Genomic DNA, 104556 nt, shown 5'->3' on the forward strand with positions numbered 1-104556 from the left:
GCGCCAGATCCGAACGCAGGCCCGCGACCAGATTGTTTATTTCACGGCAGCTGTTGAGCCGGCTTGCGTCGATGCCGCTGACATACAATTCGGTCTGGTCAGTCCGATGGTCGGCGAACACTTTCACAGACATCGACAAGTCCGGCGACAGCGTGCATTGGCAGCGTTTCGGCAGGAAGCTGCTTTCGATGATGTTGCGAAGTTCCAAGGCAGATAAAAACATGGCGAACCCTCTCCTTTCTGTGCGATTGCCAATCAAGTATTCACGCTGACCCTTTGCTGCGCCTTCACGGGTGTGCCCCCGCTGTTTCCCTGGTGCGGCAAGTGGTGGTACTGCGAAATGCCCATTGGAGTGTAGGCGCCCAAACCCGGTGCGCCGCACTGAAAGAACGCATAAAACGTGCCTTTGATCGGTTGGTTTTGCTCCCTTCAAAATCAAGCACTTGGAATAGTGGCCAGCATCCTGCTATTTGCAAAATGCATGAACCGACCATCCGTCCCCTGCAATCTGCAATCTCCCGGCTAATTTGCTTTCGAAGTCTTTGACGGCAACAATGTCTCCATTGCAATTCAACCCGCACGGAGGCTTCCATGAATTCCTTAGGCATTTGCGCGACCACTGGCTTGTTCATCGCCAGCCTGTCCACCCTCGCCCACGCCGCCAAACTCGAAGACGTCGCGCCGTATCCCAAGGCCGAAACAGGGTTTACTCGACAAGTCATTCATCTGCCTAAACAAGATCAGGAGGAGGACTTCAAAGTAGAAATTCTCGCCGGCAAAACTCTTGAAGTGGATTGCAACCGTCAGCGCCTGGGCGGCGTGCTCGATGAAAAGAATCTGCAAGGCTGGGGCTATCCGTTCTACCGCCTGGAAAAGGTCTCCGGCCCGATGAGCACGATGATGGCGTGTCCGCCAGGTAGCCAGAAAAAACGCGCCTTCGTGCCGGTCGTCGGTGACGGCTTCATGTTGCGCTATAACAGCAAGTTGCCGGTGGTGGTTTACGCGCCTTCGGACGTGGAAGTGCGTTATCGCATCTGGTCGGCGTCGGACAAAGTCGGCACTGCCCTGCAGGAATAACCGTTGCGGTCATTCACGAGCGCAGTTTCCTGCGCTCGTTGCTGTTCATCACGCCGGCACGCCGCAAGCAGCGGCGCGCTCGGCAACGTGGCGCAGGCTGTCGAAGTTGATATTGGCGCCTGAGTCAATGGCGACAAACGTCTGATCACGAATGCCGCTGCGTGCCACGTACTGTTTGATTCCCGCGACGGCCAAAGCGCCGGACGGTTCGGTGATCGAGCGGGTGTCGTCGTAGATGTTCTTGATGGCGGCGCAGAGTTCGTCATTGCTGACCGTGATCACCTCGTCCACGCAGAAGCGGCAGACCTCGAAGCCGAACTCACCGATCTGTGCCACCGCTACACCGTCGGCGAATGTGCCGACGCGGGGTAGAACCACTCGCTCGTCCGCGTTCAAAGCCGCTTGCAGGCAGGCCGAGTGCTCGGACTCTACACCGATGATGCGCACTTCCGGGCGCAAGTATTTGACGTAAGCCGCGGTGCCGGCAATCAAACCGCCGCCTCCGACCGGGATGAAAATCGCATCCAGCGCGCCCTGGTGCTGGCGCAGAATTTCCATCGCCACGGTGCCCTGCCCGGCGATCACGTCAGGGTCATCGAAGGGTGAAACGAACGTACGGCCGCTCCGTTCGGCCAATTCCAGCGCGCGGGCCAAGGCAAACGGAAAACTATCGCCATGCAGCAGCGCTTCAGCTCCGCGACTTCGCACCCCAAGTACTTTGAGTTCAGGAGTCGTGGAAGGCATGACGATAGTCGCTGCGATGCCCAGCTCTCGAGCTGCGAGCGCTACGCCTTGCGCGTGATTACCCGCTGATGCAGTGATCACTCCGCGAAGCTTTTGCTCGTCACTCAGTTGCACGAGCTTGTTGTAGGCGCCGCGGATTTTGAAGGAGAACGTCGGTTGCAGGTCTTCGCGTTTGAGCAGGATCCGGTTGCCCAACGCTTCGGACAACGCCGGAGCAGCCTGCAAAGGCGTGCGCACCGCAATGTCGTACACCGGCGCCGCGAGGATCTTTTTTACGTAGTGTTCAAGCAGGGCTTGCTGGTCGGGGCTGTGCGGCATCGTCGTCTCCTGACATTTTCAAGCACCCCGGAGACAGAAAGTAAAAACCCGCCTCTAGGGCGGGTTGGGTGCTGCAGTCGTGAGCTAGCCCGCCAAATAAGGAATGGCGGTAATAATGCTTGGCTGGCAGCGCAATACGGTGAAAGTCATGGGCTGGAAATTAGCCTGCGAGCTGCTGACAAGTCAATGGCCAATTGTGGCCCCCGCCGGTAGTCTGGCGATTCTGATAATCACACCAAGGAAGGAACACATGCTGACCATCGCCCTGCCCCTCACCGCTTTGCTCGCTTTTAGTGGTTACACCGTTTCGGTGATGCTTCAGGCCGAACAGTCGTTGGTCAACTTCGGTATCGGCCTGATGTCACGGCCAGACACGGCGCAGGTGGTGATAGATCTGTATCTGCTGGCGACGCTCGCCGGGGTGTGGATGGTCAAGGACGCCCGCGCTCGCGGACGATCGGCCTGGTCGGTGATGCCTTATCTGTTGCTGACAGCGGTGTTCGTCTCGGTCGGACCGTTGTTGTATCTGGTGGTTCGTGGGGTGCAGGATCGGCACAAGTCGGGCGCGGCGACTTCGGTGAGCTGAGTCAGTTGCTCGGCGGTCATGGTAAGGCTGCCAGCTTCGGATCAACGGTATTGGGCCTGCTGCATAACCTTTGAATCTTCCTCAGAACTGGACAGTCACTGAAAAGGAGAACAACACATTCCGCTCCGAGCAATGAACGTGGAGATTAATCATGAAGATCCGCCAAGTCCTGTTCGCTATCCCAGTGCTGGTCGCCACACTGTCGAGCCCCTCGATTTTCGCCGGCGACGAAAGCGACGCCGTCAAAAAGCCCGAATGCCCGAAAGGCCAGGTCTGGGACAGTAAAACGCAGCAATGCGTGCTGCAGACCAGCGGCTGACCGCGCCCTGCTAAACTGGCCTCGGTTTTATTCCCAGGATTGCCCTGTGCCCATTTCGCCCCGCGCTGCATTGTTGGTTATCGATGTTCAAAACGACTTCATTCCCGGCGGTCAACTGCCGGTGCCTGAAGGTGATCTGGTCGTGCCGCTGATCAACCGGCTCGCACGCCAGTTCAAACACGTCGTCGTTTCTCAGGACTGGCACCCGAGCGGCCACATCTCGTTTGCCTCTAGCCACCCCGGGCGCCAGCCCTTCGAGTTGATTGAGTTGCCATACGGCGCGCAAACGCTATGGCCCGAGCATTGCGTGCAAGACACCGACGGTGCGCAGTTTCACCCGGAACTGGACTTGCCGCATGCGCAATTGATCATTCGCAAAGGCTGCAATCTCGGAATCGACAGTTACTCGGCGTTTCTCGAAGCGGACCGAAGCACCACCACCGGGCTATCCGGATATTTGAGAGAGCGTGGTATCGACACCGTTTACATGGTCGGGCTGGCGCTGGACTTCTGCGTGATGTTTTCGGCTCTGGATGCGCGCGCGGCGGGTTTCAATGCGTTTGTGGTGCTGGATGCCTGCCGAGCCATCGATCTGGACGGCTCGCTGGCTGCAGCGATCATCCGAATGCAGGAGGCAGGCGTTGGTCTGATTCAATCGTCGGATCTCCCGGCCTGAAATCCGTACAAAGATTCAGGCCGTAGCCGGCAACCACAGCCTGAATCGAGCACCACCCAACGGCGAACTCTCCACCGTCAACGTGCCACCCTGTGCTTCCAGCGCTCGCCGACTGATTGCCAAGCCAAGACCAAACCCCCCCGTCGCGCGATCACGGCTGCGATCGAGCCGATAAAACGGTTCAAAGATCCGCTCTCGCTCGTCATCAGGGATACCGATGCCATCGTCGTCGACCCAGATCTCGCAACCGGCGGCGTTGACCTGCACACCAATCTGAATCCGCTTTTCGCAATAGCGCATGGCGTTGCGCAACAGGTTCTGGATGGCCCGGGCGGTCAGGCGCGGGTCCAGCGCGAAACGCTCAAGCTGGCCGTGCAACAGGACATCAATGACGATTTCCGGCGACTCCAGTTCTTCGTCGACGCTGCCCAGAATGCTGTCGATAAATTCATCCAGCGACACCGCGATCCGCTCGGGTGTCTGCGCCGGGTTCTGCAAGCGGCTGTAGGACAGCAACTCCAGCACTAGCTCATCCAGTTCACGAATGTGCGCGACCAGACTCTGCAGACGCTCGCGGCTGGCGCTCGGCAAATCCTCGGACAACGCCAGCGCCAAGCCGAAATCCAGACGAGTCAGCGGCGTACGCAATTCGTGGGAAACGGCGTTGAGCAGGTCGCGTTGCTGGTTGAGCAGATTCTCGATGTCACCTGCCATGGTGTCGAAGACATGGGCGAGGCTGCCAATGTTCGAACTCGGTGCGATCCGGGTTCGTTCGCTCAAATGGCCTTTGCCGAAGCGCTCGGCGGTGCCTTTGAGGCGCTCCAGATCTCGCCAGTGCGGGCGCAGCCAGAGCAAAAGGCAGCCGAGCAACATGGCGCCGATCAGCACATTGATGCTCCAGTACAACAGATCGACGTCAACCGGATCGGGCGGCACGACCATGCGCACCGCCATGTCGCCATTCAGCGGAGTGACCGCCAAAGTGCGCCAGCCCCAGTCGCCGATGCGCACCACGTTTTCACCCCGGCGCAGACGTTCCTGCTCGATGGGCGTGAATACCGGATCATCGATCCGCGTCAGGACGATGTGTAAAGGCTGGAATTCCTTGTCCATTGAAGCGGCAACGGCTGGCCATTGCGCTTGCGGCGCGGCATGAAACTGCTTGGTGATCAGCGTTTGCAGGCCTCGGGAAAAATCCAGGTTGTAAGTGACGAACCGGTCCCGAAAAGCCATGACCACCAGATCCGGCACAAGGTAAATCGCCGCGCTGTACGAAACGATCGTGACCAGATACAGGCGAAACAGGATGCGAAACATCAGCTCAGCATTCCCACTCGGAGCGGCTGAACAGATAGCCCTTGCCCCACACGGTCTTGATCTTGCGAGCTTCACCGGCGTGATCGTCGAACTTGCGCCGAAGTTTGGAAATGGCCACGTCCACCGAACGGTCGGTGCCGTTGAATTCGATGCCACGCAGGCGCTGCAGAATCTGATCGCGACTGAGCACTTCGCCGGCATGCCGGGCCAGTACCACCAACAAGTTGTATTCGCCGCTGGACAACTCAACCGCTTGATCGCGCCAGGTTACGGTGCGCTCGGACAGGTCAATACACAGATTGCCCATGACGATGCGGTCGTTCACAGCCAGCGGTTCGCCGAGGCTGCTGCGTCGCAACAAGGTCCGTACTCGCGCCAGCAGCACCCGTGGCTCGCAGGGTTTGGTGACGTAGTCGTCAGCGCCCATTTCCAGACCCAGTACCTGGTCGTGGCTGTCATCGCGAGCGGTGAGCATCAGGATTGGCAGCGTCGCCGAATCGGCGCGCAGCAAGCGGCAGACCTGCAGGCCATCGAGCCCCGGCAGCATCAGGTCGAGGATCACCAGATCCGGCGGACTGATCCGCGCCCGCTCACGCACATGGTCGCCACGGCCAATGACGCTGACGGAATAACCGTTGCGCTCCAGGTAGCTGGAAATCAGTTCGGCGAGGGCGGTGTCGTCTTCGACCAGGAGGATGTTGGGCATGGGTGTTCCAAAAGATGCTGTGGCGGCAGTCAGCGCTTATTCGCGAGCAGGCTCGCTCCCACAGGAGATCGCATTCAAATGTGGGAGCGAGCCTGCTCGCGAAAGCGATTGAACTGTCGCAATAAATTTCAAGGCCTGCAGGATATACGCCATCGTCCGCCTCTGAGCAAAACCCTTACACAATTTCACACAGCAACTACAAAGCTTCACCGCTAACCTCCCCGTCTGGCCGTAGGATGCGGCCTTCAATATTGGGGGTTGTACATGTCTGGAAAACTGCTGGCCGGCCTAGGCCTGATCGCATTGGCGCTGACGTTGAGCGCCTGTGATTCGTCATCCAACGCCGAAGAGCAGGCGCCGCCGGCCACCGTGCGCGTCGAGACCATTAAAACCGAGCCCCTGTCGATCAGCAGCGAACTGAGCGGCCGCATCGCCGCTCCACGGATTGCCGAAGTGCGCGCACGAGTAGCCGGCGTGGTGTTGCAGCGCACCTATCGCGAAGGCAGCGACGTGAAAAAGGGCGATGTGCTGTTCCGCATCGACCCGGCACCTTTCAAGGCAGACCTGGACAGTGCCGAAGCAGCGCTGCGCAAAGCCGAGGCCAACGCTTTTCAGGCGAAACTGCAAGAGCAACGCTATGCACAGTTGATCGAGGACCAGGCCATCAGCGGTCAGGACTACGACAATGCCCGCGCCGCTGCCCGGCAGACCGCCGCTGATGTCGCCGCCAGCAAGGCAGCGCTGGAACGGGCGAAACTGAACCTCGGTTATGCCACCGTGACCGCGCCGATTTCCGGCCGCATCGGCCGCGCGCTGGTCACCGAAGGTGCGCTGGTGGGGCAGAACGAAACCACGCCGCTGGCGCTGATTCAGCAGCTCAACCCGATCCATGCCGACCTCACCCAGTCGACTCGCGAGCTCAATGAACTGCGCCGGGCGTTCCGTTCAGGGCAGTTACAGGAAGTCGGTCAGGACCAGGTCAAGGCCACACTGATTCAGGATGACGGCAGCCTGTATCCATTGCCCGGCAAGCTGCTGTTCAGCGACATCACCGTTGATCCGGGCACAGGCCAAATCATCCTGCGCAGTGAATTCCCCAATCCGGATCTCGACCTGCTGCCGGGCAGCTTCATCCGCGTACGCCTCGAACAGGCAACCATTCAGAACGGCATTACCGTGCCGCAACGCGCGGTGCAGCGTGACAGTGCCGGCATTGCCCAGGTGCTGACCGTCGATGAGCAGATGCGCGTGGCGCAGCAACCGGTGCAACTGGGTGCGGTGCAGAACAATCGCTGGATCGTCGCCGGCGGCCTGAAACCCGGCGACCGAATTGTCGTTGAAGGTCTGCAACACGCTCGCCCCGGCGAGAAAGTTCAGATCGACGAAACCCCTCTTCCACTTGCCCAGACCACTGGTCAGTAAGCAGGACGCTTTTATATGCCGCAGTTCTTTATAGACCGCCCGGTGTTCGCCTGGGTGGTCGCATTGTTCATCCTGTTGGCCGGTGCCTTGGCCATTCCGCAACTGCCGGTGGCGCAATACCCCGACGTCGCGCCGCCGCAGATTGAAATCTATGCCGTGTACCCTGGCGCCTCGGCGCAGACCGTTGATGAAAGTGTGGTCAGCCTGATCGAGGAGGAGCTCAACGGCGCCGATCATCTGCTCTACTTTGAGTCGCAAAGCAGCCTCGGCAGCGCGACGATCAAGGCGACGTTTCAGCCGGGCACCAATCCGGAGCTGGCCCAGGTCGATGTGCAGAACCGGCTCAAAGTCGTCGAGTCGCGCCTGCCGCAAGCGGTCAATCAGCAAGGCCTGCAGGTGGAGAAAGTCTCTTCCGGCTTTCTATTGTTGATCACCCTGACCTCCAGCGATGGCAAGCTCGATGACGTGGCGCTCAGCGATTATCTGGCGCGCAACGTAATGAACGAAATCAAGCGTCTGGACGGCGTCGGCAAGGCCCAGCTATACGGCGCCGAGCGGGCGATGCGCATCTGGATAGACCCGCAGAAGCTGATCGGTTTCAACCTGACGCCGGCCGATGTCAACGATGCCATCGTCGCGCAAAATGCTCAGATTTCGGCCGGCAGCATCGGCGATTTGCCGTCTCCTTCTTCACAGGAAATCACCGCAACGATTCTGGTGAAGGGCCAGTTATCGACACCGCAGGAATTCGCCGACATCGTGCTCAAGGCCAATCGTGACGGCTCTACGGTGCGCATCGGCGATGTAGCGCGGGTCGAAGTGGGCAGCCAGGAGTATCAGTTCGGCACGCGCCTGAACGGCAAACCTTCCACTGCCGTCGGCGTGCAGCTGTCGCCGGGCGCGAACGCCCTGAACACCGCGACGTTGGTGCGGACAAAGATGGACGAGTTGGCGCGCTATTTCCCGGCAGGTGTGGAGTACAAGATTCCGTACGACACCTCGCCGTTCGTGAAAGTCTCGATTACCAAAGTGATTTACACCCTCGGCGAAGCGATGCTGCTGGTGTTTGCGGTGATGTTCCTGTTCCTGCAGAACGTGCGCTACACGCTGATCCCGACGCTGGTGGTGCCGGTTGCGCTGATGGGCACTTTTGCGACCATGCTGGCGCTGGGGTTCTCGATCAACGTGCTGACCATGTTCGGCATGGTGCTGGCTATCGGCATCCTCGTGGACGACGCCATTGTCGTGGTGGAGAACGTCGAGCGGATCATGGCCACCGAGGGCTTGCCGCCGAAGGAGGCCACGCGCAAGGCGATGACGCAGATTACCGGGGCGATCATCGGCATCACGCTGGTGCTGGTGGCAGTGTTTATTCCGATGGCATTCATGCAGGGTTCAGTCGGTGTGATCTACCAGCAGTTCTCGCTGTCGATGGCCACTTCAATTCTGTTCTCGGCGTTTCTCGCGCTGACCTTGACCCCGGCACTCTGCGCCACACTGCTCAAGCCGATTGCCAAGGGTGAGCATCACGAGAAATCCGGATTCTTCGGTTGGTTCAATCGCCGTTTCGACCATTTGACCGAACGCTATCAAGGCTGGGTCGGCTATGCCTTGAAACGCACAGGCCGCTACCTGTTGATCTATGTCGTGCTGCTGGTGAGCCTGGGCATTTGCTTCGCGCGCCTGCCCTCCTCGTTTCTGCCGACGGAAGATCAGGGTTACACCATCACCGATATTCAACTGCCGCCCGGCGCGACCAAGAATCGTACCGTGCAAGTGGCCGAACAGCTTGAGGCGCATAACGCTGGCGAACCGGGAATCAGTGACAGCGTCGTGATCCTTGGCTTCAGCTTCTCCGGCAGCGGACAGAACGCGGCGCTGGCGTTTTCGACGCTCAAGGATTGGTCTGAACGTGGCGGTGACGATGCCGCCAGTTCGATTGCCGAGCGCGCCAACGTTGCCCTGAGCCAGATCAAGGACGCCATGGCGTTCTCGGTGCTGCCGCCGCCGGTGGATGGTCTCGGCACCTCAAGCGGTTTCGAGTTTCGCTTGCAGGATCGCGCAGGCCTCGGTCACGCGACGCTGATGCAGGCGCGTACCGAGTTGCTCGCCGCCGCCGAGAAAAGTCCGGTGCTTATGAACGTGCGCGAAAGTGCTCTGGCCGAAGCACCGCAAGTGCAGTTGGTTGTAGACCGCAAGAAGGCCAATGCCCTGGGCGTATCGTTTGCCGATGTCGGCAGCGTGCTGTCCACTGCGGTGGGTTCCAGCTACATCAACGATTTCCCGAATCAGGGCCGCATGCAGCGCGTCGTCGTGCAAGCTGAAGGCGACCAGCGCAGCCAGGTGGACGACTTGCTGAAAATGCACGTGCGCAACAACGCCGGGAACATGGTGCCGCTGTCGGCCTTCGTCCAGGCGAACTGGATTCAAGGTCCTGCCCAGTTGACCCGCTACAACGGTTATCCAGCGATTGCGATTTCAGGCGAACCGTCACCGGGTCACAGCACCGGCGAAGCCATGGCGGAAGTCGAGCGTCTGGTCGCGCTGGGGCCGAAGGGTCTGGGTCAGGAGTGGACTGGTCTCTCGTTGCAGGAACGTTTGTCAGGTAATCAGGCGCCGATCCTGCTCGGCTTGTCGCTGCTGGTGGTGTTCCTGTGCCTGGCGGCGCTGTACGAGAGCTGGTCGATCCCGACATCAGTGCTGCTCGTTGTGCCGCTTGGCGTACTGGGCGCGGTACTGGCCGTGACGATGCGCGGGATGCCCAACGATGTGTTCTTCAAGGTCGGTCTGATAACCATCATCGGACTGTCGGCGAAGAACGCGATCCTGATCATCGAGTTCGCCAAGAGCCTGTATGACGAAGGTCACGATCTGATCGACGCGACTTTACAAGCAGCGCGTTTGCGCCTGCGACCGATTGTGATGACGTCGCTGGCTTTCATTCTCGGCGTGGTGCCATTGGCCATTGCCACCGGCGCCAGCTCGGCGAGTCAGCAGGCGATTGGTACCGGGGTGATTGGCGGGATGATTACCGCGACGCTGGCGGTGATCTTTGTCCCTGTGTTCTTCGTCGTCGTCATGAAGCTTGTACAACGATTTACAAAGCCCCGCTGATTCCAATGTAGGAGCTGCCGAAGGCTGCGATCTTTTGACTTTGCTTTTGGAAGATCAAAAGATCGCAGCCTTCGGCAGCTCCTACAAAAGCCGGATCGCCTGCGCTATGGTGCAGAGACAGTTCACCAACGTGAGTCCCCATGCGCTTCGTCGCCCAGACCCACCTCGCCGTGCGCGCCAAGGCTCCGGACGTCCAACGCATTGTTCACCGTCGGCGTCGCGGTGCAAACTCGGATGTAGGCGTAGCGACACGGGGCGTCCGCAAAATCGTGCTGCCGCAATCGTTGATTGGTTTTGTGTTTAACACGGCGATTCTTGGGTTTTCGATCAACATCGCGGCAGGAATGGTCGGATGAGAGTTTAATACTGAATGCTATCTCCGAATCATAAACAGGCCTGACAAGCGTTCGATTAAAGCTTCATATTAAATCCATTTTGTAAACTGTCAGGTCTTACAGGTTACAAAATTGTTGACTTGGCATTAGATAAGCTGATCCCGCCAGTTTATTCCTGAAGGCGAGATATCACTTGTCATGACAGCGGAGACTGAATAATGAACGCACTTGCAAAGGTCGCATCATCTACGTTTCAAGGAAAATGCCACGGTTTAGTAAACGGAACAGAAACCTTCGATGCTGGGTTGGTTGAGCTGTTCGACGCCATCTATCCACCGCCGCACGGTGAAGCTCATGTCATGCTCGCAACGCAAAGGAAGCCTGCACCTGATTACACGACCAAAGAACTGAAAATCTCATTTTCAAAAGGGAAGCCGGACGCTACATATGGTCTCTATCCGGATGCCTACACGGTGCGGGTACTTTTTGTCGATAACAGCAGCCCCGAGAAACCCGTCGTTTACTCGCAGTATCAGGGACAGGCACGAGTGGCGTTCGACGCCCAGAGCCATACTTTCTCCGGACAAATCAGCGTAACTCTCGAAAACTTGGATGAAGATACGCGCAGAACTATTGATGTAAAAATTGATTTCGAAGCCTATCAACGCGTACCTGCCAAAAAAATCCATCGTCGCCCATCTGCTAAGGTTGTAGATAAGGTTGTGGGTTGCTGATTTAGTTTCTTGCAGTCAATAAAAAAGGAAGTCAAGGCTTCCTTTTTTATTGACTACCAACCTTACGTTAGAACGAATAGCGAAGCCCCAGGGTTAGCCCCGCCGGTTGGCGGAAATTTTTGCCATCACTGTATTCATAATCTGCATGCATTTGCAGCTTGTTTGTCATTGACACGGACATCCCTGCGCCGAGCAACGACCGCGCACCGGAAAGATCGTTCTTGAACACGTTATTGTTGACCTGAACTTCATTGTTTTTGGCGAACTCGTAAGCTGCCCCCACACGCAGGTAGGGCTGCACCCCAATATCGTTGCTCAATGAGTAGTTCCGGCCTACTGTAATTCCTGCCTCACCCAGTAGCGAGCGCGCGCGATCACCTTCGGCATGCAAATCGTTATCAAGAGAAAAATCCTTGCCCTGAATAACCACGGCAGACCATTTTGTGAACGGCTCCATGAAATAACCGTCATCGAATTTGATATGCCGGCCGAACTCGATCGAACCACCTACTCCCGTATTGTCGTAGCCACCCTTGGCGCGCTCCCCGTCGCTCAGACCGACCTTCGCATCATTGCGAAAACGGTTCGCTTTGATAACACCGTCGAGATAGTAACCACTCGCGGCATCCAGCCAGGTGACATAGGTGCCGAGATAATAGCTGTCGACTTTACCTGAGGTTCCCGCATCGAGATTGAGATCGGATTGACTGTGGCCACCCATGATTCCCAATAACCATTGTCCATCACCGATCGGCAACTGTGTGTCCGCCCCAAGCGTGAAACCGTATTGGGTCTGTTCGTAACCGACACCGGATCCATCGGCAATTTGATACTTGTTGCCATAGGTGCGTCCCCACGCGCCCGCCTTGCCACTGTTCAATCGCAACTCGCCCATTCGAGTACGCAAAGAGGTCAGCTCTCCGTACCAGGCAGGCAACGGCGTATTGAACAATGCGAGCACCGAACGAGCTCCAGGGCTGATAACCCGTGTTTCCGGATCCAGAATCCAGTCATTACCACTTTTGGCCAAACCGTAGGAATAAGCGCCCTGATCGACATTACGGGGAAGCGTAAAAACCGCATCGCCCCCAGCGGTTTTGACGACCGTAACCGGTTGACCTGCCGGCAGTTCGGTACCACTGCTTTCGATCAGCAACTGGTGGGAGCCACTGGCGGTTCCAGTGACATTCAACAGGTCCGTGCGCCCCGTCGCCAGATCAGTGGCCATGATGAACTTGCCACTCCCGGACAATTCGGCCACGTTCAGTTGGTAGAACGCATTGTTGTCACCAAACTTGATCGATCCACCATCAAGCACCAGTTTTTCAACCTGACTATTGTCAACCAACACCCATTGGGAGGTACCACTTATGGTCGCACTGCTGACGTTCTCCAGACGCCCGGTGAGAACGGAGTTGTTCTGCAGGGTCAACTCGGAATGGCTTCCGTTTTCAACAATGATGTTGCCATTCAACGTGCTGGCGTTGACCGTCATCAATGCAGTCGCGCCGCCTTTGACCTCTAACAACGTGTTATTGCCCGCTAACAAACGGGAGTTATTCAGCGTCAAAGTGGCCGTCTCCTCAGCCACATTGCCGAAATCGACGACAATCGCCGACCCGGTTATGCCATGGACAGTGGTCTTATCAAGATTAAGCGTTGCCGGTGCAGTACCCGTGATATCCAGTTCGATCAATACGCCGTTCTGGTTGCCAGTGATCGTGCTGCTTCTGGCGATCGCATCGGCACTCTGCAACCACATGCCATAACTGGTAGAGCCCGTTCCAACCAACGTGGAGTCCGCGATATTGATCAAGCTATGCGAGGTTGCGAATGCTCCAGCGTCAATACCAGTGATGGTGCTGTTACCCGTTATGTTCAGGATGGAACCGGCCTGAGCATTAGAAAACCGCACGGCTGAGGCGCCAAACTCTTCACCACTGACGGTGCTGTTATTGACGTTACCTTGACTTGAAATCAGGAGCAGACCTGATTGTCCGTTTGTTCCCGTGACTGTCGCACCATCGATGGAAAGAGTGGAATTATCACTGACACTGATTTCCCTGGTACTACTGCCCGCGTTTATGTTGACCCTGGAGCTATCCGCGTTGATACCAAGAGTCTGTGCATTGTTGATATTCAGCGTTGCGTTTTGCGTCAGGAACCAGCTTTCGATGGCATCGCCGTTGTTGACAGTGGCAGTTCCCCCTACCAACGAACCCGCGGAAACAAAGGAAGATGGCAACACAAGCGAGATACACAGCGCTGTCATCCTGGAAGGGGGGGAAATAAAGGATCTGAAAGGTATTTGCATACTGACAACCTGCCTCGAGAAAAGGATCGACTTCATTGACGAGATTTCAATGAAAGCTCGCGCATCTGAAAGGTTCGCTAGGCTAAAGAGTAATTACGCGTTGTTATGTAGGACTTATCCCTAATGCGTAAGGAAAAATCGTCGAAACCTCCATCCTATTGGGAAAGGACTACGGCGGACACAAAAGCGCTGCTCGGTGCCCACCGTATTCATAGGTCAAGGAACCGGATTGGCTATCTCACAGTAATCGGTGTCGTTATCCAGCAAGAACACAAAATGGACAGCCGCATCAGACGCTGGAACAACATCAGTGATGGTATAGGTAAGTTTTCCGTAGCCATTGGAAACAGGTTTGAAATGGGTCATGTACGCACCAATATCCGTTTCAATACCTTCAGGAGGTACCGTTCCGCTAATAGCTATGTCTCTGGTAACTAAAGTTCCCTCAATAGGTATCGTTGCACTTTCATCTTCATAGCCTTGCCACTTCAGTGTCACTGTCCGTCCATCGATCAGCGAAGCGCTAAACGGAATAATGACTTTGAGATTGCGACGATTAGTGCCATCACCCGGAAAGCTTGGGTCATCGACTGGCAGAAAATTAAGCGTCGGGCAGGAAATCTCATCAAAAATGAGACGTTGCACCAGTACTTTGGGCAAATCGATTTTGGTGATATCAACGACAACCGTTTCTTTATTTGAAAATACCGGATTAGCCCCCCCCACCGCCGTCAACCGCCACTTGATCATCACATCCGCGATCAGTTTCTCTTCGATAACGGACCAGGGAACAGTAAACGGCCCGATTTCTTCACCCTCTTCACCCGGCTGCAATAACCAAGGTGGCGTCAACTCCTTATCGTCATAAAAGACCGTGACGCTCTGCGCTGACTCGGTAGGAGGCGCATCATAGAGTTGAATGAAAATCTTGGCGTCTTTGCCGTGGTCATTATCATCAAGCTCATTATCTACACCTTGCGACGACACCAACCGAGGCAACTCAAGCAACGGATTGACTTCACTTGGTTCATCCGGATTCACAGGACCGGGGTAAGAAATATCCACGGTGATATTTGCTTTCTCGGTGGCGATGGGATCACCCGAGCCGCGAAACATTTCATAACTGACGGTCGTAGGCACCTGCCCATCAGTTGAACCATAGGCAACCTTGATCACAGTGGTGTAATCCACAGGAAAAATCAGAATTGTACTGGTGCCGACTCGTTGCTCTGGTAGTGAGATACCCTGCCACTTGGCAATGATGGTGTCAGACGGCGAGTTTGGCAGTGGAACCGGTACTTCAATGGTTACACCCAGTTTGCAGTCAGCCATATTAATCAACGTATCCCCGTCAGTGCCATCTGCCAACGGTACAACTGGCGGCAACGGTACGGGTGGCGCCAAGCGTCGGACATTGCGCTGATTGGGTTTGGATTGCTTGCTAATGTTGCCTGCAAGATCTCTGACAATAAAAGTCAGCGTATTCAAACCTTCTGTCGATTTCTGAAAAATATCAACCGGGATCAGTATTTCACCCGAGGCAAGCAATGGAATGTCTTTCATGACGGGGGTTGCGTAAGCAGGGTCCGAAGGCACCCCCCAGTAGACGTCACAAACGTCTGAGGGATTGGTATTGGCCGCAAGCGTCACGGTTACCTTAATGCCTGTAGGATTAGCGCCCAGATAGGCATCATCGATATCCTTGGTCGGTGGCAAGTCGGCGGGAAATGAAATGGCTGGCGGGGAATAATCGGTCTCCGGTGTTTTGGTTTTATAAGGTTTGGTTTTATCGATGTGGTACTCAGTAACAACCCGAGGGCCCGGGTTACTTCCGTTTGCAAATAATTGATAGATCAACTCCCACTCGGTGGGTGCTTCAGGCGTTGCAAGCTCCTCCAGCCTAGAGAGGGGAATAAATAATGGCAATGGCCATACACGGTCAGCGACAGGCCCCAAATCCAGTTTGGGAACGATTGGAATCAGGGTTGCAGTGCCTTTTACCCGCAAATCGACGGTCAGCCTATCCCGGGCGTATTGAACTGGAGGTTGGGGGATCTGGTATTCCAACGGAGCCGTAAGCGATGCAATCGGGATGCGCAAATCACCGCCAGGCAAATTCTGAGCCGGAATCTTTGCCGGATCTACACGACTATTGCGAGCACTCCGAGCACTCCGAGCACTCGCTGGCGATACTTTCTGAGCCGATGTCGAACCTTCAACTTTCGCATTCATGTAATTGCTCCTTTTAAACATACGATTGCGCCACGCCAGGCTTTCAGCGTACATCGGCACTCATTTTCACAGCGCTATGTACCATCCGTTTCAAGGACCGCAGGGTGGGTCTTCTCCTGTAACGACCCGATCTATCTTTACCAGCCCTTTTTTTGATGTACCAATCAACTTTAAACCACGGTAGATGGAGTACGTCGTAATCGCCGAAGCCTTATTGATCATGGGTTCAATATGCGGAACAAAGGGTTCAACAACGACAGGAAAACCTTTATCGATTTCTGTCTCGGTCAATGAACTCTTTTTGATTAGCTTATAGGTCCGATCAATAGGCACGCCACTGCCATTTAGACTCAGATAACCAATCCACTCGACTTCGCATCTATCGCCACTTTGCACAAACGCGGGTAGAGGTGGTACTTGTATCTCTATGCCTGTCCAGATCGGCGGCTGTGTTTCACAGTTAAGATATCCATCGGAATTCGCCTTCGGATACGTTACAGCCAGCAACCCCCTCACGACGTGATCGATAGTGAGCTTGCGAGGTAGCGAATTTGACGGATTTTGAACGTAGTTACGGGTTTGATAGAAGACTTCAACTACACCATCCGTCGTTAAATACTCAGGACCAATCGGAATCACGAACTCACGCTCGGTGATCGGCGTGGTGTAAGTTTGGCTCAAATCAAATTCAATGACTGCTCCCCGTCTCATCCGCACAATAAGCGTGTCTTGCCTTCCATCTGGTGATTGCACCGGCCAAATCGGAACAACCACTTCTATTCCTGTAATCAACAACTCCAGCGGGATGCGCCCGTCAGGATCATCATCTGCAACTCCGACTACTTTTGGCGGGTTGTATACCAGGATTTCACTAGGCGGCATGACCATCTCCACAGGCGAACTTTCAAAGCGTTCCTGCAACAAATTAGGCGCTTGCTTTAACTACTTGCCTACTGTCAGATCTGACAGGTAATTCGACCGTTCATCGGAATCTCCCCCTGCGCGCGGAGGTTTACTACTTGACGCTTTCCGGCAAATACTGTTTTCTGAAACCGGTTTCAGCACCACCCAATAACAAAAAGGTCCGCAATGAACGACTTCTCCGCCGCCCAGCGCAGCCGCGTGACCATGCTCGACGTCGCCGAACGCGCCGGGGTGTCCAAGGCCAGCGTCTCGCGCTTCATCGGCGATGATCGCGCCCTGCTCTCGGATGCCATTGCCTTGCGCATCAAACAGGCCATCAGCGAACTCGGCTACCGTCCCAATCAAATGGCCCGTGGCCTGAAACGCGGACGTACGCGCCTGATCGGCATGCTCGTCGCCGATATCCGTAACCCTTATTCGATTGCCGTGATGCACGGGGTGGAAACCGCCTGCCGTGCGCACGGCTACAGCCTGGTGGTGTGCAACACCGACCGTGATGACGAGCAGGAACGCCAGCACCTCGCACTGCTGCGCTCGTACAACATCGAAGGGCTGATCGTGAACACGCTGGGCCATCATCGTGACGAGTTGCATGAGCTGCGCCGCGAGATGCCGCTGGTGCTGGTGGATCGCAAGGTCGCCGGGCTCGACAGCGACATGGTCGGGCTGAACAATCCGCAAGCGGTGGAGATGGCGTTCACACACCTTGAGCAGCGCGGGTATCGGAATCTTTTGATGGTCACCGAGCCGTACGACGGCACCAGTTCGCGGATCGAGCGTGTCAGCAGTTTTCAGGCGCAGATTGCTCAGCACTCGGGGTTGAACGGGGTAGTTGTTGAAACCGGTGATCACCTTGAAAACGACCTTCAGAACTTTTTGAACAAAACCGATGCCGGACCAAGAGCGCTGTTTTGCGCCAACGGCGTAGCAGCGCTGGCGGCGACTCAAGCGCTTCGGGCGCTAGGTGTGCGCTTGTTTGAGGACGTCGGGCTGATTGCCCTGGATGATCTGGATTGGTATCCGTTGGTGGGCAGCGGGATTACGGCGCTGGCCCAACCGACGCAAGAGATAGGCGCGCGGGCGTTCGAGTGTTTGCTCAAGCGCTTGCGTGGAGATGATGACTTAGCGCGAGTGCTGGATTTTGCGCCGGTGCTGATTGAACGGGGTTCGACCCGAGGGATTGGCGGCGTCTGATCTGGCGCTTTCGCGAGCAGGCTCGCTCCCACAGGTGACCGCGTTCCAGGTGTGGGAGCGAGCCTGCTCGCGAAGGCGCCCGGAAGGACACCACAGAACCATCTGATACATTTTTTTGAACAAAAATGAAACCGGTTTCAGAGGTCAATAACAATGAATAAACCCGCCGTTTCCATCAGTCTGTCCAGCTACGGCGCCGAGCTTGTGCGCCAACGCGGGCAGGATTCTTTTATCGATGTTCTGGCGGCCGCCGGAGCGAACCGTATCGAATGGCGCGAAGAGTTGCTGACGCGGGAAGACCCTGCGCAACTGGCTCAGGCCACACAGGCGCAGGGCCTGCAAAGCATCTATTCCTCCCCCACCGAACTGTGGCTGGCCGGTCAGGCGCAGCCTAATCCTGAGCTGATCACTGCGCTGCAACAGGCTGAGGCGTTCGGCTCGAAATGGCTGAAAGTTTCTCTCGGCTATTTCACCGACAACAATGATCTGCAGGCCTTGGCCGAACGCCTGAAGCACACTCCGGTGCAGTTGCTGGTGGAAAACGACCAGACCCTGCATGGTGGGCGCATCGAGCCGTTCCAGCGGTTCTTCGCCGCCGTGGAGCAGCACGACTTGCCGATCAAAATGACTTTCGACATCGGCAACTGGCACTGGCAGGACCAATCCGCCGCCAGCGCCGCACGTGCACTGGGGCGTCATGTCGGTTACGTGCATTGCAAAGCCGTGGCCCGCCGCGCCGACGGCAAACTGGTCGCCGTACCGCCGGACGTCAGCGACCTGCACCTGTGGGAGCAACTGCTGCGGCACATGGATCAAGGCGTTATGCGGGCCGCCGAATACCCGTTGCAGGGTGATGATCTGGTTGAGTTGACCACTGAACACGTTGCCACCCTCGCCCGCCTCGGCCAATCCCGTCTGGAGCCAGCCCATGTCTGAGATCGATATTCTTTCGTTTGGCGAAACCATGGCAATGCTGGTCGCCGAACAGACCGGCGATCTGGCGAAGGTCGAGCAGTTTCACAAGCGCATTGCCGGGGCGGACAGCAACGTGGCGATCGGCTTGTCGCGGCTAGGTTTCAACGTAGCCTGGCTGAGCCGGGTCGGCAATGATTCCCTTGGCCGTTTCGTTGTCGAAACGTTAGTTAAGGAAGGTCTGGACTGCAGCCACGTTGAGGTCGATAAAAACCAACCGACCGGCTTCCAGTTCAAATCGCGCAACGACGACGGCAGCGACCCGCAGGTCGAATATTTCCGCCGTGGCTCGGCGGCCAGTCACCTGTCGAAGCAATCAATCACGCCGTCGCTGCTCGATGCCCGCCATCTGCATGCCACTGGGATTCCTCCGGCGCTATCGGCTTCGGCACGGGAAATGTCCTTCGAACTGATGACTCGAATGCGCGCTGCCGGGCGCAGCGTGTCATTCGACCCGAATCTGCGCCCGAGCCTGTGGGCCAGCGAGAGCGAAATGATTCGTGAGATCAACCGACTCGCCGCTCTTGCCCACTGGGTACTGCCGGGGTTGAGCGAAGGTCGCTTGCTCACCGGGTTCGACGACCCGGCGGACATCGCTGCGTTTTATCTGGATCAGGGCGCCGAAGCGGTGGCGATCAAGCTCGGGCCTGAAGGCGCTTATTACCGCACGCATCTGGATCAGGGCTTTGTCGCTGGCGTGCCCGTGACAACCGTGGTCGATACGGTGGGCGCCGGTGACGGTTTTGCGGTGGGGATGATCAGCGCCCTGCTTGAGCACAAGAGTTTTGCCGAGGCGGTGCAGCGGGCGAACTGGATTGGCAGTCGCGCCGTGCAGAGTCGCGGGGATATGGAGGGTTTGCCGACACGCCTGGAATTGTCCGATGAATTCGAAGCTGCCTTCGCGAGCAGGCTCGCTCCCACCGGTGAATGCATTCCAACTGTGGGAGCGAGCCTGCTCGCGAAGAGGCCCGCCTAGGCACTGCAAATTATTGAACCTGCTGCGACAAAAACAACAAGCTCAGGAGTCACACCCATGAAAAACGCAACGCTCGCCACCCGCCGCTGGTGGTACATCATGCCGATTGTGTTCATTACTTACAGCCTGGCCTATCTCGATCGCGCCAACTATGGCTTCGCCGCAGCGTCGGGTATGGCCGAAGACTTGATGATCACCCCGGGCCTGTCCTCGCTGCTCGGCGCGCTGTTTTTCCTCGGTTACTTTTTCTTTCAGGTGCCGGGAGCGATCTACGCGCAAAAGCACAGCGTGAAGAAGCTGATTTTCGTCAGCCTGATTCTTTGGGGCGGTTTGGCTACGCTGACTGGCGTTGTCTCCAACGCCTATTGGCTGATCGTTATTCGCTTCATGCTCGGCGTGGTCGAAGCGGCGGTGATGCCGGCGATGCTGGTCTATCTCTGCCACTGGTTCACCCGGGCCGAACGCTCGCGGGCCAACACCTTTCTGATCCTCGGCAACCCGGTGACCATGCTGTGGATGTCGGTGGTTTCGGGTTATCTGGTGCAGCATTTCAGCTGGCGCTGGATGTTCATCATCGAAGGCCTGCCGGCGGTGTTCTGGGCATTTATCTGGTGGAAACTGGCCGATGATCGTCCGGCCCAGGCCAAGTGGCTGACCGATCAGGAAAAGCAGGATCTGGAAAGCGCGCTCGCCGCAGAGCAGGTCGGCATCAAAGCGGTGAAGAACTACGCCGAGGCGTTTCGTTCGCCGAAGGTGATCATTCTGGCGCTGCAGTTTTTTTGCTGGAGCATCGGCGTCTACGGCTTCGTTCTCTGGCTACCATCGATCCTCAAGGCGGGCGCGCAGATGGACATGATCGAGGCGGGCTGGCTGTCGGCGCTGCCTTATCTGGCGGCCGTGATCGGGATGCTCGTGGTGTCGTGGGGTTCGGACAAACTGCAGAAGCGCAAACGCTTTGTCTGGCCGCCACTGCTGATCGCGTCGATCGCTTTCTACGGCTCTTACGCCTTGGGCGCCGAACACTTCTGGTGGTCGTACACGCTGCTGGTGATTGCCGGCGCCTGCATGTACGCGCCGTACGGACCGTTTTTCGCCATCGTTCCGGAAATCCTGCCGGCCAACGTCGCCGGTGGCGCGATGGCCCTGATCAACAGCATGGGCGCCCTCGGCTCCTTCGGCGGTTCTTATCTGGTCGGTTATCTGAACAGCTCCACCGGTTCGCCCGGCGCTTCGTATCTGCTGATGAGCGGCGCATTGCTGCTGTCGGTGGTGCTGACGATTTTCCTCAAGCCCGGCGCCAGTGATCGCGTCGTCGCCAAAGCCGTCGCCACACCCCGTGTGCCGGCGCATTCCTGAAGAGACTTTTGCCATGAAAAAACAGGTCGTGCTGTACAAAAAACTGTCGCCCGCGCTGATGGCGCGGTTGCAAGAACAATTCGACGTAACGCTGATCGAAAGCCTCGACGCCGACGGCCTCATGCAGTTGCGTGACGCCCTGCCCCGTGCCCACGGTTTGCTCGGGGCCAGCCTGAAACTCGACGCGGCGCTGCTCGATCTGGCCCCGCAACTGCAGGCGATATCCAGCGTTTCGGTGGGTGTCGACAACTACGACATCGGTTACCTGAACCGGCGCCAGATCCTGCTGACCAACACCCCGGACGTGCTCACCGAAACCACTGCCGACACCGGTTTCGCCCTGATCCTCGCCGCCGCCCGGCGCGTGGTCGAGCTGGCCAATATGGTGCGCGGCGGGCAGTGGAGCCGCAACATCGGCCCGGTGCACTTCGGCACCGACGTGCACGGCAAGACGCTGGGCATTATCGGCATGGGCCGCATAGGTGAGGCGTTGGCCCAGCGCGGGCATTTCGGCTTCGGCATGCCGGTGATCTACCACAGCCAATCGCGCAAACCGGCGGTCGAGCAGCGCTTCAACGCGCACTACAAGAGCCTGGAAGATCTGCTCAAGCAGGCTGATTTCATTTGCCTGACCTTGCCGCTGACTGCGCAGACCGAAGGTTTGATCGGCGCTGAACAGTTTGCGCTGATGCGTCCAGAGAGCATTTTTATCAATATCTCGCGGGGCAAAGTGGTCGATGAAGCGGCGATGATCGAGGCGTTACGCAACAACCGCATTCGCGCGGCCGGGCTGGACGTGTTTGAGCGCGAGCCGTTAAACCATGACTCGCCGTTGCTGCAGCTGAGTAATGTGGTGGCGACGCCGCACATGGGCTCGGCGACCCATGAAACCCGTGAAGCGATGGCCAGGTGTGCGGTGGAGAATCTGTTGGCGGCGCTGAATGGAAAGAAGCCTGCGAACCTGGTGAATGCCGCTGCCTGGCAAGGCTGAACTCATCGGCGGCTGTAACGCTGCCTTCGCGAGCAGGCTCGCTCCCACGTTGGAACGCGTTCCCCTGTGGGAGCGAGCCTGCTCGCGAATTGGCTGTTACAGGTAACACAAGACCATCAGGCACTGCGCGCCTGTAAAAGCTGCACCGCACACAACGCAATCCGAGCACAGGCATCCGCCAGTTTGACCCGATCCACCACCAGCCCGATGCGAATGTGCCCCGCCGCGCTCGGCCCGAACGCTTCGCCGGCCAGAACAGAAACGCCATACCCGTCGAGCAGCCGCTCGGCAAACGCCTGGGCGCCGAGGCCGGTCTGGCGCACATCGACCATCACGAACATGCCGCCATCGGGACGAACCGGATGCAGCCCCGGGCAACCGTGCAATCGCTCGCACACCAAATCCCGACGCAGCCGATACTCCTCGCGCATCTGCGCAACCTCAGGCAGATGGCTTTGCAACGCCACTTGCGCGGCTTTCTGCACGAAATCAGGCAGGCCGAAGAGCATGCTCAATGACAAATTAACCAGATGCTCAGCCAACGGCTTCGGGCCAATCATCCAGCCAATGCGCCAGCCGGTCATGGCATGGGATTTCGACAGACTGTTGATGGTCGCAGTCCGCTCAGCCATGCCCGGCAGGCTCGCCGGGCTGATGTGCTCGCCTTCATAAAGAAGCTCGCCGTACACCTCATCGCTGATCAGCCACAAGTCATGACGAATGCACAGCGCCGCCAGTTGCTGCCAGATCAGCAAGGACAGACTCGCCCCACTCGGATTGTTCGGGCTGTTGAGCAGCATCGCGCGGGTTCTCGGCGTGATGCGTGCGGCAACATCGGCCGGGTCGACACGAAAGCCGTTTTCCGGGCGCACCGGCACCGCAATCACCTTGGCGCCGCATGCACCAAACACGCCTTCGTACGTGACATACATCGGCTCGGCAACGATCACTTCATCGCCCGGATCAAGCAGACACTGCGCCACCGAATACACCGCGCATTGCGCGCCGGGCAGGACGATCACCTGGTCGGGATCCACGCGCTGACCACTGCGCTGCCGATGACGCTCGGCAATCAGCCTGCGTAACTCAATACGGCCACGCACGTCGGAGTAATGTGTGTCGCCGGCCAACAGGCTGTCGATGGCGCCATGCACGATCGGCAATGGCGTGTCGAAATCCGGATCGCCCACGCTCAGCAACAGAACATCAACGCCCTCGGCGCGCAATGCCAGCGCTCGGTCGTGAATGTGCCAGGCAGCGGCGCCCTCCCCGGCAATTCGTTGGGTCAAGGCTGAATAGCGCATGTACGTCTCCTGTTGGCGCGATCTCCAGCCTTCACCGTATCTCAAATCACGAAACGCGCCACCATGGCATTCAAATCCACCGCCAGTCGCGAGAGTTCATGGGTTGCAGCGCTGGTCTGGTTGGCACCGGCGGCCGATTGCGTGGCCAGGTCCCGGATGTTCACCAGGTTGCGATCGACCTCCCGGGACACTTGCGCCTGCTCTTCCGAAGCGCTGGCGATGACCAGGTTTCGTTCGTTGATCTGGTGAATCGATTGAGTGATCTGCTCCAGCGCCACGCCAGCAGCGCGGGCCATTTCCAGGGTGGACTGGGTGCGCTGATTGCTTTGCTGCATCGACGAGACCGCTTCACCGGTGCCGTTCTGGATGCCGGCGACCATTTTTTCGATTTCCTGGGTCGACTGCGCGGTGCGATGAGCCAAGGCGCGCACTTCATCGGCCACCACGGCAAATCCACGCCCGGCCTCACCGGCCCGCGCGGCTTCGATGGCGGCGTTGAGAGCCAGCAGATTGGTCTGTTCGGCGATGGCACGAATCACGTCCAGCACCTTGCCGATGTCACGGCCTTGCGCCGCGAGGCCTTCGATCATGTGCGCGGTGTTCTGCACATCGTGGGTCATGGTCTGGATCGCATCGACGGTTTTCACCACTTGGTCACGACCTTCACGGGCGGCGTGGGTCGACTGATTCGATGCTTCGGACGTCGACACGGCGTTGCGCGCGACTTCCTCCACCGCGGCGGTCATCTCATTGACGGCGGTGGCCGCCTGTTCGATTTCGTTGTTCTGCTGTTGCAGGCCTCGGGAGGCCTCTTCGGTGACGGCACTGAGTTCTTCGGCAGCGGCACCCAGTTGGGTGGCAGAACCGGCGATTTGCTCGATGGTTTTGCGCAGATTGGCCTGCATCGCCGCCAAGGCTTCAAGCAGGCGCGCCGGTTCGTCCTTGCCGTCGACTTCGATGGCTTTACTCAGATCACCGCCGGCAATGGTTTGCGCAGCGAGCACCGCACGATTGAGCGGCGTGACGATGCTGCGCGTCAGTAGCCAAGCGAGTAAAACGGTGGCGAGGGCTGCGATCACGGCAACGATGATGATCCCGGTGATGGCGCTGTCGTAGTATCCACCAGCCTGAGTGGCCGCTGCTTTGGCATCGGCGGCGTTGAAAGCGATCAGCTTGTTGAGCTGCTCGCCCATCTGGTCGGTGCCTTCCTTGATTCGCGTATTGATCAGCGCGCGCAGTGCTTCAAGGTTGTCCTGACGCGACAACTCGATCATCTGGTTTTGCGCTTGCAGGTAGTTGTCCAGCGTGGTCGAGAACGTCTGATAGATCGCTCGCTCTTCAGGACTCGCCGGCAACGCAGCGTAGCTGGCCTGGGCCTTGCGCACTTTATCGACCAGCACGCCGATGCGCGTCTGCGCCTCTTGCAGGGCGGTCGGTTCACGGTTGACCAACACGCGGAACGACAGAATGCGCATGCGCAAGACGTTTTCCGTCATCACGCCGAGGTGGGTGACGCTAGGCAGTTGGTTGGTGTCCATATCGACCGATGCCTGGCGGATAACCGTCATGCGGCTGACGGCGAAGACACCGAGCACGATCACCAGCAAGGCGATAAAGGCAAAACCGAGGAAAGCACGGGGCGCGATGTTCAGGTTACGCAGGGACATGGTCGGACTCTCGATAGAAAGAAGCTACGAGCATCCATGCCGTGAACACTGGCCCGTTGGGCGGGCGGCAGTCCGGCGTCACTGTATTTAAGGTTTTGTGTGCGCCTGACCGTTGTATCGGCCAGGCTTGAGGAAGGTTTGGGGTTCGCTGAAAATATTTTCGTAGGAGCTGCCGAAGGCAATGGGGTCAGCGTTTGGCGGCCAGTTTCCAGACGCGGGCGATGTCGGTGGCGCGTTCGCGCAGCAAACGCGGGGCTTCGGCGCAGGCTTGCTCAAGGGTCATCGGTCCGCTGGTCACGGCGAACGCGGCATCGATGCCATGCTCATAGAGTGCCTGATAGCCCTCGCCCAGGGTTCCGGCGATAACGATGACAGGCACACCCTGCTGACTGGCAATCCGGGCAACACCAAACGGGGTCTTGCCGCGCAGGGTCTGCGCATCGAATCGACCTTCCCCGGTAATCACCAGATCCGCGCCTTTGACCGCGTCAGCGAGACCGACCAGTTCCGCCACCACCTCGACGCCGGCCTGAAACCGTGCGCCGAGAAACGTCTTCGCTGCAAACCCCAAACCGCCCGCCGCGCCGCTGCCCGGTTCATCGCGCACATCCCTGCCGAGCGCTTGCGCGCACAATTGGGCAAAGTGCCCCAGCGCCTGATCCAGTTGCTGTACCTGGGCGGGCGAAGCGCCTTTCTGCGGGCCGAATATCGCCGAGGCCCCGTGTGGGCCGCAGAGCGGATTGTTCACATCAGCGGCGATGTCGAAACGCACATCGGCCAGACGCGGATCGAGTTCACTTAGATCGATCTGCGCCAGTTGCGCCAACGCCAGACCACCGGGTATCAGCGATTGTCCTTGCGCATCCAGCAACTTCACGCCCAACGCCTGCATCGCGCCGGCACCGCCGTCATTGGTCGCGCTGCCGCCAATCGCCAAAATCACCCTTTGCGCGCCAGCATCCAGCGCTGCACGAATCAATTCACCGGTGCCAAACGTGCTACTGATGCAGGCATCGCGTTGCCCCGGCGGCACCAATTGCAGGCCGCTGGCCTCGGCCATTTCGATGATCGCGGTGTGGTTGTGCGGCAGCCAGCCCCACGCCGCTTCGACCGGCGCGCCCAAGGGGCCGCGCACGCAGGTGCGGCGTAATTGGCCTTCGCAGGCGGCGAGAATCGACTCGACCGTGCCTTCGCCGCCATCGGCCATCGGGCATTTGACCAGCGTCGCCTGCGGCCAGACCTGCGCCAGCCCGAGGGCGATGGCTTCGGCAACGCCCTGGGCACTCAGGCTGTCCTTGAACGAATCGGGGGCGATGACGATCTTCATGCGAGTTCTCCGGTTGCAATGTCTTTCATGCTGCCAGTCGGCCTGCGCCTTGACGCCTGTCCGCTGCACAAGTGGAGCGGGCGTTTATTGTTCATTTCCACAAAGCCCTGTGTTGAATGTTCCGGCCTCTTCGCGAGCAGGCTCGCTCCCACAGCGCAATGCACTCAAACGTGGGAGCGAGCCTGCTCGCGAAGGCGGCACCCGATCAATTCGGATCTGTCTGCGGCAACAGCTGCACCCCGAGATACAACGCCAACATCCCGTCCAGCTTTAAAGGGTCGACTCCACTCAATTCGGCAATCCGCTCCATCCGGTAACGCAGACTGTTGCGATGAATGCCCAGCGCCTCGGCACAGGCCTGACTCTGACCGTCGTGCTCGCACCAACTGCGCAAGGTCGCCAGCAACTGCCCGTTGCTGTCTTTGGCGATGACTTTGCGCAGCGGCTTGAGCAGCTCATCGAGCGCATCGTCATTGCGATGACGCCACAGCATCACCGGCAGACGATAACGATTGAGCGTCAGCAATCGCGAGTGCGGCAAAACCTCGCGACCATAAGCCAGCAAGTCGCCAACCCGCCGGTAACAGCGACGCAACCCGGCCAACCCATCGGCCTGCCCGCCCACGGCGATGCGCAAAATCTTCCAGCCGAGGCCGTCGAGCTTTTCGAGAAACCGATCATGCTCCACGCCCTGACTCGCCGGACGACACCACAACAGCGACGACTTAGCCGAACTCACGCACCAACTGTCGGGATAGCGCGACATCAGCCACGCGCTCAACGCCTCGACGGTTTGCCCCGGCCCGTGCTCAGGTCCCAGTTCGAAGAGATAGGGCACCCGCGTCAATTGCGGCTTGAGCCCCAACTGCTGCGCCTCATCCACCAGACGCGGCGAGTCACCCGCCTCGCTCAAGAGTAATGCCAGCAGATCATCACAACGCTGCCGCCGCCATTGCTGCTCGGCCTGCTGGTTGCGCTGGCCGACGAGCATTTCGGCGGTCATGCGCACCAGTTCGGCGTAGGTGCGCAATTGCTCCGGCTCGCCGGTGATGCCGAGCACGCCGATCAAACGCTGATCGAGCAACAGCGGCAGGTTGATACCCGGTTGTACGCCTTTGAGATGCACCGCGGTCTGCTCGTCGATTTCCACCACGCGCCCGTTGGCCAGCACCAGTTGCGCGCCCTCATGACGGGTGTTGATGCGCTCCGGTTCACCGCTGCCGAGGATCAATCCCTGGCTGTCCATGACGTTGACGTTGTACGGCAAAATGGCCATGGCCCGGTCGACGATATCTTGGGCAAGGTCGTGATCGAGTTCGAACATAGCGGCTCCAATCCTTCATTTCAGGCACGGACGGTTGTTCACCCGCACAGGGTCTGGCGGCAAACCCTGTGCTCAGGCACAAAGACAATCCGGCCAAAGGTGGCCGAGACTCACAGGGCGATCAACGTTACCCTTTGCATCGCAAAAAATCATAATAAAGAGAGAGCCGCTATGTCGCAGAGCGCCGCAGCTACCCAGACCATCGACGACGGTAAAAACGCCGTCTATAAACGCATCACCCTGCGTTTGATTCCCTTCATTTTCATCTGCTACCTGTTCAACTACCTCGACCGGGTCAACGTTGGATTCGCCAAACTGCAGATGCTCGATGCACTGAAATTCAGCGAAACCGTGTACGGCCTCGGTGCCGGGATTTTCTTCATTGGCTACGTGCTGTGCGGCGTGCCGAGCAACCTGGCGCTGACCCGATTTGGTCCACGACGCTGGATCGCCTTGATGATGATCACCTGGGGCACGCTGTCGACCTGTCTGTTGTTCGTCACCACACCGACCGGGTTCTACACCTTGCGGTTATTCACCGGTGCGGCGGAAGCCGGATTCTTTCCGGGTGTCGTGCTGTATCTCTCGCAGTGGTTCCCAACTTTCCGCCGTGGCCGGATCATGGCGCTGTTCATGTCGGCGATCCCGGTGTCGGGTTTGCTCGGCAGCCCTTTTTCCGGCTGGATCCTCAACCACTTCGCCGCAGGCCAGGGTGGCCTGGCCGGTTGGCAGTGGATGTTTCTGCTGCAAGGCATCCCGACCGTGATCCTCGGCGCGCTGGCGTATTTCCTGTTGAGCGACAGCTACGCCAATGCCAAATGGCTGACTGCACACGAGCGCTCGGTGCTCGAGGCCGACCACGCCGAAGACCTCGCCAACAAACCGAAAACCGCGACCGACTCGCTGCTTGCGGTGTTCAAGAACCCGGCAATCTGGGCCTTCGGCCTGATCTATTTCTGCATTCAAAGTGGCGTCTACGCGATCAATTTCTGGCTGCCGTCGATCATCAAGAACCTGGGTTTCAGCGACAACCTGGTGATTGGCTGGCTGAGTGCGATTCCGTATCTGCTGGCAGCAGTGTTCATGCTGGTGGTCGGGCGTTCGGCGGATTTACGCAAGGAACGTCGCTGGCACTTGGTGGTGCCGATGCTGATGGGCGCGATCGGACTGGTGATCGCGGTTAATTTCGCAGCCAACCCGGCCATTGCTATCCTTGGTTTGACCATCGCGACCATGGGCGCGCTGACCGGCCTGCCGATGTTCTGGCCGGTACCGACGGCGATGCTCAGCGCAGGCGCAGCGGCCGGTGGCCTGGCGTTGATCAACTCGATGGGGCAGATGGCTGGATTCCTCAGCCCGTATCTGGTGGGCTGGGTCAAGGACAGCACCGGCTCGACCGATGCGGCGTTGTATGTGCTGTCCGCGGTAATTGTGGGCGGGAGTCTGTTGGCGTTGCGGATGACGCGAACGTTGCGGGCTTGAGTAGACGTGAGCGATTTTGCGTCGGGCCATATACCGCACCGGACTTAAGATTTTCACCCAGTGCAAAACAGCCGATACAATCGGCTGTTTTTCATTGCATCGCACGCGAGCAAACGGGATTAATGGAATGATCGCTCGGAACCGGCCAAGGACAAGAGATGCTAAATCGCCCCGCAGAGGTATCCGCAAAAGCTTTGCCCAGGCTGCTGAAGAGTCCTGACAACAGAAAGGATCCGCATCCATGCGCTTCAGCCGTGGTGACCGCAACTGGCGGCAATCGTAAATCGTCGATTGAATACCGTGCCGATATCGACGGACTGCGCGCCATTGCCGTTCTGCTTGTGTTGATATTCCACGGCGGTCTGGCGCTGTTTCCGTCGGGATACATCGGCGTCGACATCTTCTTCGTGATCTCGGGCTATCTGACCACCTCGATCATCATGAAATCGCTGGAAAACGGCACGTTCAGCCTCACAGGATTCTACACGCGCCGTATCTGGCGCCTGCAGCCTGCCGTCATTGCGCTGTTGTCGGTGACCTTGCTTGTCACCACGCTCCTGTACTTGCCTGACGACTACATCGACTTCCTGAAAAGCGAGAAGTACACCTCGCTACTGATTTCCAACCAGTACTTTTCCAAAGTGACATCGGGCTATGCCACACCCGATGCCGCCAGCCTTCCGTTACTGCACACCTGGTCGCTGGCCATCGAATGGCAGTGGTATCTGGTGCTGCCGTTGGGCATCTGGGTGCTCCATCGTTATCTGGCTCAGCGTGTTTTCAAGGCCATTGTGCTCGGTTTGACACTGACGGCGATGGCGCTTGCGCTGTACCTGTCGCGGGCGCATCCCGACCTCAATTACTATTTCTTCACAGCCCGCATCTTCGAACTGATGATCGGTTCCTGCGCAGTCATTTTCAGCTCGGAGAGATTCAGACTGGGTCGTTTGAGCGCATCACTGATTTGCGCACTGGCCCTCGCCACGCTGGTCTACTGCGCAACGCTGGACGATATCCTTGGCGGTTTTCCAAACAACCATGCCATCGCGGTGTGTATCGCCACTGCGCTATTGCTCTTTCGCGGTATCGGCGACGTCGGCATCACGTCAAGTATTCTTGCGTTCAAACCGCTTGTGTTTATCGGCACACTCTCCTACTCCTTGTATTTATGGCACTGGCCGGTGCTGGCGGTGATGAGCTATCTGGGCATCGCCCTGACGCTGGTAACAACAGTCATGTATTTCGTTGCCACGTTCGTGATCGCCTACATTTCCTATGTCCTGGTCGAAAGCAAGTTTCGCAAAGTCCGGATCGGCTTTAGCAGAACGCTGCTGTTACTGATGATTCTTCCGGCGATCAGCCTTTCACTTCTTCACTCGGCGGCCAAGAACCAGGACGGCTGGCCAAACCGCTTCGGCGCGGATTCCATCGCCATGTTCCAGAGTTTGAAGGCATCTGTACCGGCCAATCGTGAGGACTGCCTGGGTGTCAGCGACGGCAACAAGCCCGGCTGCATTATGGGCGCCGCGCAAGCAAAACCGCAGGTATTACTGATGGGTGATTCCTATTCGAATCACTATTGGGGCTTTGTCGAAACACTGGCCATGGATGCCGGTCTTTCGGTATTGGCACAGGGTTATCCGGCGTGTCTGGCACTGCCGAGGATTTATCTATACAACTGGTACAAAGCCAAAAACGCCTTGTATGAAAAATGCCACGCCGCCGCGCAGCGCTACTATGCGCTTATCGCGAGCAGTCAATTTCAATACGTGATCATTGGCCAGTTTTGGGAGGCCTACCTCACCGATTCGATTGTCACCAAACTCGATGACCCGCGCAGCCACGAATTGTCGCAGCAACGCCTCGGCGCAGCGATTCGAGAAGCCATGGCTATCATCGTAAAAAGCGGCGCCACACCTGTTCTGTTGATGAACACCTCGCCTATGCCGACAGGTATCAATGAATGCCTGCTGAAACGGGTCAAGCTACGGGGATTGATGGGCAGCGCCGAGCAAAGCAGCGCGTGCGCTTCGGTGCCATGGTCAGGCCTTGAAGATCCCTTCATGGCAAAACTGTTCAGTGAACTGAAAACCGAGTATCCGAGTCTTTTGGTCATTGATCCGAAAGGCGTGCAATGCAAGGACGGTAACTGCATGACGACCGTCGATGGGGTGCCGGTCTATCGTGACATCGGGCATGTTTCAGATTACGCGTCCTATAAATTTGGGGAGATGTACCTCCAGCGCTTTGGCAATCCGCTGAAAATCACGCCATAGCGAGGGTTATGTTTGGTGCGGTGTGGCGTGGGAAATAGTGAGCATGCGCTCAATATTCAGCACGAAAACCACGTATGCTGCGCGCCCCGTTTGATCTCCGCCCCGCGAGGACAGTTTGTCTAAAGGTATCGCTCTATCGGTGTCAGCCTCGGTGCTGTTCGCCGTCATGTATTACTACACATCGTTGCTCACACCCTTGAGCGGCGTGGAAATCTTCGGCTGGCGGATGTTGCTCACCGTGCCGTGCATGACCGTGTTCATGCTGGTTTCCGGGGAATGGCGGCGGGTTGTGGAACTGATCCGAATGCTCACGGCGAAGCCGAAACTGATCGCTGGCTTGATCGTCTCGTCCGCCCTGCTCGGCGTGCAATTGTGGTTGTTCATGTGGGCGCCGCTCAATGACTACAGCCTGGACGTGTCGCTGGGCTATTTCCTGCTGCCACTGGCGATGGTGCTCACCGGGCGGATTGCCTACGGCGAGAGCCTGTCTTATCTGCAGAAAATCGCGGTGTGCCTTGCCAGCCTCGGCGTCCTGAACGAGCTGTATCAGGTGGGCGGATTTTCCTGGGCGACACTGGTGGTCGTGGTCGGCTATCCGCTGTACTTCGTGCTGCGTAAATACCTGAAAACCGACAATCTCGGCGGCTTGTGGATCGACATGACACTCATGCTGCCGATCGCCTACTGGTTTGTTCAGGGCGGCGAACAAGGCCTGGCCGTGTTTGACCAGTACCCGGGGCTGATGTGGCTGATTCCCCTGCTGGGCCTGATCAGTGCTTCTGCGCTGGTGGTGTACATCATCGCCAGCCGCTTGCTGCCGTTCAGTCTGTTCGGGTTATTGAGCTATGTGGAACCGGTGTTGTTGCTCGCTGTGGCGTTGCTCTTGGGCGAAAGCATCAAGTCGAGTGAATGGCTGACGTACATTCCGATCTGGCTGGCGGTTGTGGTGCTGGTGTTCGAAGGCTTCAAGCACCTGATGCGGCAACGCCGCTCTTAGAATCAAAAAAATCCCGGCCCTGCATCGCTGCAGGTCGGGATTTTTCATTTCGGGTGCGAATTACTCCGTGGCAAGCACACCACGACGCACCTGATCACGCTCGATCGACTCGAACAGTGCCTTGAAGTTGCCCTCGCCGAACCCATCGTCGCCTTTTCGCTGGATGAATTCGAAGAACACCGGGCCCATCAGGGTTTCCGAGAAGATCTGCAGCAGCAGACGCTTGTCGCCCTGCTCCGACGCGCCGTCGAGCAGAATACCGCGCGACTGCAGCTGATCGACCGGTTCGCCGTGGTTCGGCAGGCGACCTTCCAGCATTTCGTAATAAGTGTCCGGCGGCGCGGTCATGAAACGCATGCCGATCTTCTTCAACTGATCCCAGGTCTTGATCAGGTCGTCAGTGAGGAACGCAACGTGTTGAATGCCCTCGCCGTTGAACTGCATCAGGAACTCTTCGATCTGCCCGGCGCCCTTGGACGATTCTTCGTTGAGCGGGATGCGGATCATGCCATCCGGGGCCGTCATGGCTTTCGAGGTCAGGCCGGTGTACTCGCCCTTGATGTCGAAATAACGGATTTCACGGAAGTTGAACAGTTTCTCGTAGAAATTCGCCCAGTAAGCCATGCGGCCGCGATACACGTTGTGGGTCAGGTGATCGATGATTTTGAGGCCGGCACCGACCGGGTTGCGATCAACGCCTTCGATAAACACGAAGTCGATGTCATAGATCGAGCTGCCCTCGCCAAAACGGTCGATCAGGTACAGCGGCGCGCCGCCGATGCCCTTGATCGCCGGCAGGTTGAGCTCCATCGGACCGGTTTCGATGTGAATCGGCTGGGCACCGAGTTCCAGTGCGCGACTGTAGGCCTTTTGCGAATCCTTGACGCGGAACGCCATGCCGCAAACGGACGGGCCGTGTTCGGCGGCGAAATAAGAGGCGACGCTGTTGGGCTCGTTGTTGAGGATCAGGTTGATCGCGCCCTGACGGTACAGGTGCACGTTCTTGGAACGGTGGGTAGCGACTTTGGTGAAGCCCATGATCTCGAAGATCGGCTCCAGCGTGCCGGGAGTCGGCGATGCGAACTCGATGAACTCAAAGCCCATCAGGCCCATTGGGTTTTCGTATAAATCTGCCATGGTGACGCCTCATCATTTCTTATCAATTAACCAGGGTTATTTGTCAGGAAGTGAGGTGGAGGGAGGCGCGCAGGAGATGCCACGCACGCTGCGGGCGAGGAAGTCTCCATAGATCAGTTGAAACCCGAATATCTTCATTGTCGACCCAAGGCTTTTGCGGGCGAGGCTTCTGCTGCCAGAAGACGATTTATTATTGTATGCGTAAACCGATTCTACACAGCGTAAATAGGCTTGTCTGCCCTCTCTATAAAATCCGCTTTTTCACGGCTGGCGCAAGGGGTTTGTTGCACAGGTAAATGCCCGTCAGGATCAACACTGCGCCAAGGCACATGGCCGGCGTCAGTTGCTCGCCAAGCAGCACCGCACCAAGGATCACGGCAGTCAGGGGATTTAACGCGATAAACACGCCGGAGCGCGTCGCGCCGATTTTGCGGATTCCGTCGTAGTAACCGATGTAAGCCAGTGCCGAGCCCAATACACCGAGGTAGATCAGGCTCAGCCATTGCGATGTGTCCAGCCCGACCAGCACGGTCCAGCTGAGCTCACCCCGCGCAGCCGCAAGCGCCCAAAGCATCACCGTCCCGATCAGAATGGAGTACGTCACAGTCTGCACCGGCCCCAGCGTCTGGTTGAGACTCCGGGAAAACAACGAGTAAACACCCCAGCCGGCGACACAACCTAGAATCAACAGATCACCGATCCAGGCGTCTGGTGTTGCAGCCAGCAACTGCGGGTTACGACTGACGATCACCAGACTGGCGCCGGCGATACAGATCGCGATTCCGGCCACTTTCACCCGGCCCAGGCGCTCTTTGAACAGCGCCCACGAAGCAAGGCCGATCACAGCCGGATTCAACGCAACGATCAACGAGGCTCGCGAGGCATTGATGTAATTCAAGCCATAAAAGAAACACAGGTTGTAGAAGAAGATCCCGAAGAACCCAAGCAGCGTCAGCCGCAGCCACTGACGAGGGGTTGGCCGCGCCAACGGAATCCGTGCCAGCCACAAGAAACCGAGCAATGCGATGCTCGCCAGCAGGAAGCGCAGGCTGGCGGCAAACATTGGGCTGAGGCTGCCGGCGAGAAAGCGGCCTGCAACAAATGTCCCACCCCAGATCATGGTCACGGCGACTAACGTCAGATAAACCGGCATATCGGTGACAGTCGGACGGGTTTGTTCGAGATTAGCCATGACACTCCAGACGAAACAGGTAATCGGGATGGCGTATCATTTCCCTCATGCTTACTCATCGTAAAATGAGCAATTACTCATGACCCTTACGCAGCTGGAAATTTTTTCGTGTGTGGCCGAGTTGCGCGGCTTCACCCTCGCCGCCCATCGTTTGGGCATCTCACAGTCGGCGGTGTCCCACGCGATAAAGTCACTGGAACAGGAACTGGGTGTCGAACTGCTTCGGCGGCATTCATCGCACATCGAACTCAGCAATATCGGCGAACAACTGCTGCTGCGTGCCCGGGCGATGCTTGGCCTTGCCAACACGCTGCGTCAGGAAGCGGCCGATGCGCGCGGCATGAAAAGCGGAACCCTGCGCATCGGCTCATTCGGCCCGACGTCGACGATCAGGCTGCTGCCAACGATTTTGCAACGCTATCGCCAGGCACATCCGGGTATCGAAGTGCACATTGATGAAGGGCCGGATCGGCAAGTGCTTCAATGGCTCGAAGAGCGGCGGATCGACGTGGCTTTCGTGGTGCTTGCGGAGGAGCGTTTCGATACGTTTGCCTTGATCGAAGATCAGATGGTTGCTCTGCTCCCAATCGGCCACCCGCTTTCAAAACACGCAGCGGTAAGCCTGAAGCAACTGTGCAGCGATCCTTTCATCCTCACTGAAGCGGGTTCAGCGGAACTGGTATCGCGGTTGTTCATGGCAGCGCGCTTGCAGCCAAACATCCGTTATCGCTGCTCGCAACTGCTCAGTACGCTCGACGTTGTCAGCCGTAGCGAAGCAATCACGATTGTTGCCGAAGCCTCCCTACCCGACGATCCAGCGCCGCGCTACATCAAGAAACCGCTTATCCCGCCGGTAAAGCGTCAGGTCGGCCTGGCCGTTCTCGACAAGCGTCAGGCCTCGCCCGCCGCGCTCGCCTTTATCGAACTGGCCTCACACATTCATCGTCAGTGAGCAGCGCAAGCGGCATCTGCCATCTATTCTCCCTCTGGCCCAACTGTTTTCTGCGCAGCGCCATTGCGCCGCGCAGCCCCTTGAAGACACAGGAAGTGTGCATGCCGCTGACCGCCAGATCCCGCCGCAAGCGCAGTACCCGCATCCTCTTGACCGTGCTCAGCGGTTTGCTGCCAGTGGTACTGGGCAGCGCAATTTTGTATCTGCAGGCACAACGCATTCTCCAGCAAAGCGCCGCCCAGACCGCCCAACAGGCATTGCATCAGTTCGAGCTGATGCTCGACAACACGGCCGAGGCCGCGATAGCCCTCTTACCGCTGGCGGGGAAAAACTGTGAAGAGGTAAAACTGGCCTTGCGTGAACAGGTGACCCGCCGCCCCTTCGTACGCTCGACCAATTTGGTCTGGGACAACAATCTCTACTGCAGCTCACTGTTCGGTCAATTCGAAGAAGCTGTCGATGCCGGCGATTATCACCAGGGCAAGCTGTGGCTCATGAACGGCAATCCAGTGACACCTGATACGGCGTTGTTGATCTATCGCCTGAGTGACGGTCGCGGCGGCGCGCTGACTACGCTCGATGGCTATCACCTGAGCAACATCCTGCGCCTGATTGGCCGTCAGACACTGCTGATGTTGCAAGTGGGCGATAACTGGCTGTCCGCCGATGGCAAGGTGCACCAGGGCCCGTTGCCCGCGTTGCCGGTTGCACACACACTGCTGGATTCGGGACGCTATGCCTTCAGCGTTTCGGCGGGTTTCCCGCAGGGCGAAACGTGGCGATACATGACCGCTGAATTCGCGCCGCTGTTCAGCCTGCTGATCTTCTTCGGTGTGGTTTCCGGCGCCATCGGCCACTTCGTACAAAAACGCTCAACCTCGCCCAGTCACGAAATGCTTCGCGCGCTTGAGGCTGGGGAGTTCATTCCTTACTTCCAGCCCATAGTTCACGGCGACAGCAAACAGTGGTCGGGGGCCGAAGTATTGATGCGCTGGAATCACCCCAAAGAGGGGCTGGTACGCCCGGATCTGTTCATTCCATTTGCCGAGCACTCGGGATTGATCGTGCCGATGACCCGCGCCCTGATGCAGCAGACCGCCATCCTGCTGAGCCCTCATTCTGCAACCTTTGCCGCGCCCTTCCACATCGGTCTGAACATCACCGCCAGTCATTGTCGCGATCTGGAACTGGTTGAAGACTGTCGTGAATTCCTTGAGGCATTCGTACCGGGCAGCGTGCAACTGGTGCTGGAGTTGACGGAGCGTGAACTGATTGAACCGACCGACATCACTCTGCAATTGTTTGAGCAACTGCAGGCCATGGGCGTCAAAATCGCGATCGACGATTTCGGCACCGGTCACTCAAGCCTCGGTTACCTGCGCACCTTCAATGTCGACTTTCTCAAGATCGATCAGAGTTTCGTTGCCATGATCGGCATTGACGCGTTGTCGCGACATATTCTCGATTCCATCATCGAATTGTCGGCCAAGCTCGACCTGGGCATTGTTGCCGAAGGTGTCGAAACACAAGCACAGGCAGAGTATCTGACCGAACATCACGTCAACTTTCTGCAAGGCTACTTGTTCGGAAAACCAATGCCAGCGGCGGATTTCATTGGAGCATTAACACATCATTAACTGCGCGACATGGCCTGCCGAACAGACGCACCAATTTGATACAAAAAGTCAATGTCGTTACATGGCGACAACATCAGGATTTACTCTTGTCGCATTAACTACTACAATTTTTTCAACCTGAGCCAGACTGGCAGGTGAGCCATCTATCACCGAGTCGTTTCAAGGCTCTTGGCTCATAGCTTTGTTTGCGGCTGGTATCAGCCAAACACACTATTGGAGTAAAGATATTGTCCAGACTCGCTGAATTTCGTGCAGCTGAAAAGGCCCTTCAGGAACAGCTCAAACAGCTGGAATCGCTGAAGAACGATGCCGGGCTCAAGAAAGAAATCGAATTCGAAGAAAAGCTCCAGGGACTGATGAAAAGCTATGGCAAAGGTCTGAAAGACATCATTGCCATTCTCGATCCGAACCCGGCAAAATCGGGCCTGCAAGCGTCAACAGCCCCCAAGACCCGCCGCGCTCGCGTAGTAAAGGTCTATCAAAACCCGCATACAGGCGAACTGATCGAAACCAAGGGCGGCAACCATCGCGGCCTCAAAGCCTGGAAAGAACAGTACGGTGCAGCCACCGTGGATTCCTGGTTGCGCGGTTAATCTGGCGCCGACAAAAAGCCCTGCGCGATGCAGGGCTTTTTTATTGACAATATCTAACAAATGAAATGATTTTCATCGAACAAGTTAGAAAACCTGTGTAACGTTACTGAATCATCGGGTTAAACATTTTGCTGCGCCATATTGCTGAAGGCGCTGGATTAAACTTTGTGCTTAATCCTTTCCGGTACCCAATTGAGCGCTAGTTAGTACGGACGTCTATAATTTCAGGCTGTTGCGTGCCGCCTCTATTTCGCCAGAGCTGGCCTTATAAACCTCAGCCTGGCCAGCGTACGAAAGTACATAAGCCTTATCCGCTTCCACGGCTGCCACCAACGTTTGTGATAATACGTGTCGGCCGTTCTCGGTGACCGTGCAGGTCGTCTCCAAACCGGTCAATGAACCGAGTGCCGACGGATGAATCCTGTTGCATACGCTCTGATAGCCACTGCGGAAGAAATCCTTCTGAATGGATTTACGCATCTCCAGCAGCACACCCTGCAAGTTGACCTGATGGCCCGCCTCCACTTGCGTCATGGTCAACTCCATCACCATCACCTGATTGCCGTCGGCATCGTACTTCACTGCCCTTTGCCGCGAGACTTGCGGCGCGGTGTCCGGCAGTGCTTCGACCTCCCAGCCTGCCGGCCAGGTGATGTTCAGCTCGGCGGCGGCCGGCAAGACCACAGCCAGCGACAAAGCAAAAATAACAAACACGGATTTGAACAGTCGGATCATTGCCGGACGCACTCGAAGGTAGAAGGCAAAGTCTGAGCCCCGCACACGTGCACGGCAAGCCCGCCCTGCATTTGGCGATGCGCGCCGGCATGCGTATCATTGCGCCCATTCACTCGCCCATTGTTATCTGGAGGGCCCATGAGCCTCAACGAATTGAACACTTTCCCCGGCGTCACCGCCACGCCAGACAGCGCAACCCGCAACTTCGTGTTCAACCACACGATGCTGCGCGTCAAGGACATTACCCAATCACTGGACTTCTACACCCGAGTCCTGGGCTTTTCCCTGGTCGAAAAGCGTGATTTCCCGGAAGCCGAGTTCAGCCTGTACTTCCTCGCGCTGGTCGATAAAGCGCAAATCCCGGCTGATGCCGCTGCGCGCACCGAGTGGATGAAGTCGATTCCCGGCATTCTCGAGCTGACTCACAACCATGGCACGGAAAACGATGCCGACTTCGCTTATCACGACGGCAATACCGATCCGCGTGGCTTTGGCCACATCTGCATTTCGGTGCCGGACATCGTCGCCGCGTGTGCACGTTTCGAAGAGCTGGGTTGTGATTTCCAGAAACGCCTGACCGATGGCCGGATGAAGAGCCTGGCGTTCATCAAGGATCCGGATGGCTACTGGGTCGAGATTATTCAGCCTGCGCCGCTGTAACTGTCGCCACAGAACACCTGTAGGAGCGAGCCTGCTCGCGAAGGCGCCCGATCATCCACCATCATTGTTGAATGACACCGCTATCGCCAGCAGGCTGACTCCCACACATGGATTTGTGTGAGGCATAAAAAAACCCATGATCGCTCATGGGTTTTTTCGTTTTCGGCCTGGCAGTTACGCGGGTGCCGAGGTGCGGATCAAGTGATCGAATGCACTCAGCGAAGCCTTGGCGCCCTCACCCACTGCGATCACGATCTGCTTGTAAGGCACGGTGGTCACGTCGCCGGCCGCGAAGATGCCGGGGATCGACGTCTCGCCGCGGTTATCGACAATGATCTCGCCGCGCGGCGACAGTTCGATGGTGCCTTTGAGCCAATCGGTGTTAGGCAGCAGACCGATCTGCACAAAGATCCCTTCCAGCTCGACCGTGCGCAGCTCATCGCTGGTGCGATCCTTGTAGCGCAGGCCGTTGACCTTCTCGCCGTTGCCGGTCACTTCGGTGGTTTGCGCACTGGTGATCACGGTTACGTTCGGCAGACTGTTCAGCTTGCGTTGCAGCACGGCGTCGGCACGCAGTTGTACGTCGAACTCGAGCAGCGTTACGTGCGACACGATACCGGCCAGATCGATGGCCGCTTCAACACCGGAGTTACCGCCACCGATCACAGCTACACGCTTGCCCTTGAACAGCGGGCCGTCGCAGTGCGGGCAGTACGCCACGCCTTTGTTGCGGTATTGCTGCTCGCCCGGGACGTTCATTTCACGCCAGCGTGCGCCGGTTGCGAGAATCACGCTCTTGGCTTTCAAGGTCGCGCCACTGGCAAAGTGAACTTCATGCAGGCCGCCGTTCTGGCTCGGGATCAGCTTGTCGGCGCGCTGCAGGTTCATGATGTCGACGTCGTACTGCTTGACGTGTTCTTCCAGTGCCGTGGCCAGTTTCGGGCCTTCGGTTTCCTGCACCGAGATGAAGTTCTCGATGGCCATGGTATCGAGCACCTGACCGCCGAAACGCTCAGCCGCGACGCCGGTGCGGATGCCTTTGCGTGCGGCATAAATGGCCGCCGAAGCGCCGGCCGGGCCACCGCCAACCACCAGCACGTCAAAGGCTTCTTTGGCGCTGATCTTCTCGGCTTGACGCTCAATGGCGCCGGTGTCGAGCTTGGCGAGGATTTCTTCCAGGCCCATGCGGCCCTGGCCGAAGTTTTCGCCGTTCAGGTAGAGGCTCGGTACAGCCATGATCTTGCGATCGTTGACTTCGTCCTGAAACAGCGCGCCGTCGATGGCGACGTGGCGGATGTTCGGGTTGAGCACGGCCATCAAGTTCAGCGCCTGGACGACGTCCGGGCAGTTCTGGCAAGACAGCGAGAAGTAGGTTTCGAAGTTGAACTCGCCTTTGAGCGAGCGGATTTGTTCGATGACTTCAGCACTGGCTTTCGATGGGTGACCGCCGACTTGCAGCAAGGCCAGTACCAGCGAGGTGAACTCGTGGCCCATCGGGATACCGGCGAAACGCAGACTGATGTCAGCGCCCGGGCGGTTGATCGAGAACGATGGCTTGCGTGCATCGTCACCGCTGTCGATCAAAGTAATTTGGCTCGAAAGACTGGCAACGTCTTTCAGCAGTTCCAGCATCTCACGGGATTTCGCACCGTCGTCGAGGGATGCAACGATCTCGATCGGTTGGGTGACCCGTTCCAGGTACGATTTCAACTGGGCTTTAAGATTGGCGTCCAACATACGGGCGATTTCCTATATTTGAGGCGAAAAAAAGCCCGAGCGAATCTCGCCCGGGCATTTTTATTGGGCGGTGCAGCTAACTTATGAAGGTGCGGCGTGCCGCCCCGTGTTGCCTGTCACAGACTTAGATCTTGCCGACCAGGTCCAGGGACGGAGCCAGAGTGGCCTCGCCTTCTTTCCACTTGGCTGGGCAAACTTCGCCTGGGTGAGCAGCGACGTACTGAGCAGCCTTGATCTTGCGCAGCAGCTCGGAAGCGTCACGGCCAACGCCGCCATCGTTCAGTTCAACGATTTTGATCTGGCCTTCAGGGTTGATCACGAAAGTGCCACGATCCGCCAGACCAACTTCTTCAATCAGCACGTCAAAGTTGCGGGAGATGACGTGGGTCGGGTCGCCGATCATGGTGTACTGGATTTTGCCGATGGCTGGCGAAGTGTTGTGCCAGGCTGCGTGGGCAAAGTGGGTGTCGGTCGAAACGCTGTAGATCTCTACGCCCAGCTTCTGGAAAGCGTCGTAGTTGTCAGCGAGGTCTTCCAGCTCGGTTGGGCAAACGAAGGTGAAGTCGGCTGGGTAGAAGAATACGACCGACCACTTGCCCTTCAGGTCAGCGTCCGATACTTCAACGAAATTGCCGTTTTTGAAAGCGGTAGCATTGAACGGTTTTACTTGGCTGTTGATGATAGGCATTGATGACTCTCCGTCAGGGGTTGTGAATTCGATGGGTGAATCCTACCCATTCACAGGACGGAAGGCTCATTGGCAAACCTGATGCTGCTGATTTGTTTTCGCTATTAGCCGCTTGTATTAATAGAAGAAAACGATCTCTAGGTTTGATCCGGTTTATCCATGATCCGAGCCATCCCCTGGAACGGGTTGACCTCAACATAGCGCATTGCCGATTTCATGTCTTTCCATCCGACGTATGTCATCAGCGACTTGAGATCCCAGCCGCTTTGATGCGCCCAGGTTGCAAAACCGCGACGCAACGAATGACTTGTGTAGCCAGCGGCGGCAATTCCGGCGCGCTGTAAGGCCTGGCGCAGCAAGGGAATAATACTGTTGGCGTGCAAGCCCTCCTCGCTCAGATTGCCCCACCGGTCGATGCTGCGGAAAACCGCGCCGCGCACCAATGCCGCTTCAGTGATCCAGTCGACGTAGCCTTGCACCGGGCACAACTTCAACAGCGCCGGCGCCTGGTAGGTCTGGCCAAGGTTTTCCCGGTCGCTTTTGCTGCGCGGCAAATACAGCGTGATTCCCTTGCCGGCATGGGCCTGCACATGCTCGATCTGCAAGCGACACAACTCATCGCTGCGAAAGCCTCGCCAGAACCCCAGCAAAATCAGCGCACGATCCCGATAGGCCTTCAAGGTCGGGCGGTCCTGCTCTTGACGAGCGGTCTGCGCCTCCTGCTCGAGCCAATCGACCACGCGCTGCAGATCCTGCAGTTGCAATGGCTCGGCCTGTTTTTCCTGCGCCGGATGCAACGCGCGGATCCCTTTGAACACCTTGCGCACCACCGGCGCCTTGGTCGGATCGGCAAAGCCCTGACTGTTGTGCCACTGCGCCAGTGCCGAAAGGCGCAACTTCAACGTGTTGATCGACAACACCCCAGCGTGCTCGACCAGATAACGCGCAACGCTATCGGCCGTCGCCGGCAGAAAACCGCCCCATGTCACCTCGAAATGCTCAATGGCTGCGCGATAGCTGCGGCGGGTGTTGTCACGGGTGGCGGCTTGCAGATAGCGATCGATATCGCTCATGGGCAGTTTCTCGCTTGCGTACTGATTCAGACAGGCAGAGGCGCATTTTGCCGCCTGACACTGGGTAATACCAGTATATCCCGCCTCTTGAATGGCCATCATTTCACTTTATTTCTGAAATGGTACACTGCGTACTTTAGTGGCATGTACCACAGTACGTAAACGTAGGAGTTCACATGGCCCGTGGCGGCATTACCAAAGCACTGGTGCAAATCGCGCGCACCGCGATTCTGGCCCGAGGCGAACACCCGAGCATCGATGCAGTACGCATCGAGATGGGCAACACCGGCTCGAAAACCACGATCCATCGGTACTTGAAAGAACTGGACGACGGTACCCAACCCATTGAGGCCTCGTCTGAACCGATCGATGATGAACTGAGCGCCCTCGTCTCTCGTCTCGCCCAGCGACTGAAAGAACAGGCGCAGGAGCTTATCGAGCAAGCCCGCGAGCAATTCGAAGAACAACGCGAAGCGCTGGAAGCAGAGCTGAAGCAGACGCGTCAGGCCCTCGAAAAACTCGAACACGAGCACGACATCCGAGGCGCAGCGCTGGAACGCGAAGCCGAAACGCTGAGCAACACCCGCTCGATGCTGCAGACCGAACAAACCCGCAATGCCGGGCTGAATCAGGCATTGGCCGATTTTGAATTGCGCCTGCAGGACAAGGACGAGCAGATCCGTTCCCTGGAAGAAAAACACCTGCACGCCCGCGATGCACTCGAGCATTACCGCAACGCCACCCGGGAGCAGCGCGAGCAGGAGCAGAGCCGCTACGAGGGGCAAATCCAGCAGATTCAGGCGGAGCTGCGTCAGGCACAGCAAAGCGCACTGGTCCGGCAGGATGAGATCACTCAGCTGCACCGCGACAATGAACGCCTGCTCACTGAAAACCGTGGCACCCAGCGCGAGCTGAACCTGCTGCAGGATCAGCTCAAGCAGAGCAATCAGCGTCAGGATCAGTTACTTGAACAGACGACGCGCATGGACAGCGAGCGCACCCTCCTCCAGGAACGTTTGCGAGTGTCGACACTGGAAAGTCAGGCGCTCAAGCAAAGCGTCGAGGAGCAGACACTGCTTAATCAGTCGCTGGAAAAGGAATTGATCAAGGCTCAAGCGAATCTGGAAGAAAGCCAGCGTCTGGCGGCTGCCGTTGCGGCAGCGCCAGATTCGGCCACACCGAAGAAGGCTTAAGCGCTGACCGGCGTGCGCATGGTGACGAACTCTTCGGCGGCCGTCGGGTGCACCCCGATCGTGTCGTCGAAGTCGCGCTTGGTCGCGCCAGCCTTCAAGGCAATCGCCAGGCCCTGCACGATTTCGCCGGCGTCCGGGCCGACCATGTGGCAGCCAAGGACTTTGTCGGTCCTCGCATCGACCACCAGTTTCATCAAGGTTTTTTCCGGACAGTCAGTCAGGGTCAATTTCATGGGCCGGAAGCGGCTCTCGAAAATCACCACTTCGTGACCACATTCGCGCGCTTCTTCTTCGCTCAAACCGACCGTGCCGATGTTCGGCAGGCTGAACACGGCGGTCGGGATCATCTTGTAATCCACCGGACGGTATTGCTCCGGTTTGAACAAGCGCCGCGCCACGGCCATACCTTCAGCCAGAGCAACGGGCGTCAACTGCACGCGACCGATGACGTCGCCCAGCGCCAGAATTGACGGCTCGGTGGTTTGGTACTCGTCGTCGACCTTGATGAAGCCCTTATCGTCGAGCTGCACATCTGTGTTTTCCAGCCCAAGATTGTCCAGCATCGGACGTCGCCCCGTGGCATAGAATACGCAATCGGCTTCAAGCACGCGCCCATCTTTGAGGGTTGCTTTCAAACTGCCGTCTGGCTGCTTGTCGATACGCTCGATATCCGCATTGAACTGCAGATCCAGGCCGCGCTTGGTCAGCTCTTCCTGCAAATGCCTGCGCACCGAACCATCGAAGCCACGCAGGAACAGGTCGCCGCGATACAGCAACGTGGTGCTCGCACCGAGGCCGTGGAAAATCCCGGCGAATTCGACGGCGATGTAACCGCCGCCAACGACCAGAACACGCTTTGGCAACTCTTTGAGGAAGAACGCTTCGTTCGAGCCGATCGCGTGCTCGTGCCCCGGGATCTCGGGGATTTGCGGCCAACCGCCGGTCGCGATCAAAATGTTTTTCGCGGTGAAGCGTTCGCCATTGACCTCAACTTCGTGCGGCCCGACGATTTTGGCGTGCGCCTCGTGCAACGTCACGCCACTGCTGACCAGCAGATTGCGATAAATGCCATTGAGGCGATTGATCTCGCGATCCTTGTTGGCAATCAACGTGGCCCAATCGAAATTCGCCTCGCCCAGGCTCCAGCCAAAACCGGATGCCTGCTCGAAATCTTCGGCAAAGTGCGCACCGTAAACCAACAGTTTTTTCGGCACGCAGCCGACGTTGACACAGGTTCCGCCCAGGTAACGGCTCTCGGCCACCGCCACTTTCGCCCCGAAACCAGCCGCAAAACGTGCAGCTCGCACACCCCCGGAACCGGCGCCAATCACATAAAGGTCAAAATCGTAGGCCATTTCTATCTCCTCGGCAGGCCATCAGCATACCCGCAGTCTCTCGCTCGACAAGCATAGCCATGCATATAAGGGCGGAAAATGAAAAAGCCACCCGAAGGTGGCTTTTTATTGCAGACGGAACAGGGCTTTTAGTAAGCCTTGCCAGTCTTGTAGAAGTTTTCGAAGCAGAAGTTGGTCGCGTCGATGTAGCCTTCAGCGCCACCGCAGTCGAAACGCTTGCCCTTGAACTTGTACGCCATGACGCAGCCATTCTGGGCCTGCTTCATCAGGGCGTCGGTGATCTGGATTTCGCCGCCCTTGCCTGGCTCGGTCTGTTCGATCAGATCGAAGATATCCGGCGTCAGGATGTAGCGGCCGATGATTGCCAGATTCGATGGCGCGTCTTCCGGTTTTGGCTTCTCGACCATGCTGTGTACACGGTAGATGTCGTCGCGGATCATTTCGCCAGCGATCACGCCGTATTTGTTGGTTTCCTGCGGATCGACTTCCTGGATGGCGACGATCGAGCAACGGAACTGCTTGTACAGCTTGACCATTTGGGTCAGCACGCCGTCGCCGTCGATGTTGACGCACAGGTCGTCCGCCAGCACCACGGCGAACGGTTCGTCACCGATCAGCGGGCGGCCGGTCAGGATCGCGTGGCCCAGGCCTTTCATTTCGGTCTGACGGGTATAGGAGAACGAGCACTCGTCCAGCAGCTTGCGGATGCCGACCAGGTATTTTTCCTTGTCGGTGCCCTTGATCTGGTTTTCCAGCTCGTAGCTGATGTCGAAGTGGTCTTCCAGAGCACGCTTGCCACGACCGGTCACGATCGAAATTTCAGTCAGGCCCGCGTCCAATGCTTCTTCAACGCCGTACTGGATCAGTGGCTTGTTTACCACCGGCAGCATTTCTTTAGGCATGGCTTTAGTCGCTGGCAGGAAGCGAGTGCCGTAACCGGCTGCTGGGAACAAGCATTTCTTGATCATATAAGTCCTTGAAAAGGCTGTGTGTACGAGTTTCGAGGCAGTCTAATCAGGCGGCGTGCGCCTTACAATGCCCCGCGCTGGCTAACCGATGCCAAGATAGAGAAATATTCGCGCCGATAGTTCCATCCGGGTGTTTCAGCGGCGAGTTCAGCGTAGCTCAAGATCCGGGGAAACTGGATCACCATACGCCAAACCGCCCCCAATGCGAGCGTTTGCCGGTATCATGGCGCCTTTGAACCAGCGAACGAGACAGACTAGATGGCCGCGGTAAAAATCATCAACGGGTATGTGATCGACAAGAAGGACGGCAAGTGGACGCTGACCACGACCAATGGCGAGCACGTCGCCGGGCCTTTCGACAGTGAGCAGATGGCGACGGATGTGGCCTCGGTGTTCACCGACACGCCCGCATCGTCCAAGCGTCGCGGCAAAGATCAGGACTGAACCTGTCGCCACACGCCCAGGCCCTGCCAATGCGCAGGGCTTTTTTGTGCCTGGTTCACAAACAAGTGGCCATTCGCTATAACCTTTTCATCGCGCCGCTGTCAGAGCGTTCAGACCCCCACTTGAAGACCACACAAACATGAACCTGAATAAACTGCAGCCGCTCATTGCGGTATTGGTACTGAGCGGCTGTGCCACTTCGCAACCCACCTATCTGAACAACGGCGAACAAGGCTTGAGCATCGATTGCTCCGGGGAAGCCAACTCCTGGGCGATGTGCTACGAAAAAGCCGACGCCTCTTGCGCGGGCACCGGTTACCGCATTGTCGGCACCGACGGCACACCGGCGCCTGAAGAAAGCGACAAAACCCTGGGCGTCGATGTTGGCAACTACAAGACCCGCAGCGTTGTGGTGGTCTGCAAATAGGCCTTACATGTGTATTTCAGCGAACTTGATGCCTAATCCCCGGACGACTTCAATCAGATCGTCGAGCCGATTGAAGGACTCGACTTCGTCGTTGTCGTCCACCAGAAAGTAACTGCGACCTGCACTCTTCTTGAAAAACACGATCCACTCACCGGGATTCGCAGGGTTCTGGATGACATGGGTGGCAGAGATGAGGCCCTCTGCGTGGCACTCGCGTACGTGCTCTCGCTTCATCGCGACTCCAGGGACGAAAAAGCCGTCACAGCATGACTGTGGCGGCATCGGGTGATGATGTTCGGCAGTTTATCAGCCGGAAATACAGGCGTTCGCGGCTTTCTGCACATCGTGAGGACGAATCGGCACGTTGGACATCCGTTCATGCAACTTGATGCTGCTGCCGCCGGCGCGGTCTTCGATATCGAACACTGCCGCCGGGCCTGATGAGAGTTTGCCCGGAACGATCACTCGCACGCCCTCCTTGTGCGGCTGCACCTGCAACGCACCGCGGCTGTCGGCGAGTTTGTCGGTCAGGCACTCGGCGTACTCCTGAGGCTTTTTGCCGGAGATCACGCTCATGGTTGGCAACGTTTCATTGATCTCGGAAACATTTGCGCAACCGGCCATCGCCAGAACCAACGGCACACACACCACACCCCACTTCATACATATCCTCCGTTAAAGACCGTCCGACAGCACAAATGCCGCTTTTTCTCCGGGGTCTTTTGCATTTAACCCGCATACCGCCGCGAATATCTGTTCAAAATTTGTCAATGCAACGCCCGACGGCCAGATAATAACCCGTGCGGGCTGATAAACTGCGTCCATCAACAAGCTATCGTTTTGATTTTGTAGAAAAAGCCCTTCTGGAGGCGCCATGAAATTCATTCACCAGCGCGAGCACCTCAACGAAGACGACATCGTCGTCATTCAATGCTCGCAGATGTGCAACATCCGTTTGATGAACGACGCCAACTTCCGCAGCTTCAAAAATGGCGGTCGTCACACTTATCACGGCGGCGCGTTCGACACGTTCCCGGCCCGCATCACTGCGCCGAGCACCGGCTTCTGGAACATCACCATCGACACTGTCAACCGCAAGGCCATCAGCGTGACACGCAAACCGACGCTGACGCATTCGATCAAGATCATCCGACGCTCCAGCACCAAATTGAGCTGAGGCGCACAGCCTATTTCTGAAAGGAGACCATGACCGTGGCGCAAAACACCAAATACGTGATCAAGTACAAACTGGACGGTGAACAGCGTTTCGAGTTCGCCGAACTGGAAACCGGCAGCGCCGAGGAAGCGAAAGCGGCCCTGGAAAAGCTGCACGGCAGCGAAGAGCTCAGCGACATCAAGGTCAGCAAAGCGCTGTAACCCAAAACCATGCAACCGACCACGTTTGACCTGTTCGCCGACAACGAACCCCTACAGCAGGCCCGGACCGAACAGATCGGTGAGCAGTCGTGGGTGCTGCGCGGGTTCGCGCTGCCTCGCGTCGATCAGTTGCTGACGGCGCTCGAGCCGCTGCTTGATGCCGCCCCGCTTCGCCACATGGTGACGCCTGGCGGTTTCAGCATGTCGGTCGGGACCAGCAGCTGCGGAACGCTGGGCTGGATCACCGATCGCAGCGGCTATCGTTATTCCAGCGTCGATCCGCTCAGCGGCTTGCCGTGGCCTGGCATGCCGACTGTGTTTGCCGACCTCGCCCATGAGGCGGCAGAGCACGCCGGGTTCGCTGGTTTTCAGGCTGATTCCTGCCTGATCAACCAATATGTACCCGGTGCCAAGATGTCATTGCATCAGGATAAAGACGAAAAGGCCTATGCCGCGCCCATCGTTTCGTTGTCGCTCGGTTTACCGGCAATGTTTCTGTTCGGCGGCTTCGAACGCAGCGATAAAAGCCGGCGCACTCCGCTGCTGCATGGCGACATGGTGGTCTGGGGTGGCGTTGATCGCCTGCGCTTTCACGGCGTGCTGCCGATCAAACCCGGTCATCACGCGCGCCTGGGCGAGCGGCGCATCAACCTGACGTTTCGCGTTGCCGGGGATCCGGCAAAAGTTTGACCGCAAGGCCCGGAGTGTCGAGACCTGCGATGCCGGTTAACCTGAATCAAACAGGTCAACGGATGCCTCTCATGGACACAATTTTGAACACCATCAGCATTGAAGATGACCCACGCTGGGCCGCTGTGGTGGCTCGCGATCCGCGTGCGGACGGGCGATTTGTCTATGCGGTGAAGACCACAGGCGTTTATTGCCGCCCGAGCAGTCTCGCGCGCCTGCCCAAACCGCAGAATGTCGAATTTTTCGACACCGCCGAACTGGCCGAGGCGGCGGGTTATCGGCCGAGCAAACGCGCCAGCAAGGATCAAAGCGATGCGCACCATGCAGCGATCATTGCTGCGGCTTGTCGTCGGATCGAGGCGTCCGAGACGTTGCCGGCGCTCAATAGCCTCGCGGCCAGCGCCGGCCTCAGCCCTTTTCATTTTCACCGGGTATTCAAAGCCGCGACCGGCCTGACACCCAAGGCATACGCCACGGCCCAGCGCTCGCGCAAGGTACGCGCGCAATTGGCTAGCGGCGGCTCGGTGACCGATGCGCTGTACGACGCAGGCTTTAATTCCACCGGCCGCTTTTATGAATCTGCCAATCAACTGCTGGGAATGAAACCCGCGGATTACCGCGCCGCTGGCCAGAACAACGACATCCGCTTTGCCGTGGGCCAATGCTCGCTCGGGGCGATTCTGGTGGCGCAAAGCGCACGTGGCATTTGTGCGATTCTGTTGGGCGATGATCCCCACCAATTGGTTTGCGATCTTCAGGATCAGTTTCGCAAAGCGAACCTGATCGGCGCCGACCGCGAGTTTGAACAGTTGATCGCCAGCGTCGTCGGCTTTATCGAAGCGCCGAAAATGGCCCTGAACTTGCCGCTGGACATACGCGGCACCGCTTTTCAGGAGCGCGTGTGGCAGGCGCTGCGCGAGATTCCGGCGGGCAGCACCGCCAGCTACGCCGAAATCGCGCAACGCATCGGCGCTCCCACTTCGATGCGCGCAGTGGCGCAGGCCTGTGGAGCCAATCGCCTGGCCGTGGCGATCCCCTGCCACCGCGTGGTGCGCAGCGATGGCAATCTTTCAGGCTACCGCTGGGGCGTCGAACGCAAACGCCAGCTGCTTGAACGCGAACTCAACGATTGACTTCAACCACGGCAACTCGCGCCGATGCTGAAAAACTGCACACGATGTTCAGTATTTCAGACTGGCCGTGCATGCGGTTTTGCTGCTAAAACCAAGCACTGCCAACCTGCCCGCGTCATCGTCCGGAGAATCGCTTTTATGAGCCAGTGGCCAGACACCCGTATTCTTGATCTGCTCGGCATCGAGCTGCCGATCATCCAGGGCCCGATGGCCGGCGCTACGAATTCCTCGATGGTAATTGCCGTGTGCAACGCCGGCGGCCTGGGTTCGATGCCGGCAGCGATGCTCAGCACCGAGCAGCTACGCGAAGAACTGCAAACGATTCGCCAGCACACCAACAAACCGTTCAACGTCAACTTCTTTTGTCACCAGCCACCGGCGCCCGACGAACAGCGAGCACGGGACTGGAAGCTTCTGCTCGAGCCCTATTACCGAGAAGTGGGTGCCGATTACGATGCGCCGACGCCGGTGTCCAACCGGGCTCCTTTCGACGAAACCGCGTGCGCAGTGCTCGAAGAATTCCGCCCCGAGGTGGTGAGTTTCCACTTCGGATTGCCTGAAAAATCCTTGCTGGATCGGGTCAAGGCGACCGGGGCGAAAATCCTCTCCTCAGCCACCACCGTGGAAGAAGCCCTATGGCTGGAGCAACACGGCTGCGACGCGATCATCGCCATGGGGTACGAGGCCGGCGGCCATCGCGGGATGTTCCTCAGCGATGACTTGGGCACTCAGGTCGGCACCTTTGCTTTGGTGCCACAGGTGGTCGATGCCGTGAAAGTGCCCGTGATTGCAGCGGGGGCGATCAGCGATTCCCGGGGCGTTGCTGCCGCGTTCATGCTCGGCGCATCAGCGGTGCAAGTCGGCACGGCGTATCTGTTTACCCCGGAAGCCAAAATCAGCGCCTCACATCACAAGGCCTTGCGTACCGCGAAAGAAAGCGAGACAGCCATCACCAACCTGTTTACCGGGCGTCCGGCGCGAGGCATCCTCAACCGCGTGATGCGCGAACTCGGCCCGATGTCAGCCGCGGCGCCCTCCTTCCCGTTGGCCGGTGGTGCGCTGATGCCACTGCGGGCAAAAGCTGAAGCGGATTTTGCCAACCTTTGGGCTGGTCAGGCCTTCACCCTGGGCAAAGATCTCAGCAGTGCCGAACTGACTCGGCAACTCGCCGAGGAGGCGCTGGCGAAACTCCGTCGTCGTTAAATTGTGCGGCGAGCGGATTTATTCCCTCGCCACCCAACGCCGTCTCGCTATATATTTCTTTATATAGCGATTTCGCCTGTGCATCGGCGTGATCCACTCACGTATTCACCGCCGATCACGGAGCCTGTACATGACCCTTGGCGCTTCACGCTTCGCCCCTGCCGGTCTGGCCTTTTTACTCGCAACTTTCAGCATCGGCGCGGCTCAGGCTGATGAAGTGCAAGTAGCGGTTGCGGCGAACTTCACCGCCCCCATCCAGGCCATTGCTGCCGACTTCGAAAAACAAACCGGCCACAAACTGGTGGCCGCTTATGGCGCCACCGGCCAGTTCTATACCCAGATCAAGAACGGCGCGCCGTTTGAAGTGTTTCTCGCCGCTGACGACAGCACGCCGGAAAAACTCGAAAACGAAGGTGAGACCGTCAAAGGCTCACGCTTCACCTATGCCATCGGCACCTTGGCGTTGTGGTCGGCGAAAGACGGTTATGTGGACTCGCAAGGCGGAGTTCTGAAAAAAAATGAATACCAGCACCTGTCCATCGCCAACCCGAAAGCTGCGCCCTATGGTCTGGCCGCCACTCAGGTGCTGGAAAAACTGAAACTGACCGAAGCCACAAAAAGCAAAATCGTCGAAGGCCAGAACATCACCCAGGCCTATCAATTCGTATCCACCGGCAACGCCGAACTCGGTTTTGTGGCGTTGTCGCAAATCTACAAGGATGGCAAGGTCAGCAGCGGTTCGGCGTGGATCGTACCCGCCGCCCTGCATGATCCAATCAAGCAGGACGCGGTCATCCTCAACAAAGGCAAAAACAGCGCTGCGGCAAGGGCTCTGGTTGATTACCTCAAGGGGCCAAAAGCCGCGACCGTGATCAAGTCTTTCGGGTATCAACTGTAAATGTCGCTGACGAGTGCCGATTTCGCCGCTATCTGGCTGACCCTGAAACTGGCGTCGCTGACCACCGCCATTCTGCTGGTGATTGGCACGCCGATCGCCTTATGGCTGTCGCGAACGTCGTCGTGGCTGCGCGGCCCGGTCGGCGCTATCGTCGCCCTGCCGTTGGTGTTGCCGCCCACGGTGATTGGCTTTTACCTGTTGCTGGCGCTGGGGCCGCACGGCTTTCTCGGTCAGTTCACTCAGTGGTTGGGGCTGGGCACGCTGACGTTCAGTTTCACCGGTCTGGTGATTGGTTCGGTGATCTATTCCCTGCCCTTCGTGGTGCAACCTTTGCAGAACGCCTTCTCGGCGATCGGCACCCGTCCGCTGGAAGTGGCGGCGACGCTGCGCGCCAATCCCTGGGACACCTTTTTCAGCGTGATCCTGCCGCTGGCACGCCCCGGTTTTATCACCGCTGCGATCCTCGGATTCGCCCACACGGTGGGTGAGTTCGGCGTCGTATTGATGATCGGGGGCAACATTCCCGACAAGACCCGTGTGGTGTCCGTGCAAATCTACGACCACGTCGAAGCACTTGAGTACGCCCAGGCCCATTGGCTGTCCGGGGCGATGCTGGTGTTCTCGTTTCTGGTGTTGCTGGCGTTGTATTCCAGCCGCAAAACCCGCGCAGGCTGGAGCTGATCGATGATCGATGTACGTCTGAAACTTGCCTGGCCAGGGTTCGATCTGGATGTCGATCTGCATGTGCCGGGCCGGGGCGTTACCGCGCTCTATGGAGATTCCGGCTCCGGCAAAACCACATGCCTGCGCTGCATCGCCGGGCTTGAGCGTGCGAAAGAAGGCTTCGTCCAGATCAATGACGAAGTGTGGCAGGACAGCGCCAACGGCATCTTCGTGCCGCCGCATACGCGTGCGCTCGGTTATGTGTTCCAGGAAGCCAGCCTGTTCCCGCACTTGTCGGTGCTGGCCAACCTGGAGTTTGGTCTCAAACGCATCGCCAGATCCCAACGCCGCGTCGACATGACCCACGCCAGCGAACTGCTCGGCATCGGGCATTTGCTTGAGCGTCATCCGCAGCATCTCTCCGGTGGCGAACGCCAGCGCGTCGGCATCGCCCGCGCCCTGCTGACCAGCCCGAAACTGCTGCTGATGGACGAACCACTGGCGGCACTCGACAGCCGCCGCAAAAGCGAAATCCTGCCGTACCTGCAACGCCTGCATGATGAATTGGATATCCCGGTGCTGTATGTCAGCCACGCGCAGGATGAAGTGGCGCGCCTGGCCGATCATCTGGTGTTGCTCAGTGACGGCAAAGCCCTGGCCAGCGGCCCGATCGGCGAGACCCTGGCGCGTCTGGATCTGCCTCTGGCGATGGGCGACGACGCGGGTGTGATCATCGAAGGCCAGGTCAGCGCCTACGACGCTGCCTATCAATTGCTCAGCCTGCAATTGCCGGCCACCGAAATGAGCATTCGCGTGACGCATGCACCATTGGCCGTGGGCAAGGCCTTGCGCTGCAAGGTGCATGCGCGGGACATCAGCCTGGCGCTGACCAACGATGCGGCCAGCAGCATCCTCAATCGGCTGCCCGTCACGGTCGTCAGCGAACAGGCGGCCGACAATATCGCCCATGTGCTGATCCGCCTCGACGCCGGTGGCACTCCGCTGCTGGCGCGGATAACGCGGTTTTCCCGTGACCAACTGGGCGTGTATCCGGGCCAGCGGCTCTGGGCGCAGATCAAGGCGGTGGCGGTCCTGGCGTAAATCATTCGGCACGACGGCCAATGCCTGCGGTCAATCCAGTTACAGAACACCGCCACGAAGGAAGCCGCCATGCCCGATACCGTGCTGACAGATGCCCTGCCCGCCGACCTGCATTACGTCGATGACACTCAGCCTGGTATCACCCGGAAAAAACTGCGCGGCAAGTTCGTCTATTTCGAGCCGTCGGGTCAGCGCATCACTGACCCGGACGAAATCAAACGCATCAATGCCCTGGCGGTGCCGCCGGCCTACACCGACGTGTGGATCTGCGCCGATCCCTGCGGTCATCTGCAAGCCACTGGCCGCGATGCGCGCGGGCGCAAGCAATACCGTTATCACGCGCGCTGGCGAGAAGTGCGCGACGCCGACAAATATTCGCGTCTGCGCGAATTCGGCCTGGCCCTGCCAAAGCTGCGGCGCAAGCTCGAAGCGCAGCTGGACGCGCCAGGATTCAGCCGAGACAAGGTCATGGCCACGGTGATCACCTTGCTCGACGCCACGCTGATCCGCGTCGGCAATACGCAATACGCGCGGGACAACCGCTCCTATGGCCTGACCACCTTGCGCAGCCGCCATGTCGAGGTCAACGGCAGCGCGATCCTGTTCCAGTTTCGTGGCAAGAGTGGCATCGAGCACCAGATCACCGTCAAGGATCGACGCCTGGCGCGGATCGTCAAGCGCTGCCTGGAGATTCCCGGGCAGAACCTGTTTCAGTACCTCGATGAAAACGGCGTACGGCACACCGTCACCTCATCCGACGTCAATGCTTACCTGCAAACGCTCACCGGTGCCGACTTCACGGCCAAGGATTACCGCACCTGGGCCGGCAGCGCACTGGCCTTGTCGGCTTTGCGAGAGCTGCAGTATGAGTCGGAATCGGAGGCCAAACGGCACGTGGTCGATATGGTGAAAAACGTTGCCAAACAGTTGGGCAATACCCCGGCGGTGTGCCGAAAGTGCTACATCCATCCGGCAGTCGTCGAACATTTCATGCTCGGCGCCCTTGCCGAATTGCCCCGCACGCGCGTGCGAAAAGGCCTGCGCGCCGAGGAAGTGGCATTGGCGATGTTCCTCGAACGCATGAGCGAAGTGACCGAGGCACCTTGATTGCCGGCCCCTGTCAGGCCATGGATTGTTTGGATTACCGCGACACCTGATGGCCCGCGCCTACAAACGGACTTGCCGACGAGCTGAGCTGTGTATTTTTTGCACGATTGCACAGGGCTTCTATAGTTGATCTGAAACGAATCAACTGCAGTGACGGCGACGGCTATGACGAGCAAGTGCAGGCTGAGCGCGAATGTCAACGTCTCAACGCAGTCAGTTCGCAACCACCGGCCCGCCAACACTCTGGCTGATGCCCGGCGACGGCGGGTCTATACTGAAACCAGCTGAGGGAGCAGCATCCCGACGGCGAAAGGCTCGCAACACGCGGGCTTTTTGTTGCGACTCAGTGGTTTCATTGAACGGAGGTGTTTCATGTCCGAGAAAGAGTCCATCACCACCCTGCTCACCTTGCTCGATGCGCGGCAGGCGCGTCTCGCGGCTGCTTGCAAAGAGATTGCCGACTGGGTTGATCACCAGGGCGGGCACCCTACGGCATTGCGCATTCGAGATCGTCTGAACGACATCGAAAAAGACGCCCCGTTGATCCGCAACACGCTGTCGACGCTCAAGCCGATAGACCGGCCGCTGCCACGGTTCAGATAACCCGTGATCCGACTTCCCGTTGATCTGAGCCATGACCGCGCGTCTGCCCCCTCTGTGCTCGGCACAGAGGGAAGCAGTCACAGATGATCTGAATCTTTAACTCCCCTTGCCGGTGCGCTCCTGACCGTGGCTATGTTGTCCACCGACCCTTGCTTTCTCCGCCCGGTCTACCTTCAGGTTGACCGGATTCCCGCCTTTTTTACCGGCATCCTTGATTTTCTGCGGGTCGTCCGCGAAAGAATGATCACTGTTATGTTTTGTCATGTTTTATCCTCGGCACATTTGTCGAAACTCGTTCCAACACTTTAGATCGCCCCAGTTTCGGATCAACTCCTCGCCGATAGATGGTCAATTAAGCGAAGCGAAGCGCTGGCGACTTTTTGCACTTCTTACTATCAATCCAATTCCTCCGAAAGTTATACGAAGCGGCAGCAACAGCCGGTCTCTGTATAAGTTTCAGCAGCCCACTACCGTTCATCGGCCTGATTAAAAATTCTCAAAACATTTCTCTCCGGCTCGTAATCGGAGTAGATGTCCGGTGCGACAACGGACATAACTAGCGAAACGTTTATTGATATCGGAGAGCTATCATGACTACAGGAAATAAAAATCCGGGTAACTTCGCCAACGATCGTGAAAAGGCATCTGAGGCGGGTAAAAAAGGCGGCCAGGCTTCTGGCGGCAACTTCGCCAATGACCGTGAAAAAGCCTCCGAGGCTGGCCGCAAAGGTGGCCAGAACAGCCACGGTGGCGGTCGCAAGTCCTGAGTGAGCAGCACAAGGGCAGCCTCGCTGCCCTTTGACATCAGCTGATGGAGCGCAATCATGAGAACGGTAACCGAATTCGCACGATGCGAAGTGCAACGTAACAAGGGAGCAGAAGTGTATCCCGAAGGAGCGCGCAGTTCGCACTCGACGAAATCAGAGACTCCGTCCGTACCGCCCTGTATGGAAAGACGTCAAACGACTCCGCAATACAGAGATGGCGTTCAGCGCGAATGTTATGAACGCCGGGAACTGACCGTTAACGCCGAGAACTCCAGGGCACCGGACACATTACCGATCTATGAGCGCTCTTCTTGACTGAGAACTTGCGTTCTTTCGAAAGCAAGTAAAACCAGAACAGCAAACGTCACCAAGTAACTTTATGGGTTTGACGATTAACGACGGCACGAAGTCAGTGCATCTTTAATTCGCCTGACATCCATACAGAAATGAGGAAGTTTGAAAATGGCACAAGATAAACAAGGCGGCATGTCAGTTAACGAAGCCGGCAAAAAAGGCGGTGAAGCCACTTCGGCGTCGCACGACAAAGAGTTCTATCAGGAAATCGGCAGCAAGGGTGGCCAGAACAGCGGCGGCAACTTCAAGAACGATCCTGAACGTGCCGCTGAAGCCGGGAGCAAAGGTGGTCAGAACAGCGGAGGAAATTTCAAGAACGACCCTGAACGCGCAGCAGAAGCCGGAAGCAAAGGCGGCCAGAACAGCGGCGGCAACTTCGCCAATGATCGGGAAAAAGCCTCTGAGGCCGGACGCAAAGGTGGTCAAAACAGCCATGGTGGCGGGCGCAACAGCTGATGTGCCGGGTGCGGGGGAGCTTGTCTCCCCTGCCCACTTTCCAATCCGTTCAATCACAGCTTTAGCTCAGGAGTTCTGACCCGCCGAGGGAATCGCCATGCCCGTACATGTTATTAACTTTACCGGTCCGATCACCGCCTCCACATGTGGCCAATTGATCGAGAAAGCCTCACTCGCCGTCAAGGAAGATGCTCCCCGCCTGATCGTAAACATCGCCACCATGGGCGGTGAATGCAGTTACGGCTTCACGATGTACAACTTTCTCATGGCTTTGCCCATCCCCGTGCACACGCACAATCTGGGAACGGTGGAGTCGATGGGTAATATCGTTTTTCTGGCCGGCGAACGCCGGACCGCCTGCACTCACAGCAAGTTTCTGTTCCACCCCTTCCACTGGCATTTACAGGGTTCCGTCGACCACTCACGCATGTCGGAATATGCCATGAGCCTGGATTACGACTTGCACCTCTACGCCAAAGTCGTCGCAGAGCGGACGACGTCCGGCAAAAACAGGCTGGAAACTGAAACTTACCTGACCGCCGCTCCGCGCATTCTCAATCCGGAAGAAGCGTTGCACACGGGCCTGATCACGGCCGTTGAAGACACTGAAATACATGCCGGTTTCGTCTGCTCGTGCATCTATGCCTGACTGAAAACGCGTCGTCGCTGGCGCGTTTTCCCTCTTCCCGAAATCATCAGTACTCACACCGTTCGGTTACACCAACAAGCGTGCGCAGCCGGCGAACTTGTACGCAGTGAAACAGCCGTACAACTTTCCCTAAAGCCTCATCCACCGATCATCCCGACCGTGGCAAATTCTCTGAATTATTCAACGCACCCGACATCCTTCATTCATAAGCGTGCGGAGGATTGTATGAGTGCAGCGGACTTGTACGTGATCGATTACCGGCTTCACGGAAAGCCCAGGTCATTCATCATCCGAACGAAAACCATGGACAATGCCCAAGCCTGGCACTGGGCAAGCTGTGACGCGGGGGTGGCGCCCATTCCCCGCCCTGGCCGACCCGCGTTGAAACGCTTTTCAAAACCGATGGCAGAACGGTTTGGTGTGACTGATGTGCAATGGCGAGAATCCCCGCCGCTCGTCTGGGAAGAGGATCAAGCAGAATGATTGAGCAAACATTGAAATTCAGTTTTGGGCACTCCTGGGACGACGAAATGGCGCGCAACGCCGCCCTGTTTCGCGAAGCGGATCTGCTGGACGAAGCAGCGTACAAAATCATCGATCATGACACGGACAACCCTGAAGCCTGGGCTCGCTTCACCGAAGCAAAAGCCCAGGCCGACGCCAAGAGAACGGCGGCGTTTCAGGACTGGATGCGCATCAAGCGTGCAATGACCAGGCAGCGCTCACAGTAGCGGCGCGCCACCTGTCACGGCTTGAGAATCAGCAGCGGCTCGCCTTTGGGGACGATATAGGTCGCCAGTTCCGACGCCTTTTCGTTGCCGATGTTTTTGGCCTCATGCGCGACACCTGCCGGGATGAACAGTGAATCGCCTGCCTTGAGCGTCACCGGCGCCTGCCCTTCGAGCCGGTATTCAAAGGTGCCGCTGATGACGTAGGCGACTTCCACCCCAGGATGCGCGTGCCGAGGCGCACTGACGCCAGCGTCGAAGTCGATACGTGCCTGAATCACTTCGCGGTCCGCCGCGCCGAGATCCTGCCGAAGCAGGTCGGTGCGACTCAAACCTTTTTGCCAGCTCGTGGCGTTCCCATCGGCCGCCTGGGCAAGCCCCGTCAGCGAAGCGAATACAACAGCGGTAGCCAGAAACAATGGACGGTACATGGTGAGATCCTCTCAAACGTAGTGGTGTAGTGGCCTCTACTTTGAGCAGGACATGTACGGAGGATGTGTCTTGAAACCTCGATTTGATGTTTGCGTGTGTACCCGCCGAGCGTTGATACACGCTTATACAAACGTGTTGCGGGCTGCCTCTGAGAGCCACGCTCTGAAGGCGCTGAGTTTTTTCGAATCAGCGGACTCATCGGGCGTCACCAGGTAGAAACCCATTTCATCGCGCAAACGAAGATCGAAGGGCGCCACCAACCGTCCTGCCCGCAGATCATCGTTAACGTAGGTCGAGCGCCCGATGCAGACGCCCTGCCCGTCAATCGCCGCCTGCACAGCCATCATGGCGAGATCAAAGGTCAGCTTCGGGCCAGTGGCCAATTCCGTGGGCTGACCGGCAGCGGTCAGCCAAGCGTGCCAGTCATTGGCGGTCAGGCCGCTGACTTGAACGAGGGTGTGATGGGTCAGCTGCGCCGGCGCACTCAATGTCTTCGCCAATGCCGGACTGCACACAGGAAAAATCTCATCGGCCATCAGAAAATCCGCTCGCAGGCCTTTCCACTCACCACGCCCATAACGAATCGCTGCATCAATGCCGCCCTGGCGAAAATCCACGAGCCCGGTACTCGCGCTGATGCGCACGTCTATCTCGGGGAACGCCTGCTGAAAGCCCGGCAGGCGCGGCAACAACCACTTCGACGCGACGGAGACCAGGGTGCTGATGGTCAGTACGCTGTTTGCGCGTGATTCGAATAATTGTTGCGTCGAATGGCGCAGCGCTTGAAACGCCGAGCGAATGCCCGGCAGATATGTCTGACCTTCATCGCTAAGTGCCAAGCCATCCTTGAGCCGCAGGAACAATGTCACACCCAGCTCGGCCTCCAGTCGACGGATTTGATGACTGATCGCTGTTTGCGTGACGTTGAGCTCTGCAGCAGCCAGAGTAAAGCTCATATGCCGTGCGGCCGCCTCGAAGGCACGCAAGCCGTTGAGGGATGGAAGTCTGCTTGTCAAAGGGCCGCCACTCACATGAGAATTTGTCATACGCTAGCACCGCAAATGACCTTTGCGAAAGGCTCTCTGCAGTAGGATCGTGGCACTCCCCCTATGCAAGGAAAGCCCATGAAACTGTATTTCGCGCCCATGACCTGTTCGCTCTCGCCGCATATTGTTTTGCGAGAGCTCGGTCTACCGTTCGAGCTGATCAGGGTCAACAACCAAACCAAGCGCACAGCTGACGGCCATGACTTTCGCCACATCAACCCCAAGGGCTACGTGGCCGCGCTGTTGCTGGACAACGGGGAAGTGCTGACCGAAGCACCAGCGATTCTGCAGTTTCTGGCGGATCAAGCGCCGGGGAATGCATTGGCACCCTCAGCGGGCACATGGGAACGGGTACGTTTGCAGGAACACCTGAACTTCATCAGTTCGGAGATCCATGGCGCCAGTGCGCCGCTGTTCGACGCGCAGATTCCGGAAACGGTCAAAACGATTTTCCGTCAGAAACTGTGCAAACGACTGGATTACCTGAGTGGCGCGTTGGCAGATCAGGATTATCTGATGGGCAGCTTCGGTGTCGCCGATGCCTATCTATTCACCGTGCTGTCGTGGCTGCCGACGTTCAATATCGACATCGCCGACTGGCCGGCACTTGATAGCTATATGCAGCGCATCGGTGCCCGGCCCGCAGTGCTTTCAGCGATTGCGGCGGAAGCGGCGACACAGCCCGTCTGAACGCGCGCGGGCCATCGCGCGAGCGAATCTGTAAACTGGCGCGATCTTCATTCATTCAAACAAGAGATGTGCATGACCAATCAAGACATAACCTTTACGCCCGATCCGGATACCGATTCGATTTCTTCCGACGTTGCCACTTTCGGCGGGATCATGGTCTCGACGCAGATTCCAACCCGCGCCGATGGCAGCCTGGAACTTGGCGGCATTACCGAGCAGAGCGAATGCACGCTGCAAGCGCTGAAAGTCGCGCTGGAACGCGCCGGCAGTTCGATGGACCGCGTCATGCACCTGACCATCTACCTCACGGATATGGGCGATCGGGCCGCATTCAACGAAGTCTACAAACTTTTCTTCGCCAAGCCCTGGCCGGTGCGCGCGGCAGTCGGCGTAGCGTCGCTTGCTGTTGAGGGAATGCGCGTGGAAGTGACAGCGATGGCGGCAAAGGCCTGATTGAACCGGCGGGGTGTCATCTCGGCTAATCGGGATGACACACCGCTTTCGCCCTGGAACGACCAGCACCATCGGGCAGCACATGCGTGCCCGCCGTGCGTTTCAGGGGTAGAATGCGCGCCTTGACCGTGACCGCCTGACTAAAAAAACTATGTCCTTGCCCAAGCATCACCTCGAATTGCTCAGCCCTGCCCGCGATGTTGCCATCGCCCGCGAGGCCATTCTGCATGGCGCTGACGCCGTGTACATCGGCGGCCCGAGCTTCGGCGCGCGCCACAATGCCTGTAACGAAGTCAGCGAAATCGCCGAACTGGTCGAATTCGCCCGCCGCTACCACGCGCGCATTTTCACCACCATCAACACCATCCTGCACGACAACGAACTGGAGCCGGCACGCAAGCTGATCCATCAGTTGTACGACGCTGGTGTCGATGCGCTGATCGTTCAGGATCTGGGCGTGATGGAGCTGGACATCCCGCCCATCGAACTGCACGCCTCGACGCAGACCGACATCCGCACGCTGGAACGGGCCAAATTTCTCGATCAGGCCGGTTTCTCGCAGTTGGTGCTGGCACGCGAGCTGAACCTGCAGGAAATCCGCGCCATCGCAGACGAAACCGACGCAGCTGTCGAGTTTTTCATCCACGGCGCGTTGTGCGTGGCTTTCTCCGGCCAGTGCAACATTTCCCACGCGCAGACCGGGCGCAGCGCCAACCGCGGCGATTGCTCCCAGGCGTGTCGCTTGCCGTACACCCTCAAAGATGAAAAGGGTGGCGTGATTGCCTACGAAAAACACCTGCTGTCGATGAAAGACAACAACCAGAGCGCCAACATCCGCGCCCTGGTCGAAGCTGGGGTGCGTTCGTTCAAGATCGAAGGTCGCTACAAGGACATGGGCTATGTGAAAAACATCACGGCCTATTACCGCCAGCGCCTCGACGACGTGCTCGAAGACCGCCCGGACCTGGCCCGCGCTTCCAGCGGCCGCACCGTGCATTTCTTCCTGCCCGACCCGGAAAAAACCTTCCACCGTGGCAGCACCGATTATTTCGTGACCGATCGCAAGATCGACATCGGCGCCTTCGATTCGCCGACCTTCACCGGCCTGCCGGTCGGTACCGTGGAAAAAGTCGGCAAGCGTGACATGCAGGTCGTGACCCACGAGCCGCTGTCCAACGGTGACGGCTTGAACGTGCTGGTCAAGCGTGAAGTGGTCGGTTTCCGCGCCAACATCGCCGAAGCCAAAGGCGAGTTCGAAGAAGACGGCGAAAAGCGCTACCGCTACCGCGTCGAGCCGAACGAAATGCCCGAAGGACTGTTCAAGCTGCGCCCAAGCCACCCGTTGAATCGCAACCTCGATCACAATTGGCAGCAGGCGCTGCAGAAGACTTCTTCGGAACGTCGTGTCGCCCTGAGCTGGGTCGCTCGTCTGCGCGAAGAACAGCTGCAAATCACCGCAACGAGCGAAGAAGGCATCAGCGCCAGCGTCACCCTCAACGGGCCGTTCGGCGTCGCCAACAAGCCGGAGCAGGCGCTGGAACAGTTGCGCGACCTGCTGGGCCAGCTCGGCACCACGCAATACCACGCCACCGACGTCAAGCTCGATGCGCCGCAAGCGTTCTTCATCCCCAACTCGCAGCTCAAATCCCTGCGCCGCGAAGTGATCGAAGCGCTGACCGCCGCCCGCGTCGCGGCTCATCCGCGGGGCAGCCGCAAGGCCGAAACCACACCGCCGCCGGTATACCCGGATTCGCACCTGACCTTCCTCGCCAACGTCTACAACCAGAAGGCGCGCGACTTTTACCACCGTCACGGCGTCAAGCTGATCGACGCGGCGTACGAAGCCCACGAAGAGCCAGGCGAAGTACCGGTGATGATCACCAAGCACTGCCTGCGCTTCTCCTTCAACCTGTGCCCGAAACAGGCCAAAGGCGTGACCGGCGTGCGCACCAAGGTCGCCCCGATGCAGTTGATTCATGGCGATGAAGTGCTGACGCTGAAGTTCGATTGCAAGCCGTGCGAAATGCACATCATCGGCAAGATGAAGGGCCACATCCTCAACCTGCCGCAACCAGGCAGTGTGGTGGGTCACATCAGCCCTGAAGACCTGATGAAAACCATTCCGCGCGCGCCGCACTGAGTGGACGGCCTGCGCGGTGCTTCGGCATCGCGCAGGCCTGCTGCGCTTCCCGCCAGCAAATCGCAGGCATAAAAAAACGCCAACTTCTTGCGAAGTTGGCGTTTTTTTCGTAGATGGCAGGGGCGGCTGGATTCGAACCAACGCATGGCAGGATCAAAACCTGCTGCCTTACCGCTTGGCGACGCCCCTGTAGCTCTTACCAGCGGCTCCGTGAGGATCGCTGTGAGAACGGGGCGCAATTTATCAATATTCGTTTCGTTTGGGAAGCCCGAGATGAAATATTTTTTGTTTTAAAACAGCCACTTATTATTTACGCCTGAAATCGCTCTGACGCGCCGACGTTTGGACGCTGTGTATCACACTGTGTACGCGCCCCGCCGCAATACAACCCATTGCAAAAACGGCTTCCTGCGACACAGAGCGGATACCTCACTACGCTTCAATGCACCCGAGGTTTCAGGGGTTCAGTCACGCCCTTGGTCACGGGTTCGCACAGGAGACGTCAGCATGAACAAGGCTCTGCACACTTCAAAAATCACCCGCGCGCTCGGCTTGTCGATGCTGGCGCTGTCACTGTTCGGCGCCGTGGGCAGCGCTCAAGCGCAGACCGCCGAACCGGCTGCTGTCAGCTATTCCGCGCCCTCACCTTTCGGCCCGCTGAAACACATAAAGGCTGGCGTCCTTGACGTGGCTTATGCCGAAACCGGCCCCGCCGATGGCCCGGTGGTGATCCTGCTGCACGGTTGGCCCTATGACATTCACAGCTACAACGACGTCGCGCCATTGCTCGCCGCCAAGGGTTATCGCGTGCTGATGCCCTATGCGCGCGGTTACGGCGATACGCAGTTTCTCTCCAAAGACACGCTGCGCAACGGCCAGCCGGCCGCGCTGGCAAGCGACGTGATCGACTTCATGGATGCGCTCAAGATCAAGCAAGCCGTGCTCGGTGGCTATGACTGGGGCGCGCGTTCGGCGGACATTGTCGCCGCGCTGTGGCCGGAACGCGTCAAGGCACTGGTGGCGGTCAGCGGTTACCTGATCGGCAATCAGGCTGCCGGGCAAAATCCGCTGCCACCCAAAGCCGAGCTGCAGTGGTGGTATCAGTTCTATTTCGCCACCGAGCGTGGCCGCGCCGGCTATGAGAAGAACACCCACGACTTCGCCAAACTGATCTGGGAGCTTGCTTCGCCGCAATGGAAGTTCGATGACGCCACCTTCGACCGCAGTGCCAAGGCGTTGCAGAATCCGGATCACGTCGAGATTACCGTCTTCAACTACCGCTGGCGTCTGGGCCTGGTGCAGGGCGAGGCGAAATACGCGGCGCTGGAACAGAAACTCGCCACGGCGCCATCGATTAGCGTTCCGACAATTGCGCTGGAAGGCGATGCCAACGGCGCCCCGCATCCGGCGCCGGAGGATTACGCCAAGCGCTTCACCGGGAAATATCAGTTCCGGTTGATCGAAGGCGGGGTCGGGCATAATTTGCCGCAGGAAGCTCCGAAGGCGTTTGCGCAGGCCGTAATTGATGCGGATCGTCTCTGACAGGCCCAATGCAAGCAGACAACGGCTGGGGCTATTTGACCAGCCGTTTTTCTTTCGAGGGCCGATAACCGAAGTACGAGCTGTAGCACTTGCTGAAATGGCTTGGAGAGACGAAACCGCACGCGACCAGCACTTCCACCTGCGACAGCTCGGTGTGTTGCAGCAGGCGCCGCGCTTCGGTGATGCGCAGCTCCAGGTAATAGCGTTGCGGCGTGGTGCCCAGTTGTTCCTTGAACAAGCGCTCGAGCTGACGCCGCGAGCGCCCGGCATAGACCGCCAGTTGTTCCAGCTCCAGTGGTTCTTCGAGGTTGGCGTCCATCAGCTTGATCACCTCACGCAGCGGCGCGCTGACGCAGATGTTTTCATCCGGCTTGATCCGCCGGTAGCGCGACTCCTCGAACGCCAGGATGTCTTCGATGCCCTCGACCAACGCCTTGCCATGCAGACCCTTGATCCAGTCCAGCGCCATGTGGAACGCTCCCGAAGGACTCGACGCGGTGAGCCGGTCGCGGTCGATCACGTAAGGCTCGCTGCTGACATGGGTCGTCTTGGCGATCTCGGTCAGCGCCGGACGGTGCTCCGGATGAATCGCGCAACGATAACCGTCGAGCAAACCGGCGCGGCCCAAAAACCACGAACCGTTCCACAATCCCGCCAGACTCACGCCCCGCTCCGCCGCCGCCTTGAGCAGGCCAATGAATTCATCGCTGGCCCGCAATTCGGTGCGATAACCACCACACACCACCAGCAGATCCAGTGTGCCAAGCGCGGCCGAATCCAGCCGTGCATCGGGGCGGATGACCAGTCCCAGATCACTGATGACCTCGCCATCGCCCAGCCCGAAAGTGCGCGACGAGAAAAGCCCCGGGCGCAACAGGTTGGTGGTGACCACCGTGTCCAGGGCCTGGGTGAACGCCGGAAGGGAGAAATGTTCGAGTAACAGAAATCCGGTGCGGGTCACGCCGGTGTTATCGGTATTTTGCTCATTCAGATAGCGAAGGTTTTTACCTTTCATGCCACCGCTGAATTGACGTCGTTCAATCAAGGTCGGGTCCATCGGTCATGTTGTTGTGCGCCGATAGTTGGCTTGATCCTCGAAAGAGTCAATCATGGCCGTGACCGGTGCGTCACAACCGGCACTCAAACCGCCATCAGCTCGACCACCCAATCGATGAAAACCCGCAGCTTGCGGCTGACATGTCGATTGGGTGGATAGGCGAGGTAAAGCGGCATCGGCTCAAGCTGCCAGCCTTCAAACAACTGCACCAGCTCGCCGCGCGCGACGTGGGCGTCGGACATGTACGTGGGCAGCCACAGCACGCCCATCCCCGCCAGACCCGCTGCCAGATAGGCGTTGCCGTCATCGACCGCCAGCACGTGGCGACCCTTGATCTGCAAATGTTCCTCACCCTTGTGCAAAGCGTATGGGACAGGTTTGCCGGTGCGTGCCCAAAGGAAGGCGACCACGCGGTGGTGGGAGTCTTCGAGTTCCCGCGGGTGGCCCGGCGTGCCCTCGCGAGCCAGATAAGCCGGTGCGGCGAACACGCCCAATTGCAAATCCGCGACCTTGCGCGCCATCAAGGACTGGTCCACCAACTCGCCGCCACGCACGACGCAATCGACGTTCTCATCAATGATGTCGACGATCCGATCGCTGACGCCCATGTCGATCTGGATGTCTGGATAGAGCGCGTGAAACGCTGGCAAGGCCGGCACAAGGATCAGCCGTGCGAAAGGGCTCGGCACGTCGATTCGCAAGCGCCCTCGAGGCAATGCAGCGGCGCCGGGCAGGCTGGTTTCGGCGTCGTCCAGGTCCGCCAGCAACTTGACCACGCGCTCGTAATACGCCGCGCCATCGGCGGTTACATTGACTTTGCGTGTGGTGCGGTTGAGCAGCCTGACCCTTAGCCGCGCTTCCAGTTGCTGCACCAGTTGCGTCACGGTGGTCTTGCTCATGTGCAGGGTTTCGGCAGCTTTGGTGAAACTCCCCGCCTCGACCACCCGGGCAAAGGCTTGCATCGCATCGAACCGGTCCATCCGCGCCCCTCGATTGTTTGGATATCACAAACAGTGAACGCCAAGCTTGCGCATTTATCGCCGATCTGCAAATACCTACAGTCAGCCCATCACCCACTGATGGAGACACCCGATGAACAAGCGCGACGTTGTTTTCCCACCCGCCCGCCACGCCCTTTACGAGCGTCATCGCTATTCCCCGGCGATTCGCTCCAACGGCTTTCTGTTTGTCTCGGGACAGGTCGGCAGCCTGGAGGACGGTTCGCCCGAGGCGGATTTGCGCGAACAAGTGCGCACGGCGTTCAACAACCTCAATGCGATCCTCGCTGAGGCCGGTTGCAGCTTCGACGATGTGGTGGACGTCACCGTGTTCATGGTCGACCCACATTCCACATTCGAAACGATCTGGGACGTCGTTCCGGAGTTCTGGGGCGAGGCGCCTTTTCCGACGGTTACCGCAATAGGCGTGACCTGGCTGTCCGGCTTCGATTTCGAAATCAAGGTCATCGCCAAACTGCCCGAATCGCCTTGATCGGCAGCGCACACAAACTGACACAGCGCGCCGGCATGGAGGCTGGCCATTCTTCTCGCGAATGCGTATAACCTCGCCGTTTCGTCTACCCTGACGGGGCGCGCCGTCGAGTAGCGGCAGCCCTTCGAATTGACGCTTATGAAACGGAGAATTCTATGTTCAAGCGTACCCTCGCCCTCACCGCCGGCCTGGCGCTGTCTTTTTCTGCCTTGATGACGCAAGCCGCCGATGTTTTGCGGGTCAGCGCGATTCCGGACGAAGCCCCGACGGAGCTGCTGCGCAAGTTCGAACCGCTGGGTGCCTATCTGGAAAAGCAGTTGGGCATGAAGGTGCAATTCGTGCCTGTGGCCGACTACCCTGCCGTGGTTGAAGCCCTGGCCACCGATCGCCTCGACATGGCCTGGCTGGGCGGCTTCACTTTTGTGCAGGCACGTTTGAAGACTGACGCGACCACCCCGGTGGTCCCGCTGGTGCAGCGCGAACAGGATGCGCAGTTCACCAGTAAATTCATCACCGCTGACCCGAACGTGAAAAGCCTCGCTGATCTGAAGGGCAAGACCTTTGCCTTCGGCTCGGTGTCGTCCACCTCCGGCAGCCTGATGCCGCGCTATTTCATGCTGAAAAACGACGGCATCAAGCCTGAAGGCTATTTCAGCCGCGTCGCCTACTCCGGTGCCCATGACGCCACTGTCGCCTGGGTGCAGGCTGGCAAGGTCGATGCCGGCGTACTAAACGCCAGTGTCTGGCAGAAACTGGTCGATGCGGGCAAGGTCGACACCAGCAAGGTCAAGGTCTTCGCCACCACGCCAACCTATTTCGATTACAACTGGACCGTGCGCGGCACCCTCGACCCGGCGCTCGCGGCGAAGATAAAAAAAGCGTTCCTCGACCTCGACCCGGCCAATCCCGAGCAGAAGCAGATTCTTGATCTGCAGGCGGCCAGTCGTTTCATCGAAACCAAACCCGAGAACTACAAGGGCATCGAGGAAGCCGCCCGCGCCGCCGAACTGCTGAAATGACCCTGCGCCTCAACCAGGCCAGCCTGCGCCACGCCAATCACGTCGATGCCCTGCGCGGTATCGACGTGCAGATTGGCGCCGGCGAACAGGTCGCGATCATCGGCCCGTCCGGTGCCGGCAAGTCGAGCCTGCTCAATCTGTTGGCGACAGCATTGGAACCCAGCAGCGGCGAAATCGAAGTGCTTGGCGAACGTGCCTGGCATTTGTCGGCCCGCCAGCGTCAGCGCCTGCGTGCGCGCATCGGCTTGGTGCATCAAGCGCCGCCGATACCGCCCCGTCAGCGCGTCGTCACGGCGGTGCTCGCCGGCAAGCTGGGCCAGTGGAGTCTGGGCAAAAGTCTGCTGAATCTGCTGCACCCGCTGGACATCGCTGGCGCCCGCGCGGCTCTGGCGCGGCTGGACCTGGACGACAAATTGTTCGCCCATTGCCAGCAGTTGTCCGGTGGGCAATTGCAGCGCGTCGGTATCGCCCGGGTGCTGTATCAGGCGCCGGAAATACTACTGGCCGACGAGCCGGTCTCGGCGATGGACCCGGTGCTTGCCGGCCACACGCTGTCGATCCTGTCGCGCCACGCTCGCGAACACAACGTCACGCTGGTGGCGAGTCTGCACGCCGTGGATCTGGCGCTGGCGCACTTTCCACGGATCATCGGTTTGCGTGACGGCCGTATTCTCTTCGATTGCCCCTCGGATCAGGTCAGCCGCGAAAAGCTTGATGCGCTGTACGCCAATGAACAGCTGCAATCGCCTACGCTGGCGGTCGCGCCTTTGACTGTGCAGATCCCGCGATGCTGAACACCGATTCACGGGATCCGGCGGCGTGGCCGCGATTGCTGATCACCGTTGTGGCGGTTGCTCTGTTGTGGCCGGGCATCCAACTCAGCGAATTGAATCCGGGCGTACTGTTTCAGGCCGACAGCCAGAGCGAAATGGGTCGCTTCGTGTCAGCATTCTGGCCGCCCGCGCATGATCAAGCGTTTCTGCAATTACTGATTAAAGCCACCCTGCAAACCCTGGCGATCGCCACGGCTGGCATGGCATTGGCCCTTCTCCTGGCGATCCCTGCGAGCCTGCTTGCCAGCCGCGCGCTGTCACTGTCCGCCGCTTCACGGGCCGGCGTTCCGAGCCTGACCGGCCGGTTGCTGCGCTGGCCGATCCGTGGCGTGCTGATTTTCCTGCGCAGCGTGCCGGAGATTGTCTGGGCATTGTTGTTCGTTCGCGCCGTCGGGCTCGGTCCGGCGGCGGGCGTGCTGGCCATCGCCATCACCTACAGCGGCATGCTCGGCAAGGTCTACGCGGAGATCTTCGAATCCACTGATCAGCGCCCGGCGCACGCTTTGTTGCAGGCCGGCAGCGGTCGGCTGGCGGCATTTGCTTACGGCACGCTGCCAAATGTCGCAGCGGAATTGCTCTCCTACACGGTCTATCGCTGGGAGTGCGCGATCCGCGCGTCTGTGGTGATGGGTTTTGTCGGGGCCGGCGGTCTCGGCCAACAGATCGACCTGTCGATCCGTATGTTCGCCGGCGGCGAAGTTGCCAGCATGTTGTTGACGTTTTTGCTGCTGGTGCTGTGCGCCGATCAACTCAGCCGTTTGTTGCGCTGGAGGCTGACATGAAGCGGGTGGCCAACCTGCTGCTGCTCGTCGCCATCGCGGTGGCGGTGGGCGCTTCCTTCACGTATCTGGAACTGGATCTCGGTGAACTGGGCAGCGCCAACAGCCTCAAGCAGATGGGCGCCTACGTGCAGCGTTTTCTCAGCCCTGACCTGAGCGCCGATTACCTGAAAGCCATCGCCCACGGCTCGATGGAAACTCTGGCCATGTCGGCCTTGGGTACCCTGCTCGCGGCGCTGCTCGGCATCGTTCTCGCGCTGCCCGCCGCCGGGCGTTTCGGTTGGCCGCTGCAAAGTGCATCGCGCCTGCTGCTCAACGGCTTGCGGGCGATTCCGGAGCTGGTCTGGGCGGCGCTGATGGTGCTTGCCGCCGGCCTCGGGCCAAATGCCGGCACTCTCGCCCTCGCCCTGCACACCACGGGCGTACTCGGTCGTCTGTTCGCCGAAGCGCTGGAAAACACCCCGCCGCAACCGGCCGAGGCGATCCGCTTGCAGGGCGGCAATCCGATCCTCGCTTTCTGCTACGGCACCCTGCCGAACCTCGCTCCGCAACTGCTTGCGTACTGCCTGTATCGCTGGGAAAACAACATCCGCATGGCCAGCGTGCTGGGTTTTGTCGGCGCGGGCGGCTTGGGACAGATGTTGTATGTCAGCTTGAGTCTGTTCCAGGAAGCCCAGGCCAGCACGGTGATTCTGGCAATGCTGCTGCTGGTGTTTCTGGTCGACTGGTTGAGTGCCTGGAGCCGGCAGCGCTGGGTAAAAGCGTAAGTACGGCGTGGTCGAGTGGATATCTGGCAAAAGCTGATTATGCTTCAGGAAACCTTGCAGCCCTGCGAGGCGGTCAGACTGTGCAAGTTTCACCCGACAGCAATGGCGGCAGATGCCAACGGGCCAGAGTGCGACAGGCAGTAACGGGGGACTCCGGCCTACAACAATAAGCACGACGGAGAACTCCCATGGCCACAATCGACACAGCATCCACCGGCACGCCGCCCCGCAGTGGCGGGATTACCAAGGAGGAGCGCAAGGTCATCTTCGCCTCCTCGCTGGGCACGGTTTTCGAGTGGTACGACTTTTACCTCTACGGCTCTCTGGCCGCGATCATCGCCAAACACTTCTTCGCCGGCGTCAACGAAACCACCGCGTTCATTTTTGCCTTGCTGGCCTTTGCCGCCGGGTTTGCGGTGCGGCCATTCGGCGCCATCGTGTTTGGCCGTCTCGGCGACATGATCGGGCGCAAGCACACCTTTCTGATAACGATCGTGATCATGGGCGTGTCGACGGCGATCGTCGGATTGCTGCCCGGCTACGCGACCATCGGCGTCGCGGCGCCGGTCATTCTGATTACCCTGCGCCTGCTGCAAGGCCTGGCACTGGGCGGTGAGTACGGCGGCGCAGCGACGTACGTGGCCGAGCACGCGCCACGCAATCGGCGCGGCTTTTTCACTTCGTGGATTCAAACCACAGCGACCCTGGGCCTGTTCATGTCGCTGCTGGTGATACTCGCCTGCCGTACGTTGCTGGGCAACGAAGCGTTCGAGGCGTGGGGCTGGCGGATTCCGTTTCTGCTGTCGATCATTCTGCTGGCGGTCTCGGTGTACATCCGCCTGCAACTGAGCGAGTCGCCGGTATTCCAGAAAATGAAGGACGAAGGCAAGACTTCGAAGGCGCCGCTGACCGAATCCTTCGCTCGCTGGGACAACCTCAAAGTAGTGATCATGTCGCTGCTCGGCGGCACTGCCGGGCAAGCCGTGGTCTGGTACACCGGGCAGTTCTATGCACTGTTTTTCCTGCTGCAAACCCTGAAGATCGACGCGCAGACCGCCAACCTGCTGATTGCCGGTTCGCTGATCATCGGCACACCGTTCTTCGTGATTTTCGGCAGCCTGTCCGATCGCATCGGGCGCAAGCCGATCATCATGGCCGGGTGCATTCTCGCCGCGCTGACGTACTTCCCGATCTTCCATGCGCTGACCCAGTACGGAAACCCTGACGTGTTCGTCGCGCAGGAGAAAAACCCGGTCAAGGTGATCGCCAACCCCGACCAGTGCTCGTTCCAGTTCGACCCGGTGGGCAAGGCCAAATTCACCAGCTCCTGCGACCTGGCGAAGACCTTGCTGGCCAAGCGCGCGATCCCCTATGAGAACGTGGCTGCCGAACCGGGCATGGTCGCGCAGGTGCGCATCGGTGACCGGGTTATCGAAAGCTTCGAGGGCAGCGCCCTGCCCGCCGCCGATTTCAAGACTCGCAACGACGCCTTCACCGCGAACCTCGGCGCAGCGCTGAAAGAGGCCGGGTATCCCGAGAAGGCCGATCCGGCGAAAACCAACTATCCGATGATGCTGCTGTTGCTGACCATTTTGGTGATCTACGTGACCATGGTCTATGGCCCGATTGCCGCATGGCTGGTCGAGCTGTTTCCGACCCGCATCCGCTACACCTCGATGTCGCTGCCCTATCACATCGGTAACGGCTGGTTCGGCGGTTTCCTGCCGACCGTGGCGTTTGCCATGGTCGCGGCCACCGGCGATATTTATTACGGCCTGTGGTACCCGATCGTGATTGCAGTCGCGACGGCGATACTCGGCACGTTCTTCCTGCCGGAGACCAAAGACCGCGACATTTTCAAGGACTGAAACGCCGAAGTGCCCTCTCCTGCGGGAGAGGGCCGTGGCGCTGAAAAAATTCGAACGTCTACCGCCGCGCTGTCTCCAATGTTTATCCCAACAGGAGGCCAGCGACATGAATCCCATTGACGATAAAACCCCTAAAGCACCGCCCACCGATGCCGCCGGAAAACCGGTAAACGTCGTCGAGCGCGACCTGCAGGATCGTGACGGTAAAACCGAAGGCGTGGACAAGACCATCACGCCGTCTTCCACCCGGGTCAAGGAACAGGAAGCCGAAGAGCTGCAGCGTAAAGTCGACGAGATCGAGCGCAAGGTGGCGGACGGTCATTGATTAGGGCGTGGCGGTTGTCGCTGCTGTGGGCAAGGCTCAGGGCAGCGACAACAGACTCCATGACTTAGTCGTTCACGCTGATCCATACCCTGGAACCTTTCCTGTCACCCCTAGGGCACGCGGACAATTCTTACAGAATTGAACTACGTACCTGATCGAATTCACGCGTGTCACTAACGAAGCGTCTGACAGATATAAATCGCCTGTCTGGGGATGATGCGTTCTTCGTCCTGCCAGTGACGACAACGAGCCACATCCCCCTTAGACTGCTTTACATTGATCATGGAGGTCATTATGAGCGCTGAACTGTTAACTATCGATTCAGATTTCGACACCGCCGAAGAAGCTGCGAGCTACGACCGTTGGTTTCGTGCGCAAGTGCAAGAAGCGCTTGACGACCCGCGTCCTGCCGTACCCCATGCCGAAGCCATGGTGATGCTCGACCAGATGATTGACGAAAATCGCAGGAAGCGCCGCGCTGCAGGTTAAATGGAGCCGCAAGGCTATTCGTCAACTGGCTGACATTTTTGAATACATCGATCAGTACAACTCCGTTGCTTCGGTTTCATTGCGACGCAAAGCCGGAGCCGCAGCGCAAACGCTTTCTTCCATACCCTATGGCTTCCGGTCTGGCCGGGTGCCCGGCACTCGCGAAATGGTGATTCATCCGAACTACCTGCTGGTTTATCGGGTAAATGGAGAGGTCGACATACTGAGGATACTTCACGCTCGACAAAAATATCCCCTAACCCCTCCAACCTAAAAAAAAGGCGGCCAACCGGCCGCCCAAACGTACTACACGAGAGTCTTTTACAACGTCAGTTGCCCACGCTCCTCCTCGGTCAACTGCTGTTTGGCCTGCTCATCCAGCGCCCCGGCGCCCAATACCTGCACCGGGCTGTCCGGGTTGTACCCTGCCGCTGGCGCTCGACTGGCGCCATCGCGCGAGGGTGCCAGTTGCTCGTTGCCGAAGCTCAGCACCTGCACAGTGAACACCGAGGCCTGATTCTGCCGCGCTGCCGCTTGCTGCTGGCGCGCGACGTCTTCAGCCGCTTGAGTGGCGGATGAGGCGGCGGAACTGGCAGACGTGATCGCGCCAGTGTTCACCGCCGAGACCACCGGCACACCGGTTGCCTTGCCCTGCACCGAAATGTTCGCGGCGTTGACCACCGTCAGCGCGGCAATGTTGACGTTGCCCGACACACGAATCCCCGCCTCGCCGGCATCGATGGTGCCCAGCGGCGCGATGAGATCGATGTCGCCTGGTGCCACTTCGGCAATCGGGTTAAGCGTGGCGATACCCGCGCCGGTGCTTGGCACCGATGGCGACAGGGTCACGTTGCCCCAAGTGTCGTAGACGCGTTTCGGCGGGGTGTACACCACAGTGGTTTTCGAGCCGCGACCGGCGTTGATATCGCCCTCGGCAGACCAGCCGAGAATCGAGCCACCGAACGTGGTCATGATCCGGCTCTGGCCGAGCAGGATGCTGCCCTGCGAGTAGAGCTGAATGTTGCCCGAGCCTTGAGTGACGATCCCCGCCGTCGACGGTGGCGCTGCGCCTTCGATCCCGAACACCTGACCACCGCCCGGGGTGAGCATTTGAATGTCACCGCCGAACAGAGTTTTGACCCCGGCGCCGCCGTACAGCGTGATGTCACCGTCATACCGAATCGGATTACCCGCCACATCAACCGTCGGAAACAGCGCTGCAATGGCATTGCGTCCACGCAGATAACTGCCTTGGCGCGGGCCATCGACATCGTTGTATTCCAGGCCACCTGCGCGCAGTTCAGCGAAGTACACCTGCCGCGCGAAGATCGCTTGCTCGGCACTTGGCAGTGCGGAGAAAAACGCCTGAGCCTGCTCGGCATCACCGCTGAAGCCATAGCCGAGAGTCAGCCAGCTTTGCAGTTCATCAACGTAGGTTTTGACCACTTTGCCCGGTTGGCCGCTGAGTGAGGCATTCGGATTGGCAGTGTTCTGCGGGCTCAGGTAACGCGCGATGAAGCGCGAGTAATCCGGCCCCTGCGCGCCCGCGCCGGCCTGCAATACCACGCTGGCGCCAGGCCGCTGATCCCCGGCCACAAGCGAGCCGAGGCTGGTGATACTGGCGCGATCCTCCATCAGAATGTTGCGCCCGGCATTGATGTCCAGCGTGCCGGGGCCGGCGATATCGAAGCTGCTGTAGAGAATGTCGCGACCTGCCGACACCCGCGATACATCTCGCAGATCATTGTGAATGAACAAGTTACCGTTGGAGGTGATGTCTTCAATACCAGTGCCCATGAGGCCCTGGGGTATGTAAGTTGGCTGTCCCAGATTTGTCCCGGACGCGACAATGTCGCGCCCGGCGATCATCCATACGGGCCCCGCGCCCTCATACCAAGTGCGCTTGGAAATCGTGAAATTCAACGTCTCGCCACTGCGCACGCCTACCAGGTCGCCAGTCAATGCATAAAACCGTGCCGGCTGTGCGACGTCATTCAGGCCCGAGTAGCTGTTGGGACCGAAGGCGAACAACGGATAACGCGTGTTGGCGGCCGATGAAACGCCGTCGCTGCTGTAGTTGGTAGCGACCGGTTTGCCGGCGTTGCTGTTGGCGAACGTATTGAACGCCGGATTGAAGGGCGTGGCGATGGCCAGCGGGCTGGCGCCGGACTGGTTGATTGCATAGCCCCCGGCATAGATAGAGTCAGCCGCGAGGAACTCAAGCTGCCCGGACTTGGAGGGCGCCAGCAATAATGAATAACCGATCAGCGGGCTGTTATTACCGTTGGTGAACGTTGCGGACGGCCCTGCATAAATCGACCCCTGCGCTGCCACCGCGCGCAGAATCGACGGATAGACGAATCGACCATCGGTGGGTGAAGTATTGCGACCGTTGACCACCCCCAGCGAACCATTGAACTCACCGATCTGTGTGCTGGGTGTCAGGTTGCCGCCGGCTGAAAACAGGTCGATGGCGGTGTGGTCGGTCCACAGCGAGAAGCCACTCAGAGTCCCGCCTTGCGCAATGCTGCCGTTGGCGTCGAAAACCGGTGTGGCGTTCATCAAGCTCACGCGACCCGGGTCCGTTGCGCCGCCCAGCACCAGATCACCTCGTGTCTTGATGCTCATGCCCGAGTCACCCGGAATCACCACCAGCCCACCGAAAGCGCTACTGGTGGTCGAGGTGAATGGATCAAGCGTGCGAGTTTCCCGAGCATCATGCAGGGTCGGCAAGCCGCCGTACTGCAATTTGATGCCGCCAAGCGCACCGCCCGCCAATTGCGCCGCACCGCGCAGATTGATCAGTGCGCCTTGCAGATCATGTTTTGGTGCATCGACGCCGAGGGCCGTGGTTTGCAGCAGCGGGTTAAGCGTACCGCCGATGCGAATTTCCATATCACCGCCACCGGTCATTTGCACGCTGCCATTGCTGGCAACTCGACCGGTGCTGCCCACCGCGACGATCAGTCCCTGGCTGCGCGGATTGGTTCTCCTCTCGCCCAAAGGCTTGAGCATGCCCGCATCCTGCCCTGCACGCAGGCTGATATTGCCGCCCCCCAACGTGCCGAAACCGGTGAAGCCCACCAGGTAAGGCTCGGCGCTCATACCGTCAACGGGCATCGGCGGAGTCGCATAGCTGCCGAAGTTGATCCACCAGGCCGTAGGCATATCCGCGCTTGCGGTGCCTTGGCGCCACAGCCAGTTGCCGACCGCCACACTGGGGATTTGCTCGCGGACGCCGCCGACACCCTGATCTTTGGTGCCCACCGAATCCCCGGTTACCGAGCCCCCGGCGTTGATCGTCAAGTTGCCGCCCATTTGCGGATACCAGGCTTGATACAAGCTGTCCGCGCCACCGTTGACCCATTTTTCATAGTCCGCACCCGCCGTGCCCAGTACCGAATTGCTGTCCGAAAGATGCCCGCGTTTCTGGTTGAACAGCGGATCGACGTTGGTGGACTGAGTACCAGCGGTGTACACGCCGAACGGCGAGTCCATGCTCAGGTTGCCGGCGGCGATCAGGTCGAGATCCCCCGTGCCGGTGCGCAGGACGCTGAACATCTGGCTATGAGCTTTGGCGGTTGTGCCCGGATTATTGCCGATACACAGGTCCGGATAGATGTCGCAAAGGATCAGCGCATCTTCAGGCACTGGTTCGTAATCACCCCCCAACCCGCTGCCTGGCGCCCAAACCCAACGCGCCATCGGCTGACAAAGTCCCGGAATCAGATCGCACATGAACAACTGGTCATCGGGCACCGGGTTATACCCCGGCAGATCGTAGGGATTGCCTGGAGCCCAGACCATTGTTCCGGTACCCGTCGTCACGGTCACACCGTAATGAGTATCGGCCAGTCGAAGATTGCCATCAGTCAATACCGGCTTCACCGCGCGGGTGTCCGCCGCCCCAAGATCGGCGCCGGCCACCGCACGCATCGACCAGGAGGCACTGCCCGCGGGCAGCATGCTCGCCACCGCCCAGTTTTTACCTTGTTGTGTGCCATTGAAGGGGCGGAGCTCGATCAAAGACGTGCCGTCGGCCAGTTTCACATCAGTCATGGAAGGAATCAGCGAACCACGCAGCAATGCCAGCGAACCACTTAACTTCACTCCGGAAGTGCTGGGCAAATCGGCATCGTAAACCGCCGGCAACGGCACACCCTTGGGCCAGTTCATGGCTTGCAGATTTGTCGCTTTGTTCAAGCGAATGCCCGCGCCCAAACGGCTGTCCGCCGGCAGCGTCACGCTGTCACTGAGCAACGTCCCTGCCGCATACAGCAGATTGCCGCTGGCATCATGAACGGCCCCGGCCAACACCGTACCAGCGCTGAAGGTATACGCCTCAGCCAACACTGCCTGAGTCGGCAGCAACGTACCGTTAGCCAATACCGCGCCCTGAATCGTCACGTCATAGTTGAGCGTGGCGCCGACCGGGAATTGCGTCCCTTCAGCCAGCGCAACACCGCTGCCCGGTACGATCAGATCGCCACCGAATGGCTGCACACCAGCAATCAATTTCCAGCCAGCGTCATCCTGTGTTTCCGGTGGCGGCGCGAAGCCGTCGTTGATGCTGCCGTAGATGTCGAGATTGCCTCCGGCGCGAATCACCAGGCTACCGGCCTCACCAGAGCCATACACCGACGGGTTCAAGCGCGTGTGCGGATTGAGGCTTGCGTAGCGATAACCGGACAAGTCCAGATCACCCTCCACCACCAGGTCGCCGTCGGCGGTTTTGCTGGCGATTTCCACGCCGGGGCGCAGATGGAATGCATCGGCGTAAGTGGCGTTGTTCAGCCCGGCGAGTTTGCGTTGCAGCAGATCGTTGTTGCCCAGCGCGGCATTGATGAAGCTGTCGCTGTCACCATGAATACGATCGAGCATGGCTTGATCGATCACTTGATACGGTCGGCCACTGACCGCCTGATCGACGCCATCACGGGCATCGGTGTAGCGGCGAGTACCATTGAGGCCAATGGAGCGAGCGCCCTGAATGGTCAACCCACCGCTAGCGTCGATGGCGATGTCATTGCTGCCCAGACGCGGCGCGTTCAGCTCCAGGGTGCCGCGCAGCATTCCATCGTTTTGCCCTGCCAGATAGCCTGGCACTGCATCGGTGCCGTGACGCAGATCGATCCGCGCGCCAGATGCCAGCGTGAGCACGCCGTCGCCGGAGTTGAGTTCAACCATGGCGCGGTTCGGCGCATCGATGATCTTCCCGTAGCTGTCGACGCGCAGCACGCGACCGTGGGCGTCGAGCACGCTATTGCCGGCCAGGGTCAAACCGTTTTTCGCCGACAGACGAATGCTGCCGACGCGCTCGCCACTGGCGTCGATCAGACCGGCCACGGTCAGGCTGCCATTGTCCACCGAAACGTTGACTTCACTGGCCTTGAGGCCATCGCCGATCAGCAGACTGCCTTGCTTGAGCTGCAAGCTGCGGCTGCCGAACACTTGCCCGGCGTTCAGGCGCTGATTGAGCGCGGCGAACTGCGCGGTGGCATCCCCGCCGAGATTTTGCGCGCGGATGTCCACGCCACCAGACTTGTACGGCACCAGCGTGCCGCCAGCATCGTAATAACCGCTGCTGCCGCCGAGGATTTCACCCTGCAAATCGACTGTCCCGGCAGCGCCGGCCAGCGCGGTGGCCGTGAGGTTGCCGGCCTGATTATTCTTCGCCGACAGATCAATCCGCGAGCCCGCCGCCTGACGAATATTGCCGTTGGCGCTGTACAGCGACACGTCGCCGCCCCAGCTGTATTTGCTCACATCGTTGAAGGGCAGCGTACGCCCGGCCATGTCCAGCACCGCAGCGCTGCCGAGGGTCAGGTCGCCTTCGGACTTCACCGTCAGCTTGCCGCTGGCCAATGCAATGCGGCTGTCGAGGACAATATTGCGCGCCTCAAGACTCAACTCGGCACCCAAAGCGTTCGCCGCCCCTGCAGCCCCGCCATTGCTGAGCGTGAGGTTGTTGCCGGCCTTGAGCGAACTCACCGACGCGGCTTCACCGGTCAGCAACGGTGTACGCAGATTCAGGTTACCGCCGCTGTAGCTGTAACCCTTGAGCGGATCGTAAGCGCCCTGCTCCTGATACACCGCCAGGCTGCCCTTGTGATTGGCGGTAATGCGCTCGCTGGCCGTCAGGTTGACGTTGGCAAAACCCAAGGCCAGACGATTGTTCTGGTCCATCCCGCTCGCTTGCGGCATCGGGCCGTAACCCAATTCGATGCGTTGCGCCTGAATGTCCAAGGTGCCGCTGCCCGTGCCGGCGCCATCAGTGATGACGCCGGCCGGACTTTGCGTGGCGCCATTCCAGATCAGATTGGCGGTGCGGATGCTCGCCACGTCGTTGGCATCGCCCAGCCCGTAGATCGCCGGGGTGGCCAGCACCAGGTTCTGCAGCTTGCTCTGGCCGGTCTGCGGATCAAGCGTGTCGAGGCTGACGCTGCCGAAGAAATTGAAGGCGTCGCGGGTGGTCAGGCTCAGGGTTTCCAGCGCCGGCGCGCCATATTGCGTATCACCACGCAGCAGGCGATTGAGCACGTTCTGATTCAGGGTCAGGCCAGTCGGTACGCGACTGCCTGCCGCTGCCAGCGCCTCGGCACTGCCGGCGTTGACCGAGCCGACCGATAGCGCAAGGTGACGCGTGCCGAAGCGCACCGCTTCGTCGAGTTCGAATTGATTATCCGTGGCAGCCGTCAGACTGCCGTCCGAATAAAGGATTGCTGGATTGCTGCACACAGCCGTTGTGCAGACACCGATGCGGATGCTGCCGCCGCCGGAAATACCGCTGGCCGCTGTCGGCGCCAGAACGTGGGTCCAGCCGTTGGAAGCGAGCAACAGGCTGGATTGCTCAGGCTGATAGAAATAGCCGGCCGTGGAGTCGTAGGCCACATCGCCACGCCCCAGTGTATTGATCCCCGCCCCCGCTTCGACCGTGATTCCACCAAGGGTCGACGTGGTGCGCAACAAGACTTCCGGCGCCGACAGGATGGCCCCTTCACGCAGAACAATATCGGTGCTGGTGCCGACGAAACCGATGATGTTGGCCGAGTTGCTGTAGACGACTTTCGGCATCGCACCAATGCTCAGGCGTCCGGCATTGAGGTTGTTGAGCGTGTCAGCGTAGACCGACACGCCATTGAAGTCAGCCGTTGGTGCATGTCCTGCGCCGAGGATTTCAAAGTTCGCGCCAGCGTTGCCCCCGCGCAGCACAGCGGTGCCGGTAACGCCGCCATCGGCGGCCTTGAACAGCGCCTGCCCGTTGAACTGCAAAGCAATGTCTTGTTCGCCACCGGCGCTCAGACGCAAGTCCAGCGTCTTGCCGTCCATGGGCGCCAGCGCACGCGGCACGCCCCGTCGTGCGGCATCGCTGTCAATGAATTGGGTCAGGCTGGTTTCGTTGTATTGCGAGTAGCGGCGCAAAACATCGGCCGAGGTCAAGATTACCTGACTGGCGAGGCTGTCACGCAAACCGGTATTGGCAATCGACATCTGCCCGCTGCTGGTCCAGGACCCGTTACGCAGTTGCAGCGCACGCGTCGTCCCGCTCGGCATCGCCTGACCGTTGACTTCAACCCGGAACGCCCCCGGCAACAGGGCGAAATTGGAGGGCAGCAAGGTATAGGTGCCGGCTGCGAGACCGGGCACGCCCGCGCCTACGGTGATTTGCTGGCCGACACGGGGATCCACCGCTGCGGCCTCTGCCAACACCGGCGCGTAGACGCTCTGATTGCCCGGCACGATGGCGTAGACCGGATTGCTCGCCAACCCCGGCAAGCTGAAGCTGCCGTCGGCGGCGTTGCGTACCAGCGGATTCAGACGGGCATCGGTGGAGCCGCCGCGCCCGGAAACGAAACCGGCGCCGCGAAGGTCACCGCCACCGGACAGATCAATGGTCGCGCCACTCTGGACATCGATGTATTGCGAGTTGACGACCACGCCATTGGTTTCGCCAGTGATGCCATTCAAGACGACCGACTTGTCGTTGTAGCGATAATCGATGCCGTCCGTGGTGCCGCCGTAAGGCATGACCAGCCCGGCGGCGCTGACCGACGTCACGCTGCCCGGCAACAGGCGCACCTCGCTTGTGGTGGTCAGGAGATCGTCACCCAGGGTAATCAGGCCCAACGGTGCACGGATCACTCCGCCTTGCTCGATGGTGCCCGCGGTCAGGCTCAAACTGCCGAATACCGAGTAAGGCACCGCCGCAGGTGCTGCGCCGCGACCGCTGATCCGCAGGGTGTGTTCGCTTGCCCGGTCGGCGCCCTGATAGCCGGCGCGAACGTCAGCCTGGACGCCCGTGGCGGGGTAGATTTGCGCAGCTCCGAGATTCAAGTCACCCGGGGTCCACAGGCGGGTTTTTTCGGCACGGTCATTGGGTGCGAGGAAGCGCAAGTCACCGCTGCTGTCGAGGGACACCAAGCCAAATGCCCGGCGACTGTATGCAACGGCAGGCTCTTGCGATTGCAAGATCGCACCCTGCGTACCGAACGATATCCCGTTGCCCACATCAAGCAGGCTCGCCGATGCATTGAACGATGCCTGCGACAGTCGGGTCGTGGGGTTGAGCGTCACCCGTGGCCGCGTCATGGTGGGCGCTTCAAAGTAAGTACCGACACCGGACATACGCAGGTACGGCGCGCTCAGATCGATACGTGCCGTATCCGTTGAAGTTTCCGTCAGCGCGAGCGCGCCGGCATACAGATTGAGGCTCTGGTTCATGTGCAAATTGACGTCACCGTCAAACGACAGCAAGCCGTTGCTCAGCAGGCTCAGGTTGTCGAAGCCGCCGGTCATCAGATGCTCCGCGCTCAAGTTTGCGCGACCATAGCTCAGGCCATCAGCGCCCTCGCCCGGTCGTAGATTCGCAGCAAGGGGTTCCGACAAAGCCTGACTGATGACCATTTCCCGCGGCGCACGCACCGCATTGCTTGCCGAGTCCATGTACAGCGGGGTTTCAAGCGCGAGTTCCAGACGCCCACCTGCAGCGCCGACACCTCCGGACGCCGCACGCAAGTTGCCCTCTACGAACAAGCCGTTATAGGAACTCAGGCTGATGCGCCCGCCATCCGTCGCGACGCGTGTTGGTCCTTGGCCGGCGATATCGACAACAGCTTCGGTGCCGGACGCATCGAATCGGGCCCCTTGACGAACGATGACATACGCATCGGCCGCTGTGGCCGTCGCCAGTTTGGCGTCTATTTCGCCGCCGATGATGATGCTGCCGCCCTTGCCGACCTGACCGTAAGTGCGCCCCAAGACATCAATGGCCGTATTGGCGCGCCCGGCAACATCCAGTACGGCCTGCTCGCCGATCCAGATCGAACGGTTGTGCGCATTCGAATCCGCCACTTGATTGGAGGTAGCCGGTTTGATCGAACCGAACTGTTGCTGACGAATATCGATCGTCCCGCCCCAGGCATTCAGCTCGCCCTCGACCGTGATCTGCCCGGCGCCTCGCAACTTGATGCTCTGCCCCGGATCGACACTGATGCGCGAACCACGGCCCAGGGCCAACGTGCTGTTGGCGGCATCGGTCAAACCAATCAGAGTGGCCCCGCCTTGCAGCGTCAGGCTGGCGCCGCTGCGCTGGGTCAGCACGCCCTTGGTCGGGTTTTCCTGGAACAGCGTCGGCGTCCACAACTCGAGCGCCGTTTGCGGGTCGACACCACTGACCTGATTGGGCGCAGCATCACCAAAACGGTACACCGGCATGTTCACATCAATCACGGTGTTATCGGCAACGTCCAGCCCGCTCAGACCGATCAGGTTGTAAGCGGAAAAACCCTTGTTGAACAGATCACCGGACAGTTGCAGCGTATTGTCTGCCAGCACCTTGTCAGCCTGACCGACCAGTATTTTGTTGGCCTGCACCGTCAGCGTGCCGCCACCCGTTACACCATAGCCACGCAGTTCACCTCCAAGGTTGAGATGAGATTTACCGGGCGCCGAAATTGCACTGGACTCCAGCGTCAGGTCACCGCCCTTGCCGCCTCGGGTCTTGCCGTTGGCCAATAGGGCACCGCCGGAAGACACATCCAGCAGGCTGCCCGCGCCGATGTCGATATCACCGCTGCTGCGGATCGACAGCAGACCGCCATTGAGATACGCCAGATTGGCGCCATCGTCCGGGTTGGAGCGCAGGTTGCTCCACACGCCACGGGCATCCAGCCGTACTCCTTCGGCCACGTTTACTTGCGTCGCCTTGTCGGCCTTGGCCGTGAGCCGAGTGTCGGTGCTGGTGCTGCTGACGTACTGATTGAGCACATTGCCCAGCCGCAGGCTGCCGCCACGCGCGGTCAGGTCGGCGCCGATCTGTACGTCGGGGGCATACAGGGTGATGTCGCCACCGTTATCGACCGTGAGTGCGCCATCGACTGCGACCTGATCCCTGGCCGCGACTTTGATCGCTCCAAGGCGGAAACCATTGAGTTGATCGCTATCGAGAAACAGGTTGCCCTTGCGTGCATTGGACACCGCACCGGCCAGGTCAAGATCATTGCCAGCGAGCGGACGCTCGCCGCCGATCTGCACTTGGTCCAGCGTCGGATCGAGCGTGTACAACAAGCCACTCGCCGCCGCGACATAGGTCGGGTCGTAGCTGCCGACGATCAACTGCGCACGACGCGCCAACGCTGTCTGACTTTGTTCATAACCATCCAGCACCGGTTTCGGCGCCTGATTCTGCCGTTCGCCCTGATACACCTCGCCAATCATTTGCCCGTCGAGCACAGCATTGGCGGTGGCGATCACCAGTTGCCCGGCGTCGCGGCCGACGGTGTAACCCGACTCGAAACGCGAGCGCGGGGCGATCAGCGGATTGTAGAAATAGTTCGTCTGGCCCCAGCGTTCGCTGCTGTCTTCATAGCCTTTGTACAGCCCGGTATAGAGCAGATCACCCGGCGCGCGCGACACTTCGTATAACTTGCCGTCGGCGCCCCGCAGCCAGCTCTGGCGGATTTCGCCGCTCTGCACATCGAGGGTGCCGCCGGACAGATTGATCAGCGAGCCCTTTTGCGTGACCACATCGTTGCCGGCAAAACTCACCGTGCCGCCCTGGGCCATCCACTCGCCGACGCTGTGCCCTTGCGTGCCGAGGTAACCGCCGACTTCGAGCAAACCGCCCGCCGTGTACCAGCGATCCGTGGCATAGCCGTTGGTGCCGGCCGGCACGTAAACCAGCTCACGCACATCGACCCAGATGTCGTTGCTGTTGAGCGCGCCTTTTTCGCGGTTGACCGACGCGTCGCGCTGCTCGTTGCCCTGCACGTTGATCTTGATGTTGTTGTTTTCCATCGCCACTTTGACGCCTAGGGCACCGGACACATCAATCATCGCGCCGTCACGCACCAGACTGCGGCGCTGTGCGCTGACCGCGACCTGACCGCCAGTGGCCAGGGTAATTGAGCCGCTCTGGAACTCGACGCTGCCGCCGCTCTGGATCTCGATGCGCGACTGGTCGCCTCGGATGCGGTTGTTGGCGTTGACGCCGGTCAGTGCCGCGTCACGCTGACTGCCGAGCGCTGTAAGGTCGCTGCTGTCGAGCATGATCGCCGTGGCGCTGCCCTGCCCCAGTGTGACGCTGCCGTTGTCGTCGGTGCTCGGGTTGGACAAATGAATCGTGCCGCGCGTAGACACTGAGGTGCTGGCGAGCAACACGCCGTTCTGCACCACTTCGTGACCGGCCAGAGTGATGTCGCCAGTGGCGGACTGAATCAGTCCGTTGTTGCTGACTTTGCCGGCAACGGCCCCGGCCTTGAAGCCCGGCGTGACCTCGCTGCCGAAGGTCGTTGAAAAGGCATTACCCTCAGTGCCCGAGCCTTTGCGGATGTAGAAACGATCGCCGGCGGCCAACACCGTCTGGCCCTTCGGTGTGCTGATGCTGCCGTCGTTCTGCACTTCGTTGCCGAGCAGCAACGCATAGCCACCGGCGTCGGTGGAGACTGCCGGTTTGTGCGTCTCGATCGACGCGCCGCGTTCCACCAGCACCTTGCCAGCCGCATCGGTGAACGTCGGCTGGGTGCCGGTGCTGTCGAAGTACAGCCCACGGTCGCGGAACTGGATATCGGTGATATTGGCCGCCGCCGCCACCAGGTTGCGCACGTTGACCTGACTGCTGCCGCTGAACACGATGCCGTTGCGGTTGACCAGCATCACCGTGCCGGCGCCCTTGATCTGACCCTGGATCTGGCTGGCCCGCGCATTCGGATCGTTGACGCGGTTGAGCACCGCCCAGTTTGCTTGCTGAGCGAACTCGACCGTGGTGTTGCGGCCGACGTTGAAGGTTTCCCAATTCAGAATCGCCTTGTCGGCGGTCTGCTCGATCTTCACCGTAGTCTTGCCGTCAGCCTGAGTCTGCTGCGGGCCTTTGGCGTTCTGCCAACCCTGAGCCAGGCTGTTATCGACTTTCAGACCACCCTCGCCCAGACCGTCCGGCACAAACTGCACCGTGCCCAACGCGGCAGCGCGTCCGGCCGCCTGCGCAGCTTGTTGCGCGGCAATCGCAGCGACGGTGTTGTTCAGGGTCTGAATCGAACGCTGCAGCTGCTGATTGGCCTTTTGTTGTTGAGCCAGTGGCGGCGTCATCCCCGGCAAACCGCCCATGCTAGGCCGTGCCGCTGCGCTCTGCTGCGCAGCGCCCTTGGCAGCAAACCAGCCCGAACTGAACGCCGTCTGCGCATGGGCGCTGCCCGCCATCAGACACAACGCCACGGCTTGCGCCAATGGCTTGAGCAGCCACAGCGCCGGATCCGCGGCTTTACGCCTGGCTGACTGAACGTGGGTACGACGGCGGGACGGGCGAGCGAGCATCACTACGAGATCCTTTTTGATTGCCACACTTTGATTGCCACACATGGCCGCAGGCGTGCAAAAACCTGCTGTTACGACCTAGGCGGTTGGCGGGGAGCGCGACCGAACGGATGTCACACAAACTTCATGTTCGAGGAGTAACCGACCAAAAAAAAACGGCAACCCGAAGGTTGCCGCTGTTGCACGTGCGAGGTTGAGCTTACAAAGGACGACCGATAGCGTTGCAGACGCTGGCGTTGTTGATGTCCAGGTTGTTGCCCGAGGTGTTGGTGATGAAGTTGGCGGTTACAGCGGTTTTCCAGGCGTTAGGCACAGCGACGAACTTGTGCGCCTGGGTCGCAGCATTGTTGCCGGGGTTGCCGTAGTGCTTGGTCAGGAAGGCTTTGACGTCGGCGGCTACAGCGGCGTCCTTGTAGCATTGACCGAAGATGAAGTTGGTGTAGGCAGCCAGTTTGTAACCCGAAGCCGGGTTGGCGACCACTGGCGACCAGTTGGCAGGGTTTGCGGCCTGAGCGGCAGTCGAAGGCGCAGCCACCGACGACAGTGCCAGGGTGACGTTCAGCGAAGTCGGCTGAACGCCGTTGACGCGTGCAACCACAGCGTTGCTGGTAGCGTCGACACCGTCTGGACCGACGTAGCCGATGGAACCGTCAACCGCGTTCACGGAAGTGGCGACGTCAGCAGTGCTGGCGACACCGACCCAGTTCGAGGGCAAGGTCGAACCGGCAGGCAGACGAGCGCTGGTGAAGGTGGTGCTGGTGGCGAACTTGGTCGGGCAGACCGAGTTCAGGTGACGGCTGAGGATTTCGGTGGTGCCGCTGGAAACGTTGCGATAAACGACACGGATCGGAGTGGCATCAGCAGTGCCCAGCAGAGCGCCCCATGTGGTTTTGGCACCGGAAAAAGCGTCGCAGAGCTGAGCGCTGGTCAGGTTGAGCGCAGTCTGGCCGGCTTTTTTGTAAGGGATGGCAACCGAAGTGGCCACCGAAGGCAGCTGGATCAGCGGGCCGAAAGAGGTGCGGAAGTTGGTGTTGTAAGTGCTCAGTTCGGTGGCGCTGAGGATCGAGTCGCTGCCGGCGAAATGCACGGTGCCGGTAGTGCTGAAGCCAGCCGGGTTGTTGGTCAGGAAGGCAGTCTTGCCACCGCCGCTACCGATGGCGGCGTAGGAGAAGTTGGCTGGCAGGATGCTGTCGGCAGAACCTTTGTACAGAGCGGCTGGCAGGGTTGCACCACCACCGGTAACGGCCATGGCTTGAGCGGAAGCCAGAGCGGCGACGGTCAGGGAAGCTGCGATCAGAGTGCGCTTGAACATGAAGAATCTCCTTTTCAACTAGGTGGTTAACACAGGTTTTTCGGATGACTTGCATGACGCCGGGAGGCCCCACCTGGCCCTCGCTGACACAGGCCCAAGTGAAGTCGCACTGAGAAATTCGCAGCTTCCAGTGACAGATAAAGGAAAAAACCTCGGGAGCCAGGAAGCGATTTACAGGGGGTTTTCTCGGGGGTTTGTGCAGGGTGATGAGGCGTCTGGGCCCGGGTTTTCGCTGAATCGGGCTGGAGCCGTTGAAAGGCGGTTGCAGATGACAGAACGGAGAACCCGAGGATGGCCGGATTAGCACTCGGGTGATGCTGAGGCTGGTGAAAAAAAGCTGAATGATTTGTTGCCTTGACTGGCCTCTTCGCGAGCAAGCTCGCTCCCACAGGGATTGATGTTGTTAATGCAATTTGCTTCACAACACCGAACACTGTGGGAGCGAGCTTGCTCGCGAAGAGGCCCGATCAGACACCATCAAATGTGGTTATTGCACCAACTGGTTGATCTCGATGATCGGCAACAACACCGCCATCACAATCACCAGCACCACCCCACCCATCACCACGATCATCAGCGGTTCAAGCAACGCCGTCATGCCCATCGCCCGGCGCTCGATATCCCGCGACAACGTCTGCGCCGCGCGCTCCAGCATCGGGGGCAGTGATCCGGTTTTTTCACCGCTGGCGATCAGGTGAATCAGCACCGGCGGGAACACGTTCTCCACCCGCAGCGCGGCGGCGAGGTTGACGCCTTCGCGCACTTTTGCCGTGGCCTCGGTGACGCTCAGGCTCAGGCGATCATTGGACAGCGTCTGCCGCGCCGCCTCCAGGGCGCGCAACAGCGGCACCCCGGCGCCGCCGAGAATCGCCAGGGTCGAGGCGAACCGCGCGGTGTTCAGGCCCAGAATGAAGCGACCAAACAGCGGCAATTTCAGCACCCGATGATGCCAGCTCAACCGCGCCGCCGGATTACGCAAATACAGCCGCCAACTCCAGAACGCCCCGGCGATGATCGCCGCGCACAACCAGCCCCAGGCACGAATAAAGTCACTCGCGGTGAGCATCGCCAGGGTCAGCCCGGGCAAATCCTGCCGCGCCTGGGAAAACGCGCTGACCACCTGCGGCACCACGTAGCTGAGCAGGAAAATCACAATGCCGATCGACACCAGCCCGACCACGCCGGGGTAAATAAACGCTGTAAGAATCTTGCCGCGCAGGTTGTTGCGCTCCTCAATGTAATCGGCCAACCGCTCCATGACCTGCGCCAAATCGCCGGACTCCTCGCCCGCTGCGATCAGCGCACGGTAAATCTCCGGAAAATCCCGAGGCCGCGACGCCAACGATTCAGCCAGGCGCATGCCGCTGCGCACATCGGCGCGCACGGCGCTCAGGGTCTGGGCGATGTGTTTTTTCTCGGCCTGCTCGACGGTGGCACTCAACGCGGCTTCCAGCGGCAGACTGGCACCGAGCAGACTCGACAGTTGCCGCGTGGCCCATGCCAGATCGTTGTCCGACAGCCGCGCACTGAACAACCCACCGCCGCCCTGCCGGGCAACGTTGCTTTCTTCGTGCACCGACAACGCCGTCAGACCCCGCCCGCGCAAGGCACTGAACGCCGCGCTCTGGCTGTCCGCCTCAAGGTGTCCGGACTCGATTTTGCCGGTGGCATCCGCCGCTTCAAAGCGATAGCGATTCATCAGGCGTCCCGTGTGACACGAAGGATTTCTTCCGGCGCGGTGGCACCACTACGAATCCAGCGTTCGCCGTCCTCACGCAAACTGAACATCCCCGCCTTCGACGCCGCAGCACGCAAGGCCTGCTCCCCTGCCCCTTGGTGAATCAGGGTGCGGATGTCGTCGTCGATGCAAAACAGTTCATGAATGCCGGTGCGGCCGCTGTAACCGGTTTGATTGCACGCCGCGCAACCGACCGGGCGCCAGGTGCCGGGCGTGGCCGGGTCTTCCTGTTTGCATTGATTGCACAGGCGCCGCACCAGCCGTTGCGCGAGTACCCCGAGCATCGATGAGGCCAGCAGAAACGGTTCGACACCCATGTCCACCAGCCGGTTGACCGCCGACACCGCGTCGTTGGTGTGCAGCGTCGCCAGCACCAGGTGGCCGGTCAACGAAGCCTGGACAGCGATTTGCGCGGTCTCCAGGTCGCGGATTTCGCCGATCATGATGATGTCCGGGTCCTGGCGCAGAATCGCCCGCAGCGCCAAGGCAAACGTCATGTCGATCTTGGCGTTGACCTGAATCTGGCTGATCCCGGGCAGGTCGTATTCCACCGGATCTTCCACCGTGAGAATGTTGCTGGTGCTCGCGTCCAGACGCGCGAGTGCCGCATAGAGGCTGGTGGTTTTGCCGCTGCCGGTCGGCCCGGTGACCAACACAATGCCGTGGGGCTGGCGGATCAGATGATCGAGTTTGGCCAGCACTTGCGCATCCATGCCCAACGTCTCCAGCTGCAGGCGCCCGGCCTGCTTGTCGAGCAAGCGCATCACCACGCGTTCGCCATGGCCGGTTGGCACCGTGGACACACGAATATCAATCGGCCGCCCGGCCACCCGCAGCGCGATGCGGCCGTCCTGCGGCAAACGTTTTTCAGCGATATCGAGTTGCGCCATGATCTTGATCCGCGACACCAGCGCACCGTGCAACGCCTTGCGGGGCGAGACCACGTCACGCAGCGTGCCGTCGACGCGATAGCGCACCACCGAATGGGTTTCGAAGGGCTCGATGTGAATGTCGCTGGCCTCGTCACGCGCCGCTTGCGTCAGCAGTGCGTTGATCATGCGAATCACCGGCGCTCCGTCCTGGGTGTCGAGCAGGTCGGTGATTTCCGGCATGTCCTGCATCAACCGATCAAGGTCGACTTCGTTCTCGGCGGCGCCCACCACCGCCGCCGCACTGCCGGTGTCGGCATAAGCGCTGGCGAGCAGACCGTCGAGTTCGTCATCGCGCACCCGCTCGATTGGCGTCGCGCCGAACTGACGGCGCACCTCGCTGACCGACCAGCCGGGCGTCGACGGACACACCAACAACACGCCGTCGCGCAACAGAATGCGCTGCGCCTTGGCCCAGGCATACGGCAACCGACTCAAGACAAACACCTCCTTGTAGGAGCTGCCGAAGGCTGTGATCGTTGATCGTTCCCACGCTCTGCGTGGGAATGCCTCTTCCGGCGCTCTGCGTCGGCTCTGGGACGCAGAGCGTCCCTTGCTGCATTCCCACGCGGAGCGTGGGAACGATCAGGATCGCAACAGATCGTGATGTTCATTGAATGGGCACTGCCTTGATCGTTGCGCGCGGGCCTGAAGGCGGCACACCTTGAGCGGAGTTCGGCAATTGCGGCGCCTGCATGTCCGGCATCGCCCAGCTGCGCTCCGGCTGCAATCCGCCCTGGGCGCGGCGCATGAAATCGTAGCGGTTCAGCGTAATGCTGCGCCCCGCTTCGCTGTCGCGGATGATGTACGGGCGCAGGAAGACCATCAAATTGGTCTTGGTGATCGCCCGACGCTCGTTGCGAAACAGCGCGCCAATCCCCGGAATCGTCGACAACCAAGGCACCGCGTCGTTGCTCTGGCTGTAGCCGTCCTGGAGCAAGCCGCCGAGCACCATGATCTGGCCGTCATCCAGCAGGATGCTGGTGTCGATCGCCCGTTTGTTGGTGACGATCCCCGCCGAGGTCACGCTGTTGGAGGCGCGCTCATCGATGCTGCTGACCTCTTGATAGATATCCAGCTTGACCGTGCCGCCTTCGGAAATCTGCGGCCGTACGTTGAGCTTGAGGCCGACCTCTTCGCGGGTCACGGTCTGGAACGGGTTGTTGCTGGTGCCACCGCCGCCAGTGACGTAGCTGCCGCTGACAAAAGGGATGGTCTGGCCGACAAAAATGCTCGCCGCTTCGTTGTCCAGGGTCAGCAAATTCGGCGTTGACAACACGTTGGTACCACCCTTGCTTTTCAATGCCCGGGCCAGCACTTTCAGGTCCAGAATCTTGCCGATCCCGGGGATGTCGACGGTGCCGTTGACGTAGCCGAGATTCAAACCCTGAGGCAGCACATCGATGCTGGTCTTCCCACTGGTGTTGAGACCCGCACCACCAAGGTTGGCGCCACCGATCACGCCGTTGCCGGCGAGATTGCCGGTTTGCCATTGCACGCCGAATTCGCTGGCATCGTCCTCGCCGACCTCGACGATCAGGCTTTCGATCACCACTTGCGCACGGCGCTGATCAAGCAAATCGATGACTTCGCGCAGGTTGCGATACAGCGGCTCCGGGGCTGAAATCAGCAGCGTGTTGGTCGTGGCGTCGGCCTGAATCGTCACGCCGCCGGCGCTGAAGGCGACGTTCTGTTCGCTGCTCTGCGTGCCGCCACTGCTGGCGCCGCCGCCACTGCCCTGCGCATAGCTGCCGCCGGTTCCGCCGCTGCTGGTCGTGGTTGACGTGCCAGTGCTGGGCGTACTGCTTTGGCCGTTCTGAGCACCATTACCGCCGGTGCTGCTGCCCATCGAGCTGAGCACCGAACGCGCCGCGTCGCTGGTGCCGCTGTCGCTTTCACCGGTGAGCAAACCGCGCAAGGCTTGCGCCAGTTTTGCCGCCTGGGCGTTGCGCAAATAGACCACATGCAGATTGCTCGGATTGCTCTGCGCATTGTCGAGTTTGTAGATCAGGTTGCGCGCCAGCTCAGTGCGCTCGGGACTGCCGGCACGGATGATGATGGTGTTGGAACGTGGGTCGCCGATCACCGCGATTTTCTGCGTCGGATCATTACCCGGCGCATCGAGCAGGTCGGCGACCATCGGTGCGATGTCGGCAGCAATGCCGTTCTGGATCTGCACCACATCGGTGTCGATCGCGCTCGGCGTGTCGATGCTGTCGATCAACTGCGCGACGCGGGTCAGGTTCTCGGCGTAATCGGTAATGACGATGGTGTTGTTGCCCGGATAGGCGTTGATCGGATTGTTCGGCGATACGATCGGGCGCAGCACCGGGATCAGGTTGACCGCGTTCTCGTATTGCAGGCGAAACGTGCGCGTGAGCATGCCGTTGTCGGCCGGTTTGTCGGCGCTGTAAATCGGCCCGCCGAGCAATTTCGCGTCGGCCTCTGGCACCACTTGGGCGACACCGCCAACGTCGACCACGCTGAAACCCTGCATGCGCAATGCAGCGAGCAGCATGTCGTAAGCCTGCCGTGCCGGCACCTGACCTTCGGAGACCAGGGTCAGAGTGCCCTTGACCCGAGGATCGACCAGAAACTGCTGCCCGGTGGCACGCGACAACGCACGCACGACCGCCTGAATATCCGCCTCGACGAAATTCAGCGTCACCGGTTGCTCGCCCAACGGATTGCGCGGGGTCGCATTGCTCGGCGCAGCGCCGCCACTGCGCCCGCGCTGGCTGATGTTGTGCAATTGCTTCGGCACCGGCCGCGCCTGGGCTTGCGCGCGTTCGCGATCAGCAACCGCATCGCCGCTGCGTTGGGTGTTGGCCAGCGGCCGGCCCAGTTCACTGTCGACCAGCAGTGGCGGCTGGTTTTGCGGAGCCGTGGTGCTGTTACACGCGCTCAACGCCATCAGCAACAACGGCAGCGCCAGACGTGCCGGTTTGCAGCGTGACTCCTTCATGAAGCTTCCTTAGCGCCCTGCGCCTGATCCATGCGAACGGTGCCTGACAAAGTGCCGGCGGTGACTTCGGTGGAGGCCTCGCTTGCGCGTCGCAACTGCGCCTCGACCACGTGCAGAGAAAGTTGTGACGGCTGGCTCAGCAGCCAGTCGAGCAGCGCATCGGCGGGTGCGGCGTCGATATTCAACTGCCACGAACCGCCGTCTGCCGCTTGTAATCGGAAGTGCCCGGCCAGACCCGCCGCTTGCAGACTTTGCTCCAGCGATTGGTTGATGCTCAGCCCTTGCGCACGCACATTGACGCCGCGCAACAGCACTTCAAGCGCTTCGGTCTGGGCGCGCAGCTTGGGCGTTTCGCTTTGCCAAAAAGTGATCTTGGCCAACGGCGGCTTGACCAGGGTCAGCCAGACCAGCAGACCGATCAGCACCACGGCCATGCCGCCGACCATGCGTTTTTCGCGCAGTGCCAACGGCTGCCAGCGCGCCTGCAACTGGCCGCTGAAGCGCTGCCAGCGCGCACGGTAAATCGCCAGCGTCGCCCTACTCATCGTCTGCTCCGCTGCTGTCGTCTTCGGTTGTGTTTTCGTTTGCGGTCGCCTCGCCAGCCGGGCGCAGCGTCCAGCCCTCGTCATCGGCGCTGACGCTGATCCCCGCCTGGGCCAACGTGCTTTGCAAGTCCTTGTCGTTACCGCCACGGCGTGCATCGCTGAGCAGCGCCAGTTGCAAAGCACCGTCGCGATACGTCAGGCGCTCGACACTGCCGGCCATGAACGGCATGCCAGTACCGGCCTGCAACACCAGTCGATTGAAGTTCTGCGCCGGATCGTCGACCGCACCTTTTTGCCGCTGCTCCAGTTGCTGACGCGCCTGCTGCAGCGGGTTAAGAATCACCGGCAATTCGGGGAAGGCCTGTTTGACCCGCTGACTCATTTGCGCCTTGAGCTGCTGGCCCTGCCGCGCTTCGCGGGCGGCGTAGAGATTCAGGCCGATCACCCAGACCGCCACGGCCACAGCCACACAACCCGCCGCACGACCCCAACCGCGTTGCTCGCCGCCGGTCTGCTGCAAGCCGCCGTGCAAACCCCAACCCGGCAAAGGACCGGTCCAGCGTTGCGTTGCCTCCGGTTCGAACGATGCTTGCTCAACGTCGTCACCGAGCAGCGGCTCAACCTGCGCATGCTGCAAACTTTCGCGTTTGAGTAAATGACCGTCCCGCACGCAAACGACAACGTCCGACGACACCGGCAGGCTGTAAGGCGCGGGATACAAACCGCTCAGGCTCAAACCCGACTGCTTGAGCACGGCGGCCAGACGCTGCAAGTGCTGCCGCGACACCCACGCGATCTGCACTCTCCCGCTTGCATCGCGGGGGCTGTGCCCGATATGCATCAAGGCACTGTCGCCCAGCATCAAGGCCTGCGCCGCACACTGCACGGCGGCGACAATTTTGCTGGCGGGCAGCGGCGGTAGATCGAGGCTCGCGAGCAGGCTGTCGGCCGGGTGCAGAAAACACAGCAACGACGGCTGTTTTGGCCGTTGCCCCAACTGACTCAGCGTCAGCCGTTCTTCAAGACTGACCTGGCCCTGACGATCCAGCCACGCGCAGCTCACTTCGCTGTGCAACTCCAGCTCCGCCAACGGCGGCAATGCAACGCGCAACTGACTCATGCACCCACCCGCGACCAGATCACCTGCGGCAACCGATCCTCGCTGCGGTGCAGCAAAGCATCAAGGCTGACCCGCCGCTTATCACGCCGCGCCTCGCCGCGCAAACGGAACCAGTCACTGGTAATGCCGACCTTCACATCGCTCATTTCCAGCTGCGGCATGCGCAAGCGATTCACAAAATCGCCACGATTGATAAACCAGCGCCCGGCATCGCGCTCAACAATCAACGCCGCTGCCCGCTCCAGCGAAAGCCCCGGCACATACGCCGCGAGTACCTGCGCCGTGGCGGTGTTGCCGTTGATCCAGGTCGTCGCCGGAATTACCGTCACGTAAGGCGTCAGTTGAACGATCAGCGCATCCGTCACCCCTTCGACACTGCGCAGATCATCCAGCGTGCGCAGCATCGGCACCTTTGGCGGTTGCGGTTTTTGGGCGGCATCGGGCGAAGTGGCGCGGCCACTGTCGAGCCCCGCAGTGCCGGTCGAGCCAATTTGCGCATTCAGCAGATGCGGATAGCCGGCGATCACCCGCTGGCGGATGCGCTGGGTGACAACGGCACTCACACCGATCAGCGCACACAAACGCTCGAACGCTTGCACCTGCGACTCATCAATCCGCTCGTTAGCGACCAGATTGCGCAGGTTGAACTTGCCCTGCTCATCCTCCAGACGCCCCGCAAAATCCGCTGCCAGCAACGGCTGCGCCCAGGGCTGATCACGCCGAGTCAATGGGTCACGCAGCCGCGCATCCCATAGCAACTGTCGGCTGATCTCCAGGCCACCCTGCGCCACCCAGCGCCCCTGCACCCGCTGCTGATCGGCCTCCAGCGCACGGGTCGACACGCTCTGGCGCGTCAACATCCCCGCCGCAATCACCGCCACCACGGCAGCAATCAACAACGCGCTGATGATCGCCATACCCCGTTGCTTCGCCCCGTTGAGCGAACGCGTATTCATGGCCGGCCTTACAGCTGCCAGGAACCGATATCGGCATTCACGCCATCGCCGTCAGGCTGTCCATCGGCGCCGAGGGAAAAGATATCGACCTCGCCATTCGCGCCGGGGTTGAGGTACTGATAAGGACGACCCCACGGGTCATTCGGCAAACGCTCCAGGTACGAACGCCAGTTGCTGTTCTTCGCATCCGCCGGCCGCTCGACCAACACCTTCAGCCCCTGATTCATGCTCGGATACGTGCCGTGATCGAGGCGATACAACTTCAACGCCTGCATCAACCCACCAATATCCTGCTTCGCCGCCGTCGCCCGCGCCTGATCCGGCCGGTCAAGCACCTTGGGCACCACCATCGCCGCCAGAATCCCCAGAATCACCACCACCACCATGATCTCGATCAAGGTAAAACCCTGCTGGCTACGCGGCATGCGCGGTGACTGACTGAGCGTGTTCAAAGGTGCGATATCCATCTCGACATTCCCTGGCTTGATCCGAATTCGACGCGCAGTGTTGCAAGAAGATATGTCAGGGATGTTGAAAATCCTCGGGTGTTTCCGTCGTCAAGCCGTCAAGGACGGGGGTTAGCGTCGAGGGCTGGGTTTTGGTTTTGGGCCATGTATGCGCGCGCGAACGCGAGAGGAAGGATTCACCCTGATTGAAGTGCTGGTGGCACTGGCAATCATCGCCGTCGCCATGTCCGCCGCCGTGCGCGTCGCGGGGTTGATGACGCAGAGCAGTGGGGTTTTAAGGGATCGGTCGGTGGCGATGATTGCCGCGCAGAGCCGGATGGCTGAGCTACGGCTGGAAGGTCGATTGCCGAATGGGGTGAAGGCTGTTGAATGTGATCAAGGACGGCTTATGTTGCGCTGTGAACAGGTAATCGCCAGCGCAGAGAATGGACGGTTGCTCAAGGTTGGAATCCAAGTATTTGATCGCAATCAGGATGCGCCGCCGTTGGCCAGACTGGAGACCCTGTTGTCACGGCCAGGAAGCCCCTCACCCTAGCCCTCTCCCGAGGGAGAGGGAACCGATTCGGGGATGTTCGAGAAATACGCCGACCTGAACGCATCGCTCTGAATCCATAATCAACGCGGTCGCTCAGGTCGATGTAAAACGCAAGACACCTCGGTCGGCCCCCTCTCCCTCCGGGAGAGGGCTGGGGTGAGGGGCTTTTCTGGCGCACCTAAAATCCCAAGGCGCAGCGCCGGACCAAGGCCAACAACATCACCCCGCCACCTCCAAATTATCCATCACCCGATTCACCGCCAGCTCCCCCAACATGATCAGTTGAGCAACCCCCAACAACGCCCGCCGCTGCGGCGCCGGCAACAGACTGGAAATGTCCTGAGCAATCGTCTTCGCCGAAGCAAGCGTTTCACTCGCATCAGCCAGCAGTTCTTCATTCTTGGTATCCGCCGTCACCGCATACATCCCCCGCGCCTTACGCGGCGGAGGCAGGAGATTATTGGGAGTAAGGTAATGATCTAGCGCGCGGTCGGCGGCTTCGTGGAGCTTGTTGGAATCGAGGGATTCGTAGGGAGACGTGGAGTCGGTTTCGGGCGGGTTGGGTGTTGGTTTGATCATGAGTGAATCTCCAAATCATAGAAAAGGAGCCATCATCTTTTCGCTACCAAACGAAGGGGGTGGTGGCCATACGAAGGTTGGTAGACCGGTGACTTGGAAAACCGGCGCGCCCGAAGACGCCCTGCGCATGGCCACCATAAAGCAACAGCCCCTAAAAGGACTGAATCGGGTGACGCAATGCGCCAAGTCTAAGCCGGGCTACCAAACCCGATCGCTGATTCGTCAGCGACCCGACCACAATAGAACCCGCCCCCAAGGCGCACAAGCCGGCGGATTCTGGCGCAGCTGTAGGCAAAGGCGCAAGGATGTGTAGCCTGGGAGCGTGACTGGAGATGTCTTTTTAAACGCTGGTGTTTATGAGCTGAATTTGCGTTACGTCACGATTGGAGTTTCGTTCCGTAAATCACTGCAAAGCTGTATTTCATACGTGAAAACGAGTGCAGCTATCGACCAAAAGTGGACCTTGGATGTCGCAAATCTAAATTGAGAAGCGATCAAGCACTGGCAACCTAGCTTGACGCGCGCGAGTCGCGTTACCACATCGCCGCGCATCAACTCATGCATACTCAGCGCCATAAGCAAAAATGACTTCTTCCTGTGATTTAACGGTGCATAGCTGCCTTCTGCGCATCCCCTCTACCTGATCGGGTGCCCTAGCCTTACTCGATATCATTCTGCTAGCATCTCAAAAAAAACCGTAGCACATAAAAGTACGGTAATAAGCGAACGATAAAAGTGCGACGTAAATAAATTCAGTCGAAAGCATTGGAGCTTTCAAGATTTCATCAAAGGATTAAAGGGATGTGGGAAATTAAGTTTCACGAGGAAGCTAGATCGCTTGATGGCCCGAATCAAGTTTTAATATATGCGACTGGATCGGGTTGGAATGATTTCGGATATACGTTGCGTGTAAATGTGAGAGTTTTGGTTAACGGCTTACTCACAGATATACCAGCACGACTACTGCCATTTGTGGAAGATACGCCTCAACCTTCAGTAACCGAATGGATAAAATACCTACGATCTGCGAATACAGACGAAACAAAATGGAAAACCCCCAATAAAATCTTCCCCAACTATTCACTAGTTTTTGCTTCCCAACAAAGCTACAGCGATCTTGCCAGCAAAATACCAAGAGCGGATTTTGATAGCCTTCTTACTTCCATACAAGAAATAAATGCCAACCTACATGCCGGAAATCTTAGCTCTAGCACATACGCTAAAATCATCGAAACTCAGCAATTCAAGGTTGCTGTACTTAGGGATCTAGGTCCATATAAGGCTTTTCGCTTTGGTTATAAATCAGCGTTTCGCAGACAACCGCTAGTAGAAGCTAAAATCCCTTTTAGCTTTTCAACGAAGTTACAGGGCTTTCAAAACAAACACACAATAGGCTTTCCGTATCACGAGATAGAGTTTATCCCTGATAGAATTCATTGCCTTATTGGAGTGAACGGGGTCGGAAAAACAAGGTACCTTAATAATCTAGTATTGGGAATAGCTGCCAAGCTGAACTCGGATTTACCAGAAGGACAAAGATCTGAGCTGTATGACATAAATGATAAGACAACGAGCGCATCGAACTTAGGAATAGATGAATCGGATTGGATGCAACTTCCTTCGTACAGTAGAATAATAGTCTACTCATCAGACCCTGGAAATATTTTTCCTCGCACTACCAATCTCGCAGGGCCTCTCGATTATCAATATTTTGATATCGGCCTGGACAGTTCGGAAACTCTTCCACGATTGCTTGTTGACATAATACGAAACGAAGCTGACTTAATTGGCACTGAAAGTCGATTTATATTATTAAAAAAAATCCTCCAAAAAGTTATACCTTCGGCGCAGTTACTAGTCCCTATACTTGCAGAGGCCACTAGCACGTCATACATAACTGACGAGGCGGGCAATCAATGGGCAGGGATTAACGCGATCAGAGGAGGAGAAATGAGATTGCTGGAGATCTTGGGCGATATCGATTTTTCGCGCGATCTAGCATTCAGGGCAGATGAAAACCTAGCAGTTCCTCTAAGTAGTGGGCAGAAAATGTATTTTCGGTTTGCAACACATTTCCTAACATCTGCAAACCAAGGCACCATTGTATTAATTGACGAACCAGAAACCCATCTTCACCCGAATCTTGTAACCGAATTCATGAACCTGCTTTATATGGTTCTCAAAGCAACATCCTCCGTCGCGTTAATTGCGACTCACTCTGCATATGTCGTCCGCGAAGTACCTTCACACTGCGCGCACGTAATAAAAACAGACAATTCAAAAAACGTAAGTGTTGAGAGGGTATATATGAATACTCTTGGCGCGAGCGTAACCGCATTATCAAACTCCGTCTTCGGAGATAGCTTAATTACATCGTTTCACAGTAAAATAGCTTCTGAGATTGCGGACTCCTCTTTAAACCTTAACGAAATAGTGGATAGATATAATGGGTTTTTAAGCATGGATATGCTTGTAAAAATAAGAGAGCTAATGAAGCATCAAGGAGAATGACATTGAGATCCCTCTCCTATAAACGAATTTTCGATAGAACTATACTTGAAAGCGTCCTCGCCCATTACACAAGCCTGGTTGGAATTAGCGGGCAAATAAAAAATTCCTATCGTCAATATGTGTTAAAAAAAGGATCGCCCTCGATTGTCCCCATTGAGGTGAGTGAAGCGCAGCGTGGAGATTTTGAAAATGCCTACTCCAATAAACCAGTGAGCGCGGGTCTTAACTGGATCTCAGAGCTTTATATTAATGGGCTCAACAGTTGCCCATTCTGTGGAGGTGACGGTGCACGGACAATTGAGCATTATTTACCCCAAGCATCATATCCGGAGTTTTCAGTTTACAGCCTAAATCTGTTGCCGTCCTGCGGGAGCTGCAATAGCAAAAGAAACTCGTTAAATGCTCATGGAGCCACTACGAGTCCCCTTCATCCTTATTTCGACAAACAGATATTAAAGAAACTAAATGTTTACACTGTTGTAAACTTTGATTGTGGCATTATCGGCTTTCACCTTACATACGACCGCACACCGTTTAATGATGAGGAACAGCTGCGCATTGACTACCATATCGAAATTTCATTAGATGAAACCTCCTACATTAATAGAACACTAGATTCATTGGAAACGCTGAGAATTTCTGCAGAGAAATATAATTCAGCCACAGAATTTCGCAAGCAAGTAATTGATGATCAAATTTATATAAGCGAGAGGAAAAAAGATTACAACTCTTGGCACCACGCTCTTTGCAAGGGTCTCGCTGCTCTCTCGAACGATAATTTACACGCGATCTTTGGAGATTCATTTAATTTACGCGCGCCCCCTCCATCGAATGAATCCGACTAAGACAGGAAGGTTTTGCCATGTTAAATATATAAAGCTGACTTAGGCCTTTGGAAAGCGGCTTGGTCAGCGTGAGTGTCTCAATCGTCTCATCTCCACACACGTTGACTACAGTGGGCATTTCGGACCGGTCGATTATTAAGTATCGGAAAACGCGGATTGATTAGGGATCACATAAATATGCCGACTACCCTCTCGTGCATTGTTTGTCACAGCAGTAAGACATCGGCAGTAGCCCATATTGTTCCCGAGTTGTGAGATGGGACAAATGCCCCGATAGGAAGACCGGATTACCTGTGATCGCTGCAATCAATACTTTGGGCAAAAAGTTGAGTCTAAGGCACTGCATAGCTTTCCATTTAAGGGCTATCGTCTTCTACAAGGAGTGCCCTGGAAGAAGGGACGCTTCGTTCGGATGGATACCTTGCGTGGGAAAGTGGAGGCATCCAGAGCGCCCAGAATTATTTAACTGGAATCGCGAAGCTATCAACTACGAAATCTAGTTAAAACAGGGCGGGTACCCAGCTTCATCTGATAGCCGAAGTCTCAGAACCATTCGCAGTGGCTCGTATGCTACTGAAGATTAGACTTGAATAATTAGGGAAGCACTTTTATAACGTGGCAGTCTCGAGCCGTATGGAAAAGCTCGTGCTTTCGCTCGAAGACCGGAGAGAGGCGATACGTGGTGGCTTATTCTTTGTACTAATCCGAGCGAGATACTCGACACGAAAGTTCAAGGCGAAGTTCCCATTGAGATAAGGGAGCAAGAGGCGGGAGACTTTTCGGCCATGCATCTCCCTAGAGTTACAACTCTAGCCCCGCGGAAAAAGACAGCTTTGCCGCTAATTTCGGCAAGCTTGCCGGAGCCTCGTCTTTCGAGCTATATACTAATGACCGAAAGGAAATTGATTTTTTCTGATCCGGAAAAACTCCTAAAATTATCAAACCATCAAACACTGAACGTATGCATTCTTACTATTCTGGAGATGTCAGATCTAAGAGATCTTTTATTGTAGTTATGGAGCTTCATCTTCATCATAAACTCATCATCCTGATGCTCCTTATTTAGAATAGCCCTTTCTATCAACCTTTCACTCCAATAGTCTCGCGGACATTCGGATAACTTTGCCCAGTCTGTCTTTCCGCCCCTCGCTATGTCGACTGCCTCGGCTAGAATCGCAAAACATGCCTGCTTGGCTAAACCCGAGTCGAAACCTAACTTCGTCGCAGCCGAATTCCAAGCTGAAGCTCTATAACGATATTTGCCTTCCCTCAAAAGCAGCATTGTTGCAATTTGATCTGCATTTAAACCATATGCTTTCATTGCGTCAAGATAGCCAAAAGTGTAAACCCCCTTGATTGCATTCTTACAGTAAAGACAGGTCCGAAGTGCAACATAAAGAATATCGCAGAGCCAAAGCTCGCCAAGTGCGCTATTAGGAAACCACTCCAAACTTGTTACAGCCCGCGCGGTTTCTTTATATAGAGTGCGAACTTGCCTAACAGACGGGCGAAATCCGCGAAACTCTTCAAACAAAGATTCGTCACCATCGATAAAAATACCATCGACGTCCAAATGCGTAAGAAATAGGGAACCTTTAGAACGCATCCGTCTCATAGTCTCCAAGGAGTAAAAGGCCAGCTCGCCATATTTCTCGACAAGCAGGCTAAAGGCTGGCGAGCTACCCGACCAGATACAAATCACATCTACATCGCTATGAAGGTTAGCATCACCCCTAGCAGTAGATCCACACTGTATTATGGAAAATGCCACTACTTTACAATCCTCTTTACAATGATTGCGGTAACTACTGCACACCAAGCAATTGATGAAAGAAGCAAAACTATTGTAATTACCATGGGAGCAAGCTCATGACGCGGCGTGATCTCGCCATACCCAACCGTCGTCAGTGATACAACTGTAAAATACAAGGTCTCAAAAAACGTTCCATTCTCAGATTTTACATTTCCGTCAAGAAGCCAAGCGAATCCGAGAATTGAAACTAGCGTCATAAAAAGAGTGTTCTTAATTCCGTAACCATGCCCTAACAAATAATCAAACAACAACCCCTTTAGAAATCTATAAATTTCCGGGTAATTTCCATAGAGATATTGATACCTACGGTAAAACTGAAATTTCCGATCAGAATGCATTGCAAACTCTTCTTGATGCATGCTCTTGGAGTTATTGTACACTGACTGAAAAAGCCCAGCATTGACATTCGCTCTAAACCAATGCCATTCTTTGCTGAAAATGAAAGACCTTGGATCTATATAGGTGTCCTTAAACCTTGCTTTGTAAAAGAAGCACTCGCGAAATTCGCAGTCATGAAACTCGACCCCCACGAACGCCGCCCCATTGAACATACAGCCGACAAATATACAATTTTTAAATGTAAATTCCTCTATGATCTTGTGTGAAAAAATACACTTCGTGAAAGTTTTTCCTGACACCTGTCTTTCTTTAGGCGTTATTGAATCAAAATCAAAGTTTATAAAGCAAAATGAAATTTCAGGAGAGCTAGGCAAACTCTTGATGGATATCGTCTGGGTGATTTCTTCAGAGATGCCAAAACCTCCACCACCGTTTGGGACAACATGAACTTTAATTTTTTGTAATAACTTAACCGCCACCCCATTAAACATTCTCCGACCCTTTTCGTTATTTTTCATTCTGGAACTTTCCCGAACTCACTCGCGTTTCAGTAAAAGTGTGGCACCAAGCCCCTGTGAATTATATTCCAAACAATGCACACAGGCTCCTAGCATAATATGAACTTTCTTGTTATCAGGCCAGCCTCTTAGAGTGCTCACGCCGCTAAAAAGGTCGGGAAATATCAAACTGGAAGAATTTTGGATAGCTAAATGTCAGACAGTCAACCATACACGCAGGGATAACACCATCTGAGGCTCTGAGCCTTGACGTCATTGGTATATTTATGGCGAGCGACTGGATACGTGCCAATCCTTCAAGTTAGCGATTTATTTATGCCTTCTTGGAACCCGTTGTCACGGGGCAACCCTCCACGAACACTCTTCATTTTTCGGTCTTGTTTCACGTAGAAGCACTTGAATCAATTGTATTGGAGGCAAGGTCCCAATCGAGACGGTA

The 104556-nt window shown here is 58.3% G+C and carries 90 protein-coding genes, 1 tRNA gene and 3 pseudogenes (1 of these 94 only partly in view); 54 read left to right on the forward strand and 40 right to left on the reverse strand.

What is annotated here, in order from left to right:
• A protein-coding gene (locus tag HU727_RS05675; protein WP_186528975.1) for a DUF1652 domain-containing protein crosses the window boundary here: on the reverse strand, positions 1-223 show its 5' portion. Its footprint begins 47 nt before the window's first position; only the first 223 of its 270 coding nucleotides appear in the window; its start codon is at positions 221-223; its stop codon lies beyond the left edge, outside the window.
• A 368-nt stretch (positions 224-591) separates the two neighbouring features.
• On the opposite strand from HU727_RS05675, the gene eco reads away from it, so the two are divergent.
• On the forward strand, positions 592-1077 hold the full coding sequence (gene eco, locus HU727_RS05680; protein ID WP_186528984.1) for a serine protease inhibitor ecotin: 486 nt from the start codon (positions 592-594) through the stop codon (positions 1075-1077).
• A gap of 72 nt (positions 1078-1149) precedes the next feature.
• On the opposite strand, the pseudogene ilvA reads toward eco, so the two are convergent.
• A pseudogene (ilvA, locus tag HU727_RS05685) lies at positions 1150-2139 on the reverse strand (threonine ammonia-lyase, biosynthetic); the annotation flags it as partial.
• A 250-nt stretch (positions 2140-2389) separates the two neighbouring features.
• On the opposite strand from ilvA, the gene HU727_RS05690 reads away from it, so the two are divergent.
• The 3 genes and pseudogenes from HU727_RS05690 (at position 2390) to pncA (ending at position 3720) form a co-directional block, all read left to right on the forward strand.
• Positions 2390-2725: a DUF2834 domain-containing protein gene (locus HU727_RS05690; RefSeq protein WP_186528994.1), complete on the forward strand. Its 336-nt coding sequence runs from the start codon at positions 2390-2392 to the stop codon at positions 2723-2725.
• 151 nt (positions 2726-2876) lie between these two features.
• Positions 2877-3038, forward strand: a pseudogene (locus tag HU727_RS05695) (tetratricopeptide repeat protein); the annotation flags it as partial.
• A 52-nt stretch (positions 3039-3090) separates the two neighbouring features.
• On the forward strand, positions 3091-3720 hold the full coding sequence (gene pncA, locus HU727_RS05700; protein WP_186529003.1) for a bifunctional nicotinamidase/pyrazinamidase: 630 nt from the start codon (positions 3091-3093) through the stop codon (positions 3718-3720).
• Between the two features lie 15 nt (positions 3721-3735).
• Here the strand turns inward: pncA and HU727_RS05705 are convergent, their stop codons facing one another.
• Positions 3736-5037, reverse strand: coding sequence for an ATP-binding protein (locus HU727_RS05705; protein WP_186529005.1), 1302 nt, complete (start codon positions 5035-5037; stop codon positions 3736-3738).
• A 4-nt stretch (positions 5038-5041) separates the two neighbouring features.
• Complete coding sequence (locus HU727_RS05710; RefSeq protein WP_016774890.1) at positions 5042-5743, reverse strand: response regulator; 702 nt, start codon at positions 5741-5743, stop codon at positions 5042-5044.
• 264 nt (positions 5744-6007) lie between these two features.
• Between HU727_RS05710 and HU727_RS05715 the strand changes: the two genes are divergently transcribed.
• The 4 genes and pseudogenes from HU727_RS05715 to HU727_RS05730 all read left to right on the forward strand — a co-directional run bounded on the left by HU727_RS05715 (position 6008) and on the right by HU727_RS05730 (position 11348).
• A complete protein-coding gene (locus tag HU727_RS05715) occupies positions 6008-7165 on the forward strand; it encodes an efflux RND transporter periplasmic adaptor subunit (protein ID WP_186529007.1) in 1158 nt (385 codons plus the stop codon).
• A 15-nt stretch (positions 7166-7180) separates the two neighbouring features.
• The gene (locus tag HU727_RS05720; protein ID WP_186529009.1) at positions 7181-10279 is read left to right on the forward strand and encodes a multidrug efflux RND transporter permease subunit; all 3099 of its coding nucleotides are present in this window, start codon (positions 7181-7183) and stop codon (positions 10277-10279) included.
• A 204-nt stretch (positions 10280-10483) separates the two neighbouring features.
• Positions 10484-10635: pseudogene (locus tag HU727_RS05725) on the forward strand (DUF1345 domain-containing protein); the annotation flags it as partial.
• Between the two features lie 197 nt (positions 10636-10832).
• On the forward strand, positions 10833-11348 hold the full coding sequence (locus HU727_RS05730) for a hypothetical protein (protein ID WP_186529011.1): 516 nt from the start codon (positions 10833-10835) through the stop codon (positions 11346-11348).
• A gap of 67 nt (positions 11349-11415) precedes the next feature.
• Here the strand turns inward: HU727_RS05730 and HU727_RS05735 are convergent, their stop codons facing one another.
• From HU727_RS05735 to HU727_RS05745, 3 genes are all read right to left on the reverse strand, one after another.
• A complete protein-coding gene (locus HU727_RS05735) occupies positions 11416-13662 on the reverse strand; it encodes an autotransporter outer membrane beta-barrel domain-containing protein (protein ID WP_186529013.1) in 2247 nt (748 codons plus the stop codon).
• A gap of 216 nt (positions 13663-13878) precedes the next feature.
• Positions 13879-15894, reverse strand: coding sequence for a hypothetical protein (locus tag HU727_RS05740; protein ID WP_186529015.1), 2016 nt, complete (start codon positions 15892-15894; stop codon positions 13879-13881).
• Positions 15895-15984: 90 nt separating this feature from the next.
• On the reverse strand, positions 15985-16776 hold the full coding sequence (locus HU727_RS05745) for a hypothetical protein (protein WP_186529016.1): 792 nt from the start codon (positions 16774-16776) through the stop codon (positions 15985-15987).
• A 207-nt stretch (positions 16777-16983) separates the two neighbouring features.
• On the opposite strand from HU727_RS05745, the gene HU727_RS05750 reads away from it, so the two are divergent.
• The 5 genes from HU727_RS05750 to HU727_RS05770 all read left to right on the forward strand — a co-directional run bounded on the left by HU727_RS05750 (position 16984) and on the right by HU727_RS05770 (position 22307).
• Positions 16984-18012 (forward strand): LacI family DNA-binding transcriptional regulator, encoded by a 1029-nt coding sequence (locus tag HU727_RS05750; RefSeq protein ID WP_186529018.1) that lies wholly within the window; start codon positions 16984-16986, stop codon positions 18010-18012.
• A 153-nt stretch (positions 18013-18165) separates the two neighbouring features.
• Entirely contained in the window at positions 18166-18948 is a 783-nt protein-coding gene (locus tag HU727_RS05755; protein WP_186529019.1) for a sugar phosphate isomerase/epimerase family protein, read from the forward strand.
• Positions 18941-19960 carry a sugar kinase gene (locus tag HU727_RS05760; RefSeq protein WP_186529021.1) on the forward strand — a complete coding sequence of 340 codons (1020 nt, stop codon included), beginning with the start codon at positions 18941-18943 and terminating at the stop codon, positions 19958-19960. Before HU727_RS05755 ends, HU727_RS05760 begins: the two co-directional genes overlap by 8 nt.
• Before the next feature lie 57 nt (positions 19961-20017).
• Entirely contained in the window at positions 20018-21316 is a 1299-nt protein-coding gene (locus HU727_RS05765) for an MFS transporter (RefSeq protein ID WP_186529023.1), read from the forward strand.
• Positions 21317-21329: 13 nt separating this feature from the next.
• The gene (locus tag HU727_RS05770; RefSeq protein ID WP_186529025.1) at positions 21330-22307 is read left to right on the forward strand and encodes a 2-hydroxyacid dehydrogenase; all 978 of its coding nucleotides are present in this window, start codon (positions 21330-21332) and stop codon (positions 22305-22307) included.
• A 116-nt stretch (positions 22308-22423) separates the two neighbouring features.
• Here the strand turns inward: HU727_RS05770 and HU727_RS05775 are convergent, their stop codons facing one another.
• The 4 genes from HU727_RS05775 to HU727_RS05790 form a co-directional block, all read right to left on the reverse strand.
• Positions 22424-23611 carry a pyridoxal phosphate-dependent aminotransferase gene (locus HU727_RS05775; protein ID WP_186529033.1) on the reverse strand — a complete coding sequence of 396 codons (1188 nt, stop codon included), beginning with the start codon at positions 23609-23611 and terminating at the stop codon, positions 22424-22426.
• A 41-nt stretch (positions 23612-23652) separates the two neighbouring features.
• Positions 23653-25278: a methyl-accepting chemotaxis protein gene (locus HU727_RS05780; protein ID WP_186529035.1), complete on the reverse strand. Its 1626-nt coding sequence runs from the start codon at positions 25276-25278 to the stop codon at positions 23653-23655.
• A 187-nt stretch (positions 25279-25465) separates the two neighbouring features.
• Entirely contained in the window at positions 25466-26605 is a 1140-nt protein-coding gene (locus HU727_RS05785; RefSeq protein ID WP_186529037.1) for a glycerate kinase, read from the reverse strand.
• Between the two features lie 205 nt (positions 26606-26810).
• Positions 26811-27929, reverse strand: a complete 1119-nt coding sequence (locus tag HU727_RS05790) for a sugar diacid recognition domain-containing protein (protein ID WP_186529039.1) — start codon at positions 27927-27929, stop codon at positions 26811-26813.
• A gap of 171 nt (positions 27930-28100) precedes the next feature.
• Between HU727_RS05790 and HU727_RS05795 the strand changes: the two genes are divergently transcribed.
• The 3 genes from HU727_RS05795 to rarD all read left to right on the forward strand — a co-directional run bounded on the left by HU727_RS05795 (position 28101) and on the right by rarD (position 32684).
• Positions 28101-29411, forward strand: a complete 1311-nt coding sequence (locus HU727_RS05795; RefSeq protein ID WP_186529041.1) for an MFS transporter — start codon at positions 28101-28103, stop codon at positions 29409-29411.
• Positions 29412-29569: 158 nt separating this feature from the next.
• Positions 29570-31687, forward strand: coding sequence for an acyltransferase family protein (locus HU727_RS05800; RefSeq protein ID WP_186529043.1), 2118 nt, complete (start codon positions 29570-29572; stop codon positions 31685-31687).
• Between the two features lie 115 nt (positions 31688-31802).
• A complete protein-coding gene (gene rarD / locus HU727_RS05805; RefSeq protein WP_186529045.1) occupies positions 31803-32684 on the forward strand; it encodes an EamA family transporter RarD in 882 nt (293 codons plus the stop codon).
• A gap of 60 nt (positions 32685-32744) precedes the next feature.
• Here the strand turns inward: rarD and hppD are convergent, their stop codons facing one another.
• On the reverse strand, positions 32745-33821 hold the full coding sequence (hppD, locus tag HU727_RS05810) for a 4-hydroxyphenylpyruvate dioxygenase (RefSeq protein ID WP_186529047.1): 1077 nt from the start codon (positions 33819-33821) through the stop codon (positions 32745-32747).
• Positions 33822-34065: 244 nt separating this feature from the next.
• Positions 34066-35013, reverse strand: a complete 948-nt coding sequence (locus tag HU727_RS05815; protein ID WP_186529049.1) for a DMT family transporter — start codon at positions 35011-35013, stop codon at positions 34066-34068.
• A 79-nt stretch (positions 35014-35092) separates the two neighbouring features.
• On the opposite strand from HU727_RS05815, the gene HU727_RS05820 reads away from it, so the two are divergent.
• From HU727_RS05820 to HU727_RS05830, 3 genes are all read left to right on the forward strand, one after another.
• The gene (locus tag HU727_RS05820; protein ID WP_186529051.1) at positions 35093-35965 is read left to right on the forward strand and encodes a LysR family transcriptional regulator; all 873 of its coding nucleotides are present in this window, start codon (positions 35093-35095) and stop codon (positions 35963-35965) included.
• Positions 35966-36066: 101 nt separating this feature from the next.
• On the forward strand, positions 36067-37602 hold the full coding sequence (locus tag HU727_RS05825; RefSeq protein WP_186529053.1) for an EAL domain-containing protein: 1536 nt from the start codon (positions 36067-36069) through the stop codon (positions 37600-37602).
• A gap of 227 nt (positions 37603-37829) precedes the next feature.
• On the forward strand, positions 37830-38195 hold the full coding sequence (locus tag HU727_RS05830; RefSeq protein WP_186529055.1) for a histone-like nucleoid-structuring protein, MvaT/MvaU family: 366 nt from the start codon (positions 37830-37832) through the stop codon (positions 38193-38195).
• 216 nt (positions 38196-38411) lie between these two features.
• Here the strand turns inward: HU727_RS05830 and HU727_RS05835 are convergent, their stop codons facing one another.
• Positions 38412-38930: a DUF4946 domain-containing protein gene (locus HU727_RS05835; RefSeq protein ID WP_186529057.1), complete on the reverse strand. Its 519-nt coding sequence runs from the start codon at positions 38928-38930 to the stop codon at positions 38412-38414.
• A 138-nt stretch (positions 38931-39068) separates the two neighbouring features.
• On the opposite strand from HU727_RS05835, the gene gloA reads away from it, so the two are divergent.
• Positions 39069-39590 (forward strand): lactoylglutathione lyase, encoded by a 522-nt coding sequence (gloA, locus tag HU727_RS05840; protein WP_186529058.1) that lies wholly within the window; start codon positions 39069-39071, stop codon positions 39588-39590.
• Between the two features lie 174 nt (positions 39591-39764).
• Here the strand turns inward: gloA and ahpF are convergent, their stop codons facing one another.
• The 3 genes from ahpF to HU727_RS05855 all read right to left on the reverse strand — a co-directional run bounded on the left by ahpF (position 39765) and on the right by HU727_RS05855 (position 43088).
• A complete protein-coding gene (gene ahpF, locus HU727_RS05845) occupies positions 39765-41327 on the reverse strand; it encodes an alkyl hydroperoxide reductase subunit F (RefSeq protein ID WP_186529061.1) in 1563 nt (520 codons plus the stop codon).
• Between the two features lie 124 nt (positions 41328-41451).
• Entirely contained in the window at positions 41452-42015 is a 564-nt protein-coding gene (gene ahpC / locus HU727_RS05850) for an alkyl hydroperoxide reductase subunit C (RefSeq protein WP_186529063.1), read from the reverse strand.
• A gap of 137 nt (positions 42016-42152) precedes the next feature.
• Positions 42153-43088 carry a site-specific integrase gene (locus HU727_RS05855; RefSeq protein ID WP_186529065.1) on the reverse strand — a complete coding sequence of 312 codons (936 nt, stop codon included), beginning with the start codon at positions 43086-43088 and terminating at the stop codon, positions 42153-42155.
• Positions 43089-43264: 176 nt separating this feature from the next.
• Here HU727_RS05855 and HU727_RS05860 point away from each other — a divergent pair, with 176 nt between their 5' ends.
• The gene (locus tag HU727_RS05860) at positions 43265-44281 is read left to right on the forward strand and encodes a DNA-binding protein (protein WP_186529075.1); all 1017 of its coding nucleotides are present in this window, start codon (positions 43265-43267) and stop codon (positions 44279-44281) included.
• Here the strand turns inward: HU727_RS05860 and gorA are convergent.
• Positions 44278-45636 carry a glutathione-disulfide reductase gene (gene gorA / locus HU727_RS05865; protein WP_186529077.1) on the reverse strand — a complete coding sequence of 453 codons (1359 nt, stop codon included), beginning with the start codon at positions 45634-45636 and terminating at the stop codon, positions 44278-44280. The two genes, HU727_RS05860 and gorA, sit on opposite strands and share 4 nt — an antisense overlap.
• A 128-nt stretch (positions 45637-45764) precedes the next feature.
• A complete protein-coding gene (gene galU / locus HU727_RS05870) occupies positions 45765-46604 on the reverse strand; it encodes a UTP--glucose-1-phosphate uridylyltransferase GalU (protein ID WP_024013124.1) in 840 nt (279 codons plus the stop codon).
• 258 nt (positions 46605-46862) lie between these two features.
• On the opposite strand from galU, the gene HU727_RS05875 reads away from it, so the two are divergent.
• Positions 46863-47048, forward strand: coding sequence for a hypothetical protein (locus HU727_RS05875; protein WP_186529079.1), 186 nt, complete (start codon positions 46863-46865; stop codon positions 47046-47048).
• A 139-nt stretch (positions 47049-47187) separates the two neighbouring features.
• Positions 47188-47475: a hypothetical protein gene (locus HU727_RS05880; protein WP_186529081.1), complete on the forward strand. Its 288-nt coding sequence runs from the start codon at positions 47188-47190 to the stop codon at positions 47473-47475.
• A 3-nt stretch (positions 47476-47478) separates the two neighbouring features.
• On the opposite strand, the gene HU727_RS05885 is transcribed toward HU727_RS05880, so the two are convergent.
• The 3 genes from HU727_RS05885 to HU727_RS05895 form a co-directional block, all read right to left on the reverse strand.
• Positions 47479-47709 carry a hypothetical protein gene (locus tag HU727_RS05885; RefSeq protein WP_186529083.1) on the reverse strand — a complete coding sequence of 77 codons (231 nt, stop codon included), beginning with the start codon at positions 47707-47709 and terminating at the stop codon, positions 47479-47481.
• Between the two features lie 72 nt (positions 47710-47781).
• Positions 47782-48138: a hypothetical protein gene (locus tag HU727_RS05890; RefSeq protein ID WP_186529085.1), complete on the reverse strand. Its 357-nt coding sequence runs from the start codon at positions 48136-48138 to the stop codon at positions 47782-47784.
• A gap of 12 nt (positions 48139-48150) precedes the next feature.
• Complete coding sequence (locus tag HU727_RS05895; protein ID WP_186529087.1) at positions 48151-48351, reverse strand: hypothetical protein; 201 nt, start codon at positions 48349-48351, stop codon at positions 48151-48153.
• Between HU727_RS05895 and HU727_RS05900 the strand changes: the two genes are divergently transcribed.
• The 10 genes from HU727_RS05900 to HU727_RS05945 all read left to right on the forward strand — a co-directional run bounded on the left by HU727_RS05900 (position 48350) and on the right by HU727_RS05945 (position 56250).
• On the forward strand, positions 48350-48652 hold the full coding sequence (locus HU727_RS05900; RefSeq protein ID WP_186529089.1) for a DUF1883 domain-containing protein: 303 nt from the start codon (positions 48350-48352) through the stop codon (positions 48650-48652). The two genes, HU727_RS05895 and HU727_RS05900, sit on opposite strands and share 2 nt — an antisense overlap.
• Positions 48653-48681: 29 nt before the next feature.
• Positions 48682-48852 (forward strand): hypothetical protein, encoded by a 171-nt coding sequence (locus HU727_RS05905; protein ID WP_186529091.1) that lies wholly within the window; start codon positions 48682-48684, stop codon positions 48850-48852.
• Between the two features lie 9 nt (positions 48853-48861).
• Positions 48862-49542 carry a DNA oxidative demethylase AlkB gene (gene alkB, locus HU727_RS05910; RefSeq protein WP_186529093.1) on the forward strand — a complete coding sequence of 227 codons (681 nt, stop codon included), beginning with the start codon at positions 48862-48864 and terminating at the stop codon, positions 49540-49542.
• A 71-nt stretch (positions 49543-49613) separates the two neighbouring features.
• Positions 49614-50675, forward strand: a complete 1062-nt coding sequence (ada, locus tag HU727_RS05915; RefSeq protein WP_186529095.1) for a bifunctional DNA-binding transcriptional regulator/O6-methylguanine-DNA methyltransferase Ada — start codon at positions 49614-49616, stop codon at positions 50673-50675.
• A 138-nt stretch (positions 50676-50813) separates the two neighbouring features.
• Positions 50814-51878, forward strand: coding sequence for an NAD(P)H-dependent flavin oxidoreductase (locus HU727_RS05920; protein ID WP_186529097.1), 1065 nt, complete (start codon positions 50814-50816; stop codon positions 51876-51878).
• 130 nt (positions 51879-52008) lie between these two features.
• Positions 52009-52776: a molybdate ABC transporter substrate-binding protein gene (gene modA / locus HU727_RS05925; RefSeq protein WP_186529098.1), complete on the forward strand. Its 768-nt coding sequence runs from the start codon at positions 52009-52011 to the stop codon at positions 52774-52776.
• A complete protein-coding gene (gene modB, locus HU727_RS05930; RefSeq protein ID WP_186529105.1) occupies positions 52777-53457 on the forward strand; it encodes a molybdate ABC transporter permease subunit in 681 nt (226 codons plus the stop codon).
• A gap of 3 nt (positions 53458-53460) precedes the next feature.
• Positions 53461-54540, forward strand: a complete 1080-nt coding sequence (gene modC, locus HU727_RS05935; protein WP_186529107.1) for a molybdenum ABC transporter ATP-binding protein — start codon at positions 53461-53463, stop codon at positions 54538-54540.
• Between the two features lie 69 nt (positions 54541-54609).
• Positions 54610-55647 carry a DNA topoisomerase IB gene (locus HU727_RS05940; RefSeq protein WP_186529109.1) on the forward strand — a complete coding sequence of 346 codons (1038 nt, stop codon included), beginning with the start codon at positions 54610-54612 and terminating at the stop codon, positions 55645-55647.
• 372 nt (positions 55648-56019) lie between these two features.
• The gene (locus tag HU727_RS05945) at positions 56020-56250 is read left to right on the forward strand and encodes a hypothetical protein (RefSeq protein ID WP_186529111.1); all 231 of its coding nucleotides are present in this window, start codon (positions 56020-56022) and stop codon (positions 56248-56250) included.
• Between the two features lie 96 nt (positions 56251-56346).
• Here the strand turns inward: HU727_RS05945 and HU727_RS05950 are convergent, their stop codons facing one another.
• Positions 56347-56514 (reverse strand): general stress protein, encoded by a 168-nt coding sequence (locus tag HU727_RS05950; RefSeq protein ID WP_186529113.1) that lies wholly within the window; start codon positions 56512-56514, stop codon positions 56347-56349.
• A 326-nt stretch (positions 56515-56840) separates the two neighbouring features.
• Between HU727_RS05950 and HU727_RS05955 the strand changes: the two genes are divergently transcribed.
• The 5 genes from HU727_RS05955 (at position 56841) to HU727_RS05975 (ending at position 59207) form a co-directional block, all read left to right on the forward strand.
• Positions 56841-57017: a con-10 family general stress protein gene (locus tag HU727_RS05955; protein WP_039764047.1), complete on the forward strand. Its 177-nt coding sequence runs from the start codon at positions 56841-56843 to the stop codon at positions 57015-57017.
• 462 nt (positions 57018-57479) lie between these two features.
• Positions 57480-57827 carry a con-10 family general stress protein gene (locus HU727_RS05960; RefSeq protein ID WP_029241506.1) on the forward strand — a complete coding sequence of 116 codons (348 nt, stop codon included), beginning with the start codon at positions 57480-57482 and terminating at the stop codon, positions 57825-57827.
• A 97-nt stretch (positions 57828-57924) separates the two neighbouring features.
• Positions 57925-58476, forward strand: coding sequence for an ATP-dependent Clp protease proteolytic subunit (locus HU727_RS05965; RefSeq protein ID WP_186529121.1), 552 nt, complete (start codon positions 57925-57927; stop codon positions 58474-58476).
• A gap of 225 nt (positions 58477-58701) precedes the next feature.
• Complete coding sequence (locus HU727_RS05970) at positions 58702-58959, forward strand: DUF6555 family protein (RefSeq protein ID WP_186529128.1); 258 nt, start codon at positions 58702-58704, stop codon at positions 58957-58959.
• Positions 58956-59207, forward strand: coding sequence for a hypothetical protein (locus tag HU727_RS05975; protein WP_186529130.1), 252 nt, complete (start codon positions 58956-58958; stop codon positions 59205-59207). The genes HU727_RS05970 and HU727_RS05975 overlap by 4 nt, the downstream gene beginning before the upstream one ends.
• A 14-nt stretch (positions 59208-59221) precedes the next feature.
• Here the strand turns inward: HU727_RS05975 and HU727_RS05980 are convergent, their stop codons facing one another.
• Together HU727_RS05980 and HU727_RS05985 are read right to left on the reverse strand one after the other, a co-directional pair.
• Positions 59222-59635 (reverse strand): cupin domain-containing protein, encoded by a 414-nt coding sequence (locus tag HU727_RS05980; RefSeq protein WP_186529132.1) that lies wholly within the window; start codon positions 59633-59635, stop codon positions 59222-59224.
• Positions 59636-59758: 123 nt separating this feature from the next.
• The gene (locus tag HU727_RS05985; protein WP_186529309.1) at positions 59759-60652 is read right to left on the reverse strand and encodes a transcriptional regulator GcvA; all 894 of its coding nucleotides are present in this window, start codon (positions 60650-60652) and stop codon (positions 59759-59761) included.
• Positions 60653-60760: 108 nt separating this feature from the next.
• Here HU727_RS05985 and gstA point away from each other — a divergent pair, with 108 nt between their 5' ends.
• From gstA to HU727_RS06000, 3 genes are all read left to right on the forward strand, one after another.
• The gene (gstA, locus tag HU727_RS05990; RefSeq protein WP_186529134.1) at positions 60761-61372 is read left to right on the forward strand and encodes a glutathione transferase GstA; all 612 of its coding nucleotides are present in this window, start codon (positions 60761-60763) and stop codon (positions 61370-61372) included.
• A 72-nt stretch (positions 61373-61444) separates the two neighbouring features.
• Positions 61445-61825: a RidA family protein gene (locus tag HU727_RS05995; protein WP_186529136.1), complete on the forward strand. Its 381-nt coding sequence runs from the start codon at positions 61445-61447 to the stop codon at positions 61823-61825.
• A 151-nt stretch (positions 61826-61976) separates the two neighbouring features.
• Positions 61977-63965, forward strand: coding sequence for a peptidase U32 family protein (locus HU727_RS06000; protein ID WP_186529139.1), 1989 nt, complete (start codon positions 61977-61979; stop codon positions 63963-63965).
• A 114-nt stretch (positions 63966-64079) separates the two neighbouring features.
• Here HU727_RS06000 and HU727_RS06005 read toward each other — a convergent pair.
• Positions 64080-64154, reverse strand: a tRNA-Gln gene (locus tag HU727_RS06005).
• 318 nt (positions 64155-64472) lie between these two features.
• On the opposite strand from HU727_RS06005, the gene HU727_RS06010 reads away from it, so the two are divergent.
• Positions 64473-65507, forward strand: a complete 1035-nt coding sequence (locus HU727_RS06010; protein ID WP_186529141.1) for an alpha/beta fold hydrolase — start codon at positions 64473-64475, stop codon at positions 65505-65507.
• Between the two features lie 31 nt (positions 65508-65538).
• Here HU727_RS06010 and HU727_RS06015 read toward each other — a convergent pair whose 3' ends face one another.
• Both HU727_RS06015 and HU727_RS06020 read right to left on the reverse strand, forming a co-directional pair.
• Complete coding sequence (locus HU727_RS06015) at positions 65539-66564, reverse strand: GlxA family transcriptional regulator (protein WP_186529143.1); 1026 nt, start codon at positions 66562-66564, stop codon at positions 65539-65541.
• An 83-nt stretch (positions 66565-66647) separates the two neighbouring features.
• Positions 66648-67544 carry a LysR family transcriptional regulator gene (locus tag HU727_RS06020; RefSeq protein ID WP_186529145.1) on the reverse strand — a complete coding sequence of 299 codons (897 nt, stop codon included), beginning with the start codon at positions 67542-67544 and terminating at the stop codon, positions 66648-66650.
• Positions 67545-67656: 112 nt separating this feature from the next.
• On the opposite strand from HU727_RS06020, the gene HU727_RS06025 reads away from it, so the two are divergent.
• The 9 genes from HU727_RS06025 (at position 67657) to HU727_RS06065 (ending at position 74409) form a co-directional block, all read left to right on the forward strand.
• Positions 67657-68055 carry a RidA family protein gene (locus HU727_RS06025; protein WP_186529146.1) on the forward strand — a complete coding sequence of 133 codons (399 nt, stop codon included), beginning with the start codon at positions 67657-67659 and terminating at the stop codon, positions 68053-68055.
• A 155-nt stretch (positions 68056-68210) separates the two neighbouring features.
• Positions 68211-69074, forward strand: coding sequence for a putative selenate ABC transporter substrate-binding protein (locus HU727_RS06030; protein WP_186529148.1), 864 nt, complete (start codon positions 68211-68213; stop codon positions 69072-69074).
• Entirely contained in the window at positions 69071-69868 is a 798-nt protein-coding gene (locus tag HU727_RS06035) for a phosphonate ABC transporter ATP-binding protein (protein ID WP_186529155.1), read from the forward strand. The genes HU727_RS06030 and HU727_RS06035 overlap by 4 nt, the downstream gene beginning before the upstream one ends.
• Positions 69862-70689: a PhnE/PtxC family ABC transporter permease gene (locus tag HU727_RS06040; protein ID WP_186529158.1), complete on the forward strand. Its 828-nt coding sequence runs from the start codon at positions 69862-69864 to the stop codon at positions 70687-70689. The genes HU727_RS06035 and HU727_RS06040 overlap by 7 nt, the downstream gene beginning before the upstream one ends.
• Complete coding sequence (phnE, locus tag HU727_RS06045) at positions 70686-71453, forward strand: phosphonate ABC transporter, permease protein PhnE (RefSeq protein ID WP_186529159.1); 768 nt, start codon at positions 70686-70688, stop codon at positions 71451-71453. Before HU727_RS06040 ends, phnE begins: the two co-directional genes overlap by 4 nt.
• 188 nt (positions 71454-71641) lie before the next feature.
• Positions 71642-73321 (forward strand): MFS transporter, encoded by a 1680-nt coding sequence (locus HU727_RS06050; RefSeq protein ID WP_186529161.1) that lies wholly within the window; start codon positions 71642-71644, stop codon positions 73319-73321.
• A 106-nt stretch (positions 73322-73427) separates the two neighbouring features.
• A complete protein-coding gene (locus HU727_RS06055; RefSeq protein WP_186529163.1) occupies positions 73428-73646 on the forward strand; it encodes a hypothetical protein in 219 nt (72 codons plus the stop codon).
• 294 nt (positions 73647-73940) lie between these two features.
• On the forward strand, positions 73941-74135 hold the full coding sequence (gene relB, locus HU727_RS06060; RefSeq protein WP_186529165.1) for a type II toxin-antitoxin system RelB family antitoxin: 195 nt from the start codon (positions 73941-73943) through the stop codon (positions 74133-74135).
• Positions 74098-74409, forward strand: a complete 312-nt coding sequence (locus tag HU727_RS06065) for a type II toxin-antitoxin system RelE/ParE family toxin (RefSeq protein WP_225919777.1) — start codon at positions 74098-74100, stop codon at positions 74407-74409. The genes relB and HU727_RS06065 overlap by 38 nt, the downstream gene beginning before the upstream one ends.
• A gap of 47 nt (positions 74410-74456) precedes the next feature.
• Here the strand turns inward: HU727_RS06065 and HU727_RS06070 are convergent, their stop codons facing one another.
• The 9 genes from HU727_RS06070 to gspG all read right to left on the reverse strand — a co-directional run bounded on the left by HU727_RS06070 (position 74457) and on the right by gspG (position 96977).
• On the reverse strand, positions 74457-86945 hold the full coding sequence (locus HU727_RS06070) for a filamentous hemagglutinin family protein (protein WP_186529167.1): 12489 nt from the start codon (positions 86943-86945) through the stop codon (positions 74457-74459).
• 199 nt (positions 86946-87144) lie between these two features.
• On the reverse strand, positions 87145-88257 hold the full coding sequence (locus tag HU727_RS06075) for a substrate-binding domain-containing protein (RefSeq protein ID WP_186529169.1): 1113 nt from the start codon (positions 88255-88257) through the stop codon (positions 87145-87147).
• A 487-nt stretch (positions 88258-88744) separates the two neighbouring features.
• Positions 88745-89956, reverse strand: a complete 1212-nt coding sequence (gene gspF / locus HU727_RS06080; protein ID WP_186529172.1) for a type II secretion system inner membrane protein GspF — start codon at positions 89954-89956, stop codon at positions 88745-88747.
• Positions 89956-91362 carry a type II secretion system ATPase GspE gene (gene gspE / locus HU727_RS06085; RefSeq protein WP_186529174.1) on the reverse strand — a complete coding sequence of 469 codons (1407 nt, stop codon included), beginning with the start codon at positions 91360-91362 and terminating at the stop codon, positions 89956-89958. The genes gspF and gspE overlap by 1 nt, the downstream gene beginning before the upstream one ends.
• Before the next feature lie 172 nt (positions 91363-91534).
• On the reverse strand, positions 91535-93889 hold the full coding sequence (gspD, locus tag HU727_RS06090; protein WP_186529188.1) for a type II secretion system secretin GspD: 2355 nt from the start codon (positions 93887-93889) through the stop codon (positions 91535-91537).
• Positions 93886-94434, reverse strand: coding sequence for a type II secretion system protein GspM (gspM, locus tag HU727_RS06095; RefSeq protein WP_186529190.1), 549 nt, complete (start codon positions 94432-94434; stop codon positions 93886-93888). The genes gspD and gspM overlap by 4 nt, the downstream gene beginning before the upstream one ends.
• Entirely contained in the window at positions 94427-95554 is a 1128-nt protein-coding gene (gspL, locus tag HU727_RS06100) for a type II secretion system protein GspL (protein WP_186529192.1), read from the reverse strand. The genes gspM and gspL overlap by 8 nt, the downstream gene beginning before the upstream one ends.
• Entirely contained in the window at positions 95551-96510 is a 960-nt protein-coding gene (gene gspK, locus HU727_RS06105; RefSeq protein ID WP_186529194.1) for a type II secretion system minor pseudopilin GspK, read from the reverse strand. The genes gspL and gspK overlap by 4 nt, the downstream gene beginning before the upstream one ends.
• Positions 96511-96518: 8 nt before the next feature.
• Positions 96519-96977, reverse strand: coding sequence for a type II secretion system major pseudopilin GspG (gene gspG / locus HU727_RS06110; RefSeq protein ID WP_024013159.1), 459 nt, complete (start codon positions 96975-96977; stop codon positions 96519-96521).
• Between the two features lie 148 nt (positions 96978-97125).
• Here gspG and gspI point away from each other — a divergent pair, with 148 nt between their 5' ends.
• Positions 97126-97512: a type II secretion system minor pseudopilin GspI gene (gspI, locus tag HU727_RS06115; protein ID WP_110600310.1), complete on the forward strand. Its 387-nt coding sequence runs from the start codon at positions 97126-97128 to the stop codon at positions 97510-97512.
• Positions 97513-97731: 219 nt separating this feature from the next.
• On the opposite strand, the gene HU727_RS06120 is transcribed toward gspI, so the two are convergent.
• A complete protein-coding gene (locus HU727_RS06120; protein WP_186529196.1) occupies positions 97732-98091 on the reverse strand; it encodes a DUF6124 family protein in 360 nt (119 codons plus the stop codon).
• Between the two features lie 801 nt (positions 98092-98892).
• Between HU727_RS06120 and HU727_RS06125 the strand changes: the two genes are divergently transcribed.
• Together HU727_RS06125 and HU727_RS06130 are read left to right on the forward strand one after the other, a co-directional pair.
• Positions 98893-100602: an AAA family ATPase gene (locus HU727_RS06125; protein WP_186529199.1), complete on the forward strand. Its 1710-nt coding sequence runs from the start codon at positions 98893-98895 to the stop codon at positions 100600-100602.
• 2 nt (positions 100603-100604) lie between these two features.
• Complete coding sequence (locus tag HU727_RS06130) at positions 100605-101447, forward strand: hypothetical protein (RefSeq protein WP_186529201.1); 843 nt, start codon at positions 100605-100607, stop codon at positions 101445-101447.
• 946 nt (positions 101448-102393) lie between these two features.
• On the opposite strand, the gene HU727_RS06135 is transcribed toward HU727_RS06130, so the two are convergent.
• A complete protein-coding gene (locus HU727_RS06135) occupies positions 102394-103218 on the reverse strand; it encodes a hypothetical protein (RefSeq protein WP_186529203.1) in 825 nt (274 codons plus the stop codon).
• Complete coding sequence (locus tag HU727_RS06140) at positions 103218-104117, reverse strand: ion channel (RefSeq protein WP_076562590.1); 900 nt, start codon at positions 104115-104117, stop codon at positions 103218-103220. Before HU727_RS06140 ends, HU727_RS06135 begins: the two co-directional genes overlap by 1 nt.
• Between the last annotated feature and the right edge of the window lie 439 nt (positions 104118-104556).

Source organism: Pseudomonas khorasanensis, from assembly GCF_014268505.2.
GTDB lineage: Bacteria > Pseudomonadota > Gammaproteobacteria > Pseudomonadales > Pseudomonadaceae > Aquipseudomonas > Aquipseudomonas khorasanensis.

Bases quoted from the DNA above. Each gene is read 5' to 3' on its own strand.
- eco (WP_186528984.1), top strand. From the start codon at position 592: ATGAATTCCTTAGGCATTTGCGCGACCACTGGCTTGTTCATCGCCAGC.
- HU727_RS05690 (WP_186528994.1), top strand. From the start codon at position 2,390: ATGCTGACCATCGCCCTGCCCCTCACCGCTTTGCTCGCTTTTAGTGGT.
- HU727_RS05705 (WP_186529005.1), bottom strand. From the start codon at position 5,037: ATGTTTCGCATCCTGTTTCGCCTGTATCTGGTCACGATCGTTTCGTAC.
- HU727_RS05710 (WP_016774890.1), bottom strand. From the start codon at position 5,743: ATGCCCAACATCCTCCTGGTCGAAGACGACACCGCCCTCGCCGAACTG.
- HU727_RS05715 (WP_186529007.1), top strand. From the start codon at position 6,008: ATGTCTGGAAAACTGCTGGCCGGCCTAGGCCTGATCGCATTGGCGCTG.
- HU727_RS05720 (WP_186529009.1), top strand. From the start codon at position 7,181: ATGCCGCAGTTCTTTATAGACCGCCCGGTGTTCGCCTGGGTGGTCGCA.
- HU727_RS05730 (WP_186529011.1), top strand. From the start codon at position 10,833: ATGAACGCACTTGCAAAGGTCGCATCATCTACGTTTCAAGGAAAATGC.
- HU727_RS05735 (WP_186529013.1), bottom strand. From the start codon at position 13,662: ATGCAAATACCTTTCAGATCCTTTATTTCCCCCCCTTCCAGGATGACA.
- HU727_RS05740 (WP_186529015.1), bottom strand. From the start codon at position 15,894: ATGAATGCGAAAGTTGAAGGTTCGACATCGGCTCAGAAAGTATCGCCA.
- HU727_RS05745 (WP_186529016.1), bottom strand. From the start codon at position 16,776: ATGCCGCCTAGTGAAATCCTGGTATACAACCCGCCAAAAGTAGTCGGA.
- HU727_RS05750 (WP_186529018.1), top strand. From the start codon at position 16,984: ATGAACGACTTCTCCGCCGCCCAGCGCAGCCGCGTGACCATGCTCGAC.
- HU727_RS05755 (WP_186529019.1), top strand. From the start codon at position 18,166: ATGAATAAACCCGCCGTTTCCATCAGTCTGTCCAGCTACGGCGCCGAG.
- HU727_RS05760 (WP_186529021.1), top strand. From the start codon at position 18,941: ATGTCTGAGATCGATATTCTTTCGTTTGGCGAAACCATGGCAATGCTG.
- HU727_RS05765 (WP_186529023.1), top strand. From the start codon at position 20,018: ATGAAAAACGCAACGCTCGCCACCCGCCGCTGGTGGTACATCATGCCG.
- HU727_RS05770 (WP_186529025.1), top strand. From the start codon at position 21,330: ATGAAAAAACAGGTCGTGCTGTACAAAAAACTGTCGCCCGCGCTGATG.
- HU727_RS05775 (WP_186529033.1), bottom strand. From the start codon at position 23,611: ATGCGCTATTCAGCCTTGACCCAACGAATTGCCGGGGAGGGCGCCGCT.
- HU727_RS05780 (WP_186529035.1), bottom strand. From the start codon at position 25,278: ATGTCCCTGCGTAACCTGAACATCGCGCCCCGTGCTTTCCTCGGTTTT.
- HU727_RS05785 (WP_186529037.1), bottom strand. From the start codon at position 26,605: ATGAAGATCGTCATCGCCCCCGATTCGTTCAAGGACAGCCTGAGTGCC.
- HU727_RS05790 (WP_186529039.1), bottom strand. From the start codon at position 27,929: ATGTTCGAACTCGATCACGACCTTGCCCAAGATATCGTCGACCGGGCC.
- HU727_RS05795 (WP_186529041.1), top strand. From the start codon at position 28,101: ATGTCGCAGAGCGCCGCAGCTACCCAGACCATCGACGACGGTAAAAAC.
- HU727_RS05800 (WP_186529043.1), top strand. From the start codon at position 29,570: ATGCTAAATCGCCCCGCAGAGGTATCCGCAAAAGCTTTGCCCAGGCTG.
- hppD (WP_186529047.1), bottom strand. From the start codon at position 33,821: ATGGCAGATTTATACGAAAACCCAATGGGCCTGATGGGCTTTGAGTTC.
- HU727_RS05815 (WP_186529049.1), bottom strand. From the start codon at position 35,013: ATGGCTAATCTCGAACAAACCCGTCCGACTGTCACCGATATGCCGGTT.
- HU727_RS05820 (WP_186529051.1), top strand. From the start codon at position 35,093: ATGACCCTTACGCAGCTGGAAATTTTTTCGTGTGTGGCCGAGTTGCGC.
- HU727_RS05825 (WP_186529053.1), top strand. From the start codon at position 36,067: ATGCCGCTGACCGCCAGATCCCGCCGCAAGCGCAGTACCCGCATCCTC.
- HU727_RS05835 (WP_186529057.1), bottom strand. From the start codon at position 38,930: ATGATCCGACTGTTCAAATCCGTGTTTGTTATTTTTGCTTTGTCGCTG.
- gloA (WP_186529058.1), top strand. From the start codon at position 39,069: ATGAGCCTCAACGAATTGAACACTTTCCCCGGCGTCACCGCCACGCCA.
- ahpF (WP_186529061.1), bottom strand. From the start codon at position 41,327: ATGTTGGACGCCAATCTTAAAGCCCAGTTGAAATCGTACCTGGAACGG.
- ahpC (WP_186529063.1), bottom strand. From the start codon at position 42,015: ATGCCTATCATCAACAGCCAAGTAAAACCGTTCAATGCTACCGCTTTC.
- HU727_RS05855 (WP_186529065.1), bottom strand. From the start codon at position 43,088: ATGAGCGATATCGATCGCTATCTGCAAGCCGCCACCCGTGACAACACC.
- HU727_RS05860 (WP_186529075.1), top strand. From the start codon at position 43,265: ATGGCCCGTGGCGGCATTACCAAAGCACTGGTGCAAATCGCGCGCACC.
- gorA (WP_186529077.1), bottom strand. From the start codon at position 45,636: ATGGCCTACGATTTTGACCTTTATGTGATTGGCGCCGGTTCCGGGGGT.
- galU (WP_024013124.1), bottom strand. From the start codon at position 46,604: ATGATCAAGAAATGCTTGTTCCCAGCAGCCGGTTACGGCACTCGCTTC.
- HU727_RS05875 (WP_186529079.1), top strand. From the start codon at position 46,863: ATGGCCGCGGTAAAAATCATCAACGGGTATGTGATCGACAAGAAGGAC.
- HU727_RS05880 (WP_186529081.1), top strand. From the start codon at position 47,188: ATGAACCTGAATAAACTGCAGCCGCTCATTGCGGTATTGGTACTGAGC.
- HU727_RS05885 (WP_186529083.1), bottom strand. From the start codon at position 47,709: ATGAAGCGAGAGCACGTACGCGAGTGCCACGCAGAGGGCCTCATCTCT.
- HU727_RS05890 (WP_186529085.1), bottom strand. From the start codon at position 48,138: ATGAAGTGGGGTGTGGTGTGTGTGCCGTTGGTTCTGGCGATGGCCGGT.
- HU727_RS05900 (WP_186529089.1), top strand. From the start codon at position 48,350: ATGAAATTCATTCACCAGCGCGAGCACCTCAACGAAGACGACATCGTC.
- HU727_RS05895 (WP_186529087.1), bottom strand. From the start codon at position 48,351: ATGGCGCCTCCAGAAGGGCTTTTTCTACAAAATCAAAACGATAGCTTG.
- HU727_RS05905 (WP_186529091.1), top strand. From the start codon at position 48,682: ATGACCGTGGCGCAAAACACCAAATACGTGATCAAGTACAAACTGGAC.
- alkB (WP_186529093.1), top strand. From the start codon at position 48,862: ATGCAACCGACCACGTTTGACCTGTTCGCCGACAACGAACCCCTACAG.
- ada (WP_186529095.1), top strand. From the start codon at position 49,614: ATGGACACAATTTTGAACACCATCAGCATTGAAGATGACCCACGCTGG.
- HU727_RS05920 (WP_186529097.1), top strand. From the start codon at position 50,814: ATGAGCCAGTGGCCAGACACCCGTATTCTTGATCTGCTCGGCATCGAG.
- modA (WP_186529098.1), top strand. From the start codon at position 52,009: ATGACCCTTGGCGCTTCACGCTTCGCCCCTGCCGGTCTGGCCTTTTTA.
- modB (WP_186529105.1), top strand. From the start codon at position 52,777: ATGTCGCTGACGAGTGCCGATTTCGCCGCTATCTGGCTGACCCTGAAA.
- modC (WP_186529107.1), top strand. From the start codon at position 53,461: ATGATCGATGTACGTCTGAAACTTGCCTGGCCAGGGTTCGATCTGGAT.
- HU727_RS05940 (WP_186529109.1), top strand. From the start codon at position 54,610: ATGCCCGATACCGTGCTGACAGATGCCCTGCCCGCCGACCTGCATTAC.
- HU727_RS05945 (WP_186529111.1), top strand. From the start codon at position 56,020: ATGTCCGAGAAAGAGTCCATCACCACCCTGCTCACCTTGCTCGATGCG.
- HU727_RS05950 (WP_186529113.1), bottom strand. From the start codon at position 56,514: ATGACAAAACATAACAGTGATCATTCTTTCGCGGACGACCCGCAGAAA.
- HU727_RS05955 (WP_039764047.1), top strand. From the start codon at position 56,841: ATGACTACAGGAAATAAAAATCCGGGTAACTTCGCCAACGATCGTGAA.
- HU727_RS05960 (WP_029241506.1), top strand. From the start codon at position 57,480: ATGGCACAAGATAAACAAGGCGGCATGTCAGTTAACGAAGCCGGCAAA.
- HU727_RS05965 (WP_186529121.1), top strand. From the start codon at position 57,925: ATGCCCGTACATGTTATTAACTTTACCGGTCCGATCACCGCCTCCACA.
- HU727_RS05970 (WP_186529128.1), top strand. From the start codon at position 58,702: ATGAGTGCAGCGGACTTGTACGTGATCGATTACCGGCTTCACGGAAAG.
- HU727_RS05975 (WP_186529130.1), top strand. From the start codon at position 58,956: ATGATTGAGCAAACATTGAAATTCAGTTTTGGGCACTCCTGGGACGAC.
- HU727_RS05980 (WP_186529132.1), bottom strand. From the start codon at position 59,635: ATGTACCGTCCATTGTTTCTGGCTACCGCTGTTGTATTCGCTTCGCTG.
- gstA (WP_186529134.1), top strand. From the start codon at position 60,761: ATGAAACTGTATTTCGCGCCCATGACCTGTTCGCTCTCGCCGCATATT.
- HU727_RS05995 (WP_186529136.1), top strand. From the start codon at position 61,445: ATGACCAATCAAGACATAACCTTTACGCCCGATCCGGATACCGATTCG.
- HU727_RS06000 (WP_186529139.1), top strand. From the start codon at position 61,977: ATGTCCTTGCCCAAGCATCACCTCGAATTGCTCAGCCCTGCCCGCGAT.
- HU727_RS06010 (WP_186529141.1), top strand. From the start codon at position 64,473: ATGAACAAGGCTCTGCACACTTCAAAAATCACCCGCGCGCTCGGCTTG.
- HU727_RS06015 (WP_186529143.1), bottom strand. From the start codon at position 66,564: ATGGACCCGACCTTGATTGAACGACGTCAATTCAGCGGTGGCATGAAA.
- HU727_RS06020 (WP_186529145.1), bottom strand. From the start codon at position 67,544: ATGGACCGGTTCGATGCGATGCAAGCCTTTGCCCGGGTGGTCGAGGCG.
- HU727_RS06025 (WP_186529146.1), top strand. From the start codon at position 67,657: ATGAACAAGCGCGACGTTGTTTTCCCACCCGCCCGCCACGCCCTTTAC.
- HU727_RS06030 (WP_186529148.1), top strand. From the start codon at position 68,211: ATGTTCAAGCGTACCCTCGCCCTCACCGCCGGCCTGGCGCTGTCTTTT.
- HU727_RS06035 (WP_186529155.1), top strand. From the start codon at position 69,071: ATGACCCTGCGCCTCAACCAGGCCAGCCTGCGCCACGCCAATCACGTC.
- HU727_RS06040 (WP_186529158.1), top strand. From the start codon at position 69,862: ATGCTGAACACCGATTCACGGGATCCGGCGGCGTGGCCGCGATTGCTG.
- phnE (WP_186529159.1), top strand. From the start codon at position 70,686: ATGAAGCGGGTGGCCAACCTGCTGCTGCTCGTCGCCATCGCGGTGGCG.
- HU727_RS06050 (WP_186529161.1), top strand. From the start codon at position 71,642: ATGGCCACAATCGACACAGCATCCACCGGCACGCCGCCCCGCAGTGGC.
- HU727_RS06055 (WP_186529163.1), top strand. From the start codon at position 73,428: ATGAATCCCATTGACGATAAAACCCCTAAAGCACCGCCCACCGATGCC.
- relB (WP_186529165.1), top strand. From the start codon at position 73,941: ATGAGCGCTGAACTGTTAACTATCGATTCAGATTTCGACACCGCCGAA.
- HU727_RS06070 (WP_186529167.1), bottom strand. From the start codon at position 86,945: ATGCTCGCTCGCCCGTCCCGCCGTCGTACCCACGTTCAGTCAGCCAGG.
- HU727_RS06075 (WP_186529169.1), bottom strand. From the start codon at position 88,257: ATGTTCAAGCGCACTCTGATCGCAGCTTCCCTGACCGTCGCCGCTCTG.
- gspF (WP_186529172.1), bottom strand. From the start codon at position 89,956: ATGAATCGCTATCGCTTTGAAGCGGCGGATGCCACCGGCAAAATCGAG.
- gspD (WP_186529188.1), bottom strand. From the start codon at position 93,889: ATGAAGGAGTCACGCTGCAAACCGGCACGTCTGGCGCTGCCGTTGTTG.
- gspM (WP_186529190.1), bottom strand. From the start codon at position 94,434: ATGAGTAGGGCGACGCTGGCGATTTACCGTGCGCGCTGGCAGCGCTTC.
- gspL (WP_186529192.1), bottom strand. From the start codon at position 95,554: ATGAGTCAGTTGCGCGTTGCATTGCCGCCGTTGGCGGAGCTGGAGTTG.
- gspK (WP_186529194.1), bottom strand. From the start codon at position 96,510: ATGAATACGCGTTCGCTCAACGGGGCGAAGCAACGGGGTATGGCGATC.
- gspG (WP_024013159.1), bottom strand. From the start codon at position 96,977: ATGGATATCGCACCTTTGAACACGCTCAGTCAGTCACCGCGCATGCCG.
- gspI (WP_110600310.1), top strand. From the start codon at position 97,126: ATGCGCGCGCGAACGCGAGAGGAAGGATTCACCCTGATTGAAGTGCTG.
- HU727_RS06120 (WP_186529196.1), bottom strand. From the start codon at position 98,091: ATGATCAAACCAACACCCAACCCGCCCGAAACCGACTCCACGTCTCCC.
- HU727_RS06125 (WP_186529199.1), top strand. From the start codon at position 98,893: ATGTGGGAAATTAAGTTTCACGAGGAAGCTAGATCGCTTGATGGCCCG.
- HU727_RS06140 (WP_076562590.1), bottom strand. From the start codon at position 104,117: ATGAAAAATAACGAAAAGGGTCGGAGAATGTTTAATGGGGTGGCGGTT.